This is a genomic window from Roseateles sp. (assembly GCF_049240545.1).
GTDB lineage: Bacteria > Pseudomonadota > Gammaproteobacteria > Burkholderiales > Burkholderiaceae_C > Paucibacter_A.
In genome coordinates, this window is sequence record NZ_JBMLSK010000017.1 from 1 (window position 1) to 100,439 (window position 100,439).

84 protein-coding genes and 2 pseudogenes are annotated in these 100,439 nt (G+C 63.0%); 39 read left to right on the forward strand and 47 right to left on the reverse strand.

Features of this window, described 5'->3' with window-relative positions:
* The 4 genes from ileS to ACOVRJ_RS01055 all read right to left on the reverse strand — a co-directional run.
* On the reverse strand, window positions 1-2,344 hold a 2,344-nt coding region (gene ileS, locus ACOVRJ_RS01040; RefSeq protein ID WP_422042054.1), incomplete at its 3' end, for an isoleucine--tRNA ligase.
* Window positions 2,345-2,500: 156 nt separating this feature from the next.
* A complete protein-coding gene (locus tag ACOVRJ_RS01045; protein WP_422042055.1) occupies window positions 2,501-3,523 on the reverse strand; it encodes a bifunctional riboflavin kinase/FAD synthetase in 1,023 nt (340 codons plus the stop codon).
* Window positions 3,524-3,573: 50 nt separating this feature from the next.
* Window positions 3,574-5,490, reverse strand: a complete 1,917-nt coding sequence (locus ACOVRJ_RS01050; protein ID WP_422042056.1) for a response regulator — start codon at window positions 5,488-5,490, stop codon at window positions 3,574-3,576.
* Between the two features lie 191 nt (window positions 5,491-5,681).
* The gene (locus ACOVRJ_RS01055) at window positions 5,682-6,482 is read right to left on the reverse strand and encodes a pseudouridine synthase (protein ID WP_422042131.1); all 801 of its coding nucleotides are present in this window, start codon (window positions 6,480-6,482) and stop codon (window positions 5,682-5,684) included.
* Between the two features lie 219 nt (window positions 6,483-6,701).
* On the opposite strand from ACOVRJ_RS01055, the gene ACOVRJ_RS01060 reads away from it, so the two are divergent.
* Complete coding sequence (locus tag ACOVRJ_RS01060) at window positions 6,702-7,709, forward strand: isoaspartyl peptidase/L-asparaginase family protein (RefSeq protein WP_422042057.1); 1,008 nt, start codon at window positions 6,702-6,704, stop codon at window positions 7,707-7,709.
* 112 nt (window positions 7,710-7,821) lie between these two features.
* Here the strand turns inward: ACOVRJ_RS01060 and ACOVRJ_RS01065 are convergent, their stop codons facing one another.
* The 4 genes from ACOVRJ_RS01065 to ACOVRJ_RS01080 form a co-directional block, all read right to left on the reverse strand.
* A complete protein-coding gene (locus tag ACOVRJ_RS01065; RefSeq protein ID WP_422042058.1) occupies window positions 7,822-8,778 on the reverse strand; it encodes a PEP-CTERM sorting domain-containing protein in 957 nt (318 codons plus the stop codon).
* A gap of 152 nt (window positions 8,779-8,930) precedes the next feature.
* Window positions 8,931-11,783, reverse strand: coding sequence for an XrtA/PEP-CTERM system TPR-repeat protein PrsT (prsT, locus tag ACOVRJ_RS01070; RefSeq protein WP_422042059.1), 2,853 nt, complete (start codon window positions 11,781-11,783; stop codon window positions 8,931-8,933).
* Window positions 11,784-11,892: 109 nt separating this feature from the next.
* Window positions 11,893-12,558 carry a retropepsin-like aspartic protease family protein gene (locus ACOVRJ_RS01075; protein WP_422042060.1) on the reverse strand — a complete coding sequence of 222 codons (666 nt, stop codon included), beginning with the start codon at window positions 12,556-12,558 and terminating at the stop codon, window positions 11,893-11,895.
* Between the two features lie 7 nt (window positions 12,559-12,565).
* Window positions 12,566-13,060 (reverse strand): YajQ family cyclic di-GMP-binding protein, encoded by a 495-nt coding sequence (locus ACOVRJ_RS01080; protein ID WP_422042061.1) that lies wholly within the window; start codon window positions 13,058-13,060, stop codon window positions 12,566-12,568.
* Window positions 13,061-13,181: 121 nt separating this feature from the next.
* On the opposite strand from ACOVRJ_RS01080, the gene murB reads away from it, so the two are divergent.
* Window positions 13,182-14,210 carry a UDP-N-acetylmuramate dehydrogenase gene (murB, locus tag ACOVRJ_RS01085; protein WP_422042132.1) on the forward strand — a complete coding sequence of 343 codons (1,029 nt, stop codon included), beginning with the start codon at window positions 13,182-13,184 and terminating at the stop codon, window positions 14,208-14,210.
* A 93-nt stretch (window positions 14,211-14,303) separates the two neighbouring features.
* On the opposite strand, the gene argG is transcribed toward murB, so the two are convergent.
* The 4 genes from argG to ACOVRJ_RS01105 all read right to left on the reverse strand — a co-directional run bounded on the left by argG (window position 14,304) and on the right by ACOVRJ_RS01105 (window position 19,296).
* On the reverse strand, window positions 14,304-15,656 hold the full coding sequence (argG, locus tag ACOVRJ_RS01090) for an argininosuccinate synthase (RefSeq protein WP_422042062.1): 1,353 nt from the start codon (window positions 15,654-15,656) through the stop codon (window positions 14,304-14,306).
* Between the two features lie 102 nt (window positions 15,657-15,758).
* The gene (locus ACOVRJ_RS01095; protein ID WP_422042063.1) at window positions 15,759-16,616 is read right to left on the reverse strand and encodes a DUF924 family protein; all 858 of its coding nucleotides are present in this window, start codon (window positions 16,614-16,616) and stop codon (window positions 15,759-15,761) included.
* Window positions 16,609-18,672 carry a prolyl oligopeptidase family serine peptidase gene (locus ACOVRJ_RS01100; RefSeq protein ID WP_422042064.1) on the reverse strand — a complete coding sequence of 688 codons (2,064 nt, stop codon included), beginning with the start codon at window positions 18,670-18,672 and terminating at the stop codon, window positions 16,609-16,611. Before ACOVRJ_RS01100 ends, ACOVRJ_RS01095 begins: the two co-directional genes overlap by 8 nt.
* A 63-nt stretch (window positions 18,673-18,735) precedes the next feature.
* Window positions 18,736-19,296, reverse strand: a complete 561-nt coding sequence (locus tag ACOVRJ_RS01105) for a YaeQ family protein (protein WP_422042065.1) — start codon at window positions 19,294-19,296, stop codon at window positions 18,736-18,738.
* A gap of 151 nt (window positions 19,297-19,447) precedes the next feature.
* Here ACOVRJ_RS01105 and ACOVRJ_RS01110 point away from each other — a divergent pair, with 151 nt between their 5' ends.
* The 3 genes from ACOVRJ_RS01110 to ACOVRJ_RS01120 all read left to right on the forward strand — a co-directional run bounded on the left by ACOVRJ_RS01110 (window position 19,448) and on the right by ACOVRJ_RS01120 (window position 22,807).
* On the forward strand, window positions 19,448-19,720 hold the full coding sequence (locus tag ACOVRJ_RS01110; RefSeq protein WP_422042066.1) for a hypothetical protein: 273 nt from the start codon (window positions 19,448-19,450) through the stop codon (window positions 19,718-19,720).
* A 169-nt stretch (window positions 19,721-19,889) separates the two neighbouring features.
* Entirely contained in the window at window positions 19,890-20,552 is a 663-nt protein-coding gene (locus ACOVRJ_RS01115) for a hypothetical protein (protein ID WP_422042067.1), read from the forward strand.
* Window positions 20,553-20,719: 167 nt separating this feature from the next.
* Entirely contained in the window at window positions 20,720-22,807 is a 2,088-nt protein-coding gene (locus tag ACOVRJ_RS01120; RefSeq protein WP_422042068.1) for a M3 family metallopeptidase, read from the forward strand.
* On the opposite strand, the gene ACOVRJ_RS01125 is transcribed toward ACOVRJ_RS01120, so the two are convergent.
* Window positions 22,808-23,275 (reverse strand): response regulator, encoded by a 468-nt coding sequence (locus ACOVRJ_RS01125; RefSeq protein ID WP_422042069.1) that lies wholly within the window; start codon window positions 23,273-23,275, stop codon window positions 22,808-22,810.
* A gap of 154 nt (window positions 23,276-23,429) precedes the next feature.
* Here ACOVRJ_RS01125 and ACOVRJ_RS01130 point away from each other — a divergent pair, with 154 nt between their 5' ends.
* A complete protein-coding gene (locus ACOVRJ_RS01130) occupies window positions 23,430-24,185 on the forward strand; it encodes an SDR family oxidoreductase (protein WP_422042070.1) in 756 nt (251 codons plus the stop codon).
* A gap of 42 nt (window positions 24,186-24,227) precedes the next feature.
* On the forward strand, window positions 24,228-24,506 hold the full coding sequence (locus tag ACOVRJ_RS01135; protein ID WP_422042071.1) for a hypothetical protein: 279 nt from the start codon (window positions 24,228-24,230) through the stop codon (window positions 24,504-24,506).
* An 11-nt stretch (window positions 24,507-24,517) separates the two neighbouring features.
* Here the strand turns inward: ACOVRJ_RS01135 and rsgA are convergent, their stop codons facing one another.
* The 3 genes from rsgA to ACOVRJ_RS01150 are packed head-to-tail and all read right to left on the reverse strand — an operon-like array spanning window position 24,518 to window position 27,020.
* On the reverse strand, window positions 24,518-25,426 hold the full coding sequence (gene rsgA / locus ACOVRJ_RS01140) for a ribosome small subunit-dependent GTPase A (RefSeq protein WP_422042072.1): 909 nt from the start codon (window positions 25,424-25,426) through the stop codon (window positions 24,518-24,520).
* Window positions 25,423-25,764: a 4a-hydroxytetrahydrobiopterin dehydratase gene (locus tag ACOVRJ_RS01145; RefSeq protein ID WP_422042073.1), complete on the reverse strand. Its 342-nt coding sequence runs from the start codon at window positions 25,762-25,764 to the stop codon at window positions 25,423-25,425. The genes rsgA and ACOVRJ_RS01145 overlap by 4 nt, the downstream gene beginning before the upstream one ends.
* Window positions 25,761-27,020 carry a M48 family metallopeptidase gene (locus ACOVRJ_RS01150; protein WP_422042133.1) on the reverse strand — a complete coding sequence of 420 codons (1,260 nt, stop codon included), beginning with the start codon at window positions 27,018-27,020 and terminating at the stop codon, window positions 25,761-25,763. Before ACOVRJ_RS01150 ends, ACOVRJ_RS01145 begins: the two co-directional genes overlap by 4 nt.
* A gap of 115 nt (window positions 27,021-27,135) precedes the next feature.
* Between ACOVRJ_RS01150 and orn the strand changes: the two genes are divergently transcribed.
* The 9 genes from orn (at window position 27,136) to ACOVRJ_RS01195 (ending at window position 42,541) form a co-directional block, all read left to right on the forward strand.
* Entirely contained in the window at window positions 27,136-27,711 is a 576-nt protein-coding gene (gene orn, locus ACOVRJ_RS01155) for an oligoribonuclease (RefSeq protein ID WP_422042074.1), read from the forward strand.
* A 34-nt stretch (window positions 27,712-27,745) separates the two neighbouring features.
* On the forward strand, window positions 27,746-29,644 hold the full coding sequence (locus ACOVRJ_RS01160; protein ID WP_422042075.1) for a chorismate-binding protein: 1,899 nt from the start codon (window positions 27,746-27,748) through the stop codon (window positions 29,642-29,644).
* Between the two features lie 15 nt (window positions 29,645-29,659).
* Window positions 29,660-32,428 (forward strand): SNF2-related protein, encoded by a 2,769-nt coding sequence (locus tag ACOVRJ_RS01165; protein ID WP_422042076.1) that lies wholly within the window; start codon window positions 29,660-29,662, stop codon window positions 32,426-32,428.
* Between the two features lie 510 nt (window positions 32,429-32,938).
* A complete protein-coding gene (locus ACOVRJ_RS01170; RefSeq protein ID WP_422042077.1) occupies window positions 32,939-34,693 on the forward strand; it encodes a DEAD/DEAH box helicase in 1,755 nt (584 codons plus the stop codon).
* Window positions 34,694-34,834: 141 nt separating this feature from the next.
* Window positions 34,835-35,431 carry a DUF1294 domain-containing protein gene (locus tag ACOVRJ_RS01175; RefSeq protein WP_422042078.1) on the forward strand — a complete coding sequence of 199 codons (597 nt, stop codon included), beginning with the start codon at window positions 34,835-34,837 and terminating at the stop codon, window positions 35,429-35,431.
* Between the two features lie 111 nt (window positions 35,432-35,542).
* Window positions 35,543-37,606: a putative bifunctional diguanylate cyclase/phosphodiesterase gene (locus ACOVRJ_RS01180; RefSeq protein WP_422042079.1), complete on the forward strand. Its 2,064-nt coding sequence runs from the start codon at window positions 35,543-35,545 to the stop codon at window positions 37,604-37,606.
* Between the two features lie 50 nt (window positions 37,607-37,656).
* Window positions 37,657-38,982, forward strand: a complete 1,326-nt coding sequence (locus ACOVRJ_RS01185) for a hypothetical protein (protein ID WP_422042080.1) — start codon at window positions 37,657-37,659, stop codon at window positions 38,980-38,982.
* The gene (locus ACOVRJ_RS01190) at window positions 38,979-39,722 is read left to right on the forward strand and encodes a hypothetical protein (RefSeq protein ID WP_263536816.1); all 744 of its coding nucleotides are present in this window, start codon (window positions 38,979-38,981) and stop codon (window positions 39,720-39,722) included. The genes ACOVRJ_RS01185 and ACOVRJ_RS01190 overlap by 4 nt, the downstream gene beginning before the upstream one ends.
* Window positions 39,722-42,541 carry an ATP-binding protein gene (locus ACOVRJ_RS01195; RefSeq protein WP_422042081.1) on the forward strand — a complete coding sequence of 940 codons (2,820 nt, stop codon included), beginning with the start codon at window positions 39,722-39,724 and terminating at the stop codon, window positions 42,539-42,541. The genes ACOVRJ_RS01190 and ACOVRJ_RS01195 overlap by 1 nt, the downstream gene beginning before the upstream one ends.
* Before the next feature lie 44 nt (window positions 42,542-42,585).
* Here the strand turns inward: ACOVRJ_RS01195 and ACOVRJ_RS01200 are convergent, their stop codons facing one another.
* The 4 genes and pseudogenes from ACOVRJ_RS01200 to ACOVRJ_RS01215 all read right to left on the reverse strand — a co-directional run bounded on the left by ACOVRJ_RS01200 (window position 42,586) and on the right by ACOVRJ_RS01215 (window position 45,299).
* Complete coding sequence (locus tag ACOVRJ_RS01200; protein ID WP_422042134.1) at window positions 42,586-42,933, reverse strand: FKBP-type peptidyl-prolyl cis-trans isomerase; 348 nt, start codon at window positions 42,931-42,933, stop codon at window positions 42,586-42,588.
* A 30-nt stretch (window positions 42,934-42,963) separates the two neighbouring features.
* Window positions 42,964-43,308 (reverse strand): annotated as a pseudogene (locus ACOVRJ_RS01205) (FKBP-type peptidyl-prolyl cis-trans isomerase); the annotation flags it as partial.
* Window positions 43,309-43,398: 90 nt separating this feature from the next.
* Window positions 43,399-44,310, reverse strand: a complete 912-nt coding sequence (gene gluQRS, locus ACOVRJ_RS01210; RefSeq protein ID WP_422042082.1) for a tRNA glutamyl-Q(34) synthetase GluQRS — start codon at window positions 44,308-44,310, stop codon at window positions 43,399-43,401.
* A 2-nt stretch (window positions 44,311-44,312) separates the two neighbouring features.
* Window positions 44,313-45,299 carry a LysR family transcriptional regulator gene (locus tag ACOVRJ_RS01215; protein ID WP_422042083.1) on the reverse strand — a complete coding sequence of 329 codons (987 nt, stop codon included), beginning with the start codon at window positions 45,297-45,299 and terminating at the stop codon, window positions 44,313-44,315.
* A gap of 127 nt (window positions 45,300-45,426) precedes the next feature.
* Between ACOVRJ_RS01215 and ACOVRJ_RS01220 the strand changes: the two genes are divergently transcribed.
* Both ACOVRJ_RS01220 and ACOVRJ_RS01225 read left to right on the forward strand, forming a co-directional pair.
* Window positions 45,427-46,155 carry a pirin family protein gene (locus ACOVRJ_RS01220; RefSeq protein ID WP_422042084.1) on the forward strand — a complete coding sequence of 243 codons (729 nt, stop codon included), beginning with the start codon at window positions 45,427-45,429 and terminating at the stop codon, window positions 46,153-46,155.
* Window positions 46,156-46,273: 118 nt separating this feature from the next.
* Window positions 46,274-46,990, forward strand: coding sequence for a DUF599 domain-containing protein (locus ACOVRJ_RS01225; protein WP_422042085.1), 717 nt, complete (start codon window positions 46,274-46,276; stop codon window positions 46,988-46,990).
* 43 nt (window positions 46,991-47,033) lie between these two features.
* Here ACOVRJ_RS01225 and ACOVRJ_RS01230 read toward each other — a convergent pair whose 3' ends face one another.
* From ACOVRJ_RS01230 to ACOVRJ_RS01270, 9 genes are all read right to left on the reverse strand, one after another.
* On the reverse strand, window positions 47,034-51,038 hold the full coding sequence (locus tag ACOVRJ_RS01230; protein WP_422042086.1) for a two-component regulator propeller domain-containing protein: 4,005 nt from the start codon (window positions 51,036-51,038) through the stop codon (window positions 47,034-47,036).
* Window positions 51,039-51,229: 191 nt separating this feature from the next.
* Window positions 51,230-53,524 (reverse strand): CHASE domain-containing protein, encoded by a 2,295-nt coding sequence (locus tag ACOVRJ_RS01235; protein WP_422042087.1) that lies wholly within the window; start codon window positions 53,522-53,524, stop codon window positions 51,230-51,232.
* 153 nt (window positions 53,525-53,677) lie between these two features.
* Complete coding sequence (locus tag ACOVRJ_RS01240) at window positions 53,678-54,448, reverse strand: ABC transporter ATP-binding protein (protein WP_263536806.1); 771 nt, start codon at window positions 54,446-54,448, stop codon at window positions 53,678-53,680.
* A 12-nt stretch (window positions 54,449-54,460) separates the two neighbouring features.
* The gene (locus ACOVRJ_RS01245; protein WP_422042088.1) at window positions 54,461-55,654 is read right to left on the reverse strand and encodes a succinylglutamate desuccinylase/aspartoacylase family protein; all 1,194 of its coding nucleotides are present in this window, start codon (window positions 55,652-55,654) and stop codon (window positions 54,461-54,463) included.
* The gene (locus tag ACOVRJ_RS01250) at window positions 55,627-56,322 is read right to left on the reverse strand and encodes an ABC transporter permease (RefSeq protein ID WP_422042089.1); all 696 of its coding nucleotides are present in this window, start codon (window positions 56,320-56,322) and stop codon (window positions 55,627-55,629) included. The genes ACOVRJ_RS01245 and ACOVRJ_RS01250 overlap by 28 nt, the downstream gene beginning before the upstream one ends.
* Window positions 56,319-57,023, reverse strand: a complete 705-nt coding sequence (locus ACOVRJ_RS01255; protein ID WP_422042090.1) for an ABC transporter permease — start codon at window positions 57,021-57,023, stop codon at window positions 56,319-56,321. Before ACOVRJ_RS01255 ends, ACOVRJ_RS01250 begins: the two co-directional genes overlap by 4 nt.
* Window positions 57,024-57,029: 6 nt before the next feature.
* On the reverse strand, window positions 57,030-57,815 hold the full coding sequence (locus ACOVRJ_RS01260) for a lysine/arginine/ornithine ABC transporter substrate-binding protein (RefSeq protein WP_422042091.1): 786 nt from the start codon (window positions 57,813-57,815) through the stop codon (window positions 57,030-57,032).
* A 71-nt stretch (window positions 57,816-57,886) separates the two neighbouring features.
* Window positions 57,887-58,855 (reverse strand): alpha/beta fold hydrolase, encoded by a 969-nt coding sequence (locus ACOVRJ_RS01265; protein WP_422042092.1) that lies wholly within the window; start codon window positions 58,853-58,855, stop codon window positions 57,887-57,889.
* Window positions 58,852-59,676, reverse strand: a complete 825-nt coding sequence (locus ACOVRJ_RS01270; protein ID WP_422042093.1) for a sulfurtransferase — start codon at window positions 59,674-59,676, stop codon at window positions 58,852-58,854. Before ACOVRJ_RS01270 ends, ACOVRJ_RS01265 begins: the two co-directional genes overlap by 4 nt.
* Before the next feature lie 85 nt (window positions 59,677-59,761).
* Between ACOVRJ_RS01270 and ACOVRJ_RS01275 the strand changes: the two genes are divergently transcribed.
* Window positions 59,762-59,980 (forward strand): SlyX family protein, encoded by a 219-nt coding sequence (locus ACOVRJ_RS01275; RefSeq protein WP_422042094.1) that lies wholly within the window; start codon window positions 59,762-59,764, stop codon window positions 59,978-59,980.
* A 12-nt stretch (window positions 59,981-59,992) separates the two neighbouring features.
* Here the strand turns inward: ACOVRJ_RS01275 and ACOVRJ_RS01280 are convergent, their stop codons facing one another.
* Genes ACOVRJ_RS01280 through ACOVRJ_RS01290 form a run of 3 tightly spaced genes read right to left on the reverse strand, consistent with a single transcriptional unit; the run spans window position 59,993 to window position 63,038 of the window.
* Entirely contained in the window at window positions 59,993-60,538 is a 546-nt protein-coding gene (locus ACOVRJ_RS01280; RefSeq protein ID WP_422042095.1) for a LuxR C-terminal-related transcriptional regulator, read from the reverse strand.
* 57 nt (window positions 60,539-60,595) lie between these two features.
* Window positions 60,596-61,783 carry a substrate-binding periplasmic protein gene (locus tag ACOVRJ_RS01285; RefSeq protein WP_422042096.1) on the reverse strand — a complete coding sequence of 396 codons (1,188 nt, stop codon included), beginning with the start codon at window positions 61,781-61,783 and terminating at the stop codon, window positions 60,596-60,598.
* Between the two features lie 16 nt (window positions 61,784-61,799).
* Window positions 61,800-63,038: a hypothetical protein gene (locus ACOVRJ_RS01290; RefSeq protein WP_422042097.1), complete on the reverse strand. Its 1,239-nt coding sequence runs from the start codon at window positions 63,036-63,038 to the stop codon at window positions 61,800-61,802.
* 147 nt (window positions 63,039-63,185) lie between these two features.
* On the opposite strand from ACOVRJ_RS01290, the gene ACOVRJ_RS01295 reads away from it, so the two are divergent.
* The gene (locus ACOVRJ_RS01295; protein WP_422042098.1) at window positions 63,186-63,881 is read left to right on the forward strand and encodes a CoA transferase subunit A; all 696 of its coding nucleotides are present in this window, start codon (window positions 63,186-63,188) and stop codon (window positions 63,879-63,881) included.
* 77 nt (window positions 63,882-63,958) lie between these two features.
* Complete coding sequence (locus tag ACOVRJ_RS01300; RefSeq protein WP_422042099.1) at window positions 63,959-64,597, forward strand: 3-oxoacid CoA-transferase subunit B; 639 nt, start codon at window positions 63,959-63,961, stop codon at window positions 64,595-64,597.
* A 50-nt stretch (window positions 64,598-64,647) separates the two neighbouring features.
* Here the strand turns inward: ACOVRJ_RS01300 and ACOVRJ_RS01305 are convergent, their stop codons facing one another.
* Window positions 64,648-65,025 (reverse strand): ankyrin repeat domain-containing protein, encoded by a 378-nt coding sequence (locus tag ACOVRJ_RS01305; protein WP_422042100.1) that lies wholly within the window; start codon window positions 65,023-65,025, stop codon window positions 64,648-64,650.
* Between the two features lie 158 nt (window positions 65,026-65,183).
* Between ACOVRJ_RS01305 and ACOVRJ_RS01310 the strand changes: the two genes are divergently transcribed.
* Window positions 65,184-65,660, forward strand: coding sequence for a YciI family protein (locus tag ACOVRJ_RS01310; RefSeq protein WP_422042101.1), 477 nt, complete (start codon window positions 65,184-65,186; stop codon window positions 65,658-65,660).
* 63 nt (window positions 65,661-65,723) lie between these two features.
* Here ACOVRJ_RS01310 and ACOVRJ_RS01315 read toward each other — a convergent pair whose 3' ends face one another.
* Window positions 65,724-66,113 carry a hypothetical protein gene (locus tag ACOVRJ_RS01315; RefSeq protein WP_422042102.1) on the reverse strand — a complete coding sequence of 130 codons (390 nt, stop codon included), beginning with the start codon at window positions 66,111-66,113 and terminating at the stop codon, window positions 65,724-65,726.
* Between the two features lie 409 nt (window positions 66,114-66,522).
* On the opposite strand from ACOVRJ_RS01315, the gene ACOVRJ_RS01320 reads away from it, so the two are divergent.
* A complete protein-coding gene (locus tag ACOVRJ_RS01320) occupies window positions 66,523-67,014 on the forward strand; it encodes a hypothetical protein (RefSeq protein WP_422042103.1) in 492 nt (163 codons plus the stop codon).
* Between the two features lie 486 nt (window positions 67,015-67,500).
* Here the strand turns inward: ACOVRJ_RS01320 and ACOVRJ_RS01325 are convergent, their stop codons facing one another.
* Entirely contained in the window at window positions 67,501-68,271 is a 771-nt protein-coding gene (locus ACOVRJ_RS01325) for a glutaminyl-peptide cyclotransferase (protein ID WP_422042104.1), read from the reverse strand.
* Window positions 68,272-68,679: 408 nt separating this feature from the next.
* On the opposite strand from ACOVRJ_RS01325, the gene ACOVRJ_RS01330 reads away from it, so the two are divergent.
* From ACOVRJ_RS01330 to ACOVRJ_RS01360, 7 genes are all read left to right on the forward strand, one after another.
* Window positions 68,680-71,067, forward strand: coding sequence for a catecholate siderophore receptor Fiu (locus ACOVRJ_RS01330; RefSeq protein ID WP_422042105.1), 2,388 nt, complete (start codon window positions 68,680-68,682; stop codon window positions 71,065-71,067).
* A 43-nt stretch (window positions 71,068-71,110) separates the two neighbouring features.
* Window positions 71,111-71,794, forward strand: a complete 684-nt coding sequence (locus ACOVRJ_RS01335; protein ID WP_422042106.1) for a Fe2+-dependent dioxygenase — start codon at window positions 71,111-71,113, stop codon at window positions 71,792-71,794.
* Complete coding sequence (locus ACOVRJ_RS01340) at window positions 71,791-72,495, forward strand: PepSY-associated TM helix domain-containing protein (RefSeq protein WP_422042107.1); 705 nt, start codon at window positions 71,791-71,793, stop codon at window positions 72,493-72,495. Before ACOVRJ_RS01335 ends, ACOVRJ_RS01340 begins: the two co-directional genes overlap by 4 nt.
* 9 nt (window positions 72,496-72,504) lie before the next feature.
* Window positions 72,505-73,035: a DUF2271 domain-containing protein gene (locus ACOVRJ_RS01345; protein ID WP_422042108.1), complete on the forward strand. Its 531-nt coding sequence runs from the start codon at window positions 72,505-72,507 to the stop codon at window positions 73,033-73,035.
* Between the two features lie 20 nt (window positions 73,036-73,055).
* Complete coding sequence (locus tag ACOVRJ_RS01350) at window positions 73,056-73,913, forward strand: DUF4198 domain-containing protein (RefSeq protein WP_422042109.1); 858 nt, start codon at window positions 73,056-73,058, stop codon at window positions 73,911-73,913.
* Window positions 73,914-73,922: 9 nt separating this feature from the next.
* The gene (locus ACOVRJ_RS01355) at window positions 73,923-75,026 is read left to right on the forward strand and encodes an FAD:protein FMN transferase (protein ID WP_422042110.1); all 1,104 of its coding nucleotides are present in this window, start codon (window positions 73,923-73,925) and stop codon (window positions 75,024-75,026) included.
* 84 nt (window positions 75,027-75,110) lie between these two features.
* Entirely contained in the window at window positions 75,111-76,982 is a 1,872-nt protein-coding gene (locus ACOVRJ_RS01360) for a gamma-glutamyltransferase family protein (RefSeq protein ID WP_422042111.1), read from the forward strand.
* Between the two features lie 18 nt (window positions 76,983-77,000).
* Here ACOVRJ_RS01360 and ubiM read toward each other — a convergent pair whose 3' ends face one another.
* The 3 genes from ubiM to ACOVRJ_RS01375 form a co-directional block, all read right to left on the reverse strand.
* A complete protein-coding gene (ubiM, locus tag ACOVRJ_RS01365; RefSeq protein WP_422042112.1) occupies window positions 77,001-78,248 on the reverse strand; it encodes a 5-demethoxyubiquinol-8 5-hydroxylase UbiM in 1,248 nt (415 codons plus the stop codon).
* 67 nt (window positions 78,249-78,315) lie between these two features.
* A complete protein-coding gene (locus tag ACOVRJ_RS01370; RefSeq protein ID WP_422042113.1) occupies window positions 78,316-78,810 on the reverse strand; it encodes a disulfide bond formation protein B in 495 nt (164 codons plus the stop codon).
* On the reverse strand, window positions 78,810-79,292 hold the full coding sequence (locus ACOVRJ_RS01375; RefSeq protein WP_422042114.1) for a RidA family protein: 483 nt from the start codon (window positions 79,290-79,292) through the stop codon (window positions 78,810-78,812). Before ACOVRJ_RS01375 ends, ACOVRJ_RS01370 begins: the two co-directional genes overlap by 1 nt.
* Window positions 79,293-79,472: 180 nt before the next feature.
* Between ACOVRJ_RS01375 and ACOVRJ_RS01380 the strand changes: the two genes are divergently transcribed.
* A complete protein-coding gene (locus tag ACOVRJ_RS01380) occupies window positions 79,473-82,043 on the forward strand; it encodes a DNA internalization-related competence protein ComEC/Rec2 (protein WP_422042115.1) in 2,571 nt (856 codons plus the stop codon).
* 9 nt (window positions 82,044-82,052) lie between these two features.
* Here the strand turns inward: ACOVRJ_RS01380 and mltB are convergent, their stop codons facing one another.
* From mltB to ACOVRJ_RS01400, 4 genes are read right to left on the reverse strand one after another with little or no spacing between them, the layout of a single operon-like run.
* Window positions 82,053-83,216, reverse strand: a complete 1,164-nt coding sequence (gene mltB, locus ACOVRJ_RS01385) for a lytic murein transglycosylase B (RefSeq protein ID WP_422042116.1) — start codon at window positions 83,214-83,216, stop codon at window positions 82,053-82,055.
* A 27-nt stretch (window positions 83,217-83,243) separates the two neighbouring features.
* Window positions 83,244-85,328, reverse strand: a complete 2,085-nt coding sequence (locus ACOVRJ_RS01390; RefSeq protein WP_422042117.1) for a transglutaminaseTgpA domain-containing protein — start codon at window positions 85,326-85,328, stop codon at window positions 83,244-83,246.
* A complete protein-coding gene (locus ACOVRJ_RS01395) occupies window positions 85,328-86,314 on the reverse strand; it encodes a DUF58 domain-containing protein (RefSeq protein ID WP_422042118.1) in 987 nt (328 codons plus the stop codon). The genes ACOVRJ_RS01390 and ACOVRJ_RS01395 overlap by 1 nt, the downstream gene beginning before the upstream one ends.
* A gap of 12 nt (window positions 86,315-86,326) precedes the next feature.
* Window positions 86,327-87,265, reverse strand: a complete 939-nt coding sequence (locus ACOVRJ_RS01400; RefSeq protein ID WP_422042119.1) for an AAA family ATPase — start codon at window positions 87,263-87,265, stop codon at window positions 86,327-86,329.
* A gap of 126 nt (window positions 87,266-87,391) precedes the next feature.
* Between ACOVRJ_RS01400 and ACOVRJ_RS01405 the strand changes: the two genes are divergently transcribed.
* Together ACOVRJ_RS01405 and ACOVRJ_RS01410 are read left to right on the forward strand one after the other, a co-directional pair.
* Window positions 87,392-88,327 (forward strand): histone deacetylase family protein, encoded by a 936-nt coding sequence (locus ACOVRJ_RS01405; protein WP_422042120.1) that lies wholly within the window; start codon window positions 87,392-87,394, stop codon window positions 88,325-88,327.
* A 69-nt stretch (window positions 88,328-88,396) separates the two neighbouring features.
* On the forward strand, window positions 88,397-89,725 hold the full coding sequence (locus tag ACOVRJ_RS01410; protein WP_422042121.1) for a mechanosensitive ion channel family protein: 1,329 nt from the start codon (window positions 88,397-88,399) through the stop codon (window positions 89,723-89,725).
* 4 nt (window positions 89,726-89,729) lie between these two features.
* On the opposite strand, the gene ACOVRJ_RS01415 is transcribed toward ACOVRJ_RS01410, so the two are convergent.
* From ACOVRJ_RS01415 to ACOVRJ_RS01425, 3 genes are all read right to left on the reverse strand, one after another.
* On the reverse strand, window positions 89,730-89,933 hold the full coding sequence (locus tag ACOVRJ_RS01415; protein WP_422042122.1) for a hypothetical protein: 204 nt from the start codon (window positions 89,931-89,933) through the stop codon (window positions 89,730-89,732).
* Window positions 89,934-90,126: 193 nt separating this feature from the next.
* Window positions 90,127-90,675, reverse strand: coding sequence for a cysteine hydrolase family protein (locus tag ACOVRJ_RS01420; RefSeq protein ID WP_422042123.1), 549 nt, complete (start codon window positions 90,673-90,675; stop codon window positions 90,127-90,129).
* Between the two features lies 1 nt (window position 90,676).
* On the reverse strand, window positions 90,677-92,218 hold the full coding sequence (locus ACOVRJ_RS01425; RefSeq protein WP_422042124.1) for a fumarate hydratase: 1,542 nt from the start codon (window positions 92,216-92,218) through the stop codon (window positions 90,677-90,679).
* 265 nt (window positions 92,219-92,483) lie between these two features.
* Between ACOVRJ_RS01425 and ACOVRJ_RS01430 the strand changes: the two genes are divergently transcribed.
* Genes ACOVRJ_RS01430 through ACOVRJ_RS01455 form a run of 6 tightly spaced genes read left to right on the forward strand, consistent with a single transcriptional unit; the run spans window position 92,484 to window position 98,472 of the window.
* Entirely contained in the window at window positions 92,484-95,318 is a 2,835-nt protein-coding gene (locus tag ACOVRJ_RS01430; protein WP_422042125.1) for a monovalent cation/H+ antiporter subunit A, read from the forward strand.
* An 8-nt stretch (window positions 95,319-95,326) separates the two neighbouring features.
* Window positions 95,327-95,683 carry a Na+/H+ antiporter subunit C gene (locus ACOVRJ_RS01435; protein WP_422042135.1) on the forward strand — a complete coding sequence of 119 codons (357 nt, stop codon included), beginning with the start codon at window positions 95,327-95,329 and terminating at the stop codon, window positions 95,681-95,683.
* Window positions 95,680-97,317 (forward strand): monovalent cation/H+ antiporter subunit D, encoded by a 1,638-nt coding sequence (locus ACOVRJ_RS01440; RefSeq protein ID WP_422042126.1) that lies wholly within the window; start codon window positions 95,680-95,682, stop codon window positions 97,315-97,317. The genes ACOVRJ_RS01435 and ACOVRJ_RS01440 overlap by 4 nt, the downstream gene beginning before the upstream one ends.
* Complete coding sequence (locus tag ACOVRJ_RS01445) at window positions 97,314-97,823, forward strand: Na+/H+ antiporter subunit E (protein WP_422042127.1); 510 nt, start codon at window positions 97,314-97,316, stop codon at window positions 97,821-97,823. The genes ACOVRJ_RS01440 and ACOVRJ_RS01445 overlap by 4 nt, the downstream gene beginning before the upstream one ends.
* Window positions 97,820-98,119, forward strand: coding sequence for a K+/H+ antiporter subunit F (locus ACOVRJ_RS01450; protein ID WP_422042128.1), 300 nt, complete (start codon window positions 97,820-97,822; stop codon window positions 98,117-98,119). The genes ACOVRJ_RS01445 and ACOVRJ_RS01450 overlap by 4 nt, the downstream gene beginning before the upstream one ends.
* Window positions 98,120-98,127: 8 nt before the next feature.
* A complete protein-coding gene (locus ACOVRJ_RS01455; protein WP_422042129.1) occupies window positions 98,128-98,472 on the forward strand; it encodes a Na+/H+ antiporter subunit G in 345 nt (114 codons plus the stop codon).
* Between the two features lie 778 nt (window positions 98,473-99,250).
* Here the strand turns inward: ACOVRJ_RS01455 and ACOVRJ_RS01460 are convergent.
* Together ACOVRJ_RS01460 and ACOVRJ_RS01465 are read right to left on the reverse strand one after the other, a co-directional pair.
* Window positions 99,251-100,195 (reverse strand): annotated as a pseudogene (locus tag ACOVRJ_RS01460) (sodium:calcium antiporter).
* A 27-nt stretch (window positions 100,196-100,222) separates the two neighbouring features.
* The coding region (locus ACOVRJ_RS01465) for a YqhA family protein (protein WP_422042130.1) at window positions 100,223-100,439 on the reverse strand (217 nt) is incomplete at its 5' end.

The following is a 100,439-nucleotide window of genomic DNA, read 5'->3' on the forward strand; positions in this document are numbered from 1 at the left end:
TGCCGTGGGTCAGGTGCCACAGCGCGGTCTGGGCCGAGCGGCGCGCCAGGCTCTTGGGCGCGGTGGTGTAGAGACGATCCTTCAGCACGTCCAGGTAGAAAGCGCCCAGGTCTTCCGAGCAATAAACCTGCAACTTGGCGACCACCGGGTGGAACTCATAGCGCTGGTAATGCGCCAGGATGTCGGCTTGCATCTGCGCCGCGCGAGCCAGGGCGAAGCGGTCCACTTCCAGCAGCTGATCCAGCGGCACGGCATCGGTGGCCGGGTCGAAGTCGCTCACATTGGCCAGAAGGAAGCGCAAGGTGTTGCGGATGCGGCGGTAGGCGTCCACCACGCGGGCCAGGATCTTGTCATCCAGACCCAAATCGCCCGAGTAGTCGGTCGAGGCGCACCACAGGCGGATGATCTCGGCACCCATTTTTTCGCTGACGGTTTGCGGCGCCACCACATTGCCCACCGACTTGCTCATCTTGCGGCCCGCACCGTCCACAACGAAGCCGTGCGTCAGCAAGCCCTTGTAGGGCGCGCGACCGTAGAGCGCGCAGCCGATCAGCAGCGAGCTGTGGAACCAGCCGCGGTGCTGGTCATGGCCTTCCAGATACAGATCAGCCTCGGGGCCTTGCGCATGTGCCGCGCCGGCGTGGCTGCCGTTCAACACATGTTGGAAGGTCGAACCGGAGTCAAACCAGACGTCCAGGATGTCGCTGCCCTTGCTGTACTCGGCTGCTTCGGCGCCCAGCCACTCGGCCGGATCCAGCTTGGCCCAGGCCTCGACACCGCCGGCCTCGACGATGACGGCGGCGCGCTCGATGAACTCCAGCGTCTTGGGGTGCGGCAGGCCCGAGTCCTTGTGCAGGAAGATCGGCAGCGGCACGCCCCAGCTGCGCTGGCGCGAGATGCACCAGTCAGGGCGGCCGGCGATCATGTCGCGCAGACGGGCGCGGCCGTTCTCGGGGTAGAAGCTGGTGGCGTCGATGGCTTCCAGAGCGGTCTGGCGCAGGGTTCTTTCGGCGCGGTCCACCGCGAACAGGCCTTCGCCCTCGTCCATGCGCACAAACCACTGGGCGGCGGCGCGGTAGATCACCGGCGTCTTGTGGCGCCAGCAATGCGGGTAGCTGTGGGTGATCTTCACATGCGAGAGCAGGCGGCCGGCGTTCTCCAGCGCCTCGGCGATTACCGGGTTGGCCTTCCAGATGTGCAGGCCGCCGAACAGCGGCAGCTCGGCCTCGTACTGGCCATTGCCCTGCACCGGGTTCAAGATGTCCTTGAAGGCCATGCCGTGGCTGATGCAGCTCTGGAAGTCGTCCAAGCCGTAGGCAGGCGCCGAGTGCACAACGCCGGTGCCGTCTTCGGCGGTGGCGTAGTCGGCCAGATAGACGGGGCTGGTCCGATCAAAGCCGGCGTCCACATGGGCCAGCGGATGCTTGAACTTCAGCATCGCCAGGTTCTTGCCGACGCTGGTGGCCAGCACCGAGCCTTCGAGCTTCCAGCGGGCCAGGCATTTCTCCACCAGCGCTTCGGCCACCATGAAGATGCCGCGCGGCGTGTCTACCAGGGCGTAGACCAGCTCCGGGTTCAGGTTCAGCGCCTGATTGGCCGGGATGGTCCAGGGCGTGGTGGTCCAGATGACAGTGAAGGCTTCTTTGTCCAGCTTGGGCAAGCCGAAGGCCGCAGCCAGCTTCTCGGGCTCGGCGCTCAAGAAGGCCACGTCCACCGCCGGGCTTTGCTTGTCTTGGTACTCGATCTCGAACTCGGCCAGCGAGGAGCCGCAGTCGAAGCACCAGTAGACGGGCTTCAGGCCGCGATACACAAAGCCGCGCTCGAACAAGCGCTTCAAGACGCGGATCTCACCGGCCTCGTTCTTGAAGTCCATGGTGCGGTAGGGGCGGTCCCATTCGCCCAGTACGCCCAGGCGCTTGAAGTCGGCGCGCTGTGCGTCGATCTGCTCGCCGGCATAGGCGCGGCTCTTGGCTTGCACCTCGTCGCGTGGCAGGCCGCGGCCGAAGGTTTTTTCGATCTGGTTTTCGATCGGCAGGCCGTGGCAGTCCCAGCCGGGGATGTAGGCCGCGTCAAAGCCTTCCAGCTGGCGCGCCTTGACGATCATGTCCTTGAGGATTTTGTTCGCAGCGTGGCCGATGTGGATCTGGCCGTTGGCATAGGGCGGGCCGTCATGCAGCACGAACTTGGGCGCGCCGCAGCGGGCGTCGCGCAGCTTCTTGTAAGTGCCTTGTTCTTCCCAGGCCTTCACCCAGCCCGGCTCGCGCTTGGGCAGATCGCCCCGCATGGGGAAGGGCGTGTCGGGCAGATTCAGGCTGGCGCGGTAGTCTTTTTTATCGGTGCTCATGAGGGGTCCAGAACTTGTGCATTCGAGGGCGCTGCGCGCATTTGCGGGGCGCCGTAGCGGGGTGGGGGAGCAGCTCAGGCTGCCGGTGCGGGCGACCTGTTTTGAGTTCGAGGTGAATCAAAACCAAGCCAAAGGGGCGGCAAGACCCCGCCAGCGTCAAATTCGATCGCGTGTGGTCTGGCGCCGCATGGCGGCATGGGTGGCCAAAAAGGCTCGCGCGTCCGTCACATCCTGCCGGATGGCGGCCGTCAAGGCGGGCAGCCCGTCGTAGCGGGCTTCGTCGCGAAGTTTATGAAGCAGTTCCACGCGCACGAGTTTACCGTAGGCCCCGTTGTTGCCGAGCTCGGCCGGCCAGTCCAGGCAATGAACTTCCAGCAGCACGCGGCCGGCGTCCTCCACCGTGGGCCGCACGCCGAGCGAGGCCACGCCGTCCAGCGGCTGCTCGCTCAAGCCATGGGTGCGCACCGCAAAAATGCCGTGGGCGGCCGGCTTGTCGTGAGCAAAGCGCAGATTCAGCGTGCGAAAGCCATCCAGCGCGCCGGGGCTGGATTCCCCCAGGCTGCGCCCCAGTTTTTGTCCATGCACCACATGGCCGGAGATTGCATAAGGGCGGCCCAGCAAGCGCGCGCTGGCGGCCATATCGCCGGCGGCCAGTGCCTCGCGCACGGCGGAGCTGCTGACACGCAGGCCGTGCACCTCGTAACTCATCATGCGCGCCACATCAAAGCCTTGCTGGCGCCCGGCCGCGTCCAAGGTGGCGTAGTCGCCCTGGCGTTTGGCGCCAAAGCGAAAATCGTCGCCGACCAAGATGTATTTAGCATTCAGCCCTTGGATCAAGACCTGATGGATGAAGTCTTGCGCGCTCAGCGAAGCCAGGGCCGCATCAAAACGTAGAACCACGGCCTGGTCGATGCCGCAGCGCTCCAGTTCGCTGAGCTTGTCGCGCAGCGTGGCGATGCGTGCCGGTGCCAGTTCGGGCTTGCCGAGCTTGGCGGCGAAGTAATCGCGTGGATGCGGCTCGAAGGTCATCACACAAGAGGGCAGCCCGCGGTGCGAGGCCTCAGATTTCAGTAGCGCCAACATGGCCTGATGGCCACGGTGAACGCCGTCGAAGTTGCCGATGGTCAGCGCGCAGGCGGGCGCAATGCCGGGGTGGTGGAAGCCGCGAAAAACATGCATGGCGGCGATTATCCTTCGGCCGCCAAAGCTTGAGCTTGGCGGAGTTGGGCTCAAACCAAGGCGTTGACCTGCAAATGACGGCGCACCACGGCCACCAGATCATCCATCTCGAAAGGCTTCACGAGATAGTCGTCCATGCCGCATTGGATGCAGCGCTCCCGGTCGCCGTTCACTGCACTGGCGGTCAGGGCCACGATGGGCACATGCCCCAAAAAGCGGTTGCGCTCCAGCGCGCGCCAGCGGCGGGTCGCTTCGAAGCCATCCATTTTCGGCATCTGGCAGTCCATCAGGACGAGGTCATAGGCCTGGGCTTCCAATCGTTCCAGCGCTTCCAGGCCATCCTCGGCCTGGTCGACCTGCAGGCCGCAGCTTTCCAGCATGGAGGAGGCGACCAAGACGTTGACCATGCTGTCATCCACCAGCAAGACCCGTCCGCTGAGGCTTGGGACGCTGGGAATGGCGCTGCTGCCGCGTTTGGCACCGAGGCTGTGCTTGGGCTCGAGTTCGAGGGCAAGGGTGGTCGCCGGACCGGGTTGCATCGCCGGGCGCTGGCGGCTTGAAGATGGCTCCGCACAAGGCTGCAAGGGCAGGGTGAACTCGAACAGCGAGCCTTGACCCAGCACCGAGCTGCAGCGCAAATCGCCGCCCATGGCCCGGGCCAGTTCGCGCGAAATGGTCAGGCCCAGGCCGGTGCCGTCTTGGCGGCGCGGCCGTTGTTGCTGGCCATGAGCCTCGGCTTGCTCGAAAGGGGCGAAGACGCGCTCCATTTGATCGGCAGCGATGCCCTCGCCGGTGTCGCGCACCGCAAAGCGCAGCAACGTGCCGGCACGCATGTCCAGGGTGGGGCTGACCTCAACCGTGACTTGGCCGCGTTCGGTGAACTTGATCGCGTTGCCGATCAGGTTGTGCAACACCTGCTTGATGCGCGAGGCGTCGCCCAGGGCGTAGGGCGGCAAGGCCGGGCTCAGGCTGAGCGTGAAGTCCAGGCCCTTGTCGCGGGCGGTCTCGCCGAGCAAGCGGCAGACGTCATCGACGGTCTCGCGCACATGCACCGGCCCGGCGTCTACGGCCAACTTGCCGGATTCGATGCGGGCCAGGTCGAGGATGTCATTGACCAAAGCCAGCAGGTGCTGGCCGGAGCGCCGCATGATGTCGACTTGTTCGCGCTGTTGGCCGTCCAGTTGGGTGCGTTCCAACAACTGAGTCATGCCCAAAATGCCATTGAGCGGCGTGCGGATTTCGTGGCTCATGACCGCCACAAAGCGACTCTTGCTGCTGCTGGAGTGCTCCGCGGATTGCAGGGCTTGCTGGCGCTGCTGGGCCAGCCAATCGGTCGCAAAACGCAGGCGCAGCAGTTCGGTCGCTCGGGCATCAATACCGCGGGACTCTTTCAGCGCAATGGCGACGAAGGCCAGCAGGCTCAAGCCGGTGAGGGCGCCTTGTGGGTCGCCCAAGCTGAAGTGATAGGCAGCCAATGGGCCGATGGCCAGGGCGCAGAACACCAAATTGGCGTGCATGCGGCCCCCGAGGGAAAACAGGCCGATGGCGCTCAGGCCCACCATGCAGGCCAGCAATAGGCCTTCCAGTTGCGGCGCGGCCGGTACATGGAAGAACCAGCCCATCGCGCCCCAGGTGAGGGAGTCGAGCGCCAGCAAGACCAGGAAGCGGGTGCGCCAGCGCGCGAACTCGGCATGTTTGGGTTCAGTCGCCTGAAATGCGCGAAAGCGCAGCAGATCCCAACAACGCGTGGCGCTCATCAGCGCGCGTGCGAGCAGCCAACCGAGCAGCAGGGCTTTGGGCAGGTGATCCCAGAGCAAAACGACCGGAAACAGGCTGAACACCAGGCCCATCAAGGTCGGCATCATGGTGCGCTCATAAAGCGCGGCCAATTGCTCCGACCGCACCTGCTCGGCGATATCGGGGCCCGTGTTTTCGCTCACCTGTGCTGAGCCAGGTTCTGCTGTCATAAGTGTGTATTCCCTCGGAAACCGGTCACCTCTCTGGGGGTGACTCGAAGGCGGTGAGTCTGATGCTCCCGCTCTCCAGCCGAGGTTCTACAGGCACTTTGTTACAGATTGATCGGGATCAACCCTGGACGTCGCGCTAACGCCGCAGTTTTGCGGGCAAACCCCGAGTTTGTTTGAGGGTCATCAAACTGTTACTTGGGTGTGATTCGGTTGGGGCTGTTGATCCAGCACCATTCGCCCGGCTTCAAATCGGTCGGCAAAGTCAGGGCGCCGAACTGCGGGCGATGCAGGCTCTCAACCCGATTTCCCACGGCAGCCACCATGCGCTTGACCTGGTGGTACTTGCCCTCGATCAGGGTCAGGCGCAGACCGTGGGTGCCAAAGCTCTCGGCGCCTTCGGCGCGCACGCTTTCCGGTAGGTAAGGCGTTGTGCGTTCGGGCTTGCCTGCCGGCTTGCCCGGGGATTTCACCGAGCTTCTGCCGGACGCGCCTGCCACCACGACCGGCTTGCTCGGCTCGGGCTCGCGCAGTTCCACGCCGGCCAGCAGTTGCGCCACCATCTCGGGTGTGACGGGATGCTTGCAGGTGGCCTCATAGACCTTGGGCACATGGTGCTTGGGGCTGGTCAGCTTGTGGATCAAGGCGCCGTCATCGGTCAGCAGCAGCAGGCCGGTGGTGTCTTCGTCCAAGCGGCCGATGGGCTGTACATCGCGCTCACGCAAAGGCGCGGGCAAGAGATTCATCACGCTGGGGTGGTGCTTGGGCTTGCGTGAGCATTCATAGCCGCTGGGCTTGTTAAGCAGGATCAAGGCCTTCTCGTGATAGGGCCAGGTCTTGCCACTGACCTCAAACTCCAGGCCCTCGGTTTCGAACTCTTCCCAGGGGTCGTTCAAGATCTCGCCCTTGATGCTGACCTCGCCGTTGAACAAGAGGCCGGAACACAGGCGACGGCTGCCGAAGCCTTGGGTAAACAGAATTTGGGCAATGTGCATCTTCATGCCGGTATTGTCCCTCAGCGGCTCTTGGCCTTGCTGGGCTGTTTGAGCCCTTGGATGGTTGGGGCGATCATTTTTGAATTGCAGGCCATCTTCGCTTGGCCATGGAGCAAGCACTCAAGCCCAGGCCAGCTAAGCTGTGAACCCCAGCGCTGGGGTGGCACGCACCTTCCAGCAGCAAGTGAACAGACTCGCAAATGGCCCAAGGAAGAACCTATGACGCAGACCTCAAACAAGCGACCCGTTCCCGTGCTTGCCATTCATGGTGGTGCTGGCACCTTGTTGCGCAGCCAGATGAGTGCGGGCAAGGAAGCTGAATACCTCGAGGCTCTGCGTTCGATTTTGGATGCAGGCCAGAACCAACTGGCGGCAGGTGTCAGCGCGCTCGATGTGGCGGTTGAAGCGGTGCGCCGGCTGGAGGAGTGCGAGCTCTTCAATGCCGGGCGTGGTGCGGTCTATACCGCCGCCGGTACGCACGAGTTAGACGCCAGCGTGATGGACGGCAGCACGGTGCAAGCCGGCGCGGTGGCTGGGGTGAGCCGGACCCGCAACCCGGTGCTGGCCGCGCGGGCGGTGATGCAGCACAGCGAGCATCTGATGTTCATGGGCTCGGCGGCCGATGCCTTTGCGGCGGCGCAAGGCTTGGAACAGGTCGAGCCCGAATGGTTTGGCACCACGGCCCGTCTGGAGCAACTGCGGCGCGCTCAACAAGCGCAGGGCGGCGCGCTGCTGGATCACGATGGCCAGCATCTGGCGGCAAGTGCAGCCGCCAGCGGGCCGATCGATGAGCGCAGCAAGACTGGCACGGTGGGCGCCGTTGCCCTGGATGCGAATGGGCATTTGGCCGCTGCCACGTCCACCGGCGGCATGACCAATAAGCAGGTCGGCCGGGTGGGCGACTCCCCCATCATCGGCGCCGGCTGCTATGCCAATGATGCGACGGTGGCGGTGTCTTGTACCGGCACCGGCGAGGCCTTTATGCGCAGCTGCGCGGCCTTTGATGTGTCGGCGCAGATGGCGTACCTGGGCCTGGACGTGGCGGCTGCCGCCGAGCGGGTGGTGTACGGCAGCTTGCCTCGCGTGGGCGGTAGCGGCGGCTTGATCGCCTTGTCCGCCAGCGGGGCGCTGAGCCTGTGCTTCAACTCCGAAGGCATGTACCGCGGCTATGCGCGGGTGGGTGAGGTCCCGGTGGTGGCCATTTACCGAGATGAACTGCCGGGATGAACTGCCGAGACGAGCCGGCGAGAGATGTGCTCAAACGTGGCCGCTGCGGCAAGCTGAAAAACAAAAAGCGGCCACAAGGGCCGCTTTCAAGCGCAGGAGCGCAGAGTCTTGATTAGCCGTGCTTGGCCTTGTTCTGGCGGCGGATATAGACCACGCCGAACAAAGCCAGACCCGCCAGGGCCAAGGAGCCTGGCTCCGGCACGCCGTTGCTCTGAGGCCTCACGCTGACCAGGGTTTGGGTCGCGGACGAGTTGTACACCGTGAAGGTGTAGTTGGTGGCCTTGCCGGCACCAATGCCTGTCCAGACATTGGTATTCAAGGCGGTCAGGTAGGTGTTGATTTGGGCTTGCAGTGCATTGCTGTAGCCATTTGAACCCTTGGATGCGAGATCAGTTGCCCCGCCCCAGGTCGTGCCTTCGCGCAGACCGCCAGTCGTCGCGTTGTAGTTAATCCAGCTGCCCGTAGTCCCCTTGGTGTCGCCCAAGACTTCCCACAGCGCGTACTGGAAAGCAGCGGATTTGATCGAATTGTTGCTCAGCGTCGCATCGGCGTAGGCGTAGCTGAACAAATCGGTGACCTTGCTCAAGACACGCGCATTGCCGGCACTTGAGGTTTGATCAAGGTATCCGCTGTTGGCGACGCCTGCTTTTCCTGTGGCCACATTGGTGTAAACGTTCTTGTCAAACTGCTCGTTGTAGGTGGTTACAGCGGAGGCTGCACCAGTGCCGCTGATGAATTGGTTCAGCGCGGAATTGCCCGAGCCGGTCAATTTGGTGTAATTCAGCGGGGAGGAAATCGAGGTCAATGGATCCAGGCAATAGACCCAAAACGAAGCACCGTTGCTGCTTTCCTTGTAGCTGCTCGCCCCCAAGGTGGCCGGGTTCTTGTCGACCTTTTCGCCGAAGGTCAGGTTTTCCGAACGGAACTGGGTGCCAAGGTTGCCCTCTTGGAGGGTCACGGCTTGTGATGTCACTTGGGCGTGGCTCAGGCCCGCGCTCAGGCTCAGCACTGCAACTGCGGCTGCATGGCAAAACAGAGCGGTCTTGGCGGCAGGGAAGGAGAGTTTCATGGTGTTTGAGCCTGTTGGTGCTTGCGCAGCGAGGTTTTGATTCTGTGCTGGATCGTAACGGCTTGTTTCATGGGAACAACCCCTCGAACGCGGGGTGCGCGGTGTGAATCCTCACGCCAAACGGGATTGGCGTGAAGGAGTTCTGGTTTTCCCTAGAGGCCCAACTCGAGTTTCAAGGCGCGCAGTTCCTTGGAGTCCTCCGGGCGGCTGGGGGAGTTCAGTGCCGTGGTGAGTTCATCTTTGGCTTCTGCCTTGCGGCCGGACTTGGATAAGGCGAAAGCCAGGTGGAAGCGAATGGTGCCGCTGTTGGGGTCTCTCAGCCGCGCTTCGCGCAGGTGGCGCAGCGCCGGCTCATGTTTGCCTTGCAGCGCCAACACCCAGCCCAAGGTGTCTAAGGCCTCGGCGCTGCCGGGCGCCAGTTGCAGCGCTTGCTCCGCCGTGCTGAGCGCTTTGGCGTCCCCCATGCGTTGCAGCAAGACGGCGTAGCGGCTCATCACCCCGGCATCCTTGGGTGTAATGGCCAGCAGTTGCACAAAGCTCTTGGCGGCGGCATCGTTTTTGCCCATCGCGGCTTGCAACTCGGCCGTCGCCCGCAGCAGGCCGGTTTCTTTGGGCATCTTCTTGGCTTGGGCTTCAATCAAGGCCAGGGCCTTGTCTTGCTCGCCGGCCGCGGTGAAGGCTTGGGCCAGGAGCATCACGTGATTGCTGCTCGGGGCTTTTTCCAGGACTTGGCGATAGGCGGCTTGCGCCGCTGGAAACTGCCGCCGCAACATGGCGATATTGCCATTGGTCAGCAAGGCGCCGACGCTGCCGGCATGCTTGGCGTTCATCGTTCTGAGTGCGGCGTCCAACTTGGCTTGATCACCCTTTTGCGCTTCGACCTCGACCTGGAAGATCAAGGCTTGCAGGTCATTGGGGTCGGCCTGCAGGGCTTTTTCCGCGCTGTAGGCCGCCCCTGGCAGGTTGTCGGCCAGGATTTGCAGTCGACCAATATGCACTTGTTGAGCGACTTCAATGTCGGCAAAGCGTCCTGCGTCTTGAAACAGGGTTCGCGCGCTGGTTTTGTCACCGGCGGCCAAGTAGGCGCGGCCCAGCGCGAGCAATATCGGCGGGCGATTGGGTAGCTTGGCGTTCAGGGTCTTGCCGATGGCAATCGCTTTGTCGGTTTGCTGCTGGCTCAGGAACAACTCGATCAGCGTCAAGCCGGCCCTGGGGTCGTTTCTTTGCAAGTCATTGGCGGCCTGAAGATGCTCCTGGGCTTCTGCCAAACGGCCGGCGCGAATCTCGAGAACGCCGAGTTGAAACAAGAGCTCGGTGTCCTTCTTGTCCCGATTCAGCCAGGACCTCAGGCGAGTTCGGGCCTCGTCGAAGCGCCGTTCTTCAATGTCCAACCAGCTCAGATTCACGGCGGCGGGCTTGAAATTGACGTCCTTGATCAGGATTTGCTGAAAAGTCTGCCGGGCGGCTTTTTTGTCACCCACGCGGCCCTGAATATTGCCGAGGAAGTTTCGTAGGGTCAGGTTGCCTGCATCCGCCTTGGCCATCGCGTTGGCGGTCTGAAGGGCTTGAGTCGGTTTGCCTTGATTGAGCAAGCTCATGGCCAGTTGAATCCCTGCCCGCAGGTCAGATGGGTTGCCTGCAAAGTAGGCCTCCAGATTGGACAGGCCTACTCGCTCTTGGCCCATGCCCAGCTGACTGAAGGCCAACTCGCGCCGCGCTTCAGGCGTTGCGTTGGTTTTGGCGGCCCTCTCAAAGTGCTCGCTGGCGCGCAGATACTGCTTGCGCGCCATCTGCAGGCTGCCGAGCAGCATCTGTACCTGCGGATCGTTCGGGGCCGCGCGTTGGGCACCTTCCAACAGGGTGGCGGCGCGTGAGTAGTCTTTGCTGTCGATGAGGATGCCGCCGAGCAGCAATTGAGCGCTGAAATGCCTGGGGTTCAGCGTCAGCAAGGTGTCCAGATAGCCTTTTGCTTTTTCGTTGTTGTCGAGGGCTTTGTGCGCCAAAGCCCCGGCCAACAAGACTGGGTCATTGCCCGCCAGGGACGAGGGCTTTTGGCCGTCCACCAGTTCGGCCGTTTTGGCGAATGCGGTGCGCGCCGTGTTGGTGTCGCCTCGGCTTGCCGCCAAAACAGCGCGGACATAGGAGGCGCGGGGGTCCATCACGCCCCAGCCATCCAAGAGGTCGATGTCTTTCTCGGCCTCTTTCTCGCGGCCCAGGATCATCAGCAAGGAGGCGCGGGCGACCCGAGAGTCGACCTGCTTTTCATTCAGCGCCAAGGCTTTTTCATGGGCGGCCAAGGCGCCTTTGTAGTCCTGGAGGTTGAGCAAGGTCATGCCCAGCGTGTACCAGCCGGAGGCATTCCTGGGTTCCAGTTCCACGGCTTTGGTGGCCGCGGCCTTGGCTTTTTCTGCTTCACCCTGACGCATCAGCAAGGGGGCTTCGGCGATCCAGGGAGCGGCCGCGCTCGGCTTCAGCGCGCGTGCTTCGGCGAACGATTTGCTCGCTTGCGCCACATTGCCAAGACCTGCAAAGGCAGAGCCGCGCAGGGTCAGAATGTCGGCTTGAACGGCAGAGGGCATGCCGGTGACTTGGATCTCATCCAACACGCGCTTGCGCTCGCCCGTGACCAGATAAAGCTGGCCCAGCGAGACCACCACCTCGCTGCGGCTAACGCCTTGCTTCAGCGCTTCGGCCAAGGCGGCTTCGGCGGCTCCGTACTCGCCCTTGGCCAGCAAGACCTTGCCCAACAAGAGGTGGGCGGCAAGCATCTTCTTGTCCTGCTGAAGGCTGTTCTTCAACTGGATGCTGGCGCTATCCAAATCTCCCGCTTCAAAGCGCTTCAAGGCATCTTCGTAAAAGGCGGCGGCCTTCTCGGGTGTGGCCCAAGCCGAATGGGACAGCATTGCCAGGGTGGCAAGGGCCGTGGCCAAAATGGCAGGACGCAGGCCTAGGCTGGAGGCGGCCGTGGGCTTGCTGGAAGGGGTGGGTGATTTTTGGAGGCGCATCTCGTCAGTATCGGGAGTTCAAGCGGGGTGGGTGAGTCTGCAAGTCGGTGCCCAGGTGAAATTATTCATGCTTGGCCGAATTGCAGTGGTGAACGCAAGGGTCGGGCGATCAATAGCGCAAGTCCAGCGTCAGTACGTCGTTGTCCCGTTTCATTTGGAAGCGAGTCAAAAAGCTATTGCCGAGCAAGACATGGCTCATCTGCCCAGGCACGACGATGGCCTCGACCTGGCGAATCTCCACATCTCCGACGCGCACCAGATCCAGCATGAGCAGATGCGCGGGTACGGTGCCGTTTGCCGTTTGGGTCATCACACGTCGACCACTCAAGAACTTGAGCTGCATGCGTTCAGCTTCCGTTTGGCTGATGGAAATCGCCGTGGCGCCGGTGTCCACCAGAAACTGGGTGCTTTGGCCATTGATGCTGCCGGCGGTGGTGAAGTGCCCGCCGGGGCCGGAGCTCAAGACGATCTTGCGCCGGGTGTTGCTGACCGCCGCGGCGTCGCCAATGCGTCCGGGTGAGGCGCCCATTTGCAGGGTGTAGCGGCGGCCACCCGCCTCGATCTGGGCTTGACCGTCGGCGAGCGAGAGCAGGCGCACACCGCGTACCGTTTCGCCGACCGGCACGGTGCGGGCTTCGCCATCAATCATCAACAGCGCCGCCTTGCTGCCCAGGCTGCCGTTGAAGGCGACGACGGGGCCTTGTGCCTGCGCGGCAACGCTGAAGAGCAGCAGCCCAGCCAAGCAGCCGGTAGGGGCGAGGCGCGCGCCGCTCATGACTCACTCAGTCGCGGAAGTTGCCGTAGTCCAGCGGCACGTCGGCAAACTCTTTCTTCAGCAAGGCGATGCCGACTTGCAGGTCGTCACGGTTCTTGCCGGTGACGCGCACCGTGTCACCCTGAATCGAGCCCTGCACCTTGAGCTTGGCGTTCTTGATGGCGGCCACGATCTTCTTGGCCAGATCGGACTCGATGCCGTTCTTGATCTTGTAGACCTGGCGCACTTTGTCGCCGCCGAGCTTCTCGATCTTTTCCTGCTTGTCCAGGAAGCTGATGACCACGCCTTGCTTGATCAGCTTGGAGTAGAGCACCGCCTCGATCTGCTCCAGCTGGAAATCGCTGTTGCCGACGGCGTGGATTTCTTTTTCTTTGTCTTTCAGTTGGACTTCGGCCGGCGTGCCTTTGAAGTCAAAGCGGGTCGAGATCTCTTTGGCGCTGGTTTCAACGCCATGTTTGATCTTGACCATATCGGGTTCGAGGGTGGTGTCAAAGCTGGGCATGTTTATTTATGAGTTGTGGGCGGGTCCGGCAAGGATAGCCCGGTTGATCTGGGAAAATTCTGCCATGCAGGAACAAGCTGTAAATCCCCCCACTGAACCGCTCAAGCCCGGGAGCCAAGAATTGCTGCTGGAGCATGCGGTCAATCTGAAGCCCTTCAACACATTTGGCTTGCCCGCCACCGCCCATTGCCTGGTGCGGATTCGCGAGGTGGCCGATGTGCGCCGCGTGGTTGATCATCCGAAGCTGGGCCGCGCGCCCAAGTTTGTCTTGGGGGGCGGCAGCAATATCGTTTTGACCAAAGACATCGAGGCCGTGGTGCTGAAGATGGAGATTCCTGGTTTGCGCCTGCTGGAAGAGCGTGAGGACGCCTGGATTATCGAGGCTGGCGCGGGCGTGCCCTGGCATGAGTTGGTGCGGTGGTCGGTGGACGCGGGTTATCCGGGCCTGGAGAACATGGCGCTGATCCCCGGCACCGTGGGCGCGTCGCCGGTGCAAAACATCGGGGCTTACGGCCTGGAATTGAAAGACCGGCTCGACAGCGTTGAAGTGGTGGACCTGACGACGGGCCGCACCGTGCTCTTGCCCGCCTCGGTCTGCCGCTTTGGCTATCGCGACAGCGTCTTCAAGCAAAGCGACTTCGGCGGCTTGGCTGGTAAATGCGTCATCACCCGGGTGCGTTTGGCCTTGCCCAAACCTTGGCGGCCGGCGCTGGGTTATTTGGAGTTGGAGCGCAAGATGGCCGAGACCGGCATCAGCGAGCCCAGCGCGCGGCAGATCTTTGATTGGGTCTGCCAGATTCGGCGCGCCAAGCTGCCGGACCCGGCCGTGATCGGAAATGCCGGCAGCTTCTTCAAAAACCCGGTTGTGACGCCGGAGCAATGCCGCGACATCATCGGCCGTGATCCCTGCATCGTGCACTACCCCATGCCGGATGGCGGCATCAAACTGGCGGCGGGCTGGATGATTGACGCCTGTGGCTGGAAGGGCAAGACCGTCGGTGGCGCCGGCGTTTATGAAAAGCAGGCCTTGGTGCTGGTCAACCGAGGCGAGGCGCGCGGTGCCGAGGTGGTGACGTTGGCGCGCGCCATTCAAGAAAGCGTGTACGGGCGCTTTGGCATTCGCCTTGAGTCTGAGCCGGTGATGTTGTGAACGCGGCTCTGAGTTTCTCGACTCAGCATGCGCCTCAGAAATAGAAAAGGGCTCAGCGACCGCTGAGCCCTTTCTTTAGGTCAAGGACAGAACTTACTTCTTGTCGGCCGCGGCAGCGCCGTCTTGCAACTGCGGCAGGCTGTTGGTAGTAGCCGGCGAGAGCAGACCCACCTTGGCGTAGTTCATCAGCTTGTCGCGGGTATCGACGATGTCCAGATTGCGCATGGTCAGCTGGCCGATGCGGTCTTGCGGCGAGAACGGCGCGTCCTCGACCTTTTCCATGCTCAAACGCTCGGGCTTGTAGGTCAGGTTGGGGCTCTTGGTGTCCAGCAGCGAGTAGTCATTGCCGCGCCGCAGCTCGATGGCCACTTCGCCGGTGATGGCGCGCGCCACCCAGCGCTGGGCGCTTTCGCGCAGCATGATGGCTTGCGGGTCAAACCAGCGGCCTTGGTAGAGCAAACGGCCGAGCTTCATACCGTTCATACGGTACTGCTCGATGGTGTCTTCGTTGTGGATGCCGGTCAGCAGGCGCTCGTAAGCGATGTGCAGCAGAGCCAGGCCGGGCGCTTCATAGATGCCGCGGCTCTTGGCTTCGATGATGCGGTTTTCGATCTGGTCGCTCATGCCCAGGCCGTGGCGGCCGCCGATGCGATTCGCTTCCAGCAGCAGCTCGACCGGGTCCTTGAATTCCACGCCGTTCAGCGCGACTGGCTGACCTTCTTCAAAGCGCACGGTGACGGTCTCGGCCTTCACCACCACATCGTCCTTCCAGAAGGCCACGCCCATGATGGGGTTGACGATCTTGATGCCGCTGTTCAGGTGCTCCAGATCCTTGGCCTCGTGGGTGGCGCCCAGCAGATTGGAATCGGTGGAGTAAGCCTTCTCGGCCGACATCTTGTAGCCAAAACCGGCCTTGCTCATGAAGGCCGACATCTCGGCGCGGCCGCCCAGCTCGTCGATGAATTGCTGATCCAGCCAGGGCTTGTAGATCTTCAGCGCAGGGTTGGTCAGCAAGCCATAGCGGTAGAAGCGCTCGATGTCATTGCCCTTGAAGGTCGAGCCATCGCCCCAGATGTTCACATCGTCGGCCTGCATGGCGGCCACCAACATGGTGCCGGTGACGGCGCGGCCGATGGGCGTGGTGTTGAAGTAGGTCACGCCAGCGGTGCTGATGTGGAAGGCGCCGCTTTGCAGCGCGGCAATGCCTTCGTGCACCAGCTGGGCGCGGCAGTCCACCAACACGGCCTTTTCGGCGCCGTACTGCATGGCTTTGCGTGGAATCTCGTCATAGTCCGGCTCATCCGGCTGGCCCAGATTGGCGGTGTAGGCGTAGGGAATGGCGCCCTTGTTGCGCATCCAGTGCAGGGCGGCGCTGGTGTCCAGGCCTCCGGAGAACGCGATACCGACCTTCTGGCCGACGGGGATTTGCTGAAGAATGGTTGACATGGGCTGCTTGTTGGATCGGACAGGACGCTCAAAACCCGGCGCTGAGCACCGAGGCTTGGGCGTATTTTCTGTCAGTTTTGAAATGCCTCGATCGGCCGGCGTCTAAAAGCCCGAACCCGGCTGCGCCAGATAGGCCAATTCTGCTTCGCTGGACGCACGCCCGAGGATGGCGTTGCGGTGGGGATAGCGGCCAAAGCGCTCGATCACCTCGCGGTGCTTGTGGGCGTAGTCCAGCGCACCGCTCAAGCGTGGGTCGAGAGCGGCCAACTTGGTGAACTCGCTGACCGAGCGGTCTTGCATGGCCATGTCCTCGGCGTGCTCCAACGGCATCAGCGCAAACCAGCGCTGCAGCGGTGTCAGGGTCAGGTCTTGCGCTTGCGCCAGCAAATGCAAGGTGTCTTGCAAGGCCCGCGCGTCCCCTGCAAAAGAGCGCGTTTGTCCGCGATAGATATTGCGGGTGAATTGGTCCAACAAAATGATGCGAGCCAGCCGGCCCAGGGCAGTCTCTGACCAGTCCTCCAGGCGACCGGCCAAGGCGTCTTCCACCAGAGGCTCAAAGCGCGCCTTGATGTCGGCGTCGGTGGCTTCGCTTTTCACAAACCAAAGCGAGCGGATCTGGCCTTGCTCGCTGCTACCCAAGGCGCCAAACCAGTAGTTCAGCACCGATTGAATCGCAGGTTTGAGGGTCAGGGCTTGCCATTGCGGATGGCGCTTCAAATAGCTGGCCACATAGCTGCAGGCCGGCACGACTTGCAGGCCTTGAGGTGCCGCCCAGGCCAGGGCATGGGCAACCAGTTGAGCCGCCAAGCCGCGACCTTGCAGGGCCGGCGCCACGCCGGTGTGGGTGATGACCAGGGTCTCGCCCTGTTGGCGATAGTCCAGTTCCACGCCATGCCCGTCGATGCTGGCGCTGAAGCGGCCAAGGTTCGCGTCGTGGTGGATGTTCAAGGCTTCATTCATTGTTTTGGGCTCCCAATTCCTGCCAGAGATAGCTGTATTCCAAGGCTTGCAGCGTGGCTCTTTGCTCATTGTCTGCAGCGCCGCCGTGGCCGCCTTCGATGTTCTCGAAGTAGAGCAAGTCATGCCCTTGATCCAACATCTTGGCCGCCATCTTGCGCGCATGGGCCGGGTGCACCCGGTCATCGCGTGTTGAGGTGGTGAACAAGACCTTGGGATAGTTCACCTGAGGATCGACGTTATGGTAGGGGCTGTACTGGGAGATGGTGGCCCAGTCGCTGGGCTGATCCGGGTCGCCATATTCGGCCATCCAGGAGGCGCCGGCCAAGAGCCGGTGGTAGCGGCGCATGTCCAGCAGCGGCACCTGGCAGACCACCGCCTGGAAGAGCTCGGGACGTTGCACAAAACAAGCGCCGACCAGGAGTCCGCCATTGCTGCCGCCCATGATGGCCAGTCGACGCGGGCTGCAGACCTTGCGGCTACTCAAGTCTTCGGCCACGGCGATGAAGTCGTCATAGCTGCGCTGCTTATTGCCCTTGACGGCGGCCTGGTGCCAGGCAGGCCCGAATTCGCCGCCGCCGCGGATATTGGCCAACACCAGCACTCCGCCACGCGCCAACCAAGCGCGCCCAAAAGCGGCCGAATACCAGGGCAGCAGCGAGGACTCGAAGCCGCCGTAGCCATACATCAGGGTCGGGTTCTCGCCATCGGCCTGGGCGCCTTGGGGCCAGACCACAAAGTAGGGCACGCGCGTGCCATCGGCGCTGCTCGCAAAGTGCTGCTCGGTGCGCATGCCGCTGCTGTCGAACTGGGCCTTGCGGGCCTTCAGCAACTGGCGCTCGTCGCTGCCTGCACGCGCCAAAAACAGCGTGTTCGGGGTCAAAAGATCCGCGTAATTGAGCAGGTAGTGATCGCCCAGTTCGTCATCCTGCAACTCATTGTCGTAAAGGCTGGACAGGCTGATCGCACCAGGGAAGGGCGCTTCAATGTGGCGGTGCTCAGGCTTCGCGGGGTCGACGAAGGACCATTCCTCCAAGCGGCTGGCGACGGTGTCACTGATGTTGAGGATCACATGGTCGCGGGTCAGCGTATAGCCGGCTAGGGCCCGTGTCGGCGTGGGCGCAAATAGCAGCTTCAAGTCGCGCTTGCCGGCCAGAAAGTCGGCCGCATCGCTGATCAGCAGCGAGCCGGCGGTAAAGCGCTGTTCGCCCACCGCCCAGTCGCTGCGCGGCTGAAGCAAGAGCCAGCGCCCCCAGAAGCACTCTTGCAGATCCGTGGGCAAGTCCAGCCGCAGCAGCGAGCCATTGGCCTGCAGCAGGGAGACTTCTTGCCGGTAGAAGTCGAGGACGCGCACCAAGCTGCAGCGCTGATGGCCGGGTGTGTGATCCACATGCACCCAGGCCATCACGTCCTGCGACTCGGCCTCGAACACGGTTTCGGCCCTGCTCAGCGGCGTGCCGCGCGTCCAGCGTTTGATCACGCGGGGGTAGCCCGAATCGGTCAGGCTGCCGGGGCCAAAGTCGGTGCCCACAAAAATGTGATCGGCATCGATCCAGGTGACCGTACTCTTGGCCTCGGGCAGCGCAAAGCCCTCGGGCAAGAATTGCAAAGTTTGCAAATCGAACTCACGCACCACGCAGGCATCGGCACCGCCGCGCGACAGCGAAATCAAGCAGCGCTGGTAGTCCGGCCCCAGGCTGCGGGCGCCGGCGAACACCCAGTTCTCGCCCTCGGCGGCGGCGAGGGCATCGAGGTCCAGCACCGTTTGCCATTGGGGGTCGACCTTGCGGTACTCCTCCAGCGTGCAACGGCGCCAGAGGCCACGCTTGTGCTGCTCGTCCTGCCAGAAGTTCATCAGCCAAGGCCCCAATCGCTCGATCGATGGGATGCGGTCTTTGGCGTTCAAAAGCTCGAGAAAGTCGGTCCGCAAAGCTGCGTAGTGAGGCCCGCTTTGCAGCGCCTTCAAGCTATGGGCATTGCGCGCTTTGACCCAGGCCATGGCTGGCTCGCTGTCGATGTCTTCGAGCCAGAGGTAGGGGTCTTCGGTGTCTGAAATCATGTCAAATCGGCAGGGGTGGGCAAGTCCAGCTTGTACACCGAGCCGCAGAGACCGGCGGGCGCTTCAGACTTGCGCGGTCTTGAGTGCGATGGGTGTGATTTCCAGCGAGTCGGCGCTGGTCGACACATAGATGCCGCCGTCTTGCACCGTGATCTGCATCTGCATGCTGCGCTCGGCAAACTTGGCCAGGGCTTGGGACTGCTCATGCGGAATCTGCCAAACCGCCAAGCGCGGCGCCCGCACCAACTTCGATTCGATGCCGGCCCACCAGATCGCGCTGCTGTAGCTGTAGGTGTAGACGCTGACCCGCTCGGCCCGGCCGTGGGCTTTGAGCAGGCGGCGGTCATCGGGTTGGCCCAAATCGATCCAGTGGACGATGTCGCCGGTCAGGTCGCGCTGCCAGATTTCGGGCTCTTCCACATCGGCCAAGCCCTTGCTCAGCTCCAGCTTCCCGCGTATTTCGTCGGCCGGCACATTCAAGGCAAAGGCCAAGATGCGAATCATCATGCGCTCGTCGGTCTCCGAGGGCTGGCGGGCGATGGTGAGGTTGTGCTCGCCATAGACATTGCGGTCCATATCGGCGATTTGCAGCTGGGCTTTGTGGATGGTGGCTTTGATGGCCATAGGGTCGGGGCTCGGGAGAACAAAAAAAGGGGCCGCAAGGGCCTTGGATCGCCGCATTATCGACCGGACGGTCTTTGCGTCCGGCCCAGCCGGTGGCTGGGGGACAATCGAGCGCTTCCACCTCACTCTCTCCTTGCAGGTCTCCAAAAACATGAGCATGAAAAAAACCGACCTCGACCGCCTTGCCGGCTTGAAGCTTGACAGCCAGAGGCGTGGCGCCGCGGTGCCTGGGCGTTTTGGCCAAGGTGCGGCGCAATTGCCGGACCGCAAGGAGCAGCGCCGCCTGGACAGCGCGGCCGGCCTGGTGCCCTTTGCCTGCAAGCTGCCGGCCGATGTGGCCAAGACCTTGCGTGAGCGCGCCGATGCGCATGCCGGCGGCATCAACGGCTTGATGGCCGAGTTGCTGCAAAAAGCCCTGGGCTAAGCGGCCGGGGATCGCCCTGATCCGCCGGCCCCTTGGCCGTGGCATGATTCGGGCGTGGCGCCGCATTCGGGCGCCTTTCAATTTTTTGCCGGGCCGATCAGCGGCTGCGGGTGTTGTCGGCGCCTTTGAGCAGGGCGCTATCTGCATGAAAGAAAGTAAGAGCTTTGCCATGAAACGAATCCTTGTCTCCTTGCTTGCTGCTGCGTTGATGCCGGCGTTTGCACAGTCCACCGTCAACCCGAACGCCAAGGTCGACCCGAAGAACAACAAGGTCAGCAATCCGGTGGTCGAGAAGCCCAAGCAAAAGCTGATGACTCGCGACGAACTGCGTGCCTGCATGAAGGCCAACGATGCCAACCGTGCCGAAGGCGAAGCCATCAAGACAGCGCAGGCCGCTCAGACCAAGGAGCGGGCAGATCTGTTGAAGGACAAGGACGATCTGAGCAAGAAGGGTGAGGCCCTGACCGTTCGCACCAATGAGTTGCTGGCCGAACGTGCCGCGTTGCTCAAACTCAATGAAGAGCTGAAGGTCAGCCTGCCCAAGGCCAAGAAGGAAGAGGCCGAAGCGCTGAAGAAGGACTACGACGCAAAGGCCGAAGCCCACAGCGCGCGTATCGACGCGCTGAACAAAGAGAAGCTGGACTACAAGGCACTCGCACCCGGTTTCGATTCGCGCGTTGAGGCCCACAATCAAGCCGCCAAGGCTTTGGAAGCCCGTGCCGAAGCCTATTTGGACAAGCTCGACGAGTGGAAGGCCGATTGCAGCAACAAGCCTTACGACGAGGCCGATGAAATTGCGATCAAGAAGGAAAAGGCGGCCGCCGCCAAGTAAAGCGCCATCGTGCGCATGATGAACGATGCTGCGCTTGCCCACCCTGGCTGAAGTGGGCCATGCCGTGGAACGCTTCATGCAATGACCTTAGAAGGCGCCATCCTCACCCGGAAGGCGCCTTTTTGCTTTTCAGGCCCAACCCGAAGGCCACTCAGGAGACGAATGAGATGAATGAGATGAACAAGTCCAGCCCTAGCGCTTCCGCCGAACTTTCCGGCAATCCGCTTTTGCAAGCCTGGACCGGCCCTTATGGCCTGCCGCCATTTGCACAAATCGAGGCCGCCCAGTTCCTCGATGCATTTCCGGTGGCCTTGGCCGAACACTTGGCCGAGTTGGACGCCATTGCGACTCAAAGTGCCGCCCCTGACTTTGCGAACACTTTGGCTGCTTTTGACCGCAGCGGGCGCCTGCTGACTCGCATCGAGACTGTTTTCTATTCGTTGTCTGCTTCGGCAACATCGCCCGAGCTGCAGGCCGCGCAGCGCGCCATGGCGGCTCCTTTGGCAGCGCACAACAACCGCATCTATATGCACCAAGCGCTTTTCAAGCGGGTAGATGCCCTTTATCAAGAACGTCAGGCCTTGGGATTGAGTGCCGAGCAATTGCGCTTGCTGGAGCGTGTGCACCTGGACTTCGTGCGCGCCGGCGCCAAGCTCGAGCCCGCTGCGCAAGCACGTTATGCCCAGGTGATGGAGCGTCTGGCCGAGCTCAATACTCAGTTCGCGCAGAATGTGCTGGGCGATGAAAGCAGCTACCGCCTGGTCTTGACCGATGAGTCGGCTCTGGCCGGTTTGCCTGACTTTGTGCGCGCCAGTGCCGCGCAGGCTGCGGCCGAACGGGGTCTGGCCGGGCAGCATGTGATCACGCTGTCGCGCTCCCACATCGTGCCTTTCCTGACCTTCAGCGAGCGCCGGGATTTGCGCGAGCAAGCTTGGCGTGCCTGGGTCAGTCGTGGCGAAGCGGCGGGCGAGACCGATAACCGCGCCATCGCTCAAGAGATTCTGACCCTGCGCAATGAGCAGGCACGTCTGCACGGGCACAGCTGCTTTGCCGACTACGCTTTGGCCGACACCATGGCCGGCACACGCGATGCCGTTTCGGGTCTGCTGTCCAAGGTCTGGGAGCCGGCACTGGCTGCCGCTGAGTTGGAGCGTCAGGCCTTGCAGGCCATGATGTTATCGATGGGCCATGAGTTCGCGCTCGAGGCATGGGATTGGCGCTTTTACGCCGAGAAGGTCCGCAAGGCCCGCTACGACTTGGAAGAAGCGGAGGTCAAGCCTTACTTCCAGTTGGACGCGATGGTGGCTGCAGCCTTTGACTGCGCCGGGCGCTTGTTTGGTTTGAGCTTCGAGTTCAAGCCCGAAGTTACGGCCTATCACCCCGATGTCAAGGTCTATGAGGTCAAGGACGCCGATGGCTCGCTGCGCGGCATCTTCATGCAGGACAACTTTGCGCGCAGCACCAAGCGCAGTGGCGCGTGGATGAACGCGCTGCGCTGGCAAGCCCGCAACGGCATGGACTGCCTGCCCATCATCCAGAACAACAACAACTTCGCCAAAGGAGCGCCGGGCCAGCCCACGCTGTTGAGCTTTGACGACGCCCGCACGCTGTTCCATGAGTTCGGCCATGGCTTGCATGGTCTTTTGTCTGACGTTGAATTTGAGCGGCTCTCGGGCACCCAAGTGCTGCGTGATTTCGTCGAACTGCCTTCGCAGATTTTTGAGCATTGGATGAGCGAGCCCGAGGTGCTGAAGAAGCATGCCCGCCACTACCAGACCGGCGCGGTGATTCCCGACGCTTTGCTGGCCAAGTTGAAGGCGGCCGAGTTGTTCAACCAGGGCTATGAAACGGTGCGCTACACCGCCAGTGCCTTGGTCGACTTGGCCGCACATTCGCTGACCGATGCTCAAGGCCCGGAGGTGGTGGACTTTGAAGCCAAGACCATGGCGGCCTACGGCCTGCCTGCGGCGATTGGCATGAACCATCGCCTGACGCACTTCCAGCATCTGTTCTCGGGCTCTAGCTATGCCTCGGGCTACTACGTTTATATGTGGGCCGAGGTCTTGGACTGCGACGGCTTTGATGCTTTCGTGGAAGCGGGCAGTGTCTTTGACCCACAAGTGGCGGCGCAGTTGCGGGAGTGCATTTTGTCGGCCGGCAACAGCCGTGAACCGGGGGCGGCGTTCCGCGCCTTCCGCGGCCGTGATGCGGTGGTGGAGCCGATGTTGAAGAGCCGCGGTTTGCTGCCGGCTTGATCAGCGATTTTCGAGCGCGTTTGCAGGGCTGGATGCGAAGAACGTGTCCAGCCCGGCCAGAACGGCCTTGAAGTCGATGGGCTTGGTCCAATAGGCCAAAAAGCCGGCACCCAAGGCAAGGCGCTTGTCTTCGCTCATGGCATTGGCCGACAAGGCGATGCAGGGAATATGGGCGGTTCGCGGGTCGGCGCGCAAACGGCGCAGCACCTCGTAGCCGTCGAAGTCGGGCAGGTGCATGTCCAGCAAGATCAAATCGGGCAGCAGGGCCTGCGCGGATTGCAGCCCCTGTGCGCCATCCACCGCACAGCTCAGTGCGATGCCCGGGCGGCTGGCCACCAACTCTTCCACCACCAAGGTGTTGACCGCGTTGTCTTCGATGTAGAGCAGTCGACCATGAGCCTGCGCGCAGGCGGCCTGGCTGCTGGTTGGCGGCGGCGAAGCGGAACCGAGAGAGAAGGGCACAGACATGCGGGCAGTCTAAGTGCTCGCGTGTGGGTTTCCCTGAGTGTGGAGTCGCATGGGCTTGGTTTTTGCTTCGGTGTTTGCCCTGCTTGACTTCTGACTTTTCGCCCTCAACTGCCTTGGTCTGATGCAAACCCAAGCGACACACCTTGCTCCTGCCATGAGACAGACTCGCAAATTCGCCCTGGTCACCGGAGCCGGTTCCGGCATTGGCCGCGCTGCCGCCTTGGCTCTGTTGCAGGCGGGCTATCGGGTGGCTTTGGTGGGGCGGCGCAGCCAAGCCCTGGAGGCCACGGCGAGTGCGGCGTCCGATCCCGGCCTTGCCTTGGTGCTGCCGGCCGATGTGACCCAGCCTGCGGAGGTGGCCGCCTTGTTTGAGCGTGTACGCCTCGAGTTCGGTCGGCTTGACTTGCTGTTCAATAACGCCGGCATGGGCGCACCTGCGCTGCCGATTGATGAACTCAGCTTTGATCAATGGCAGGCGGTGGTTGATGTCAATCTGACCGGCAGTTTTCTTTGCGCCCAGGCTGCTTTCAAGCTGATGAAAAGTCAGAGCCCGCGTGGCGGACGCATCATCAACAACGGCTCCATCTCTGCGCACGCGCCGCGGCCGAACTCGGCACCCTACACGGCGACCAAACACGCCATCACCGGTTTGACCAAGTCTTTGTCTCTGGACGGCCGAGCCTTCGATATTGCGTGCGGCCAACTGGACATCGGCAATGCCCTGACCGAGATGGCCATGCCCATGACCCGCGGCGTACCTCAGGCCCATGGTGAGATCGCCATAGAGGCGACAATGGACGTCGATCATGCGGCCAGCGCGGTGCTTTATATGGCGGGCCTGCCTCTGTCGGCCAATGTGCAATTCATGACCGTGATGGCAACCAACATGCCTTTTGTCGGCCGGGGTTGAGTTCGCGTTTTTTTGAATCTGCAAAGAAAGGATTTGCTTGTGTTGTCTGCTTTGCTGACTTTTATCGCACGCGTGGTGTTCGGCGTGGTGACGGTGGTGCTGGTGCTGGGCCTGTTGGCGGTGGCGGTGGTGACCATGATTGGTTTGCTGCTCTGGAGTCTGTTGCGTGGTCGCCGTCCGGTGTTCGATACCTCAGGCTTTGCGCGCGCGCGCAGCTTCCGGGCAGGCCGGGGCGTGCCGCGTGCGAAGGCGCAGCCCACTGGCGAGGTGATCGATGTGGAAGTGCGCGAGGTCAGCGGCGCGGCGATTCGCCGCGACTAAAACGCGCCGGCTTACCAGCGTTTGCTGTTCAACTCGGCCAGGATCTCGCCGTAGATGCGGTAGCGCCCGGCGCTGATCGCGCCCGATTCGACCGCAGCGCGCACGCCGCAGCCTGGTTCATGCTGATGGGTGCAGTTGTAAAAACGGCAATGGTCGGCATGGGCTCTCAGATCCGGCATCAACAGCGGCAGTTGCGCCGGCTCGATCTGTTTGACTCCGAATTCCTGAAAACCCGGTGAGTCGATCAAGGCGCTTTGGCGCTCGGCATCTACCCAGTACCACTGGGTGGTCGTGGTGGTGTGGCGGCCCGAGTTCAAGGCCACCGAGATGTCGCCCACCTGGGCCTTGGCATCCGGGATCAAGAGGTTGATCAGCGTGCTTTTGCCGGTGCCGCTGGGGCCTAAGACAAAGCTGCGCTTACCGCTGAGCCACGGCGTCAGCAAGGCGCGCGAGCCCTCGGCGTCAGCCTTCAAGGCCAACTCCATCATCGACAAGCCCATGGCGCGATAGGGTGCCAGCCGTTCACGGGCCAGCGCGGTGCCGGGCAGGTCGGTCTTGTTCAGGGCGATGGTGGTTTCGATGCCGGCGGATTCGGCCGCGATCAGGGCGCGACAGAGCTGGCTTTCGCTGAACACCGGCTCCACCGCCACCAAGATCAACAACTGATCCAGGTTGGCCGCGAAGCTTTTGGTTTTCCATTCGTCCTGACGGAACAGCAAATTGCGCCGCGGCTCGACCGCTTCGATCACGCCCTCATCGCTGCTGGCCGGCGCCCACCGCACTTGGTCGCCGACCACGCAGTCGCTCTTCTTGCCGCGTGGATGGCAGACCCGGCGTTTGCCTTCGCTGTCCTCAACGATGTAGTGGCGGCCGTGGCCCCGTACCACTAGGCCCAGGTCTAAGTCACCAAAGCGGCTCATGCCGGTCGTCCCTTGAGCTGGGGCAGTGCCGATACCTGCGCCGCACAGATGAAGTCATTCAGCGTCAAACCCGAGGCGGAGTGGGTGCTGAAGCTGATGCCGCAGTGACCGTAGCCGACCCGCATCTCCGGGTGATGGTCTTGTCGCTGCGCCAACTCTGCGACGGCGTTGACGAAGGCCATGGTTTGCGAAAAGTCGGCAAAGCGAGCTTCCAACTCGATCGACTTGGCGTCGCTGCTCAAGCGCCATTCCGGGAGCTGAGCCAGCCAGGCCGGCAGCGCTTGAGCGGCCACGGGTTCACGCAAGCCCGGCCTGCATTGTTGGGTCAGCAGGCTCATCGGGTGGCTTGGCTCAAGATAGCGCCCAGGCGCTCGCTGGCAGGGGGGTGCGAATAGTAGAAGCGAGCAAACACCGGGTCAGGTGTCAACGTACCGGCATTGTCTTCATGCAGTTTCAGCAGCGCCGAGGCCAGATCGCTACCGCGCGCATGGGTGCAAGCGTAGGCGTCGGCTTGGAACTCATCGCGGCGCGACATCAGGCTGCCCAGCGGCGTGAAGAAGAAACCGAACACCGGCACCACCAGCATGAAGAGCAAAAGGGCCAGGGCGTCATTGGGCGCAGCCATATTCGGGCGCACCGCAAATGCGAGGTAGAAGCCGGGTTGCGAGGACAACCAGCCCAGCAGCGCAAAGCCTGCCAGGCTGATGGCAAACATCGTGACCATGCGCTTGAGCACATGCTTGTGCTTGAAGTGGCCGAGTTCATGGGCCAGCACCGCCTCGACCTCCGGTCCGTTCAGACGTGCCAACAAGGTGTCAAAGAACACCACCCGTTTGGCTGGGCCGAAGCCGGTGAAATAGGCGTTGCCGTGGGCCGAACGACGGCTGCCGTCCATCACAAACAAGCCCTTGGCGGCAAAGCCGCAGCGCGCCATCAGCCCTTCGACTCGGTTTTTCAGGGCCTCATCGGGCAGCGGTTCAAATTTGTTGAAGAGCGGGGCGATGACGGTGGGGTAGAGCACCAGGATCAAGAGGTTGAAGCCCATCCAGGTGCCCCAGGCCCACAGCCACCAGAAGCGCCCGGCGGCGCCCATCAGCCACAGGATCAGCGCGGCGATGGGCAGGCCAATCACCAGACCGACCACCATGCCTTTCAAGGCGTCGTTCAGATAGAGCTTCCAGGTCAGGCGGTTGAAGCCGAAGCGCTGTTCGATGTTGAAGGTGTTGTACAGCTCCCAAGGCAGGTCCAACAGCGAGCCGATCAGCACAAAGGCGATCAAAAGGCTCAGCTGATAGGCCATGGGGCCAAAGCGCTGTGCGGTGGCCTCATAGATCCAAGCGTTCAGCAAGTCCAAGCCGCCCAACAGCGTCCAGCCCAGCAAGATCGCACTGCTGAAGGCCAGGTTCAACAGGCCGAAGCGACTGCGAACTACGGTGTAGTCGGCCGCTTTCTGATGCGCTTCGAGTGGCACGGTGGCTGCAAACGCGGCCGGTACCGCGCTGCGGTGCTGCATCACATGCCGGATTTGGCGGCTGCTGAGCCAAGTCTTGAGCATCAGACCGAGCAATAAGGCGGCGACGAAGGCCAGGCTCATGCCGCTCGGGTGAATGGCGGGCAGGGCCGGCAGGGAGGAAAAAAAGCTTGCGAACATGGCCGAAGTGTAGGGCTGCGACAATGTCGGCGATTCTTTTGGATAGAAAGCCCCGTGCATGAACACCGAGACCGCTGCCGCCCCTGTGCTGGCTCTCAATGAGCAAAACCTGATCTGGATCGATCTGGAGATGACCGGCCTGTACCCCGATATCGACCGCATCATCGAGATCGCGGTGGTGGTCACCGATGCACAGCTGAAGGTGCGGGTCGAAGGGCCGGTGTTCGCCATTCACCAAAGTGATGAAACGCTGGACAAGATGGATGCCTGGAACAAGGGCACCCATGGCAAGAGCGGCCTGATTGACCGGGTCAAGGCTTCCACCGTCAACGAGGACGAGGCGGTTGCCAAGACCATCGAGTTCCTGAAGCAGTATGTGCCCGCCGGCAAGTCGCCTATGTGCGGCAACAGCATTTGCCAAGACCGCCGCTTCCTGGCCAATTACATGCCCAAGCTGGAGGCGTTTTTCCACTATCGTAATTTGGATGTGTCGACGCTGAAAGAACTGGCCAAGCGCTGGAAGCCCGGCATCTTGGACGGCTTCAAGAAGGCTCAGGCCCACACCGCCTTGGCCGATATCACCGAGTCGATCGATGAATTGGCTTATTACCGCGAGCACTTCCTGAGTCTGTGATTCTTGTTCTTGGGCGCAGCACGCAGGCCTGCTGATGTCGAACTCTGATTCGAAGCCCCTCTTGTGGGCCGCGTTTGATTTCCCTCGCCACCCTCTGGCCCGTGACGATGGCGAACGGGTTCGCGGTGCTTTTTATCGCCCGCCGGCGCGCCGCTTGCGAGCCTACTCCGCGGCAGAGTTGGCCTCGGTCATCGACGCTGCACATCAGGCCAGCCGGGACGGCGCTTGGGTATTGGGTGGCTTGCGCTATGAAGCGGCGGCAGCGCTGGAGCCTGCGCTGCGAGGCTTGACGGCACATGCCGAGCAAGAGCCGCAGCTGGCCTTGGCTGAGTTCGCCGTTTATGAAGAGGCGCCCCAGCCTTGGCCTGTTGCTTGCGATGCGAAGCCGAGCCCCGCGACCTTGTCGGCAACGGAGCCGCTGTGTTCCCCTTGGCTTGATGCGCAATCGCCGAGCGATGAGGTCGAGCAGATCGAGCGTATCCGTGAATGGATTCGGGCGGGGGACTGCTACCAGGTCAACCTGACCACCCGGCTGAACTCGAACTTGGCGGCCGGACGCGATTTGGCAGATCTCTTTTTGGCGCTGCACCGTGCCCAGCCCGGGGGCTTTTCGCTGTTCTTGCGTGAAGCCGGCGTGGCCAGTGTGTCGCCGGAGCTTTTCTTCGACTGGCGGCCGGTGCCCGATGCGCAAACTTCTTGGTTGCTTGCAGCCCAGCCGATGAAGGGCACGATCCCGCGAGGCCGTGATGCCGCGGCCGATGAGGCGGCTCAAGCCTATCTGCGCACCAGCGTGAAGGAGCGGGCCGAGAACTTGATGATCGTCGACCTGCTGCGCAATGATCTGAGTCGTGTGGCGACGCTGGGTTCGGTGCGAGTCCCGCGCTTGTTTGAGCTCTTGGCTCTGCCCACGGTCTGGCAGATGACCTCGACAGTGACCGCGGTCAGCCGTGCTCGCTTGAAGTTGTCGGAAGTGATGCGCGCCTTGTTTCCCTGCGGTTCGGTGACCGGTGCGCCCAAGCTGCGTGCAATGCAGATCATTGAGTCGCTGGAGCCTGGGCCTCGCGGGTGGTATTGCGGAACCCTCGGCGTGATGCAGCCGGGCGGCGTCGTGACTTTCAATGTACCGATTCGTACGGTTGAGACGGCGGCAACGGGGACTGCGTCCCAGGTTGACGGCGCCTTGCGCGTCGGCGTCGGCAGTGCGATCACGCTGGACTCGGTGGCGGCGGCTGAGTTGGACGAATGGCGCGCCAAAACGCGTTTCTTGCTTCGTGCCCAGGCGCCGATTGCGGCGCTGGAAACCTTGCGTCTGGAGGACGGGGTGTTGCTGCGCTTGTCTGGCCATTTGGCGCGCCTGCAGCGCACCGCGCAGCACTTTGGTTTGGCTTTGAATCTGAAAGCGGTGCGAACCGCCTTGGCGGCGCTGAGTGAATCGCATCCGCAAGGCTGTTGGCGGGTGCGCCTCACCGTCTCGGCCAACGCTGACGTGCAAACAGCCATCATGGCCCTGCCACAAACGCCAGCTACAGTCGGCCTGGTGCTGGCTGAGTGCCCGATTGAAACGCGCGGTGCCGCTGCCGAATTCATCGTCCACAAAACTACGCGTCGTGAGGTCTATGAGGCCTTCGCTCGGAGCAAGCCTTCGCAGGCCTTTGATGTCTTGCTCTGGAATGAAGACGGTGAATTGACCGAATGCACGATAGGCAATATCGCCCTAGAGATAGACGGCCAGTGGCTAACGCCGCGGCTTGAGGCCGGGCTTTTGCCCGGCGTTTACCGAGAAGAATTGCTGCAGCTCGGGCGTTTGCGGGAGGCTCGCTTGATGCGAGCCGATCTGGCACGCGCCACCGGGCTTGCCTTGATCAACAGTCTGCGCGGCTGGTGTCCTGCCCGCTTGATGTCGGACTCCACAGCGCCCCCTGTCGCTGTCTAACCTGAACCCATTTCCATGGCTACGAGTCAAAAAAAGCCGCGCAAAAGCGCGCAAGCCCCATTCGCTGTTGCTGAGGCAGCTGCGGCCGCGCCTGAAGCTGCCGCGGTGAAGCCCGTCAAGGCGAGCCCAGCGAAGTCAGCTGAGGCAAAGCCGAGCAAAACGGTCAAGAAGAAGGCCACGCCTTCGGCTGAAGCCATCTCGCCTGCGGATCCTGCGGACAAGAAGGTCGCCGTGCAGACCAAGGGCAAAGCGACGGCGGCCGAGACGGCGCCTGTGAAGAAGGCGACCGCCAAAAAAGCGCCCGCGAAGAAAGCGACCACTAAGAAGGCGAGTGAGACCCAGGCAGCGGTATCGCTTGAGCAGCCGACTGAATCGGGCGCAGTCAGCAAGGCCGACGTCTTAGGGATCAAGAAGCCCTCCAGCGCGAGCAAGAAAACGCCGTCCAAGGTGGCCGAGACTCGTGCTGCTGTTCGCGATATCTTGAACGGGGTGCAGTCTGACGCCGAGCCGCAGCGCGGCCCCGAAGTCGCCGCAGCCGAGAAGACGCCGGCACCCAAGCGGGGCAAGGCTGCGGGGAAACCTGTGGCGACTGGCGTGGTGGCAGAGAGCCAGCCGGACGAGGCCCCAGCCGCGGTGGCGTCTGCACTCACCGGCTCTGCCAGCCGAAGCGCGTCCGCCAAGAAGCCCAAACGCGAAGAAGCATCCGCAGCGCGTCGTTCGTCCCCCTCGCCTCAGCGGGCTCAAGCGCCGGCAGTCAACGAAGCTCGGGTGACTGCCAAGCCCAAGCCCCCGGCTCGCTTCAGTGCCGAGGCATTGGGAGATGCCAACAGTTCGGTGTTCGGGGACTACCAAGTTCGAGCCTTGCAAGGCGAGGGGAGCTGGCGCGTCAACGTGCGCGGCAGCAATCCGGCCGAGTGCCGCTGCACCTGTGATGAGTTCCTGTTTGGAGCTTTGGGCCGCTGCGAGCATGTGGAGTTTGTGCTGGGCAGCCTGTTGGATGATGCCGAGCAACGCGGACGGTTGGAACAGGGCGATGCCACCGAGTACAGCGAAATCCGCTTGGGCCATGGGGCGCGGCGTTATCTGCGCTGGCGTCAAGGGCGTTCCTGCCCCGCTGCTCTGAGTGAAGCGGCACGGGGCATGCTGGACGACCGAGGCCGCCTGCGTGCCGATGCCGATGATGATGTGCAGACCTTGTTGGCCTTGGCGGCTGAGGCCGGCCACGAGTTGCGCGTGGAGCCCGGTGTTTGGGCCTTGCTGGCCTTGGGGCGAGACGCGCGTCGGCGCATCCAGGTTCTGGAGCAGGCCTGTCCGCAAGGCTTGGAAAGCGCTTCGCTGCGCAGCCTGCTGCGGATTCCATTGCCGCTCTATCAATTGGAAGCGGCCATTTTTGCGGCTTGCGCGGGGCGCAGCTTGCTTGCTTGTGATTTGGGCTTGGGCTTGTACGCGCCGGCTTATGCCGCTGCGGCCTTGTTGTCCAGCCACTTTGGCTTGGAACGGGTTTTGATTCTGTGTGCCGAGTCCGCCCAGTCTCGTTGGTTGACCGAAGCTCAAACCCTGAGCCCAGCGCCGGCGCAAATGATTTGGGGGGACGCCTCAGCCAGGCGGGCGCAATGTGTGCCCAATCCCGAGGGCGGTCCGGAGATTCGAATCGCCTCTTCGGCCTCACTGGGGCAAGACCTGGCCCTGTTGCAGACTTACGCGCCGGAGTTGATCATCGTGGACGAGGCGCAGCGTCTGGACGCTCAGGCCTTGAGCCACCTGCGGCAGTTGGATCAGGGTTTGATGCTGATGCTCAGCAGCCAGGTATTGGACGAGCAGCCGCAAACATTGATGCCGCTGGTTGACTTGCTGGATCGCCACCGCACGGGGCCTTGGGATCAGTTCTTGAGTCGCCATGTGCGGCGTGACGCCCAAGGAGGCGTGGCCGGCTTTGTGGCGCTCGAAGCGCTGGATCAGAGCTTGGAGCGCTTGATGTTCAGCCAAAGCCGAGCCGACTTGCAGTCGACGCTGCCAGCGGCCCTGGTGCAGTTGCGTGGTGTGCCCTTGACCGAATTGCAACAAGAACTGCAAGCGCCCTTGCTGGCGCAGTTGCGCCAGGCCGTGGCGCGTTGGCAGCGCAGTGCTTATGTGTCGGATGCCGAGCAGTTGAAGCTGCGGGAGCTGCTGCAGAGTCTGCGCCGCTTGGCAATCGCACCGCAGCTCTTGGGTGAGGCTGTTGCGGGGAGTGAAGCGACCGAGGCCCCCAAAGTGCTTGCTGCTGCGGCGGTCTGTCGGGAAATGCTGGGCGCTTCGGTGGATCATCTGGTGGTGTTTTGCCAGTGGGACGATGCGCTGCAGCTGTTGGCCGAACGACTGCGGTTGCAAGGGCTGCCGGTGCTGCATCTGCAGCCCGAGGGGCGTCTGGTGGACCAGCAGGCCAAGGTGAGCGACTGGCTTCAGAAACCTCAGCCCTCCGTGCTGTTGTGCAGTGATCTGGCGTCCTTGGGTTTGCGCCTGTCGGGAGAGCGGGTCGGTCTGATCAATTTGGAACTGCCCTGGTCCGAGGCCTTGTTGGAGCAAAGGCTGCAAAGCCTTATCGATGATCACAGCCGTGGATTGCCCTTGATCCAGATGCTGGCGCAAACCGGTTTGGAGTCTGCCTTGTTGCAAACCATGGACGCCCACACCGATGTGCCCGCAGCGGGGCTGGATGGCGGTTCTCGCATGCACTTGTTGCAAGGCGAGGACCTGCAGCGCTTTATGCAAGCGGTGAGCACGGTTGAGCAACTACTGCGGCCTTGAAACAGGGCGCAGGGCGAGGTTTTCAGGCGCGAGTTCTGACGATCGTGAGCTTGTGCACGTTTTTTGGCGCGATACAAAGCGCGATCTGAGGTTTTCATTCCGTAAAAACCCTAGTGTGCTATAGTCGCTGTCTTGCTTCAGCAGAAGTACTCTGTTGATTGAAGCTGAAGCATTTCGTACGTCTCCTCTGACCTCGTTCAGGCCGCTGCCCAAACTTTTGCGCGCAGCGACGCAGCCTCCACCTTCCGGTTGAGAGCGGCGCACCCCTTCCGGGTGAAGCGCTGAACATCCTTCGGGTTCGGTCGGCGGCGATGCCGTCGCTTTGACTGTTCCCCCGGCGCCGCACCTGGCACCGCTCGGCATGCTTTTGCCGCCCTCCAAGACCCGGTGCACGACGCGAGCTTTCTCCCAGCGACTTTATTGGCTTGACGCGCTTTCATTGCTGCGCTTCAAGCACGTGTGTTCGTCCCATTTTTTGCGGGGCGGGGCACGGCTTTGTTGAAAGAAGATATGAGTTTCGAAAATCTAGGCCTGAACGAATCCCTGTTGCGCGCTGTCAAGGACGCGGGTTACGAGAACGCCACCGAGGTGCAATCGCTGGCCATTCCTGCCGGCATCAAGGGCGTTGACCTGATGGTGTCTTCGCGCACCGGCAGCGGCAAGACCGCCGCTTTCATCCTGCCCGCATTGCAAAAGGTTCTGGAAGGCCGTGCCGCTGTGGCCGCCGCTGCTGCCGCAGCCGTTGCCGCCGGTGGCGAAGCCCCGCGCCGTGAAAAGGGCAAAGTGTTTGGCCCCCGCGTGTTGGTGCTGTGCCCGACCCGTGAATTGGCCATGCAAGTGGCCAAGGCCGCCCAGACCTACGGCCGCCATGTGCCTGGCCTGAAGCTGTCGACTGTTTTGGGCGGCATGCCTTACGCCTTGCAGCTCAAGCAATTGAGCGGCCCCTTGGACATCTTGATCGCTACGCCTGGCCGTTTGATGGACCACATCCAGTCCGGCCGCGCCGTGCTGGAAAACGTCGAGATGCTGGTGCTGGACGAAGCCGACCGCATGTTGGACATGGGCTTCATCGATGACATCAAGTTCATCGCCGATCGCATCCCCGCCACCCGTCAAACCGTGATGTTCAGCGCCACCTTCGCCGGCCATGTGGGTCGTCTGGCGCAAGAACTGCTGCGTGACCCGCAGCGAGTCGACGTGGCTTCACACACCGACACCCACGAGAACATCACCCAGCGTCTGCACTGGGCCGACAACAACAACCACAAGGACCAGTTGCTTGAGCATCTGCTGGCCGACAAGGATGTGGACCAAGCCCTGGTGTTCACCAGCACCCAGCGTGACGCTGACTGGCTGAGCGAGCGCCTGCAGGAGTTGGGCCACGCCGTGGCGCCGCTGCACGGCGGTATGCCGCAAGGTCGCCGCAACCGCGTGCTGATGGCCCTGCGCCGTCGTGAAGTGCGCGTGCTGGTGGCCACCGACGTTGCCGCCCGCGGCATCGACGTGCCCACCATCACCCACGTGATCAACTACGGTCTGCCGATGAAGGCCGAGGACTATGTGCACCGCATCGGCCGTACCGGCCGTGCTGGTCGCGAAGGCCTGGCGGTGACGCTGGCCACCCGTGACGATGTGTCCATGATCCGTCGCATCCAGCAGTTCACCACCCAGACCATTCCCTCGGCGCAGATCGAAGGCCTGGAGCCGAAGACGCAAGAACCGCGCATCTTCCCGCCACGGCCCGCTGGCGCCGGTGGCTTTGACGACCGTGGTGGTCGTCCGAGCTGGGGTGGCAAGCCTGGCTTCGGTGGCAAGAGCTTCGGTGGCGGCAAGCCTTTCAACCGCGATGGCGGCCGTCCTTTCCATCGCGATGGGGGTCAGCCTTTCAACCGTGATGGCGGCGCACCGTCCTTCAATCGTGACGCCGGTCGTTCGGGTGGCTTCGAGCCGCGCGGTGATTTCCGCCAAGATTCGCGCCCGCAGTTCGACCGTGGCAATGACCGTCCTCAGTTCGATCGCGGCAATGATCGCCCGCAGTTTGACCGTGGTGGCGACCGTAGCTTTGCACCGCGTGGGGGCGATCGTCCGGCCTTCGCGCCGCGCAATGACCGCCCGGCCTTCGGCGACAGCAAGCCTTCTTTCGGCGGCAAGCCCAGCTTTGGCGGCGATCGTCGCCCAGGCGGCAGCTTTGAATCGCGCGGCCCTGGCGGCCCTAAGCGCAACGGCCCGCCCTCGGGCACCCGTCGCAGTGGTTTCGGCCGTTGATGCGCTAGCACTTTGTGCCTTGATCGGCTGCAATCGTTCCAGAACGATTGTTAGCTCCCTCAAAAGCCCGCCTGACCGCGGGCTTTTTTCTTGCGACTCCTGCTTATGGCAGAGTGCGCGATCTTTTCCTCTTCCCGGACCATGCGACAAGAAGGACTTTTGAGCCAGTGGGACGACGCCAAAGGCTATGGCTTCATCACGCCGACCAACGGTGAGGCCAAGGTGTTCGTGCACATCAAGAGCTTCGAGTTGCGGGCTGAACGTCCGCGTCTGGGAGAGAAACTGAACTTTGAGCTTGGGTTTGATGGGCAAGGCAAGCGCCGCGCCCTACGAGTGCGCTGGGTCCAAAGATCGGTGTCGAGGACTCAGCCGAAGGCGGCGAATTCGTTTCGCAGCCTGGGCCTGGTGCCCGGTTTTGCTGGCCTTTTTTTGGCTTGTCATCTGATGTGGCCCATGCCGCCGGGCGTCTGGGGGGGCTATATGGCCATGAGTCTGGCCACCTTCATTGTTTATGCCGGCGATAAGCGGGCGGCTCGCTTGGGGCAATGGCGGGTGTCGGAGCGGACTTTGCACGGCTTGGCTTTGGCTGGTGGTTGGCCGGGAGCCTTGCTGGCGCAACACATCCTCCGGCACAAGTCCGGCAAGCCGGCATTCAGGCGAATGTTTTTTTTGACTGTCGGCTTGAATGTGCTGGGTTTTCTGGCCTTGTTCACGCCACTGTTCAAGTCTTGGCTCTGATGAAATGGGAGGCCGACGGTGGGGCAAATCTCTGCCCCATGGTCAGGCGCTCAAACAGATAATCCAAACATGGGCAGTTCCGCGATGCCAGCAAATGCGGCAGGAGTCGAGATGAGTGTGCTTTCTTCGAATCAAGCGGTGTTGGCCTTGGCCTCGCCGCTGGTTTGGATTGGGATGGTCAGCGTAGTGGCTGCACTCTTGCTGTGCTTGGGCGCCGAGTTGCAGACGCTGCGAGATCAAGGACGCAAGCAACAGATCCGCGGCAGTTGGTGGGCTTCGGCCGTGCTTTTGGGGGCGGGTTTGTGGTGGCCCTTGCAAGCTATGGCGGAGCCCGGACTTGCTGCGCAAGGCTGGGCCTTGGCGCTCCCCTTGTTGGGTTTGGGCCTGAGTTTGGCCACGGCCGAAATGGTGTTGGAGGCGATTCGCCCGCGCCGTGCGCGGCCGCTCGGTTCGCGACTCTTGATGTCTGGCGCGGCCATCGTGCTTTGCACCTTGCACGGCTTGCTGGTCAGTTGGGGCTCGGACTTGCCGTGGCTGCAGAAGTTGCAAGATTTTGTGGCCAGCGCCTTGCTGCAGACGGGATTGCTGGCTTTGTTGCTCTTGGTGCGGGGCAACTCCGTTTCTGCACGTGCCTTGCGAGGGGCTCTGGCCTGGGCTGCGGTCGGCCTGCCCTTGTTGGCCTTGTATGCGCTGAACCCTGCATTGCTGCCTGGCGGACAGCCGCTCTTGACCGTCAGTTTGGCCCTGCTCTTGGCCGCGGCTGTGGGGGCGAGCTTCTGGATGGGCTTGCTTCATCTGGGTGATGAAACGAGTTCGGCCGGACCGAACTTGGACCTGACAAGAGTGGATCCGCTGACGGGCTTGGCGACTCGGCTTGGTTTGGAAGAGGCGCTGAATCAGGCCGTGATTGCCTGCGACCGTGATGAGGCTTCTTTGGCCTTGTTGATGTTTGATCTTGACGGGTTTAACCCCGTCAACAGCAGCCTGGGACATGACAGCGGTGACGCCCTATTGCGCCAGGTGGCCGAGCGGCTGCGGGCCAGCTTGGGGGCGCAAGATGTGGTTGCTCGTATCGGCGGTGATGAGTTTGTCGTGCTGCTGCGGGAGTCTCCTAGCAAAGAGGGCTTGGCGGCTTTCGCCAAGCGTGTGCTGGAGGACTTGGCCCGACCTTATGTGCTGGATCAAAGAGAGCTGGCCCTTTCGGCCTCTGCGGGCATCGCGCGTTACCCCTTGGATGGGGGCAAAAGCCGCATGCTGGTTTGCGCTGATGCGGCCAAGAGTGCCGCCAAACGCCTCGGCGGCGCCTGCTACTGTTTCTTTGCGCCCGGCATGGATGGCGACACGCGTGAGCAACTGGACATCCTTCGCGATCTGCGTTTGGCGATCGAACGCAATGAATTGGAGTTGTTCTACCAACCGAAGATTGATGCTCGCAGCGGCCAGATCACTGCGGCCGAGGCCTTGTTGCGCTGGCATCATCCAAGCCGCGGCATGGTCTCACCGGCGGTCTTTATTCCGGTGGCCGAGCGCTTCGGCTATATGCGCGAGTTGGGCAACTGGGTGATTGATGACGCCTGCCGGCAAGCGCGGGTCTGGCGCGAAAGCGGCTTGCGGATGCGTGTGGCGATCAATCTGTCGGCGCATCAGATGCGTCAGACCGACATCATCGAGCGCATCGAGCGGGCGCTGGAGACCTACAGCGTTCACCCCTCCTTGTTGACCTGCGAGATCACCGAATCGGTGGTGATGGAGAACACCCAGGCGATTCAAGACACCTTCAAGCGCCTGGGCGACTTGGGCGTGCACCTGTCCATTGATGACTTCGGCACCGGCTACTCCTCGCTGAGCTATTTGCGCCAGTTGCCGGCCAAGGAGTTGAAGGTGGACCGCGCCTTTATCACCGACATCGTCACCAGCGTGGATGCGCGTGCGGTGGTCGATGCCGTGGTCAAGCTGGCCCATGCCTTGGGCCTGAGAGTGGTGGCCGAAGGCGTAGAAACGCAGGGCCAGCAGGCCATTCTGGCGGGCATGGGCTGCGACGAACTGCAGGGCTTCTTGTTTGCCCGACCGATGGCCGCGCAAGCGATTTTGCTGTGGGCCACCGAAGACAAGCAAAACACGCCCGCCTTCCGACCCTCCTTGTTTGGTGAAACCTCATATACCGAAAAGTTCTGATTGGCGAGCTTGGGCCCTGACTCGGTCTCTCCAGCGGGGATAATCGCCCCATGCGGGAGAACCCAAACCCAGCGAGCGAAGACGAAGCTCGCTTTGAAGATTATTTTCGCGATGCGGTGGCGCCCAGTGAGGCTCAACTGTTGTGGCAACTGGAACGCCAGGAGGGCTTGACCGCCGCCTTGCGCGCGCTCTTTCACGGCCCGGCCAGCTTGGTGAAGCTGCGCCTGTGGGTCTTCATGGAAGTGATGGCCATGCCGGCCTCGCGCATCAGCCGCGAGGCGCTGAATCAACATTTCCATCAGCTGCGCGATGAGCCGCTGGAGTTGGTGCTCAAGCGCCTGCGCGAGGCCGATCTGCTGGCCTGGGACGGCTCCAACCAACAGTACGGCGTGACGCCCTTGGCGCAGCAGTTGCTGGGGGTCTTGTCGCCCTTGGTGACCAGCAGCGCACAGGACGCCGATCTGACCTCGCTCTTGGCCAATGTGGCTGGCGCCCATCAGCTGGGCACACTGGACCCGGCTCAGCTGCAGCATTTGCAAGCGCAGCTCTCGCGTCTGTATGACGAGTTTGCGGACGCGATTGCCAGCGGCTCCGAGTTCCATCTGCGCCGCGCCCGTCAGCGTTTCGGCAAGGCGCTGAGCTTGGTGGAAAAGGCCAGTGAGGCCTTGTCGGCCATCATGGTGCAGGCGCAAGAGCAGGGCAATGCCAAGCTGGAGCGTCTGGCGCGCGAGCTGGGCCTGGCGCAGGCGCGGCTTTTGTCGATGGCCAGCCAGTTCAACCGGGCGCTGCAGCAGGCAGATCGGCAGCGCGTCACGCTAGGCTCCACCGGCATCACCACCACCGATGTGCGGCGCTGGCTGCAGAGTGTTCACTTCCTGGAAAACCTGGCTTTGGGCGCTTTGTCTCGGCCGGTGCATCCGGTGCTGGTGGCCCAGCATGAGTTGCTGGACACGGCAGAGGCCGAGTTTGAACGCGACCGCCCCAAGCCCAAAGAAACAGAAGCCTTGCCCAGCGCCCAGCCGGCGCCCGAGGGCGAGTTGGCGGTGATGAGTTTGCCGCCTGAGATGGGCGTGATGCAGGCTTTGCTGACGCGCTGGAGCGAGGCGGGCGAGATCGAGCAAGACCTGGCCCCCGCCGTGCTGGGTGGCAGTTATGCCCGAGCGTCTTACCGGGCGCAGCTGTTGCCGCTGCTGGGTGACAAAGAAGCCCAGCATTTGACCGGCGCCACCGGCGATATGGCGCGCCAGCCCTGGCGCGTGCACTGGACCGCCGAACAGGGTGAGGTGGACGACGAATACATCCGCTGGATGAGCCGCGGCGTGCTGCGGGTGGCCGGCGCGCAAGATCAAGACAAGAAAGATGAGACCCAAGCATGAGCGCTGCTCTTGATGATGCCGCCGCGTTGGCGGCGCAATTGCTGGCGCGCCGCTGGCTGCCGCGCAGCCACCCCTTGGTGCGCCGCGCGCTGATCGACAACGAAGTCTGGACCGCGCTGGGCCAGCGCCTGGCTGCCGTCGGCCTGCGGGTGATCGATAACCTCTACGCCGACCACATCAGCCTGGCCATGCTGCGCCCGGCCGAGGTGGCGGTGTTTGGCGAAACCGGCTTGGCCGCCAACAACAATCTGGACCTGCCGCGTGACGGCGTGGCCCTGCTGGTGGTGCTGTGGTCGCTGATCGTCTTGCCCAAGCGGCAGCGCCAGGTGGCGCGGGCCGATGCCAAGGAGTTGGGCCAAAACGAGATGTTTGCCACCGACAAGCCGCTGCCCACGGCCGCCAGCGTCAGCCCGACGCTGAGCTACCGCAGCCTCTTGGCCGACTTTGGCAACCAGCTCGGCAAGAAAATGCGCCTGGACAGCAATTTGAAGCTGCTGGAACGTAACGGCTTCATCACACGGCGTGGCGAAGACATTGCCGAAGGCCCCTTGCTGGACCTGCTGCTGGACTACGACACGCTGGCGCCGCGCATTCTGGACGGCGCTCTGGGCGATGTGATGGCCCGCACCACCGATCCGGCTGTGGCTGCCGCCATTGGGCTGGCGCGCCAGCCCGAGTTGATTCCCGAAGAGGCTGTCGAAGAAGACGCACAGCCGCTACAAGACCAAAGCGAGACCTGATGTTTCACCTGCAATCGCTTGAACTGCTGCACTGGGACTACTGCCAGCGCGTGACCATGCCGCTGGACGGCGCCATCATCACCATTGCCGGCCCGAATGGCTCGGGCAAGACCACGCTGCTCGACGCCATGCGCACGCTCTTGGGCCTGGAATGCTCGGGCGGCCGCACCTACAAGACCTATGCGCGCCACGCCAATGCCGAGAGCGCTTGGCTGCGTGCCTTGGTGGACAACCGCCCGCGTGGGCGCCAAAACAGCTCGCGGCCTTTTGCCAGCTCGCTGTTCTATTCCGACCAAGTCACCTTGGCCTGCCGCATTGAGCGCCATGGCGGCGACTGGCAGCGTCGCTACCTGATGGTGGAGGGCGTGCAGACCATCGAGCAGATGGCTGAGCTGGCCGAGAAGGAGTGGATGGGCATCGAGGCCTGGCGCCGTCGCTTGGAAGCGGCCGGCCTGACCCGCGCCATCGGCCGCGTGCTGGCGCTGGAACAGGGTCAGACCGACCGCCTCTGCGAGCTTTCGCCGAAGGAATTGCTGCGCCTGGTGTTCGAGGTGTTTGGCGACCAGGAGGTGCTGGACCGCTACGACCAGGCGCGCAGCCATCAGCAACATTTGCTGAAAGAAGTGGAGCAGGCAGCGCATGAGCTGTCGCACACCCAAGCGCAGCTCTCCGATCTGGCCAACCGCGTCACCAGCTATCAGCAGTACCAGCTGCGCTTGCGCGAGCGTGAGCGTTTGTCGACCGAGGTTCTCCCGGTCTTGCAGTGGAGCGAGTCGCGGGCGCGCACCGCGCAAGGCTTGCGTGAGTTGCACCGACAGCGCCTCTTCGCCGGTGCCGATGCGCGCAGCCATGCGGCCAAGCGCGCCGAGCTGTTGAAGTTGTTTGAAGCCTCGCAGCAAGCCAAGAATCGCCTCTTGGAGTTGGAACAAGAGCGCAAGAACAACCGTGCCGCCTTTGATGCGGCGCGCGAGGCCGAGCGGCCGATGGAACTCTTGGCCAAACGCGAAGAAGAGCTGCGCGGCCTGGCGGCGGTGGAAACCGATGCCCAAGAATTGGCCCAACGGGTCGAAGACCTGAGCGGCCGGCAGCACCAGTTGCGCGAGAGCTTTACCCGCAGCAACGACCAGCGCAACAAGGCGCAAGCTGCGATGGACGCCTTGGCCGGCCAACGCCTGCCGCCGCCACCGGTGGAGGTGACGCGCTTCCGCCGCGCACTCGATGAAGCCGGCATCGCCCACCATGTGCTGGCCGATTGCATCGACATTGCCGACGAAGCCTGGCGCGCCGCCGCCGAGGGCATGTTGCGTCCCTCGCGCTGGGTGGTGGTGCTGCAGCGCAGTGGCGATGAGGCCCATGCCTTTGCGCTGGCTTCACGCGAGCGCTATCGCCATTACGTGGTGGCCGATGCTGAGCATGCGCCGGCGGTCGTGCCGCCCGATTCCTTGCTGGCGGCTTTGAAGATCAATGCCAAACTGCCGGGCTGGCTCTTGCGTCAGCTGGGCGCCATCCGCCGCGTCAAAGACACCGAAGCCGGTGCACGCACCGGCGGCGAATGGATCACGCCCGATGCCTATTACCGCGACGGCCGTGGCGGCCGCAGCCTGTGGGTAGAGCCGCGCGACTTCCAGTTTGGCGTCTCGGCGCTGGATTCACGTCGCAAGGCGCTGGAGAACGAGCTGGCCCGCTATGACGCTGAGCTGACCCGTTTGGCCAAGGAGCAAGCCGAGGTCGAGCGCCAGTTCAAGGACGCACAGCGCGCCGCCCAAGGCCATAAAGCGGCCAAAGAACTGGGCGAGCGTGCCGATGAATTCGCCGCCGCGCGCGAGCGCCTGCCGGCGCTGCGCCAAGCCCGTACCGAGGCCTCGGCCCGAATGACCTCGCTGGAAGGCGAGCACGACCGGGCCTTGACGGCCCATACCCGCAGCGAGCGCGACTACGAAGCCGCGCAGCAAAGCCTGAAGGCCAGCGAAGACAATGTCGGCCGGGTGCAGCGCGAGCATGCGGCCAAGCTGGCCGATCTGCGTGCCCAGGCCAAGGCCTCGCGTGAAGCCAAAGCCCGCTTTCCTGCGGCCTGGGTGCAGCCGTCCACACTGCAAGCCTTGCGCGATGAGTTCGAGAACGCCAAGCAGGCCGAGATTGCCGGCCGCCATGTGCAAGCCGAACTCGAGAACGGCGTTTGGGAAACCGACCCGCAGGTGCAGGAGCGCCACCACCGCATGAATGCGTCGGTGTTGGAGCAAACCACGCAGTTGGAGGATCGCCGCGCCAGCAATGAGATGGCGCGCATCGCCGCCTTCAACGCGCGCGAACGCTATATCGACGTCTTGCGCGCCACCGTGCGGCGCTACAAGAAGAATGTGCAGGAACTGGGCGAGTTGGCCGGCGTGATGGCGCAGGCCGAGCTGCCGCACCTGGACAACGACGATATGGTGCTGGCCCAGGCCGGCCTGCACGTCAAGTTCAACTTCGACGGCAAGGGCGAGGTGGGCCTCAACGACGGCGAGGCTTCCGGTGGCCAGCAGGTGCTGAAGAGCCTGATCCTGCTGGTGGGCCTGATGAAGGACGACGATTCACCGGGCGGCTTTGTCTTTATTGACGAGCCTTTTGCTCATCTGGACGTGCGCAATATTCAGTTGGTCGGCCACTTCCTGCGCTCGACCCGCGCGCAGTACTTGCTGACCACGCCGATCACGCACAACGTCGAAGTCTTCGAGCCCAGCGAGATCACCCTGGTCACCAGCAAAAAGCCGCGCGGCGAGCGCTGGGCGCCGCCGATTGCGGTGCTGGCGCGGCGGCCTGAGAAGTCGATTTACGGATGAAAAAAGGCCCCTTCCGGGGCCTTTGAACTAGTGTCGCCTGGGAATCACACCGCCAGCAGTTCCACTTCAAACAACAGCGTTGCATTCGGCGGAATCACGCCGCCGGCGCCGCGAGCGCCGTAACCCATATCGGCAGGGATTACCAGCATGCGGGTGCCGCCGACCTTCATGCCTTGCACGCCTTCGTCCCAGCCGCGGATGACTTCACCGCCGCCCAGGGCAAAGCGGAACGGGTCGCCACGGTCCTTGCTGGAGTCGAACTTCTTGCCCTTGCTGCCTTTTTTGTAGAGCCAGCCGGTGTAGTGCACCGTGACGCGTTGACCGGCCTTGGCTTCGGCGCCTTCGCCGACCACGGTGTCCTCATACTGCAAGCCGCTGGGATTGCTCGTCAGGTTCAATTCGACCGGCGTGTCGCCACCGCTCAAGCCCAGCAGTTCCACTTCAAAAATCAGCGTGGCGTTGGGAGGAATCACGCCGCCGGCGCCGCGTGCGCCATAGCCCAGCTCGGCCGGGATGATCAGGGTACGGCTGCCACCGATCTTCATGCCTTGTACGCCTTCGTCCCAGCCGCGGATGACCATGCCGCCATCCAGTTCAAACTTGAAAGGCTGGCCGCGATCTTTGCTGGAGTCGAACTTGGCGCCTTTGACGCCGTCCTTGTAGAGCCAGCCGGTGTAGTGCACGCTGACGTCGTGGCCGGACTTGGCTTCGGCGCCGCTGCCCTCGACCGTGTCTTCAATCTGCAGGCCGCTTGAGGTGGTAATCATTGAGGGGTCCTTCTGTCTTCGGTGTTCGTTCAAATGCCGCTGCAGATTGTCGCAGCCGGCGTGCCCGGCATCATGCCAGCAAACGAATCTCTACTCAGGGCGCGCCCAAAGTTCCCGCCAAGCCTTGACGCCTTGATCCAATTGCTCGGCCACGCTTTGGCCGCTCAAGGACAGGCCCAGCACCGCGGCCGCCCGGCTTAGGGCTGCAACGGGATCGCGCAGGTCCAGTGCGGTCGCGCCGTTCTGTTTGGAGAGCTTTTGCCCATCGGCGCCCATTACCAGGGGCGTGTGGAGGTAGCGTGGCAGCGGCAGGCCGAGCAATTGCTGCAGGCGCATCTGGCGCGGGGTGTTGTCGGCGAGGTCTTCGCCGCGCACGATATCGCTGATGCCTTGCTCGGCATCGTCGATCACCACCGCCAGCTGATACGCCCACAGTCCATCTGCTCGTTTGAGGACGAAGTCACCCACCTCGGTGCTCAGGTTTTGCTGCTGAGCGCCCAGGCGCCGGTCCTGCCAGTGCAGGCTCAGCTCTTGGCGGCCTTCTGGGTCGGCGCTGCTGAGCAAGCGCCAGGCCCGCGCAGTTTGGCCTTTGAGCCCCGCTCGGCAGGTGCCGGGGTAGACCAGTTCGCCATGCCGTTCGCTGCCATGGCCGCTGGCGGCCAAGGACTGCGTGATTTGCTTGCGTGAACAGGCGCAGGCAAAGGCCCAGCCGGATGCACGCAGCCGCTCCAGGCCTGCGGCATAACGGGCTTCTCGATGGGATTGCCACACGGGGGGCTCATCAGGCAAAAGGCCGCAACGGCTCAGTTGCTCCAGGATCAGGCTATCGCTGCCGGCCGGGCAGCGCGGCCGGTCAAGGTCTTCGATGCGAACCAACCAACGACCCCCATGGGCGCGTGCATCCAACCAACTGGCCAGGGCCGCGACCAGGGATCCTGGGTGCAATGGCCCGGTCGGCGAGGGCGCAAAGCGCCCGATGTAGTTTGGGCGAGGCGCAGCCATGCTCAAAGAATCAATCCATCGTGCTGTTCCAGCAAGGCCATACGGGTGTTGGGGCTTTGCAATTGCTGCAGCCACCAAGTCAAGGCCAAGCCTGGCGGCTGAGCGCCGGTCGCGGCATTGTTGCGCCAGGCATAGTGGAGCGGGAAGCGACTGGGCGCTTGCTGGCGCCGCAGTTCCACCAAGCGGCCGGCTTCGATATGTCTGCGCACCATGGCGCGGGGCAGGCTGCCGCAACCAATGCCACGCAACAGCGCTTGCAGTTTGCTGGCCATGCTGGGCAAGGTCAGCACCTCCTGGCCCGGCATGACGCCTATCGTCATCGGCGCCAGGCTGCGGGCGGTGTCGGCCACGGTGATGATGCGATGTTCGGCGATCACCTGGGCTTGCAGCGGCTCGGTGTACTGCGCCAAGGGGTGGTGCGGCGCCACGCAAAAAACCATTTCCAACTCGCCCAGCGTTTCGCAATGCACCGCGCTCCCGGGCGGCTGGGCCGAGGTGCCGATGGCCAGGTCGGCCTGACCGGAGATCAGTGCCTCCCAGGTGCCGGAGAGCACCTCAACGCGCAGCTTCAGTCGTGTCGGCGGGGCTGCCGGCGCCTCCGCCGTGCCGGCCTTGATTTGATAAAACGCTTCCATCAGGTCGAACAGGGCGCGCCGGGCGATGGCGTCGTCGATCACCAGGGTCAGCTCGCTTTCCCATCCGGTAGCGATGCGGCGCACCCGGTTCGCCACCGCGTCGATCTCTTGCAACAAGCGCCGACCTTCGACCAGCAACTCTTGCCCGGCTGCGGTCAACTCCGCTTGGCGGGAGCGGCGGTCAAACAAGAGCACATCCAGGGCCTCTTCGAGCTGGCGCACGCTGTACGTTAGGGCCGAGGGCACCTTGCCCATTTCGCGCGCGGCTGCAGCGAAGCTGCCGGTGCGGGCAATGGTGTCCATCATGTTCAGCGCTTCGGGGGTCAGCGCGCGGTACTTGTCCGGCTTGTGCATCGGGTGTGGGATTCGGGCGGGGCTTCATCTTATTTGAATGCAGCCTTCAAGCCGCCGCGCCTGCCGTGGACCTGGCCTGCTCTACATTGAGTACATCACTCGCGACGAGTCAGACAGGAGTTCTCTCATGCTTGAATTGATCAAATCTTCGGAACGTGGCTATGCCGATCACGGCTGGCTGAAGTCTTTCCACAGCTTTTCTTTTGCCGACTACTACGACCCTAAGCGCATGGGCTTCGGCGCTCTGCGGGTCATCAACGAAGACCGAATCGCGCCGGATACCGGCTTTGGCACCCATGGCCATCGCGATATGGAAATCATCAGCTATCTGCTCGAGGGCGAGTTGGCCCATAAAGACAGCATGGGCAACGGCTTGGCCGGCGGCGCGCACAGCGGCGTGATCCGCCCTGGCGATGTGCAGGGCATGAGTGCCGGTTCAGGGGTGCGCCACAGCGAGTTCAATCATGCGCCAGGCAAGAGTACGCACTTTCTGCAGATTTGGATCCAGCCCGATGCGGACAAGCTGGGGCTGCCGCCGAGCTATCAGCAAGCCCACTTCACCGAAGCCGATAAGCGCGGCCGCCTGCGTTTGATTGCCTCGCCCGATGGGGCCGAGGGTTCGGTGCGCATGAATGCCGATGCTCGGCTGTACGCCAGCTTGCTGGACGGGGCTGAGCACTTGGAGTTCAGCGTCGCCGCAGGGCGCTTGGCCTATGTGCATTTGGTGCGCGGCCGCTTGCGGGTGAATGGTCAGGCCTTGGAGGCGGGTGACGCGATCCAGATGCGGCAGGACATCGCGTTGACCTTGGATCAAGCGCAAGACGCGGAAGTTCTGCTCTTCGACCTGCCCGCATGAGGCCTTGACGGCCTGGCCTGGACTCGGGCGGGCGAATCGCGAGCAGGCTCTCGGCTCGGGCGCTCAGATCATTGCATACTGCAGCGTGAAGCTGCATGCGGCTGCTGAAGCACTGACCATGAACAACCTACTCGACCTCTTGGAGTTTTTGCCCTGGCCCGATTGGCTGGGCTTGGCCTCATTTTTTGCCGCGTGGATTGGCTATGCCATGTTCGCAAAAAGGCATTCGCAAGCCGAGGGCTCCTTGCTCGCGGCCACCAATCGGGAGCGCTGGCGCTGGATGTATCAGGCCACTTTTCGTGAGGTGAGGGTGGTGGACGGCATGGTGGTTCAAAACCTGTCGACCAGTCCTTCGTTTTTCGCTTCCACCACCATCCTGATCATCGGTGGTCTTTTGGCCTTGCTGGGCGCGGGAGAGAAGGCCTCCGAGATGGTGCGCGAGCTGCCCTTCACGGCTCGAACGTCGGAACTGGTGTTCGAGTTCAAGCTGGGCTTGTTGACCGCGATATTCATTTACGCCTTTTTTCGCTTCACCTGGAGCATGCGGCAGTACACCTTTGGCGCTTTGCTGGTGGGGTCGGCGCCCGAGTACACGCAGTTCGAGCGGGGCGAGGCCTCACGCGAGCTTTTTGCAGACCGTGCCGGCCGCGTCATGGGCTTGGCCGCCGAGACCTTCAACGACGGCTTGCGGGCCTATTACCTGTCATTTGCGGCGGTGGCTTGGTTCTTCTCCCCATGGGCTTTGTTGGGGGGCACTGCAGGGGTCATCTACGTCCTGTACCAGCGCGAGTTCCATTCCGAGGTCTTGACCGTGCTGCGCGCGGACCCGCCCTGAGCAACGCAGCCCATCGCTGGTGGGGGCCGGCTGAAGCCAGGAGCTAAGTTGCCACAAAAGGGATGGTCAAGGTGAAGCAGGTGCCTGCACCCGGTTCGCTGCTCACGGCGATGCTGCCGCCCAGCATCCCGGTGACGATGTTGTAGCTGATGTGCAGGCCCAACCCGCTGCCGCCTTGACCGAGCTTGGTGGTGAAGAAGGGCTCGAAAACACGTCCCAGATGTTCCGCCTTGATGCCGCAGCCGTTGTCGCTGAATTCGATTCGAAGCAATGCGTCGTCCATTTTTTGGGCGCGCAGCGTCATCAGGCCCTGGCGCCGTCCCTCCAAGCCATGCACCAGAGCATTGATGATCAAATTGGAAAGGACCTGCCCCAAGGGGCCGGGATAACTGTCCATCTGCAGGCCTGCGCCGAGCACTAGCCTCAGTTCATGATCACCCTGACGCAAGCGGTTGCCCAAGGTCAGCGTGATCTCATCGCACAGGGTTCTCAAGTCGAAGCTGCGCCTTTGTTCCGAGGTCTGATCCACGGCCAATTGCTTGAAGCCGCTGATCAGGTGGGTGGCTTGTTGCAGACTGTTCACCAGCAAAAGTGCCGACTCGGCATTCGACTGACAAAACTGCTCCAACTCCTTGCGGCGCAGCGCGCCTTCTTCTGTGCGACGAAGAAACTCGCTGCTGACATCGCGCAAGGTGCTGGCCAGCAGCAAGCTATTGCCCAGTGGGGTGTTGAGCTCATGGGCGACGCCGGCCACCAAGGAGCCCAAAGCCGCGAGTTTCTCCTGCTCCACCAGTTTGGACTGGGTCAGTTGCAACTGCTTGTAGGCCTCGGCATTGTCGATGGCCACGGCCGCATAGGCCCCCAAGGTGCGCAAGATGTCCAACTCCGTCGGGCCGAAAGCCCCGGGCTTTTCGCTGAGCAGGCTGATGACGCCAATCACCTCGCCCTTCAGCAGCATGGGGATGTAGATGCCCGAGCGAGCCGCCTCGGGCTCTTGACCATCGAGCAATTGAACTCGTCCTGATCGGCCCGGGCTTGTGCTCAGTTCGCGGTTGTCATGACTGAAAGCCGCGATACAGAGTTCCCGTGCTTGCAGGGCGCAGCGCACCGCGGGCTGATGGGTGTCATCCAGGCTGCGGCAGTAGGGCTTGAAAGCCTGACCCCGCTGCATGACGAAGTCGAAGTTGAGCGTGCGTGCCCTTCGGTCCAGCAAACCGACACCAAACACCGAGGCATCCACCAGTTCCTGAACATGCTTGTACAGCGTTTGCTGGATCGCGGCCAGATCCAAGGAGGCGGTGATCTGGCGCCCGATTTCACTCAACAAGGCGATGTCTCTGCGCGCCTTCTCCGCAACCTCACGTTGCGCAAAGGCGATTCGTTTCTCATCGGCCAATTGATGGGTGCGGGACGCCACCTCCTGTTCCAGCAAGTGTTTGGCGCTTTGCAGGGCGGCCACCCGCAGCCGATAGGCGCCAGCCAAGGTCAGCCCGAGCAGGAGCAGCAAGCCCGTTCGCCACCACCAGGTGCGCCAAAACGGCGGCAGCACGTCAATGACGAGTATGTCTTGCGCCTCACTCCAAACGCCGTCTGAATTGGCCGCCTTGGCCCTCAGTCGGTAGCGACCGGGATCTAAATTGGTGTAGGTGGCCAGGCCCAAAGAGCCCTGGCCATAGATCCAGTCGCGATCAAAGCCTTCCAATTGCCAGGCATAACGATTGAGCTTGACGCGGTCAAAGTGCAGGGCTGCCAACTCGAAGCTGACCATGTTTTCGTTTGGACTTAATCGGATCGACTTGGTCAAGTGCAAAGGGCCGTTGATGCCCAGATCAGCCAGGCTTGCATGGCTGCCGCTTGGCTTGTTCTCTTTGCTGGAGGTGCTGGCTTCGGTCTGGGCCTCCTCCAGCAAAGAGCGATTGAGAATCAAGAGATCGCTCAGGATCACCTTGGGCGCCGCCGGGTTGTCCTTCAGTTTTTCCGGCCAAAAGCGCAAGAGCCCAGGGCCGCCGAAGTAAAGCGCCCCGTCCGGGCCGCGGTTGGCGGCGGCGAAATTGAAGCCGCGATCGAACTGACCGTGGCCGCCAAAAAAACGCGCCTGTCGCTCGGCCGGTCGAACCCGGGTCAAGCCGCGTTCGCTGGCCAACCAAAGCTCTCCATTCAAGGCATCCTGAATGGCCTCAAACCCGCCCACCGGCATGCCGGGGATGCCGCGCCAGGACTTCATGGACCAGGTCTTGACCTCGCCTCTCTCCTTGGGGCGGCGGTTGATCAACTCGTACAGACCTTGGTCGGTCGCCAGCCAGATGCGACCTTGGCTGTCTTGGCGCATGCCGTGAATGGCTGGGCTGGGCAGGTCTGCGTCTGCGCCTTCTACTGCGACGGGAGCGGAAAAGCTGTCCGTGGCCGCATCCCACCACTGCAAGCCTTCCTTGCTGCCAATCCACAGGCGGCCTTGCCGGTCCCACATCAAGCTGTCGATGATGGGATGAATCAATGCTCCCGGCTGCTTGGGCTGGGCCTGATAGCGATGAATATGGAGTTGAGCGTCGATTCGGTACAGCCCAGACGCACTGCTGGCCCAAATGCCCCCGGGCCGCTCTTGATCCGGCACGATGGCGCTGATGGAGGTTTGTGAATCGGAGAGCACGACCTTGGCTGGCTGTCCCGGCTGAGGCTTGTAAAGCACCAAGCCCCGATCACCGCCCACCCAGATTTGACCGTCCGGACCTGCCAGCAGGGCTTTGGCATGGCTGATGGGCATGTCTTTTGACGGGATTTGCTGCACCTTCCCACTGGGCAGATGCAGGCGGTTCAGCCCACCCCCATAACTGCCGATCCAGGCGTGCTCAGTGCCGTCCAGCAAGATCGCCATCACCACTGGAGAGGAGAGCGACTGCGGATCTCCCGGAATGCTCAGATAGCTGCTGAAGCCTTGCCGACGCAGATCGACCAGATCGATGCCGGATTCGGTGCTGCCCACCCACAGCACGCCGGATCGGTCCTGCATCAGCGAAGCCAAGGTTTGGCTCGACAAACTGGCCGCGACGCCCGGCAAATGCTCGAAGGTTTCCAAGCGCTCGGAGTCTTCTCGCCAGCGATGCAAGACGGCCAACTCGCCGATGCCGATCCACATCGCGCCGTCTTGGTCCAGCAGCAGGGCGTGCACCATCTGTCGCGGCAGATTCAACTGGCTGGCGAGCGGGTCGGGCTCGGCACGGCCATCCTTGACCCGCCAAGTTTGCAGGCCGGCGCCTAAGCCGACCCAAACTCGGCCCTGGGCGTCAAGGGCCAGGCGATTGACGAACCGTTCGCCACTGCGGAGTTGCATACCTCCGAGGCCATCGCCGGTCTTGAAACTCAAGCCTTGTGAGTAGGCCTTTGGCCCGGCTTTGATGTGCGAGATGTGGTCATTTCGCGCCACCCAAACGCCGCTGGCGCCGTCTGCGCACATCGCGGTGATGAAATAGGGATTGCTGCGCCCTTCGGCATTGCCGCTGTGTGGCCCCAGGGTGAACGATCCCTGCACCGGGTCATACAAATAAAGACCGCCCGAGAAGGCCACCCAAAGGCGACCCTCTGTCGCTGGCGCCAGCCCGACCACACGCCGGGCTCGGTGGGTCAGTTCGGTCGGGGCAGACAGGCGTTGGATGCGTTCGGTGCGCAAGTCCAGTCGGTCCAAGCCCCCGAAGCCGCCCATCCAAATGACCTGACGCAGCGGGTCCTCCAGCAAGGCCTGAATGACCGAGTGGCTGGGGGAATCGGGGGCTTGAGGCTTGTGCAAGAAAGTCTTGACGCGCCGGCCGTCATAACGCGCCAGGCCGTTGGTCGTGCCCAGCCAGATCATGCCTTGGCTGTCTTGCAGGCTGCTCAGGACATAAGGGCTGGGCAAGCCTTCTTCAATGCCCAGATGGGTGAAGCGCAAGCTGCTCAAGGCACTGGCCGTGCTGGCCGTGGGCCAGAGCAAGCTCAAAGACAAGAAGGCCCAAAGCGCCCAAGCAAGCAAGCGGCTAGGGGGGCGGCGCGCGGCAAGGCATGGCTTCGTCGGCATGGCGCTATCTGGCTCGCGCAGGCGGCTTCTTGGCGGACAGACTCTGGACCCAGTCATCAATCGCAGCCCTCTTGAAGCGAGCGATCCTTTTGATCGCTAGCAGCAGTATCGGTCAAGCCTGCTGCGTCCTGCACAGGGTAGCTCAGGAGAAAACGCCCTTTTTTCTGGGTCGGGCGTGGCCAAGACTGGGGCTATGGCTGGGGCTTGGGCAGTGGAGCCGACACCGGCAAGATGATGCTGACCAAGGTGCCCTGACCCGGTGCCGATTCCACCCGGAGGTGGCCGCCTAAGGTCTTGTTGACCAGGTTGTCGACGATGGACATGCCCAGCCCACTGCCGCCTTTTCCCATCTTGGTGCTGAAAAACGGGGTGAAGAGCTTGGCCTGGGTGGCCTCATCCATGCCGCGACCATTGTCTTGGCAATTGATCTGCACATGGGCATCGCCCGCCCAACTGGCGCTGATACGAAGCTCACCTCCTTGGGCAAGGCCGTCGAAGGCATGCAAATAGGCGTTGTTGATCAGATTGGTCAGCACCTGATCAAGCGGGCCGGGGTAGCTGTCAAGCGCCATGCCCTCGGGAATCTCCAGTCGGATCTGGTGGCCTTGGCGCCTCAGGCTTGGCGCCAAGGCATCGAGCAATTCTTCGACAACTTGGCGAAGGTCGAAGGTCCGGCGCTGTTCGCTGGCCTGGTCGGTCGCTACCTGCCTGAAACTCTTGATGAGTTCTGCTGCCCGTTCCAGATTGCGCACCGCCAACTCGCTGCCTTCAATCATCTGCACCAAAAACTGATTCAACTCGGAGCGCCGCAGGCCGCCAGCCTGCATCGACTGCTGGAATTCGCGAGCCAAGGCAGCCAGGGTGCTGGCGCTGATCAGGCTGTTGCTCATCGGTGTGCTGAGCTCATGGGAGACCCCCGCGGCCAGGGTGTTCAAGGTCGCCCGGGCTTCACTGCGGGTCAGTTCTTCGCGAGACAGACTCAGCTTGTGCATGGCCTCTTCCAACTCGGCACTGCGCTCCGCCACCCGTTGCTCCAGCGTGGCGTTGAGTTCAAGGATGCGCGCTTCGGCTTGCTTGCGGGCTTCGATTTCGAGCATTGTGCCGGCGATGATCAGGGCTCGGCCCTGTGTGTCTCTTTGCAAGACCTTGCCACGTACCGCCACCCATATCCAGCGGCCATCGGCGTGGTGGCGCCGATACTCGACCACAAAAGCAGGAAGCTCTGCGCGCAGATGCTTGAGCAGCGCCTCTTCAACCGGATTCAAATCGTCGGCGTGGCAGTCCTCGCGCCAGCGATAGCTGCGCTTGCCGTCATACAAAGCTCGATCCACCCCGGTAATTTCGGCCCAGTGCTCATTGACCCGAAACTCCTCGGTTTCAAAGTTGTACTCCCAACTGCCGGCACCGGTGCCGTCGATGATGTTTTGCAAGCGTTGGCGCTCATCCAGCAGTTGGTGGCGGGCATTCAGCACACGGCTCCGATCTTGCAAGGTGCGGTGAGCCGCCAGCATCAAGAGCAGGGTGCACAAGAGACCCGCGCCACCGACCCAGGTGGCCAGACTGGGCGGCTGAGCGGCGAAGAAGGTGGGGCGGGGGTGGAGCACCACGTGCCACTCCCGATGTGAAACCGACAGGCTGCGTACCCGGTCACTGGTATGAGTGTCGTGCACATCCTCCCCGACACGGGCCTGGAGATCACTGTTGGCGCCGATGCTGACATAGATGGGTTTGCTCAGCGACATGTCTTTGTCGAACACGAGCAGGTCAAGATGCGCCGCATTGGCGCGCTCCGCCGCTTGTTGCAAGATCGGTGGCAACTCGATCACGGCGGCCAAGAATCCCCTCAGCACCGGCGCAGGAGAATTCGGCGGGGCGACGGCATACACCGGAGCGGTGATGGCCAGACCAAAGGAGGTGGAGGAGGGGATATCGCCGCGCAGGACCCGGAAACTCTCTGAAGCGACCGGCTCGCCAAGGACGCCAGCCTGCCGTTTGGACGCCATGCGCACCGTGTCTGCGGCCAAATCAAAGCCCAGTGCTGCGCCTTGTTCGGGCCAGGCGAACAGAATGGGCAGGTACTGATCACGCGGCGGGGCAGCACGCCAGGTTCCCTCTGCTTCGTCGGGCTCGACCACGCGGTAGTCCTTCAGACCCTGTGCTCGGGCGTCGAGCTCGAACTGAACGCGTTCGCTGCCCTTGACCCAGGGCTGCCATTCCAGCACCCGGATGGCGGGAACCTTGCCCACCAGGCTTTGCGCATAACGGCTGAAATCGGCGCGTTGAAGCTGTGGCAGCTGTTCCAACATCAAGGCGCCGTTGCGCGTCGCCTCAGCAGCCCGGATCAGCTCAAGCTCGAGCGAGTTCAAAACGGTCTCGGTCGACGCGGCGAAGGCCTCATCCTGACGCCGCATCTCGGCATCTCGCAAGGCTTTGAAGGCGAAGGCGCTCAACACCAAGCCGACCAGGGCGACCGCACTCAGAATCATCCCATCAAGCAGGAGTGCACGGCGCCTGCCTTGCCTGTCACGGAGCTCGCGAGGCGAAGTGCTGTGATCCGTGTTCGGCTTGGAGCTTGAAGTCCTCACGGCCCTGCCTTATCTCGATGTGCTGCGGTTGATGGGGCCCAGCTGCCGACGGCCTTACTTCAATCCGCCGCTCAAAAACTGCTGCAGTCGCTGGCTTTGCGGCTTCAGCAGCACTTCACGCGGATTGCCTTCTTCTTCGACCCGACCTTGGTGCAGAAACAAGGTGTAGTTGGAGACCTCGCGGGCAAAGCCCATTTCGTGGGTGACGACAATCATGGTGCGGCCCTCGGCCGCCAGATCGCGCATCACCTTCAGCACTTCGCCGACCAACTCAGGGTCCAGCGCCGAGGTGGGTTCGTCAAACAGCATCACTTCGGGTTCCACCGCCAGGGCGCGCGCAATCGCCACCCGTTGCTGCTCGCCGCCGGAGAGTTGGGCCGGGTAGACGTCTTTTCGGTGGCTGACACCGACGCGGGCCAGCAAGGCCTCGGCCTTGGCGATGGCCTCGGCGCGAGGCACGCCCAGCACATGGATGGGTGCCTCGATGACGTTCTCAATCACCGTGCGATGGCCCCAGAGATTGAAGTTCTGGAACACCATGGCCAGGCGCGAGCGCCAGTGCTGCAACTGCTTGGCATCGGCGGACTTGAGGCTGCCGTCGCGGTCTCGCACCAGCTTGAGCTCTTCGCCGTTCAGCGATAAGCGGCCTTCATAGGGCTGCTCCAAGAGATTCAGGCAGCGCAAAAACGTGCTCTTGCCCGAGCCGCTGGAGCCGATCAGGGTGATCACATCGCCGGTCTTGGCCGACAGCGAGACGCCCTTGAGCACCTCGCGTTCACCGTAGCGCTTGTGCAGGTTTTCAACAATCAAACTGGCTTCAGACATGGCTCAATTCTCTCAGGCGCCCAGCAATTTGCCGGTGCGGGTGGCTTGCAGGCCGGCGACCTTGGCGATCTTCATGCCAGCGGTGGCGAAGCGAACGAAATCGCGCGCAAAGAACAGGCCGTCGACCGGGCTTTTCAGTTCAGTGACGCTGCCGCTGAAGGGGCAGATCACATGGGCCAGCACATCGCCGGCCGCCACGGTTTCGCCGGCTTGGCGCAAAAAGGTCAAGACGCCAGCGGTTTCGGCCTTGATAGGCATGCAGCCGGCCAGCGGGCGGGCATCGCCCACCGCGGCAGGCATGGCCGGGGCCGGGCCGCTGATCAGGCCACGGTAGTTCAGGAAGTCGATGATGTTCTGCGCGTCGGCCTCGGCCAGGCCATGTTCCACATCGGCGGCGCCGCGCAATTCCACGGTTACGGCCAGGCAGGCTTGCGGGATGGGGAAGCGGCCGGGGAAACGCTCCGAAAAGCGCTTGTCCCATTTCCACCAGACCTGCGAGCAGGCTTCGTCAAAGGGGTTGTCACCCGAGTCCTGCGCCAAGAGCGTGACGCGCGAGCCCAGATAGTTGGCCAGCGCCTCGCACTCCGGCCAGCAGGGCGTCTCGGTGTAGAGGTGCATGACGGCCTGGGCATCGCAATGCAGATCGAGCACGATGTCGGCGTCGCAAGACATCAGCATCAAAAGGCGGCGCAGCGACTTCAGCTCGGTGTCCACCGGTGCGGCCGTGATGGCCTTGACCAGTTCGCGCCGCAAGATTTTGACGTTAGCTTCAGCGTCTGGCCCCAGCTCGGCCTCAGCCGCCAAGGCGGCGGCTTCGATCTGGTCCGGGTAATGGCGGTTGAAATTCTCACCGCTGGTGGACTCAAATCGGCCCAGGTGCATGTGCAGCGCGTACTGCGACAAGCCAATCGGGTTGGCAACCGGCACCAGAATGATCTCTCCGGCTATCCGGCCAGCCTCCTCCAGCGCCTGCAGCCTTTGGCGCAGATGGTGGGCCACCAACATGCCGGGCAATTCATCGGCATGCAGCGAGGCCTGGATATAGGCCTTTTTGCCGCCAGGCTTGCCGTAGTGCAGCGAGATCAGTTCGCGCTGCGTGCCGGGGGCGGGGGAGATCAGGGGGTGGTGGTGAATGTGCATCGGCAAAGGAATCGGGTCGGGCGAGGCTGGACTCAGACTCAGCGCGGCATCAAGGGCTTGAGCCAACGCGCCTCGGCCTTGTGGAACAGGCCCACCAGGGTCAGCGTCATCAGGAAGTAAAAGACCGCCGCGGTGATGAAGGCCTCGAAGGGGATGTAATAGGTCGAGTTGACCTGGCGGGCCGCGCCGGTCAGATCCAGGATGGTGACGATGCTGGCCAGCGAGGTGCCGTGCAACATGAAGATGGCTTCATTGCTGTAAGCCGGCAGCGAGCGGCGCAGGGCCGAGGGCAAGATGATGCGGCGAAACATTACCCAGCGGCTCATGCCAATCGCCTTGGCGGCTTCGATCTCACCGGCCGGCAGGGCCTTGATGGCGCCGGCAATGATCTCGGTAGTGTAGGCGCAGGTGTTCAGCACAAAGCTCAGGCAGGCGCAGAACCAGGCCGAGCTCAAATAGGGCCAGAACGCGCTTTCGCGCACCGCTTCGAACTGGGCCAGGCCGTAATAAATCAGGAACAGCTGCACCAGCATCGGCGTGCCACGGAACACATAGGTGTAGACCCAGATGGCGCGCGAAACCCAGCGTCCCCAGCCGCTGCTGAGGCTGCGCAAAACGCCCAGCGGCACGGCAAACAACAGGCCCAGCACGAGCGAGATCACCAGCAACTGAAACGTCGCCAGCGCACCGTCTAGATAGAGCGGCAGGTTCTCAACAATGGCTTCGAAATTCATAAAGCACTCTTTCGCACGCCGGTCGAGAAGCGTTTCTCCAGCCAGTTGAAGAGGAACTCGCTGGCGGTGGTGAAGAGCAGATAAATCATGGCCACGGCCAGATAAAACACAAAGGGCTCGCGGGTGGAACCGGCCGCTTGTTGGCCGCGCGTCATCAGGTCAGACAGGCCAATCACCGACACAATGGCCGTGCTCTTGATCAGCACCAGCCAGTTGTTCGACAGGCCCGGCAAGGCGTGGCGAAACATCTGCGGCAGGGTGATGCGCCAGGCAATCTGCCAGGGCGTCAAGCCAAAAGCCAGGCCGGCCTCGCGCTGCCCCGGCGGCACGGCCAAGAAGGCACCGCGGAAGGCTTCGGTCAGATAGGCGCCGAAGATGAAGCCAATCGTCAGCACACCGGCGACGTAGGGGTTGATGTCGATGTACTCGTCGTGACCCAGGCTGGTCGCGAGGGTGTTCACCGCCACTTGACCGCCGTAGAAGATCAAGAGCATCAGCACCAGATCGGGCACCCCGCGGATCAGCGTGGTGTAGATATAGGCCAAGCCGCGGGCGAAACGCCACTTCGACAGCTTGGCCATCGCGCCCATCAGTCCCAGCGTCATCGCCATGGCCAAAGAGGCCAGGGCCACGCTCAGCGTGACCCCAGCGCCCTCCAGCAGGCTGGGCAGGAAGTCAATCAACGGTCCTTGCAAAGCCATCAGGTCTTATTTCTTCGGAGCGATGTCGTATGGGAAGTACTTGTCATTGAGCTTTTTGAAGGTGCCGTTGGCGGCAACCGCAGCAATTGCGTCATTGAACTTCTTGCCCAGGGTCTTTTCATCGGCCTTGCGCATGCCCACGCCGGAGCCGGTGCCGAAGTACTTCACGTCATCGTAGTTGGGGCCGATCATGGCGAAGCCCTTGCCTTCGGGCTTGCTCAGAAAACCTTGATCGATGGCCACCAGGTCGGCCAGCGTCAGCTCGATACGGCCGGACTTCAGGTCCAAAAAGGCCTGATCCTGGGTGGCGTAGCGAACGATCTCGCTTTGCTTGAACACGGCTGCGGCAAACTTTTCATGGATGGTGGCGCGCTGCACGCCAATCTTTTTGCCCTTCAGGCCGGCAGGCGAGAAGTCCAGCTTGGCGTCGGCCTTGCCGGCGAAGCGTGCCGCCGTGTTGTAGTAGGCATTGGAGAAGGCGATGGTCTTCTTGCGCTCTTCTGTGATCGACACCGAGGCGATGATGGCGTCCACCTTCTTGGCCTGCAGGGCCGGGATCAAACCGTCGAAGTCTTGTTGCACCAGGGTGCATTCGGCCTTCATCTCGGCGCAATAGGCCAGGGCCAGGTCGATTTCGAAGCCCTTGAGCTTGCCATCGGCGCCGACTTCAGAGAAGGGAGGGTAGGCGCCTTCAACACCAATGCGGATCTTTTTCCATTCGGGGGCCTGGGCTTGAGCGACGAGGGCGCTGCAGCCGAGGGCGATCAGGGCAATCAGTTGACGTTTTTGCATGGCATCTCCAGGGAAGTGATGAGGAATGAAACCGAAGCGAGCATCTTGCTATGGATGCGGTACCTCGGTACCTAGGGTTTGAGCGTAGTCAGAAACGCTTGCACGGGCACCAAGCTGGCCGCCGGGTCTTCTTCATGCGGCACATGGCCCAGGCCGGGCAGGGTGACCAACTGGCTGCCGGCAATATCGCGCGCAAAAGCCTCGCCGTTGACCGGCGGGATCAGGCGATCAAGTTCGCCCCACAGAATCAGCGTGGGCAGGCGCAATTGCTTGAGTCGATCAACCTGGTTGCCGAACTGCATCTGCACCAGGCGTTGGGTCAGGGCCGCACGGTTGCCGGCGCGCAAGGTCAACTCGAAGTAGCGGTCGATCAGCTCGGGGCTGGCGCGGGCCGGGTCGCCATACACGCTGCGCACGCTGCTCGCCACCAATTGGCGCGGCAAGAGGTATTGGCTCAGCCAACTGACACCCGGCAGACGGGCCAGATAAAAGCCCAGCGGCACGGCATCCGGCTTGAAGTTGTAGCCACTGGCATCGACCAGGATCAGGCCCGCGGCCAAATCGGGCCGGTCGGCCGCTACCGTCCACGCCACCTCGCCGCCGAGCGAGTTGCCAGCCAGCACCGCGCGCTGCACTTGCAAGTGCGCCAACAGCTGGCTGACAAAGGCGCTGTAGGCTTCGATGCTGTAGTCGCCGCTCATTGCCGGGCCGGTCAGGCCAAAGCCCGGCAGGTCGAAGCTGATGACGCGGCGTGTTTTGCTCAGTTCCGCCACCCAGCCTTCCCAGGTGTGCAGACTGGCCGAGGTGCCGTGAATCAAGACGATGGGCAGCGGGTCGCCGGCCGGGCCTTGGTCGCGCAAATGCAACAGCTGACCCTTCAGATCAATGAAATCGGATGGGGGCGGCGCCCACATGGGCAAGAGGCTTTCCAGCGTTCGGTCCTCCGCCTTGGTGGCGGCAAAGCCCAGGGCCGCGGCCAGGAGCAAGACGCCCAGCAGGCGCAGCAGCAAATCTGACCCGGTGAGACTTGTCTGGCTCATCCGATCTTGACCTGGCTTTCGGCCATGGACCCTGGCTTGGCCCGGTGGGCCTCGCTGGCGGGTCTATGAATTTCGGTGGCGGCATGCAGGCCGGCGTCCAGCGCTTCGCGCTCGTCAAAAACAAAGCAGCTGCCTTGGTAGTGCGGGCCGCCGGTTTCCTCAAAGTACTTGAGGATGCCACCTTCCAGTTGATAGACCGGGCCGTCCAGGCCTTGCTGTTGCAAGTAAATGGCGGCCTTTTCACAGCGGATGCCGCCGGTGCAAAAGCTCACTACCGTTTTGCCCATCAGCTCTTCGCGATGCGCTTGCACCGCCTCGGGGAACTCGCTGAACTTGGCAATGCGCCAGTCGATGGCACCCTCAAAAGTGCCGTAGTCCACCTCGAAGGCATTTCGGGTGTCCAGCGTCACCACCGGGCGGCCGTCGTCGTCATGGCCTTGTTCCAGCCAGCGGGCCAGCGTCACGGCGGGCAGGGCCGGCGCGCGCGGCTGCGCGTCGGGTCGGATCGCCGGGTGGTTCATGCGGATGATTTCGTTCTTGACCTTGACCAAGAGCTTGCGAAACGGTGTGCTCTCGCTCCAGCTCTCTTTGGGTGCCAGATCGGCAAAGCGCGGGTCTTGGCGCAGTGCGTCGACCCAGGCGTTCACCGCTTCGCCGCTGCCGGCCAAGAAGAGGTTGATGCCCTCTTCGGCCAGCAGCACCGTGCCCTTCAGCCCCAGATCCAGCGCGCGCTGGTAGAGCGTTTCGCGCAGCGCTGCGCAGTCGGGCAGGCTGACGAACTTGTAGGACGAGATGTTCAGGACGGGGAGGGGTGCGTTCATGTCTTTGGGCAGGGGTCAGGCTGAATTGTAGGCAAGAGCCCGCGCGCGCCCGGCGCGGCCCCCAAGATGAAGTCCAATACGGGGCATGAATTCCACCCATGACACCGAACAGCGCCTGATCGAGTTGGAGATCAAGGCCTCGTTCAGCGAAGACCTGCTTGACCAGTTGAACCAGATCATCACCCGCCAACAGGACCAGATCGATGCCTTGCGGCGAGACGTGGCCGCGCTACGGCAGCAGGAGCCAGAGGCTGGTGGCCCGGTGTTTCGCAGCTTGCGCGACGATCTGCCGCCGCATTACTGAAGCCATCAGGACTCAGGCGCTGAGCAGCTTGTGGATCAGCTCGGGCGTGGAGGCGGCGGCGTATTTCTTCATCAAGCGGCCGCGGTAGACGTCCACGGTGCGGGGGCTGATGTCGAGGCGGCGACCGATCAATTTGCTGGTCAGCCCCTCGATCAGCAGGGCAGCGATCTCGCGCTCGCGCGCGGTCAAGTCGGCGGTGAGCTGGCGGTGGGCCGACAAGTCTTCAAAACTCCAAATGCCTTCGGCATGCGGGTCGGCCGGGTTCAAAGCGCGCCCGGACACATGGCACCAAAACAGCTGCGCCGAGCCGAGCCGTTTCATCACCCGGTCATCGGCATAGAAACCATGGGCGCCGAGTCGGGCGGCGATGCGCTCGCCGGTGCGTTCAAACTCGGCCGTGCTGGGGTAGAGCACTTCAAAGCTCTGCCCGAGCAGTTGTTCGCGGCTGGCGCCAAACATGGCCAGCAGATGCTGGTTGCAATCGACGATCAAACGGCGCGCCGAGATCACCAGGCCGATGGGGGCCAGGTCGAAGGCGCTGCGGTAATCGAGGCTCATGAGGCGGGCGGCCGCAGTGGCTGGGACATGATGTTCAGGGGCGCTGAGTGAGCGCCCTCAGGGCAAGTAGATGATGCGCAAGGAGCTGTCCACCAGATTCAGTGGCATGAACCCCACCGCCTGGGCGTGATGTTGCAGGTGCTTCTTCAAAGCGTCGACCGAGCTGAATTCCTGCGGCGCTCGGCGCCGGCCACCGAACTGTTGGGCGGCCCAGGCGGAACGGTACTGGGCCGGATTGCGCAGCAGCACCGAGTCGAAAAACTGCTGTCGCTCCGGGCCGGTGCTGAGGACCGGCTCGTGGCTGCCTTGCTCACCGAGGGAGCTGCGTTGCCCCATGAACAGCTCGGTCAGTGCCGATCGGCTGACATGACGCAGGCCGCTTTGTACCGACACCACCACCGCTAGCGGCGCGGGAGCGCGCGCCTTGATGATCTTGTCGATCTGCCCGCTGCTCAGCAATTGCTCGAGCGCCGCGTTCAACTGGTGCGGATCAAAGCGGTTGTTCGGCGAATAGCTGCAGCGGTAGGGCCGGCTGCCCACCGGCAATCGCCAGGAGGCCACGGTGTCGGCCTCATCTTGCTCCCTGAACCACGCGTAGCTGTGGCGACTGCTGACGCCATACGGGTGGCGCTCCTTGGCCAGCTTGCGCAACAGCCGCTCATCGTCCAGCGCGTCGTCGCGCTTCAATCGCCCTTGCGAAAACAGTGCATCGATGAGCGGATAGGCCTGGCCTTGAAGGGTGCCGACCACCGTGCCTGGGGGAAGTTGCTCCAGGGTGTCAACGCCGGGCGACTTGCTGTGCCCGGCCAACATCTCTTGAATCTCAAATAGAACCGGGCTTTGTGCCTGTGGCTGTGGCTGTGACTCGATCTTCGACGCCAGCAAGGGACTCAGATTGCAGGCGATATCGCCTTCGCCATTTTTCAGCGCCACTTCCACTCGCAAGCGAGGCAGCGTCGTGAACTCGGCGCGTGTTTTGAGCAGCGCGGCCAGGGCTTGAGCGATCTCGACATCGATGCCGCCCACGGCTTGGTTGTCGCGCCAGACCACAAAGGGCGGCGTCAAGGAACTGGAGACCAGCACTTGCAGCGTGGGGCGCTCTTGTGCCTGGGTAGCGAGGCTGCCTGCGGCTGCCATCACAAGCAGTGCGCCGCGAACGTTTGTTCGCAAGAACGGGGTTCGCCGCGGCTTGATCAGCGCCCTCAGTTGCACGAGGCCGAGGCCGAGGGAGGGTTTTTGAGGCATGTCAGCTCCTCCGGTCTCAAAAAACAAAGTCCAGGCTGACACTCAACAGGCTGACGCGCCCATCCCAGGGCGGATGGCCTGGCTTCAGCTGAATCTCGCCATTGCGAGGCGTGCTCTTGTCGCCCGAGCCGGTCCAGCGTTCGTATTGCACTTTCAGTGCCGCCTGCTCATGCCAGTCCCAGCGCAGGCCGGCCAGCTCAATGCGTCGGCCCCAGGGGCGGTGCAGGCTGCGATCCAACTGGTCCAAACTCTGTTGGACGCCGGCCGGCAGGCCGAGCTTGGCTTGCAGGCCCAATGCCGCCTCCTTGTTGCGCGAGTTGCCCACCGAAACATAGGGCATGAGGGTGCCGAAGCGGTGCGACAGCAGCGCATACCAGCCATACAGCTCGGCGGCAAAGACCGAACTGCCGCCGCGTTTCATCGCCTCCGCACTGAGGGTCCAGTCGCCATGCTCCCAAATCAGGCCCAGATTGATCAGCTGCCCCTCCACACCTTGGGTGCGGGCCCGTTCTGGCAGGACTTGGGAACAGTTGCCGCAGAGGCTGCCGGCTTGGCTCAGCCCGTCAAGCTGGGTCTGCAAGGCCGGATCTTTCAATGAAAAACGATAGGCGGCCAGACCCAGTCGCAATGACAGACCTTCTTTCTGCCAACGCAAGGCGCTGGCCACGAAGGCCTGGGTATCGACCTGGCCGCGTGGCAGCGTGACCCGGTTCTGACCGGTGCCCAGGTCCAGGCTGAGGGTGCCGCCCCAGGCTTGATTGCTCAGGCTGGCGTTGATGCCGTCCACCGGTTCACTGCCACTGAAGCCGTACACCGCCGCCATCGGCCGTACCGGTGTCAGTGCATAGCCCACGCGCAGCGTCTCCGAGTGCAGAAACACCGGCAGCGGTTGGCGACCCAGGCGCACCGACCAGTGGGGCGAGGGGCGCCATCCGAGATAGGCCCATTCAGTAGACGGTCGGAAGCCGTTCACCAAATCGTCGCGCACCTGGACCTGGCCGACCAGTTCCAGCGACTGTTGGAACTGCCAGCGCAGCTGGGCTCCCAAGACGGTGTCTCCGTCCCAGCGCCCTTGCCCTTTTTGCGAGGCGTTCTTGACGCGCTCATGGGGTCGTACGGCGGCCTCTGCATCGTCGCCCCGGTAGCTTGAGATCGTGCCAAAACCACTCCATTGCAGGTCTTGGGCCTGGGCCGCGGTGCAGGCCGCCAGGCAGGCGCCAAGAAGCAGCGATCGATTCAGTCGGTCTCTTCCCATGTCGAATTCCAGGCGCGGCCGCCCGACCCTTTCAAACAGGTGTTCTGCTACGCCAGAGTTGGCGCGTTAGGCGATTCTACGTAAGCCCTACTTAATGCGATACGTAGTACGCTTCGCCGCTTGGATTGGTTTGACGGAGACTCACGCATGAACAAGGTATTCCCCAGCGCGGCCGAAGCGCTTCAGGGCATCGTCAAAGACGGGCAACTGCTGGCGGTGGGCGGTTTCGGCCTCTGCGGCATCCCCGAGGCTTTGATTGCCGCGCTGCGCGACAGCGCGGTCAAGGACCTGACGGTCATCTCCAACAACGCCGGCGTGGACGGCTTTGGCCTTGGCCAATTGCTGGAAACCCGCCAGATCAAGAAGATGATCTCCAGCTATGTGGGCGAGAACAAAGAGTTCGAGCGCCAATACCTGGCCGGCGAGTTGCAACTCGAATTCACCCCGCAAGGCACGCTGGCCGAGAAGCTGCGCGCCGGCGGCGCTGGCATCCCGGCCTTCTACACCCGCACTGGCGTGGGCACCATCGTGGCCGAGGGCAAGGAACTGCGCGAGTTCGATGGCCACACCTATGTGCTGGAGCATGCACTGTGCCCCGAGGTCGCCCTGGTCAAGGCTTGGAAGGCCGACAAGAGCGGCAATCTGGTCTTCCGCCGCACTGCTCGCAACTTCAACCCGGCCGCCGCCATGGCCGGCAAGATCACCGTGGTGGAAGTGGAGCATCTGGTCGAAGTGGGCGAGATCGACCCCGACGCCGTGCACCTGCCGGGCATTTATGTGCATCGCATCGTCGTCAATGCGAACCCTGAAAAGCGCATCGAGAAGCGCACCATTTCGCAGTAAGCCCCAATAATTTTGCGGGGCAGCGCCGCACCGCCTGAAGCGAGCGCCGCAGCCCTCAACGACCTGGAGAGAAGATCATGGCCTGGACACAAGACCAAATGGCGGCGCGTGCCGCTCAAGAGTTGGAAGACGGCTTTTATGTGAACCTGGGCATCGGCATCCCGACCCTGGTGGCGAACTTTGTGCCGGCGGACAAAGAAGTCTGGCTGCAAAGCGAAAACGGCATGCTGGGCATCGGCCCATTCCCGACCGAAGATCAGGTGGACGCCGACCTCATCAACGCCGGCAAGCAAACGGTGACTACGATTGCAGGCTCGTCGATTTTTGGCAGCCACGAGTCTTTCGCGATGATTCGCGGCGGCAAGATCAATCTGAGCATCTTGGGCGCCATGCAGGTCAGCGAGAAGGGCGATCTGGCCAACTGGATGATCCCTGGCAAGATGGTCAAGGGCATGGGCGGCGCCATGGACCTGGTGGCCGGCGTCAAACGCGTGATCGTGCTGATGGAGCATGTGGCGCGCAAGAAAGACGGCACCACCGATATGAAGATCTTGCCTGCTTGCACCTTGCCCCTGACCGGCGTGGGTGTGGTGAATCGCATCATCACCGACTTGGCCGTGATGGACGTGACGCCTGCTGGTCTCAAGCTGGTTGAGTTGGCCGAAGGCGTGACCCGCGAAGAAGTGCAGAGCAAGACCGGCGTGACGTTGATCTGAGTTTGATCTGAGCTCGATCTGATTTTTGACCGCCTCGGTCGGTGCTCGCCTCAAACGGACCGAGTGCCAGAAAAGATCCGCTGAACCCAAGGGCCTAGCTTCCACGCTGAGGCCCTTTTTTCTTGGGGCACATCTTGCGCCCCCATTTGCAGCAACCGCTCGGCCAGCAGCGTGAGCTTGGCTTGGCGTGCGGCCTGTAGCGGCGTGCATGCGTCGAACTCAGACGCTAGGCCTGGGTTGGCGCCGGCGTCGAGCAAGAACAAGGCAATTTCTTCTTGCCCCGCCAAAGCACTGGCCACCAAGGGCGTGGAAAGAAACTCGGGATGCGCGTAGTTGACATCCACGCCGCGCCCCACGTGGTAGCGGACCAATTCGAGATCGCCTTCGCAGGCCGCGTTGAACATCTCTTTCCAGTTGCCGCCGTCCATGTGTGCCACCTGCTTTGTCTGTCTGTGGGCGCAATGTAAGGGCATTCCATGCGGAGCAGGCTTAGGCCAATCCCGACATGGATCGGCGTTCTTGCGCTTGTGTTGGTCGCTTGGCTGGCAGGACTTCCCTTAGCATTGAGCAAACTTCTGGAGCCACCATGCAAAGACTGTCCTTGTTCAAAGCGCTGACCCTTTGCCTTGTGTCAGCTGTTGTGCCTGCCTTTGCGCAGCAAGCTTTGCCAGCCCAGCCGAGCTTTGATGCCGAGTTGGCTCAATCCGTCGGCGCAGACGATTACGGCATGCGCAAGTATGTGCTGGTGGTCTTGAAGACCGGGCCGAAGCCCATGGCCGCCGGGCCGGCGCGCGATGCGATGTTCAAGGGGCATTTTGCCAATATCAACCGCCTGGCAGCCGAGGGTAAGCTGGCGCTGGCCGGGCCCTTTGACGGCGTGGACGGTTGGCGTGGCCTCTTCATTCTGGCGGTGTCCGACATTGAAGAAGCCAAGCAACTGGCCGCTACCGACCCGGTGATCAGCAGCGGCGAGATGGTGGCCGAGTATCACAAGTACTACGGCTCGGCCGCGCTGATGCTGGTCAACCCGGCGCATGCCAAGGTGGCGAAAAAGAGCTTTTAAGTGCCGGCTTGGCTGTGTTGGCTTAAGAGGGCCGGTTGCTGACTCACGCGGCCTGGTGCTGTTTCATGGACGCATGCGGATCAAGCAAGGCCTGATCTCTGCCCGCAGTAAACCGCTTTTGACAGCGGTGTCGGCCATGGCGAAGGCGCGAATCTCATCCTTGCTGACGCCCGCGCTGGGAATCATCATGCCGGCCGGTGCATCGAACTGCGGCTCCCCCAGGGCCAGCGTCCCGGTTTGCAGCCATTGCCGGGAGTGCGCGATGGGCGTTGGCAAGCCTGGCTTTTCAAACAAGCGCTTGTCGGCTTGCCCACTCGGGCCTGGACGGTGGAACGCGAGATCGCGAAGGTCCCCCAACGCTCGTGCGCCTTGGTGCTTGTCCAACGCCAAGCGGGCCAGGCGCTGAGCACGCTCAGGATTGTCAATATCGATGTACTGCAGGGTGCATAACATCGAGAGCTCCCGAATTCGGGGCTCGGGCAAGCCCGGGGGGGGGCAGTAACGTGGTCAACAAGCGGCACAATCGCTCAGGCGTCGAAACTACGGCGCACAGATTCAATTCACCGATGAACCCAGCCACTCGCTTTCGCAAACCTTCAGTCGCCCGCCGGGGTGAGGGTGGCAGTGGATTTCGGGTTATTGGGCAGCCTCGTTAGACGTCACACTACAGACCATGCCAAGTCGATACACGCGTTTCGGCGAGTTCTTCATGCAAGGGCTCGCACAGACTCTCGCAGAGGGTACGGCCATAGACGTCCCGCACGTAGGGAGGTGTGTGGTTCGAAGCGTGCTTGAACCTCATATGCACCATTCAAACTGGAGCTTGCAAGTCAGCATCTCGTTCCCCAACTCCCATAGCGATATGACTATCGGCATGTACACGTTTGGGTCGTGCTTAATGGGTGACACGGAGAAGATTCAACTTCCTGAGCCGACGTATACGGACGAGCAAGACAAGATCTATCCGAACGAGCATCAAGAAGCCTGGTTCCGCCTGCTTGATAAGCTGGAGGCCGAATTGGAAGCCGCTGGCTACAGCATCGGGTCTTCAGATGACAGTGACTTCTATCTCATCACGGACTACATGCCATCAGACGGCATCTCTTGCTCGGTCCTCAAGCCAGAACTAGTCACGCAGGAGCTGATCGACAGGTGCCAACGCCTTACCAAGAATGAGGCATCTTGGAACATGTGGATTCGCCTCGGGTTTGACTTTGTCGACGATCGGCACAAAGGACATAGCGAAAACATACTTGTGCGTCCAGACCGAGTGGCCCATGACTACGACTCAGTTCGCCTTCAAAACGAGTTCAAGAATGAAATTCCTTTACTCGGGGTCGGCAGTGACGTCTAACCCGTCTACAAGGACTCCCACCATTTCCAGCTCCAATAGCAAAACCTGACCCTTCGGGGTCTTTTTCATTTCTAGACCTGTGTTCTGAACAGCGGCAACGCAACGAGGAACAGACTGAACATCTACAAACTGCTTTGCAGGCCGCGCCAAGCCAGTGGCTTGCCCCTTCGCCAGGCACAGGCCGCACGCAGCACTCCTTGTGTCCGTGCTCAGCCTGTGCTTTGTTGCTACGAACGTGTGTCTGCGATCTGAATTGGAATCAACGAGTACAAGCTTGCTGCGCCTCCTTGAGCGCGGGCAGCTTGCATTGAGGAGCCGGCGGCACATGCTCGGGACCAAAGCCGATCTCACGTGTCAGCACCGCCCACTGAATGCGGCGTTCTTGTTTGCCTGCGTCAATAGCTTTCCGGTGCCGACCGAGAACACAGCCTGCCCAGAAGCTTGGGGGCTTCCGTTCCCAAGGCCGATGGAGTGCAGCGGCATTCGCTATTGCGTCATCGGCCTCGGTACCAGCCGTATCTCAAACAGCTTGGGCCAGAGCTTGCCGGTTACAAACAGGCGTTTTTTGGCCGGGTCATAGGCGATGCCGTTGAGCACGTCTTCACCGCCACGGGCCGCGCCTGCGCGTTTGAGCAAGCCGCTGAGGTCGATCAGGCTTAGCACCTGGCCCGACACCGGGTCGATACGGGCGATCAGGTCGGTCTTCCAGATATTGGCGTAGATCTGGCCCTCCACCCATTCCAATTCATTGAGTTGCTCGACCGGTCGGCCCAGAGCGCGGACTTGCAGGCGCTTGATTTCCTTCATCGTGGCGGGCTCAAAGAAACGCAGCGTGGCCGTGCCGTCGCTCAGGATCAGATGCTGCCCATCATGGGTCAGGCCCCAGCCTTCGCCGCTGTAACTGAATTGGCGTTTGAGTTTGAGGGTCTTGAGGTCCCAGACAAAGCCGGTTTGCTGCTGCCAGGTCAGGCTGAACAGTTCGTCTTTCCACGCCGTCATGCCTTCGCCAAAGTACTGCTGCGGGATGTCGGCCTTTTGCAGCACTTTGCCACTCTCCAGTGCCACTTTGCGGACCGAGGAGCGACCGTGTAGCCCGGTGCTTTCATACAGCGCGCCGTCGCGGAACAGCAGGCCTTGGGTGAAGGCGTCCGGGTCATGTGGATAGCTGTTGACCACCACCGCGTCAAAGACCGGTAAGCGCACGCGTTGAGCTTGCGCGGGCGGCGCTTGCAGCAGCAGGGCTGCGATGAATGCCAAGCTGAGCCTCCAGGGCTGGGCGCTTAGATGGCGCAAGTGGCGCAATGGGCGCGCGGTGAAGCGGGGCAGGTTGATCAAAGCTCGCAATTGGGGCGTCCATTCAGGGGCTGCGGGCAGCCGGGCTTGTGCAAAACGATGGCGTAGCGGCGCGTATTTCACCATCACTGAAGCAGGGCGCAGTTCAGCCTCTGGCCAATTGAGGTTCGCGGGTCTTGGCTGATGAACGGGCAGTGATGCATAGCGGCTACAGATCGCCCAAATTTCTCGGCCCCGCTTAGATTTGTAAATGAGAACGGTTATTATTTAGCTCTTGTCGAGAGAGTCAACCCAGGTCGTCCCCAGGTAAGGCGCGCAAGGTGCCAGCGCTCGAAGCTTTTTCTATTCATCCGTTTGCCGGGATCCGACCTCATGTCCGCATTTATCAAGAGCCGCAAGCATGCGTCTCAATCTCTGTCTCCGTCTTTGTCTGGCGTTAGCGCCGCAGTGTCTGCCTTGGCGCTGAGCCTGCCAATGGCCGCCATGGCGCAGCAAGCCGCCGCAGCGAAGGCCGAGGAAACCTTGCCCATCGTGCGCGCCAAGGCCAAAGCCATCACCGAAAACGAATTCAAGGCTGAGGCCGCTTCTAGCGCCAAATTCGTCAAGCCGCTGCTGGAAACACCGCAGACCATCACCGTCATCAACAAGGAGTTGCTGCAGCAACAAGGCACCGCCTCCCTGAGCGAAGCGCTGCGCAACACCCCCGGCATCACCTTCACCCTGGGGGAGAACGGCAACACCAACACCGGCGACACCGTCTTCATGCGCGGCTTTGACGCCAGCGCCAATATCTTCGTGGACGGCGTGCGCGATCTCGGCGCTATCACCCGCGACACCTTCAATGTGGAGGCGGTGGAAGTGGTGAAGGGCCCAAGCGGCGCCGACAACGGCCGCGGTTCGCCCAATGGCTATATCAATATGGTCAGCAAGAAGGCGCAGCTGCGTGACTTTGCCGAAGGTTCGGCCCAAGTCTCCAGCGGCAGCCGCGTACGCCTGAGCGCCGATCTGAACAAAAAGCTGGACCTGGGTCTGCCCGGCGCCGCTTTCCGCCTGAATGCCTTCAGCGACCGTGGCAATGTGGTCGGCCGCGATGTGATCGAGCGCAACCGTTGGGGCGTGGCGCCCACTCTGACCCTGGGCCTGGGCACCGCGACCCGCGCCACGCTGAGCTATTTGCATGTGAGCCAAGACGCTACCCCCGATGGCGGCGTGCCTGGTGTGGGCCTGATGGGCTTCACCAGCGCGGAAGTCTTCCCGACGCTGGCGGGCGCCACGGCCAAACCGCCGGTGGGCGCAGTGATTGCCAAGGACCTCAAGCCTGTCTCGCGTAGCAACTTCTACGGCAGCAAGAGTGACTTTGACAACACCAAAGCCGATATGCTGACCGTGCAACTGGAGCACGACTTCGCCCCCGGCAGCACGCTGCGCAACACCACGCGTTTGGGCCGCACTCAGCAAGACCTGGCCCTCACCAACACCATCCTCAGCTCGGGCAATTGGGCCATCATTGGTGATGCCGCCAAACCCGAAACCTGGACGGTGGGTCGTGCCCGATTTGGTCGCGACCAGCGCAACCAGATCCTGGCCAACCAAACCAATCTGAGCACCGGCTTCACCGTGGCGGGAATCAAGAACAACATCAGCACCGGGATTGAGCTGACGCATGAGCAGCAAAACACCGCCGGGTTCACCTACACCAACACCGACGGCGACCGTGCCAATTTGTATGCGCCCAAGACCAGCGACAAGTTCGCCGTGCTGAGGCGTACCGGTGCCAGCACCGAAGGCAGCACCACCACGGCCGCCGCCTATGTGTTCGACACCCTGGACCTCACGTCCAGCCTGCAACTGAGCGCCGGCCTGCGTTTTGAGCGCTATCGCACCGAGTTCACCAGCATTGCGGCGCCCGCGACACCGGCGGTCGCTTCGACCACCTTTGCCAAGAGCGACAGCCTCAGCAGCGGCAAGCTGGGCCTGCTGTACAAGCCCAGCGAGAACGGCAGCGTCTATCTGTCTTACTCCACCTCGCAGAAGCCGCCGGGCAGCGATAACTTCACTCTCAGCAGTGCGGCGCCCAGTGGCGCGACCAATTCGGTCAGCATCAATGCGCCGAACCTGAAGCCGCAAGAAGCCAGCAATCTGGAGCTGGGCACCAAATGGGATCTGCTGGACAAGCAATTGCTGCTGACCGCCGCTGTGTTCCAGTCGGAGAACAAGAACGAGCTGGCGCGCGCCGCCAGTGCGACTGGTGAAGTGACCCAGTACGGCAAGAAGACCGTCAAGGGCTTGGAGCTGGGTGCGGCGGGCGCGGTGTCCAACAATCTGCAGCTGCAAGCCGGCCTGGTGTGGCTGGACAGCAAGGTGAACCAAGCGGCCGTGGTCGCTCCCGGTGCAACCGATGTGCAAACCGGCGCCGAGCTGGTCTACACGCCCAAGCTGAGCTTCACCTCCTGGGTCAACTACCGCTTGAGCGAAGGCGTCTTGCAAGGCTTGAGCCTGGGCGGCGGCGCACGCTACACCGCCAGCCAGACCACCCAGGTCAATAACGGCGCAGCCCCCGTGAGCGGCATCAACGGCATCCCCAGCTACTGGGTGTTTGACGCCATGGCCGCTTATGAGATCAACAAGCAGATCGGCCTGCAGTTCAACGTCGCCAATCTGGCCGACAAGTTCTACTTCGCCGCCGTCAACAGTGGTCGCAACCGCTTCACCGTCGGTGCGCCGCGCAGCTACAGCTTGTCGCTGAACGTCAAGTATTGATCCGTTCAGTCAGGCAATGAGCAAGTAAAGAGGCAGGGTCCAGATGTTGCTGCATATCGAGGGCGTTCTCAGCAAGGCCGAGGTGGGCGAGTTCCGCCAACGCCTCGCCGCTGAGGGCGAGTGGGTGGATGGCCGCGTGACCGTGGGCCAACAAGGCGCGCAGGTCAAGCGCAACCAGCAGCTGCGTCCGGGCTCTGCCCTGGCGCAGGAGTTGGGCCAGCGCATCCAGCAAAAGCTGGCCGCGCATCCGCAGTTCTTCTCGGCGGCGCTGCCGCTGCGCACCCTGTCGCCTTTGTTCAATCGCTATGCCGGCGGCGGCCATTACGGCCTGCATGTGGACGGGGCGGTGATGAACCAGCTGGGCAGCACGCAACTGCTGCGCAGCGATGTCTCCACCACCTTGTTCCTGTCGGAGCCCGACGAGTACCAGGGCGGTGAGCTGGAGGTCAAGGACACCTATGGCCTCCACGAGGTCAAGCTGCCAGCCGGTGACTTGGTGCTGTACCCGTCCACCAGCTTGCACCAGGTCTTGCCGGTCAGCGAGGGCGAGCGGGTGGCGGCCTTTTTCTGGACGCAGAGCATGATCCGCGACGACGCTCGCCGCGCCATGCTTTACGAGCTGGATCAGTCCATCCAAAGCCTGCGCGGCCGCTACGGCGAGATCGAGGAGGCCGTGGCCTTGAGTGGCCACTATCACAACCTTTTGCGTCAATGGGCGGAGCTATGAGCAGCGGACTGAGCACCCGGGTGGCGGACGTGGCGACGCCGAATCCGGCGCCGTCGGCACAAGATCTTCAACAGGCTGACAAAGCCAAGAAGAAGAGCCAGGCCGCTTATCTGAAGAGCTTGCATCTGTGGCACTGGGTCAGCTCGGCCATCAGCCTGGTGGCCTTGCTGATGTTCAGCGTGACCGGGGTGACGCTGAACAACGCGGGCTTGTTTGAGTCCAAGCCCAGCGTGCAAAGCGGCCAAGGTCAGCTGCCCGAGCCGCTGCTGCAAGAACTGCTGAAGCACAAGCCGGCAGAGCGCCGCGCCGAGCTGCCGCAGGCCAGCCGCCAGTGGTTGCGCGAGCAATGGGGCTTCAAGCTGGACGGTGTGGCGGCCGAATGGTCGACGGACGAGGTCTATCTGCCGATGCCGCGCGCCGGCGGCGACGCTTGGTTGCGAATCGCTTTGCCGGACGGTGCGGTCGAGTTTGAGCGCAGCGACCGAGGAGCGATTGCCTATCTGAACGACTTGCACAAGGGCCGCCACACCGGGCCGGTGTGGAGTTGGTTTATTGACCTGTTTGGCCTGGCCTGTCTGGTCTTTGCCATCACGGGTTTGTTGATTCTGAAGATGCATGCCGCCAAACGCCGCAGCGTTTGGCCACTGGTGGCGGCGGGTCTGGTCTTGCCGGCCCTGTTGCTGATGGTTTTTGTTCACTGAAGTGAAGCCATGAAAACACATACGAATTTTTCTCAAGGTCTGCTGCTTGGCGCAGCGGGCTTGGTTTTGCCGCTGAGCTCGGCTTGGGCGGCTGATTTGCAGCTGATCTTGGAGATCCCGCGCCTGAATGTGGCCGAGTACCACCGACCCTATGTGGCGGTCTGGCTCGAGAACTCAGAAAAAGCGGGCGAGGCGATTCCCTTGGCCGTCTTGTACGACCAGAAAAAAGCCAATAACGCCGGCATCAAGTGGCTGCCCGATTTGCGCCAGTGGTGGCGCAAGGGCGGGCGCGATCTGAGCATGCCCATGGACGGCGTCAGCGGCGCCACCCGCGCGGTGGGCGAGCACAAGCTCAATCTGAGCAAGCAGGTCGCCAAGTTGCCGGCCGGCAAGTACGAGGTGGTGGTGGAGGCCTCGCGCGAAGGCGGTGGCCGTGAGGTGCAGCGTATGGCCCTGCAGTGGCCGCCGAAGGCGCCAAACCAAGTGAGCGCTCAAGGCGAGCATGAGTTGGGCGCCTTGGCTCTGCAGTTCAAACCCTGAATTTCGACGGATAACATTCCATGAGCATGATGAAAAACAAGCTGAGCATGAGCGCCTGGGCCGTGGGTCTGGGCCTCGGCGTGGCAGCGCTGGCCCCGGCCCAAGCGCACCGTACTTGGCTGCTGCCGCAAACCGCGCATATCAGCTCCGCCGGCAACGCGGCCAGCCGCCCCGCCGTGGTGACGGTGGACGCGGTGGCCTCCGAGGAGTTGTTTGAGTTCGAGCATGCGCAGCAACTGGGCACGGTCTTGATCTTGGCGCCGGACGGCAAGGCCATCGCGCCCGAGGCCACCAACAGCGCCCGTCATCGCAATAGCATCGACATCAAGCTGGAGCAAAGCGGCAGCTACCGCATCAGCAATAGCGCCGAAGGCGCCTTTGCCAGCTACAAGCTGGGCGGCGAAACCAAGCGCTGGCGCGGTAAGCCGGCCGATATGGCCGCGCAAATCCCGGCCGAGGCCCAAGAGCTGCAAGTGACGCAGACTGTGATGCGCAGCGAGACCTTTGTCAGCAAAGAGCGCGCCACGCTGCCGCCTTTTGCCCGCCAAAGCCAAGGCCTGGAGTTGCAGGCCCTGAGCCCGGTGACCGATCTGAGCGACGGCGACAGCGTGCATCTGCGGGTACTGGCCGACGGCAAGCCGCTGGCCGGTGCTGATGTGACCGTGCTGCGCGGCGGCAGCCGCTACCGCTACAAGCTCGGCGAGATGAGCTTCAAGACCGATGCCAATGGCGAGCTGCGCATCACCTGGCCGGAGGCCGGCCGCTACTGGCTGGGCCTGGGCCATGAGTTGGCTGCCGTCAAGGCTGAGGGCGACAAGGCGGCGCAGCCGGCCAAGCGTTACCGCTACAGCGCCACTTTTGAGGCCTTGCCGAAGTAAGGCGTTCCCGTGCAGACTTTGAATTCCAAGGCGGCCCAAGCGGCTACGCAGGCCGCCTGCCCGCCGCGCTGCGTGCTGATGCCGCGCGACATCGACCCCGCCGGCCCCTTGTTGGGTGAAGAGCTTTACCAGCTGCAGGGCCGCAGCATGGGCACCAGCTGGTGCGTCAAGTTCTACGGCCCGCGCGGTTTGGGCACCCAAGCTGTGCAAGCCGGTTTGGAAGACGGCTTGGCCGAGGTGGTGGCGCGCATGAGCCCCTGGGAGACCGAGTCCGATCTGAATCGTTTTGCGCGCACGTCCTCGGGCGCCTGGCTGAATTTGTCGCAAAGCACCTGGGAGGTGCTGGGCCATGCGCTGCAAGTGGCGCGCGCCAGTGGCGGCGCTTTTGATCCGACGGCGGCGGCGCTGGTGCGCGCCTGGGGCTTCGGCGCCGGCAAGCGCCATGACGAGCCCGGTTTTGTGGAGCCTGAAGAGCCCGCCTGGGGCGAGCGTCTGGGTCAAGCTTTAAGCTGGCAAGACCTGACCCTGCGCGAGGCCAGCCGCGAGTTGTGGCAGCCGGGCGAGCTGGAGCTGGACTTCTGCGGCATCGCCAAGGGCTATGCGGTGGACCGCCTCTCGGCCTTTTTGCTGGCCTGCGGCCTACCGCATCACTTGGTCGAGGTGGGCGGGGAGTTGCGCGGCTGTGGCCGCAAGCTGGACGGCCAACCTTGGTGGGTTCAGCTGGAAAGCGTGCCGGACTCCTGGGGTCTGCCTGAGTCGGTGCTGGCCTTGCATGGTTTGTCGGTGGCCACCTCGGGGGACTATCGCCGCAGCTACGTCGATGTCCAGGGCCAGCGTCGCTCGCACACGCTGGACCCGCGCCGGCGCGCGCCGGTCGCCCATGGCTTGGCCAGCGTCAGCGTGGTGCACAGCAGCTGTTGCCTGGCCGACGCCTGGGCGACGGCCTTGCTGGTGCTGGGCCCGCAGGCCGGGCCGGCCCTGGCCACGCAACAGGGCCTGGCGGCCTTGTTTGTGATCCGCGAAGAAGGCCCCAGCTGGGAGCATCCGCATCACGGCGAGCCGCATTGGCGTGAGGTGCAAAGTCCGGCCTTGCGCGCCATGGTGTGCGATTGATGGGCTGACTACGTAGTCCAGCGGAGTGCCCCAGCCCGCGACTGGGTCTAGGATTCTCGAGCCTCCAACTTCTGGCGCCTCGACATGTCCATTTCTGCCGCACCTCCTCTCAAACCGCTGGGGCTGGCTTTGCTGACTCTGCTGCTGACCCTGCAACTGACGGCCTGCCAAACGCAGCCCAGCGCAACGGACAGCGCCGCAGCGACGCGAGCCGCCGCGATTCCGGTGCAGCCCGAGGGGCCGAGCGGCTGGCATCAAAAGCCCGGTTGGGCGGTGGAGCGCTTTGCCGTGGCCGCAGCTCACCCTTTGGCGGCCGAGGCCGGTTATGAAATCCTCAAGGCCGGCGGCAGCGCACTCGACGCCGCCATTGCCACCCAACTGGCGCTGACCCTGGTGGAGCCGCAGTCCAGCGGCATCGGCGGCGGCGCCTTTTTGATGCACTGGGACGGGCAGAAAGTGCAGGCCTTGGACGGCCGTGAGACGGCGCCTGCCGCTGCGGACGAAAAGCTCTTTTTGCTGCCCGACGGCAAGCCGATGAACTATCTGCAGTCGGTGGTCGGCGGCCGCTCGGTCGGCACGCCGGGCTTGTTGCCGATGTTGGAGCAGGCCCATCGCCAGCATGGCGTGCTGCCCTGGGCGCGGCTGTTTGAGCCCACCATCCGCCTGTGTGAACAAGGCTTTGAGTTGAGCCCTCGCATGCATGCCATGCTGAAGGGCGACTCCCATCTGGCCCGTGACCCCGTGGCCGGCAAGTACTTCTTTGGTGCCGATGGTCAGCCGCTGCCGATCGGCACCCGGCTGCGCAACCCGGCCTTGGCGCAGGTCTTGCGCCAGGTTGCCGCCGGCGGCGCCGAGGCCTTCATGCGTGGCCCGGTGGCGGCCGATATCGTGCGGCGGGTGCGCGGCCATGCCGGCAACCCCGGCCTTTTGAGCGAGGCCGATTTGGCCGCCTACCGCCCCAAGGCGCGCGAGGCGATGTGTACCGATTGGCGCGACACTTGGCGCATCTGCGGCTTTCCTCCACCTTCTAGCGGCCATCTGACCGTGATGCAGATTCTGGGCCTGCTGCCGCAGCAAGACCGAGCCCAATCGCTTGAAGCCGGCATTCCCAATACCGCCTGGCTGAATCGTTATGCCCAGGCCGCCAATCTGGCCTATGCCGATCGGGCGCAATACATTGCCGACCCAGACTTTGTGGCCGCACCGGCCGGGGACTGGCGCAGCCTGCTGGCGCCCGACTATCTGCGGGAGCGCGCCGGCCTGATCGGCGAGCGCAGCAGTGGCCCCGCCAAGGCGGGCCAACCCGGTCCGCTGCGCCTCAGCTATGCGCCGCAAGGCGCACAGCCGGAGTACGGCACCAGCCATCTGAGCGTGATCGATGCCCAAGGTCGCGCGGTGTCGCTGACGACCACCATCGAATCGGTGTTCGGCGCCCGCATCATGAGCGATGGCGGCACCGGCTTGGCCGGTGGCTTCATGCTGAACAACCAACTGACCGACTTCGCTTTGAACCCGCGCGACGCGGCGGGTCGGCCGGTGGCGAATCGCCTGGAGCCCGGCAAGCGGCCGCGCTCCAGCATGTCGCCGACCCTGGTGTTTGACCGGCGCGATGGCCGGCTCTTGATGACGCTGGGCGCGCCGGGCGGCTCGGCCATCATTCACTTTGTCGCCAAGAGTTTGATCGCCAGCCATGACTGGGGCATGGACTTGCAGCAAGCCTTTTCGCTGCCCAATTTCGGCGCTTTCAATGGCCCGACGCTGCTGGAGAAAGATCTGTTCCCAGCCAGCACCGCGGCCGGCCTGCGCGCTTTGGGCCACGAGGTGCTGGAGCGCGACCTGACCAGCGGTCTGCACGGCATTCAGCGCCGTGATTTGGGCGCGCCCGGTCAAAAGAAGAGTAGCGGCTGGTTGGGCGCGGCCGACCCGCGTCGCGAGGGTGTGGTCAAGGGCGAGTGACGCCCTGATTCTTGTGCTTCAGCGCTGCTGAACCAAGCTTTGAAGCTGGCGCAGCAAGGCGGGTTGGCGCCCGGTCAGTTGCGCGGTGATGGCGCTCTTGAGTGGCGGCAGGTGCTGCGCCATTTGCAGCACACCGCGGCGCAGCAGGCGGGCGGCCGGGCGGTCGTCGGTGAACAGCTGCACCACCGCATTGGTGCCTTGATAGATGGCCCAAGTCTTGCGCCGGTGTGCGCTGGCATAACGCTCCAGCAGCGCTGCGTCGCCGAGATCTTGGCCGGCTCGGTGGGCGCTGGCCAAGAGCTGAGTCAGGGTGTCCACACCGTAAAGCCCAAAGTTGTAGCCATGCGCCGTGACCGGATGCATGCCCACGGCAGCGTCGCCAATCAGGGCAAAGTGCGCGCTGGCGAAACGGTGGGCATAAGTGGCGACCAAGGGGTAGAGGTGGCGGCTGCTGGCCAAACTCAAGTCGCCCAGCCTGCCGCGCACCTCGGTGCGTACCCAGGCCATGAATTGCTCTTCGCCCCACTGCATCATGGCGCTGGCGCGATCGGCCGGCAGGGTCAGCACCAGGGAGCTGCAATCGCCGTTCAGTGGCAGCAGGGCCAGGGTGTGGCCGTAGTGAAAGCACTCCAGCGCAATGCCCTGATTGGGCTGGCTGTGGCGCAATCGGCAGACCAGCACGCTGCGGCCAAAGTCGCGCATTTGCGCGCCAATGCCTGCCTGGCGTCGGGTGGCGGAGAAGCGACTGTCGGCGGCAATCACCAGCGGCGCGCTCAGGCGCTCGCCATCGGCCAGGGTCAGATGCGCGGCGTCTGAGTTCAGCGTCAGCTGGCTGACGCGGGTGTCGGCGCGCAGGGTGATCCAGTCAGCGCGTTGGAGCGCGCCTTGGTAAGCCACCCGGCGCAGCCAGTGGTTGGCCACCAAGCTGCCGAGTTGCTCGCGGCCCGAGCCTTCGGCATCAAAGCCCAGATAGTCGCGGCCCTCGCCGTTGAAGACATGGGCACGCTTGAGCGGGGCGATTTCGCTGGGGGGCAGGTCTTGCCATTGGCCGAGCTTTTGCAAGACGGCCATGCCGGCGTGGGTCAGGGCGATCTCGCGGCCATCTTCTGCGGGCTCGGCCAAGGCGCTCAGCGCCGCGGCTTCCAGCACGCAGCTTTTGATGCCGGCATCGGCCAGCCCGCAAGCCATGCTCAGGCCGGCGGGGCCGGCACCGACGATCAGCACATCGGCGCGCTTTGGGGGATGCTCGGGGGAACAAGAGGTCATGCAAAGCACTCGTGAAGCTCAATCCCGCCAGCCTAGCGGGACTGAGGCTCCAGAGGCTTGATCTGAGTCAGCGACGCGTTCTTAAGGCCAAGAAGGCCAGCACCGCGATGGCCAGATAGAGCAGGCCGCTCCAGATCTCGTAGCCCAGACCCAAGAGTCGGTACTGGGCCGCGTCGGCGCAGGTGGCGGTGACCATGAAGACCGAGGGCCACAGCGTTTCCAGATCCAGGCCGCTGACGATGCGGTCGGCCAGGGTCAGGTCGCACGAGGCCAGCTTGTTGGCCACTTCATGCTGAAAGCCCGCCGCCGCCACACCCGCCACCGCCAAGGCCAGCACCAAGAGCAGGCCCAGGCTGCGCAGCAGGCGATTGCCGCGGACCAACCAGGCCAGGCCGGCCACGGCAGCGATCAGCAGGAACACGCCACGTTGCATGACGCACCAAGCGCAGGGACGAATGCCGAACTGATGCTGGGCGATCAGTGCCGCGCCCAAGGCGGCCAGGCTGCCCAGGCTGATCAAGGCCAGGGCTTGGCCCGGGAACTTCGAGGGCTTGAGGAACATCAGTCGGCCACCAGTTCCACGATCAGGTCGATTTCAACGCAAGCGCCCATCGGGATCTGTGCCACACCAAAAGCGCTGCGCGCATGGGCGCCGACCTCGGGGCCGAAGACCTCGGCGAACAACTCGGAAGCACCATTGGTGACCAAGTGCTGCTCGTTGAAGTCTGAGGTGCTGTTGACCAGGCTCATCAGCTTGACGATGCGCTTGATCTTGCCCAGATCGCCGGTGGCGGCGTGCAGGGTGCCCATCAGATCGATGGCGATGGCGCGTGCGGCGGCCTTGCCGGTGGCGGTGTCGGTATCACGGCCGAGTTGGCCCACCCAGACTTTGCCGTCCTTCTTGGCGAGGTGGCCGGAGATGAAGATCTGGTTGCCGCTGCGGACAAAAGGCACATAGGCGGCCACCGGCACGGCCAGCGGCGGCAGTTCAATGCCCAGGGACTGAAGCTTGGCGTAAACGGGGGAGGTGCTGGTGCTGCTCATGATGGACGACTTTCGCGTGAAGGCTGGCGGCCCACGAGTGGCCAGGCCTGTGTTGAATAGGGCTCGAATCGCAGCCATCGAATCGCTACGATCGGGTGGCGCGCATCCTACACCGGGCAAAGGACTGGGCCGCTGGGCAAGCGGGCTTTGGAGCGCGGCATTTGTGCAGGGAGCGCGGTCATGAGCAGCGGCAGGCTGGGCGCGGAGCAAGGCTTGGGGCATTGGGTCCTGCTGGCCTGTGCCTGGCTGCTGGGTCTTGGTCTGCTGCAGGGCTGCGAGCGCTTGCCCGATGCGAGCGAGTGGGTCGTATTGCTGCTGTTGTTGGCGATTTCCGTGGGCGTCTGGTGGGTGATGCGCCGACGCGGCAGTGGCTGGGGGCCTAGCCTTGCCTTGGGCCTGGTCCTGGCGCTGCTGGCTTTCGCGCAAGCGGCCTGGCGTGCCGAACTGCGCTTGAGCGAGCAGCTGCCGCCGGCATGGGAGGGGCGAGATCTGCGCGTGCGCGGCCTGGTGGCCTCCTTGCCCCAGCAGGTTCAGGGCATCACGGGCCTGCCCGGCTGGCGCTTTGAGTTTGAAGTGCAGGCGGTTCAGGAGGCCTCAGACACTGAAAGCTCGAAGGATCTACGAGCATTGCTACCCGGGCGTTTAGCCTTGTCTTGGTATGGTGAGCAGGCGACGCCGCCGCCCTTGCGGGCGGGCGAGCAGTGGCAGTTCACGGTTCGGCTCAAGCGACCGCATGGCTTGATGAATCCGCATGGCTTCGATGCCGAGTATTGGTTGTTTGAACAAGGACTGAGGGCCACCGGGGTGGTGCGCGACACCGCGTCGGCCCCGCCGCCTCGGCGCTTGACCGAAACGTCCGGCTGGGGCGTGGACTGGTGGCGCCAGCGTTTGCGCGAAGCCCTGCAGCGTCAGGTGGCCGATCCGTCCGTCGCCGGCGTTTTGGCCGCCCTCAGTCTCGGGGATCAGGCCGCGATTTCCAGCGGCGATTGGGCCTTGTTTCGCAATACCGGGGTCAGCCATTTGCTCAGTGTCAGTGGTCTGCATGTGACCATGTTCGCGTGGCTGACTCAGGCCCTGGTGGCGGCCTTGTGGCGGCGCAGTGCCTGGCTTTGCCTGCGCTGGCCCGCGCCACATGCGGCGCGTTGGGCCGGCGTGTCGGCCGCTCTGGCCTATGCCTTGTTTTCAGGCTGGGGTGTGCCAGCACAGCGCACGGTCTGGCTGCTGATCAGCCTGGCGCTGCTGCGCAGTCTGGGCGTGCGCTGGCCGTGGCCTTTGTGCTTGCTGGCTGCGGCGCTGGTGGTCACGGTGCTTGATCCCTGGGCCCTGGGTCAGGCGGGCTTTTGGCTGTCCTTTGCGGCGGTGGCTTTGTTGATGGCGACCGGGGAAGGTGAAGCACACAAGCCCTCGGCAACCGGGTGGAAAGCTCGCGTGGCACAGGGCTTGCACAGTCAATGGGTGGCCTCGATCGGGCTGGCGCCCCTGAGCTTGTTGTTCTTTCAGCAGATCTCCTTGGTGGGCTTGCTGGCCAATCTCTTTGCCATCCCACTGGTCAGCTTTGTGATCACCCCGCTGGCCCTGCTCGGCGCCGTGCTGCCGGGTCTTTGGTGGCTGGCGGAAGTGGCGGTGAATGGCTTGATGTTCAGCTTGCAATTGCTGGCGGCTTGGCCCGGGGCGGTCTGGTACGTCGCCGCCGCGCCTGTTTGGGCGCAGATCCTGGGCCTGGCGGGTGGCGGGCTGCTGGTCTTGCCGCTACCGCTGCGTTTGCGTTTGTGTGGGCTTGGCCTGTTGCTGCCGATGTTGTGGCCTGCACCGCAGCGCCCCTTGGCCGGCGAGTTTGAGGTCCTGGCGGCCGACATCGGCCAAGGCACGGCGGTCTTGCTGCGCACGGCCGAGCATCAACTGCTGTATGACACCGGTCCGGCCTATGGGCCTGGTTCCGATGCTGGCCAGCGCGTGCTCTTGCCGCTGATGCGCGCACTGGGCGTCAAGCATTTGGACAGCTTGGTACTCAGCCATCGCGACAGCGACCATGTGGGGGGCGCAAGCGCCGTGATGGCTGGCATGCCGGTGCGGCAGTTGCTCAGCTCTTTGGAGCCCGGGCACCGCTTGCTGCTTGAAAGCCCCGCGCCATCGCTGCGCTGCGAGCAAGGCCAGCGCTGGGTTTGGGACGGCGTGCACTTTGAAATCCTGCACCCGCCGGCGCAGTTCTACGAGCCAGCGGCGAGCCAAAAGAGCAATGCCATGTCCTGTGTGCTGCGCATCACTTCGGCCCAGGGGCGCAGTGTCTTATTGACGGGCGATCTGGAGGCGCCCCAGGAGCAGGCCCTGGTCTCGGCCCAAGCGGCAGGCTTGGTCGCGCTTCATAGCGATGTGCTGTTGGTGCCGCATCACGGCAGCAAAACCTCCTCCGGCACGGCCTTCTTGGCCGCGGTGGCGCCCCAACTTGCGCTGGTCCAGGCCGGTTACCGCAACCGTTTTGGCCATCCCGCGCCAAGCGTCTTGGCGCGCTACCAAGCGCAGGGGATTGAAGTGCGCCAGCAAGCAGCCTGCGGTGCCTGGACCTGGCAGAGTCGCCTGGGCACGGAGCGATGTCAGCGCGAACAGGGCCAGCGTTTTTGGCATCTGCGATCGGTGCACCCCAGCCCAGCGCCGCCCGGCATGACGGGGCCCTGGCCGGAGGGCTTGTCCGCTGCAGAGGAGGGGCCGCAGGAGGTTCCAATGGCGGAGGCCTTGCAGCTGGGGCCGCCTTAGTGGGTCGCCTTAATTGGGTGCCTGCATGCCCCGCATGGTCTTCAGGGTCCGCCCCAGGTCGATCACCGCCATGGCGTAGTAGCTGGACCAGTTGTAGCGCGTCAGCGCATAGAAATTCTCGGTGCCCAGCCAGTAGCTGGGTGCGGCGCTGCCGTTTTGCAGTTCCACCACCGCCATCGGGCCGACATGCTCTTGGGCGGCTTCCGAGGGTTGAGCGCCGGCCTCACGCAGTTGGGCCACGCTGAAAGTCGGCTTGATATCGGGCGCCAAGAGCAGCGCGCGCGCCGAGGTTTCCACCGGCAGGGCGACGCTGTAATGCGTGGGCATGCCGCGCTGCCAGCCGAAGGCGGCCAGGTAGTTGGCGACGCTGCCAATCGCGTCTTCGGCGTTTCGCATCAGGTCCACATGGCCGTCGCCATCAAAGTCGATGGCATAGCGGTTCCAGCTGCTGGGCATGAACTGCGGCCAGCCGATGGCGCCGGCGTAAGACCCTTTGACCGCCAGCGGATCCATGCCTTCACGGCGACAGAGCTTCAAGAACTCGACCAACTCGTTGCGAAAGAAGGCGCTGCGGTCGCTGCGACCGCTGGGGAAGTCAAAGGCCAGGGTGCTCAGGGCGTCCAAGACATGGAAGCCGCCGGTGATTTGGCCGTAGAAGGTTTCCACACCGATCAGGCCGGCGATCAGCTCGGCCGGCACACCATAGCGGTCCTCGGCGCGTGCCAGGGGCGCCGCATACTGCTCCCAAAAGGCCAAGCCGGCCTGCAGGCGGCGAGGCTCGATAAAGCGAGCTCGGTAGGCGGCCCAGTCTTTGGCGGTGCCTACCGCGGCGGGCATGATCAGGCGCTGCACCGCCGGGACGCTGCGCGCCTGAGCCAGCGTCGACTGCAACTCTTGCGTATCCCAGCCTTGTTCGGCCGCCAGCGCGGCGGCAAAGGCCATCAGGTCGGGGCGCTCGCCAAAAGGCTTGGCGGCCTTGTCGGCACTCGGCTTGGCCGTCTTTTTGGCGGGTGCCGGTTTCTTTGGGCTCTTGGCCTGCTTTTTTTGCGCTGTGCTTTTCGCTGCCCCGGGGCTGGGCTGGGCTGGGTTGGACTGAGCCAGCGCGGCGGGTGCGGCCAGCAGACTGACGCTCAAGAGGGCGGCTTGGAGGAGCGAGAAAGGGGTAGGTTTCATCAAAACGAGGACAGCGTCACTGGAAATCTAGGGCATCTTGCGCCGCAGCATACGTCCTGCGGCGCGGAACTCGCGCCACCAGCGTCTGCGGGCGGCGTAACTGAGGCCCTCACCGGCGTCAGGCGCGTAGCGGGCCTGTTCGAGTCTGAGCAGCAGCCGCGCAGCGGGTTCGGCGGCATTCCCGTGCGTTTGGCTTAGCAGGCGGGCCCACTGCGCCGGCCCTTGGTGAGGGGCGGCATCCGCGACGCCCAAGCGGTGCAGCTCGCTCAGGATGCGGCTGCGTTGGCGGCTCCAGGCATCGTGCGGCCTTTGCAGCCAAGCCGACCAAGCTGCGCCGAGCAGGGCGAGCAGGCCGATCAGCACCGCGCTGACCTTGCCCAAGAGCTGCCAGTCGGGCGATTCAAAACCCATGGTTTTGAGCAGATCAAACTGGCTCTGGCGCGAGTAATTCAAGACGCTTTGCTGCCAGCGGTTGTCCAGCGTTTCCCATGCGCGCCGCAGCGTGAGCAAGAGCGTCGGATTGATCTGACCCAGGGCGCCGGCAAAAGCACCGGGCGCGGGTCGCAAGGCCAGGCCTTGCAGAATGCGATCCGGCGCAATCGCGGCCGTGGGGTCGGCCCGCTGCCAGCCCAGATGCGGTGTCCAGTACTCGGCCCAAGCGTGGGCATTGCTGTTGCGCACGATCCAGAAATCGTCTTGCGGCTGCGGGTCCATGCCTTGGAAGCCGGTGACGATGCGTGCCGGCACCCCCATGGCTCGCATCACCACCACAAAGGCGGCCGAAAAATGCTCGCAAAAACCCAGCCGGCGGTCGAACCAGAACTCGTCGATCAGATGCAAGGTGTCTTCGCCATAACGGCCCGGCGCCAGGGTGTAGGTGAAGTCGGCGCTGGCGATGTGTTGCAGCACGGCCTGGGCCAGGGCGGGGGTGAGTTGGCTTTCATTCAACTGAGCGAATTGGGGCTGGCGGCGCAGATCCGCCGCCCAGGCCAAGGTGCGTGGGTTGTAGCCGGCGGGCAGGTCCAGGTAGTTCTGCAGCACCAGGGCGGCTTGGCCGGGCGCGGGGTTCGGGCCATGCCGGTAGCGGCTGTAGGCGCGCGCAGTCAGGCGCACCCGTTCGGTGATGGGACGTTCGGCGCTCCATTGGAGCTCGGCTGAGCGGCGTATCGTCAGCCCCTCCAGATCGCGCTCAGTGCCGGCCGGCTCGGGGCTCATCTCCAGCAGCGGGATCACGCTCAGGCGCAGCGGCTCCAGCGTCAACTCGTAGCTCAAGGCCTCACCCTCGGTCTGCAGCGGATCGGGCCGGCCCGGCCATTGCAGCGGGCTGGGCCGCCAGGTCTTGCCGTCAAACTGGGCCAACACCGGGCCGCGAAAATAGCGGGCCTGCGGCGCGGGCGGGGCACCTTGAAAGCGCAGACGCATGGCGATGCTGTCGTCATTGGCGATCTCGGACATGGCGCCAAAATCCAGCCGATTCGACAAGCCGGTGCGGCCTATCGAATCGGCGGGCACCCCCCAGAGCGGCCCGATGCGCGGGAAAAGCACGAACAGCAACACCATCACCGGCAGGCCATACAAGGTGGTGCGCGCCGCCTGTTTGGCGGCCAGGGCCAGACTGGGCTGGCCCACCGGCATCTGCGCCAATACCACCGCGCTCAGCAAGGCCCAGACGCTCAGCAGCGTCCAGAGTGCGGTGAACAGCGACTGTGAGTACAGAAAATTCGTCAGCACCAAGAAAAAGCCGAGAAAGAAGACCACGAAGGCGTCGCGGCGTGCGCGCAACTCCAGCGTCTTCAAAGCCATCAGCATCACCAAGAGAGTGATGCCCGCTTCCCGACCGATCAGGGTGCGGTGGGTGATCCAGGTCAAGCCGGCGCTGATCAAGAGCACGGCCACCAGCACCCAGCGCCCAGGCAGGGGCTCGGAGTGCCAGGCCAGCCAGCCGCGCCAGGCCAGCATCAGGGCGGTGATGGCGCTGGCCCACAGCGGCAGATGGCCGCCATGCGGCGCCACGATGGCGGCGATGGTGGCGAGCAGGAACAGCGTGTCGCGGCCTTCGCGACTGAGTTTGGAAAACAGGCCCGGCGCGGCCGCTGGTGGCGTCATCTTCATCAGGCCACCCGGCTCAGCTGTTCCAGGCACAGCTGGCGATGTGTGCTGCCCAGATCGGCTGGGAGTTCCTGACCGACGATGCGCAGGCCGTAAGGCACTTGCATCTGCTCGGCCGCCAGTACCCAGGCACACAGGCGTGACAACTGCGCCTCGTCCGTCAGACCTGTGCAGTCGCGTCGATCAAAACAGAGGGTGCGCGCCACCGGGGCTTGGGTCTCACGCACCCACAAATTGCCGCCTTGCTCCAGACTCAGCGCCGCTTTCTTCCACAGCACCTGGCGCATCGAGTCGCCGCGCCGGTAGGCGCGTACGCCTTCGAAGTCTTGGCCTTGTTGTGCGCTGCTGGCAATGGCCGGGTGGGTGTCAGCATCCTCGCCGGCTTCGGCCGACTGGGGCGGGAAGGGCGGTGTGGGCTGCTCCGGCTGCGGATAGACCCAGACCTGGCTGAGCGGCCGCCAGATGCTCCAGGCCCGGAACAGGCCCAGCGGGAAGCGGGTGACAATCTGCAAGCTCGGCAAGACATGGTGGCCGCGCTGGCCGGCGGGGTAGCGCACCTGCAAGAGCGCATGGCCCAGCGCCGGCACATCGGTCCAGGCGATTTCGGATTGCGGCTGACCGATCACATGCACGCCTATGCCAAAACGAGCGGAGCCGGTGTTGTGCAGGCGCAGCTCCAGTTGCACATCGTCGCCCGCGAAAACCGCGGCGGGCGACTTCAAATCGAGGCTGAGGCCGCGCAGATTGCCGTGCGTGCTGTGCATCGAGGCCAGGCCGGCGCCGGTCAGCAAAAAGGTCAACATAAAGCCCAGGCTGAGCTGATCGTTGATCGAGGCCAGCAAGAGCAAGAGCAGGGTGGCGCAAAAAGCCAGGCCGGGCCGGCTGGGCAGGATGTAGATATTGCGCTGACCCATCTGATGGGTGTCGCTGCGCGGGTGCCGGGCGGCCCACCAGGCTTGCCAGCGCGTCTGCAATGCCTTGATGGCCATGGCGTTTGAGTTTCAGGGCAGGGGAATCGCTTCGACCATGGCACGCACTTGCTCGCGCGGGCCGCGGCCGGCGCCGGCCTTGGGTCGCAGCCGGTGGGCGATGGTTTGCGGCAGGATGGCTTGGATGTCGTCCGGCGAGACAAAGTCGCGTCCTTCCAGCAGCGCGCGCGCCCGCGCTGCCCGCAGCACGCCCAGGCCGGCGCGCGGGCTCAGGCCTTCGGCAAACCATTGGCCGGAGCGGGTGGCGGCGATCAGGGCTTGCAGATAGTCCAGCAGCGCCGGCGAGGCATGGATGCCGCGCACCGCCTCTTGAGCCGCCAGCAAAGCGGAGGGATCCATCAGCGGCTTCAACTCACGCAGGGCGGCGCGGCTGTCTTGGCCGCTGAGCAACTCGCGCTCGGCCGCTTGGTCGGGGTAGCCCAGCGAGATGCACATCAAAAACCGGTCCAACTGCGACTCGGGCAGCGGATAAGTGCCGAGTTGTTCGCTGGGGTTTTGGGTGGCGATGACGAAAAAAGGCTGGGGCAGCGGGTGGCTGACCCCGTCCACACTGACCTGGTTTTCTTCCATGGCCTCCAGCAGCGCGCTTTGAGACTTCGGGCCAGCGCGGTTGATCTCATCGGCCAGCAAGACCTGGGCGAACACCGGGCCGGGGTGGAAGACAAAGTCGCCGCGTTCGCGCTCGTAAATGCTCACCCCGATCAGATCCGAGGGCATCAAATCGGAGGTGAACTGCAGGCGCGAGAACTTCAGGCCCATGGAGATGGACAGCGCATGGGCCAGCGTGGTTTTGCCCACGCCGGGCAGGTCTTCGATCAAGAGATGGCCGCCAGCGATCAGGCAGGCCACGCAGTCGGCGATCTGCGCACGTTTGCCCTTGATGATCGTGCTAACCTGCTGTTGCAGAGCCGTCAGTTGTGCCGAGATTTGCTGCGTGGAATGTGGCGTCATAGGTCCATCTTAGGGTGATGCGGGTCAGATCGATCGCTGAAACAAAGGCCGGTCTGATTGCATTTGATCAAGAACGAGAGACAGCGTGGGGGCTTTGCTGCATTGACCCTGCCGACCCTAAGAACTATGTCTACAGCCTACTTCAGCCACCCCGACTGCCACCGGCACGATATGGGCCCCGGCCACCCCGAATGTCCGCAGCGCTTGGACGCGATTGAGGACTGGTTGCTGGCCACCGGCATCGACCTGGCGCTGGACCGGCATGAGGCGCCGCGTGTCGAGATGGCGGCGGTTGAGCGCGCTCACACCCACGGTTATGTGGCCGAGATCAGCGAGTTGCTGAAGGGCTGTGCCGAGAGCGGCGAAAGCCGTGCAGTGGACCCCGACACCATGGCCAATCCCCACACCTGGGCCGCCGCTTTGCGGGCTGCGGGGGCGGCGGTATGCGCCACCGATCTGGTCTTGGACGGCGGTGCCGAGAATGCTTTTTGCGCGGTGCGCCCGCCCGGCCACCACGCCACGCGCGACCAGAGCATGGGTTTTTGTTTTTTCAACAATGTGGCGGTGGCCGCGCGCCATGCCCTGGATGACCGCGGCCTCAAACGCGTGGCCATCATCGACTTTGATGTCCACCACGGCAATGGCACCGAAGACATCATCGCCGGCGACGACCGGGTGCTGATGGTCAGCCTGTTCCAGCATCCGCTCTACCCGTATAACGGCGCGGTGCCCAAGGGCGAGAACATGGTCAATGTGCCTGTTCCGGCCTATACCAAGGGGCCGGAGATTCGCGAGATCATCGAGGCCATGTGGATGCCCGCGCTGGAGCGCTTCAAGCCCGAGATGATTTTCATCTCCGCCGGTTTTGATGCCCACCGTGATGACGATTTAGGCCAGTTGGGCTTGGTCGAGGCCGACTATGAGTGGATGACCCTGCGCATCAAGGATGTGGCTGCGCGCCATGCCAAGGGTCGTATCGTTTCCTGCCTGGAGGGCGGCTACCACCTGGATGCGCTGGCGCGCAGCGTGGGTGTGCATCTGCGGGTGCTGGCCGGTATCTGATGTTTTGGTCGGGGCGATGCCGCTGTGCGGCAGCGCGTGCCCGGCTTTGCTTTTGACTGTTGGGATTGAATGAACAAGCCTTTTGAATTTGTTGAGCTTCGCGCGCTGCTGGCCGCGCTGGTTTCGCCCGCTGCCTTGATGGGCTTGGCCGTCTTGGTGGCCTGTTTGGCGCTGTCTTGGTTGGTGGTGCGGGTGATTCATCGCCAGGTCCCCACCCAGGAGAAGTCGATTCTGTTCGGGCGTCGGGTGGTGGACGGGGTTTTGTTCCCGGTTGTGGCGGCCTTGCTGGCCTTGTTGGCACGCAAGCTCTTGCCCAGCTTCGGGGTGTCGCCGGCGGTGTTCAAGCTGGCGCTGCCGGTCTTGTTTTCTTTGGTGATGATTCGTTTGACGGTGCAGGTGCTGACGGTGGCCATGCCCAAGTCCGCCATGGTGCGTTTGATCGAACGCACCGTGTCGTGGCTGGCCTGGGGCGGTTCCATATTGTGGGTGACCGGCATCCTGCCTTGGTTGCTGGAAGAGATGGAGACCGTCACCTTCAAACTCGGTGCCAGCCGCGTCAGCCTGCGCAATATCCTGGAGGGCTCTTTCAGCGCCGTGATCGTGATGGTGCTGGTCTTGTGGCTGTCTTCGGTGGTGGAGTCGCGGCTGATGCGTGGCACGGTCATGGACCTGTCCTTGCGCAAGATTGCGGCCAATGCGGCGCGGGTGCTCTTGCTCTTCGTCGGTTTGCTGGTGGCCTTGTCGGCGGCCGGCATTGACCTGACGGCCTTGGGCGTGATGGGCGGCGCCGTTGGCGTGGGCATTGGCTTGGGCTTGCAAAAGCTGGCCGCCAACTATGTATCGGGCTTTGTGATCCTGGCCGAGCGTTCGCTGCGCATCGGGGACATGGTCAAGGTCGACAACTTCGAAGGGCGCATCAGCGACATCACCACCCGCTACACGGTGATCCGCGCGCTCAATGGCCGTGAATCCATCGTGCCGAATGAGTTGTTGATGACGCAGCGGGTCGAGAACTCCTCGCTGGCGGACCCGCAGGTCTTGATCAACACGGTGGTGCAGGTGGCCTACGGTACCGACTTGGATGTCTTGATCCCAGAACTGGTGAGTACCGTGCAGGCGGTGCCGCGCGTCTTGCAGGACCCCGCGCCTTCGGTGTTTTTGAACAACTTTGCCGCCGACGGCTTGGAGTTGTCGATCAACTTTTGGATCAACGACCCGCACAACGGCCAAGGCGGGGTGCGCTCCGAAGTGAATCTGGCGCTGTGGCGCTGCCTGAATCGCTTGGGCGTGGAGATTCCCTTCCCGCAGCGCGTTTTGCATCAGTCCGCGGCTCAAGGGCCTTTGCCGGCATTGCAGGGGGCGGGGCCGCAGGCCCAAGCCGGCGCAGCGCCAGCCTGAGCGCTTATCGGCGCGAGGACGAGGAGCGGCTGGTTTTGCCGCCCTGCTCGAAACGGTAGCTGTAGCGCCACCAGGAGGTCAGCGCCGCTGCGGCCATGAACAGCGTGGCGCTGAAGGCGCCCGGCCGGCCCAGCGACCACAGGCAGAGCAGCGCCGTGACTGCGTAAATCATCGGCAGCTTCTCGTACCAATACTTAGAAATCCACATTACCCGCTCCCTGGTCGGTCTTCATTGATTCGGGAAGGCGGGCTTCGTATCGAAGTCCTGTATTTGTCGCGCCCAACGGATCATTGCGCCTTCCAGGCGGCGATTGTGGGCGCCTCAGGCCAAGGGCGCTAGCCGCTCAAAACGGGGGGTGTCCTTGGTCATGCCGGGCAAACCCGGGCATGCCCTTCATCCGTCAAGCGAATGCGATGGCCTCGGCGCGCTCCGCGCGGATGCTGGGCCGGAAGCTGGTGATGCCGGGCAGGGTGGCGTTGTGATGCGTCCGGATCTGCGCGGCCGTGGCATGGGCCTTGTCATGGGTGGTGTGGGCATCAGCCGCGAGCGTGACCTCGAAACCCAGCGCAGCGGCGCGGCGTGTGGTGGTGTCCACGCAGAATTCACTGGCATAACCGCAAATCACCACATGCCGCACCTGCTGGCGCTCCAGCAGGTCCTGCAGGTCGGTGCGCAAAAAGGAGTCGGGCGTGGTTTTGCGCGACACGCTGTCTTGCGGCAGCACCTTCAAGCCGCGCTCCAGCTGCCAGCCCTCGCTGCCGTACTGCAAGGCGCTGGCTTCACGCTCGTGTTGGATGAAGATGACCGGCGCACCGACCGCCCGCGCCCGATCGGCCAGCGCATTGATGCGCTGAACCACGGCGTCAGCCTCAAAAGGGCGCGGCTCGGTGTCGAACAGACCGCGCTGCACATCAATGATCAGCAATGCGGTCTTGTTCGACTCGCTCATCTCAAACTGCCTTGACCGGGATCGATTTGCCAGCGCCGCTGGCGATGCGCTGTTGCCAGTCGGCCGGGCCGGTGATGTGGGCGCTGGTGCCGCCGGCGTCCACCGCCACGGTCACCGGCATGTCGACCACGTCGAACTCATAGATCGCTTCCATGCCCAGATCGGCAAAGCCAACCACGGGCGCGGCCTTGATCGCCTTGCTGACCAGATAGGCGGCGCCGCCCACGGCCATCAGGTAGGCGCTCTTGTTGTCCTTGATGGCTTCGATGGCGACCGGGCCGCGCTCGGCCTTGCCGACCATGGCGATCAGGCCGGTCTTCTCCAGCATCATGCGGGTGAAGCCGTCCATGCGGGTGGCGGTGGTGGGGCCGGCGGGGCCGACCACTTCATCGCGCACCGGATCCACCGGGCCGACGTAATAGATCACGCGGTTGGTGAAGTCCACCGGCAGCTTTTCGCCCTTGGCCAGCATGTCGGCGATGCGCTTGTGAGCGGCGTCGCGGCCGGTCAGCATCTTGCCGTTCAGCAAGAGGGTGTCGCCCGGCTTCCAACTGGCGACTTCTTCCTTGGTCAAGGCGTTCAGATCCACGCGCTTGCTCTTGTTGTAGTCGGGCGCCCACTTCACATCGGGCCAGAGGTCCAGGCTGGGCGGGGTCATGAAGGCAGGCCCCGAGCCGTCCAGCACAAAGTGGCCGTGGCGGGTGGCGGCGCAGTTCGGGATCATGGCCACCGGCTTGCTGGCGGCGTGGGTCGGGTAGGTCTTGATCTTGATGTCCAGCACCGTGGTCAAGCCGCCCAGGCCTTGGGCGCCAATGCCCAGGGCATTGACCTTTTCATACAGCTCGATACGCAGTTCTTCGAGCTTGTTTTGCGGGCCGCGGTCCAGCAGCTCGTACATATCGATGTCTTCCATCAGCGACTCTTTGGCCATCAGCATGGCCTTCTCGGCCGTGCCGCCGACGCCGATGCCCAACATGCCCGGCGGGCACCAGCCAGCGCCCATCAGCGGTACCGTCTTTAGCACCCAGTCAACCAGGTTGTCGCTCGGATTCATCATCACGAACTTACTCTTGTTCTCGGAGCCACCGCCCTTGGCGGCCACCATCACGTCGACGGTGTTGCCCGGCACGATGGACACGCTGATCACGGCCGGCGTGTTGTCCTTGGTGTTCTTGCGCTCAAAGATCGGATCGTTCAGCACCGAGGCGCGCAGCTTGTTGTCGGCGTTGTTGTAAGCGCGGCGCACGCCTTCGTTGACGGCGTCTTCCAGCGAGCCGGGGAAGTCCGCGAAGCGCACATTCATGCCGACCTTCAGGAAGACATTGACGATGCCGGTGTCTTGGCAGATCGGGCGGCGGCCTTCGGCGCACATCTTGGAGTTGGTGAGAATCTGCGCAATCGCGTCCTTGGCAGCGGCGCTTTGCTCGCGCTCATAGGCACGGGCCAAGTGGGCGATGTAGTCGGCCGGGTGGTAGTAGCTGATGTACTGCAGTGCGGCGGCGACACTGTCGACAAGGTCGGCGTATTTGATCAAGGTGGACATGGTGGCGGTTCCCGGGGGTTGGGGCTCAAAACGAAATCAAGTGTCGCCAGTTTACTGAAGCCGGCTTGCGGGAGGCTGTCTTGGGTCGAGGCGCTTGCTGAGTTTGCACTGGAGTAGCGGCTCTGGCGCCATGGCGGGCGTGTTCAGCTGACGCTCAAGTTCAGCGCCCTACAATCGGCCGCGCTTTGCGCTCAGGCCTCGGCTCCCTTGGCTCGGTGCCTGGCCTTGAGACCGTTTGCCGCCTTTCTTGATTTGAAGTGAACCGATGAACTTGCTTGCCACGGTTGTACTCCTGCCTCTCCTGTTCGGCACCCTCTTGTGCTTGTGGCTGGGCCGCATCAAGCCCTTGTCCCAGGCGCCCGCCTGGGTGGCCGGGGCGGTGGCGGCTGCTGCGCTGGGCTTGCTGGTGTCGATGGCCCCGGAGGTGCTGCAGGGTCAGGTCTTTCTCAGCCATACGGACTGGGTGCCTGCGATCGGCATGAATCTGGGCTTGCGCCTGGACGGCCTGTCGCTGTTGTTCGGTGGCTTGATCACGGGCATCGGCCTCTTGATCATTCTCTACGCGGCCTTTTACCTCGGCAAAGATGACCCCAAGGGCAAGTTCTACAGTCAGCTGATGCTGTTCATGGCGGCGATGCTGGGCATCGCCATGTCCGACAACTTGCTGCTGCTGGTGGTGTTCTGGGAATTGACCAGCATTTCTTCTTTCTTGCTGGTTGGCTACTGGGGCCACAAGGACGAAGCCCGGCAGGGCGCACGCATGGCTTTGGCGGTGACCGGCGGCGGCGGCCTGGTGTTGCTGGCCGGCGTGATCGTGCTGGGCCAAATCTGCGGTACGTATGAGTTGTCCGAAATACTGAGCAAGGGTGAATGGGTGCAGGCTGACAGCCGCTATCCGCTCGCACTGGGCTTGATTTTGGTCGGGGTCTTCAGCAAGAGCGCGCAGCTGCCCTTCCAATTTTGGCTGCCCGAGGCGATGGCGGCGCCCACCCCGGTATCGGCTTATTTGCATTCGGCCACCATGGTCAAGGCGGGCCTCTTCTTGCTCGCCCGGCTGTATCCGGTGCTGGGGGGCACGGCGCTGTTTGAGGTGAGCGTCGCCAGCGTGGGTTTGGCCACCATGGTGTTTGCGGCTTTTGTGGCGATCTTCAAGCATGACATGAAGGGGCTGCTGGCCTATTCGACCATCAGTCATTTGGGCTTCATCACCTTCATGATTGGGCTGGGGAGCCCGATGTCAGCGGTGGTGGCGGTCTTTCACATCCTCAATCACGCCTGCTTCAAGGCGGCCTTGTTCATGACGGCCGGTATCGTCGATCACGAAACCGGCACACGCGATATGCGTCGCCTCGGCGGCTTGATGAAGCTGATGCCTTGGGTGGGCAGCTTGGGCCTGTTGGCTGCCGCTGCCATGGCCGGTGTTGCGCCCCTGAATGGCTTTTTGTCCAAAGAGCTGATGCTGGACCAAGCCTTGCAGGCCGATTTCTGGGGCTCGCTCTCGTGGGCGATTCCGGTCCTGGCGACCCTGGGAGGGCTGTGTTCCGCGGCCTATTCGCTGCGCTTGGTGCACGATGTCTTTTTCAATGGCCCGGCGCGTGACCTGCCTCATGCACAGCCCCATGAACCGCCTTGGGGGATGAAGCTGCCGGTGCTCGTCTTGGTGGGTCTTTGTATCGCCCTGGGCTTGGCACCCATGTGGTTGGCCGCGCCGCTGGTTCAAGCGGCGGTCAGTGCCATGTTGGGCGAGCCGGCACCGGCCTTTGAGTTCGCTCTCTGGCATGGTCTGAATCTGCCGCTGCTGATGAGTGTGATTGCCTTGCTGGGCGGCGCGCTGCTGTACTTTGGCCTCACCAAGAAGGGCTGGCTGCATCGGTACTTGCCCGGACCTGTCAGTGGCCGGGCCATCTTTCACGCTGTCATCGAGGGCTTGTTCGCCTTGGCCGGGCGCTGCACGCGTGGGCTGGAGAACGGTTCGCTGCAACGGTATGCGGCCTGGATGGTGGCAACGGCCATTGCTTTGTCAGCCTGGCCCTTGCTGCGCAGCGAAGGGCTGAGTACCGGTTCGCGTGAGTTGCTAGCGGCGCCACCCTTGGCGATCGGTGTTTGGCTGCTGCTGATCGTGATGGGTCTGGCGCTGGTCTTGATGCACCGGCAGCGCTTTGTGGCGGTCATTCTGGCCGGTGGCATAGGGCTGGTGTGTTCGATGGCGTTTCTGGCCTTTTCGGCGCCCGACCTGGCGCTGACTCAGTTGTCGGTTGATGTGGTGTCCACCGCCTTGCTCTTGATGGGCCTGGCTTTGCTGCCGCAGCTCGGCAAGGCTGAATCCAAGCCCTTGCGGCGAGGCCGGGATGCCTTGCTGGCGCTGGCCGGCGGGGGCGGCATGGCGTGGCTGAGTTGGCTGATGCTGACCCGTGACCATGATTCGATCTCCTGGTATTTCCTGGAGAACGCGCTATCGGGTGGCGGGGGCAGCAATGCCGTCAATGTGATCTTGGTTGATTTCCGGGGGTATGACACCTTTGGCGAGATCACCGTGCTGGGTATTGCTGCGGTGGGCGTCTTGGCCTTGCTGGAAGGTTTCAGGGTCAAGCGTCCCGCGACGGATCTTGCAGGGCGGGCTTGGAGTTATGCCCGCGAGCCTTTGATGCTGCGTGTGGTGGCGCGGCTTGTTTTGCCGCTGGCTTTGCTGGCTTCGGCTTATATCTATTGGCGCGGCCACAACTTGCCGGGCGGCGGGTTCATTGCCGGTTTGGTGACCGGCGTGGCCTTGGTCTTGCAATACATGGCGAATGGCCAGCAGCGGGCCGAGGCCTTGATGCATGCCCAGGGTGGTCGTCTTTATGTGCGCTGGATTGGCATCGGGCTCTTGATCGCTTGTCTCACGGGCATGGGCGCCTTCTTGTTCGGCCGACCCTTCCTGACCAGCGCCTTTGGTCACCCTGTTCTGCCCTTGATCGGTGAGTTGCCCTTGGCCACGGCGGCACTGTTTGATTTGGGCGTTTACATCACGGTGGTGGGATCGACGATGTTGATGCTTTCGGTGCTGGGCTCGGCCAGCAAAGACACGCGCAAAACAGTGAAGCGGAGGGGCGGCAAGTGACGATTTCCATGGAGTTTTTGCTCGCCAGCGGCATTGGCTGGGTGACGGCTTGCGGCATCTATCTTTTGTTGCGCGGCCGCAGTTTCTCTGTGGTGCTGGGGCTGAGCGTGATCGGTTATGCGGTCAATGTTTTCATCTTCGCCATGGGGCGTTTGTGGGCCGGCGCGGCGCCGATTCTGGGGCAGGGCGCCGCCTTGGTGGCGGATCCCTTGCCGCAGGCCTTGGTGCTGACGGCCATCGTGATCGGCTTCGCGACCACGGGCTTTGTCATCGAGTTGGCGCTGCGCAGCCGTCATGAGAACGGCAGCGACCATGTGGATGCCCAAGAGCCCGTCGAGGCTGAAGCGGTGAGGGCCGGTCGATGACTTGGTTTGATGCTCATATGGCTGTTTTGCCGGTCTTGTTGCCGGCGCTCACGGCCATGATGCTCTTGCTGCTGGGTGACCATGGCGGCGACAGCCACGGCGGCCACGGGCATCACAAGCTCTTGTGGGCGCGCCGCCTGGGGCTGGCTTCGACGGCTTTGGGCCTGATCTTGGCCCTGGCCTTGCTGTTGCGTGCCGCCGAGGGTGAACTGATCACCTACCGCATGGGTGACTGGCCGGCGCCATTTGGCATTATTTTGCTGGTGGACCGACTGGGCGCCATGATGCTGGTTTTGAGTGCCTGTGTGGCCTTGCCGGTGCTTTGGTACGCCACCGGCGGTTGGGACGCCCATGGGCACTATTTCCATGCCCTGTTCCAGTTTCAGCTGATGGGATTGAACGGCGCATTTGTCACCGGCGACCTGTTCAATCTGTTCGTCTTTTTTGAGGTCTTGCTGATCGCCTCCTATGTGCTGATGGTGCATGGACAAGGGGCGCAGCGTTTTAGGGTGGGCCTGCATTACGTGGTCTTGAACCTGGTCGCATCGGCCCTTTTCTTGATCGGCTTGGCGCTGATCTATGCCAAGACCGGCACGCTCAATATGGCCGACTTGGGCCTGCGTGTGCCGGCCGTCAGCGCGCCCGATGCCGCCGTTTTGCAGGTGGCGGCGATGTTGCTGTTGGTGGTTTTTGGCTTCAAGGCGGCTTTGATGCCGCTGGCCCTGTGGCTGCCGGCCACCTATGCGGCGGCCAGTCCGCCGGTGGCAGCTTTGTTTGCCATCATGACCAAGGTCGGGGTCTATGCGATTTGGCGTGTGCATGGCGTGACCTTTGGTGACATCGGCGGTGCCAGTGCCTTTGCGGTTGCGCCGGTGCTGTTGCCGCTGGCTCTGGCGACCAGTGTGTTGGCGGTGCTGGGGGCCTTGGCGGCCCAGACTCTGGCGCGCTTGGTGGCCTGGCTGACCGTGGCCTCGGTCGGGACGGTCTTGGCCGGCCTGGGTTTGTACAGCAGCCCGGCTTGGGGGGCGGCGCTGTACTACATGCTCAACAGTACCTTGGTGATTGCGGCGCTGTTTTTGTTGGCCGAGTTGGTGGCGGCGCAGCGGGGCGATGCTGCTGGGCAACTGGTGCCCGCTGCACCGGTGGCTCAGCCGACGCTGCTGGGCTTGATGCTGCTGCTGGCGGCGGCGTCTGCGGCAGGCTTGCCTCCCTTGCCGGGCTTTATTGGCAAGTTGATGTTGCTGGAGGCCTCTAGCACCCATGTTTGGGCCCCTGTGGTCTGGACGGTGTTGCTGCTGGTGGGCTTCCTCACGCTACTGGGTCTGGCGCGGGCGGGCAGTATTTTGTTCTGGCATGTGCGACAGGATGTGCCGGCCAGTGTCAGCGCAGGCGGCAGCCCCAAGCTGGTGCTGGCGACCTGCATCTTGCTGGGTGCCAGTGTTGTGCTCAGCCTCGCCGCAGCGCCGATTCAGCGGTACACCCAGGCGGCGGCTGAGCAGCTGACCGATCGCTCGGCCTACGCTGCGGCGGCGTTGGGCGCTTATGGTGCGCAAGGCAGCCCGCCGACCACGCGACCTTACCGTGATTCGGCTCAGCCAAGCTCGCCCAGTCCGCTTCAGGAGGCGAAACCATGAAGAAAGCGTCATCCGCCGCAAGCAAGACTTGGTTCAGCCATCCGGCTTTGTCGGTCTTGTTGTTTCTGGTTTGGTTGCTGATGCAGCAAAGCCTGAGCGTGGCCCATTTGATGATGGCCGCCCTGCTGAGCGTGGCTTTGCCGCGCTTGCTGCAGGGGCTTTTGGGGCCGGCCATGCGACCCAAACGCTGGGCGCTCGTGCTGCGTTTCAGTGGCATTGTGTTGTGGGACATCGTGGTCTCCAACGTCACCGTGGCGCGGCTGGTGCTGGCGCCTGGCGCTAAGCCGCAGCCAGCTTGGGTGAGGGTGCCTTTGGCGCTGCGTCAGCCCGGCCCCATCATGCTCTTGGCCACCATCATCACCACCACGCCGGGCACCGTGTCTTGTGTGGTGGACGACGAGACGCATGAAATCTGGGTTCATGCGCTGGACTGCAGCAACACCGACGAAATGGTCGCGCAAATCAAGCAGCGCTACGAGCAGCCTTTGCTGGAGATTTTTGAATGACAACGAGCTTGTTCTTTGATTGGCCCTTGCTGGCCTGGGCCTTGAACTTCGCCACCGGTGCCGTGGGCTTGGCGCTGCTGCTGACCAGCTGGCGCTTGTTGAAAGGCCCTGAACCCACCGACCGGGTGTTGGCGCTCGACACCATGTATGTGAACGTGGTGGCCTTGGTGGTGCTGCAAGGGCTGCGCGAGGGCAGTGCCCTGTTGTTCGAAGCGGCGCTGATCATCGCCTTGTTGGGTTTCGCGTCGACGGTGGCCTTGGCACGCTACCTCAGCCGCGGCGACGTGCTGGAGTAAGCAAGCTCATGGCTCCTCTTGAAATCCATTGGTTGGCGCAAGTCGCGATCAGCCTGTTTCTGGTCATCGGCGGCTTGTTTGCCCTCATCGGTGCGATCGGCATGCTGCGATTCCCGGACTTCTTCATGCGCTTGCATGCCCCGACCAAGGCCACCACCTTGGGCGTGGGTGGGGTCTTGCTGGCGAGCTTGGGCTATCACTGGACCCAGCAGCAGTTCGGTTTGCAAGAACTGTTGATCACCTTGTTCTTGTTCATCACCGCGCCGGTGTCGGCCAATCTCTTGGCCAAAGCGGCGCTGCATTTGCGCGTGCCCTCCAAGGCCGGGCTGCCGCCGGGGCATCCGCGGCCTTGATTTCCCGGCTGTTTGCATTTTCAGTTTTTGAGCGAGGTGACTTGTGCGCCTTGAAACCGATCTGATTTGTGCAAGATCTGCTAGTCGGCCTCGTGAGTAAAACCAACGGTCCGACGTGTGCATGACAAGCTTGAGTTGGCAAGTTGACGGTGACTGCAACGTGCCCAAACCGGAAGTCTGATTGCTGCTCAGCTTCGCGCTTTGACTCGGCCCGCCGCCGTGCTCATGGTGCCCGGGTCGGCTCTGACGAGCCGACTCCCCTCGGTGCTCACTGCGCGGGTCAGCGGCGGCAAACTCGCTTCGCTCGAACAAGTGCCGCCAAGTCAGGTATTGAAGCGCTGCGCGCGCCTGACCCGCTCCGCTGCGCTCTCGGCCGGGCACAAATCGCCCGTCGGCGGGCCGAGTCAAATCGACGTGGGCTTTAGGCAAGGGTGTCGAGGCAGTGCGTTCTCGATACAAGCGCACGGCAGTCCGGGTCCTTGCAGGGCGATTTGTGAGGGGCTGAGCAGCGCAGCGAATTGGGGCGCGCGCGCAGCGCGCTTCAACATCTGACTTGGCGCCGCATGTCTGAACGAAACGAGCGCAGCGACTGGAGTGAGTTCGGCGCCGGCCCGGGCTGCTGTGCCTCACGCGTAAAGCCCAACAGTCCGTTCCGGGCACGAAGCAGATTTCCAAATCCAGCGGGTAATCAGGCCGACTGGGTCCCTTGATTTCCAATCCTAGTCAGACTCTGGGATTGCTTTCCGAGCGCGCTGCGAGCGGATTGGGCGATTCTCTTCTACGACTTGATCGCCCCGACCGGTTTGCGTAGCAAGCTGGCAATCAAGGTTACCGCGGTCAGCGGCAAGAAGAACATCAGCATCACGTTGCTGAACATGGGCAGCGCATCATGCTGCTGGCTCATCAGGATCAAGTAAGCGGTGTAGGCGACGCAATAGCCAATGAACACCAGGCCCTCCCAACGGGCAATCTCGCGCTCGCTGAGCATCACCGGCAGGCAGGCCAGTGGGACTGCCGGCACCACCCAGATCTCGAAGCTCAGCACCGAAGCCGCCATCGGGACGCCGGCCGGCGCAATCAGCGTGCTCAGTCCCAGACAACCCAGGATATTGAAGACATTGCTGCCCACCACTTAGCCAATGGCGTTGTCGCGCTGGCCTCGGATGGCCGCCATGATGGATGTGGCAAGCTCGGGCATTGAAGTGCCGGCGGCCACAATCGTCAAGCCAATCACCAAGTCGCTGACCCCCAGGCTCTTGGCCACGGTAATGGCGGCATCGACCAGCCAGTTGGAGCCCAACACCAGCAGGCCCAGACCGGCCGCGATCAACAGAATCTGCATTGCCCAATGCTTGTCCCACTGGGTTTCAGCAGGCAACTCGTCGCTGAACTCGTCCTGCGTTTCCTTCGACTCGCGACGCGACTGCCGCACCAGCATCAACTGTGCGTGAACGGTCAGGGGCACGATCAGCGCCGAGATGCCCAGAATGAACAGCACATTGAAGATATTGCTGCCGACGACATTGCCGACGGCAAGGTCAGGCAGTCCGTCCAGGGCGGCACCGATCGACACCGCCACTTCGGGCGCGCTGGCGCCCAAGGAGACCACGCTCAGTCCCACCATCAAGGGCGAGATGCCAGCCGATAAGGCCAGCTTGCTGGCACCGCGAACCAATAGCTCGGCGCCACAAACCAAGGCGGCAGACCAAGCAAAAAGAGTCAGAGTGTCAGCATCAGGAGTTCTGCTTCTTTAATGAGATTTGCTGTGCGCGGGGCCGCTCAGCAACCTATCGGTGTAGGCAATCGCCAAGGCCGAGAGCAAGAAGGTGAAGTGAATCATGGTTTGCCACATCAGCGTCTTCTCGGTGTAGTTCTCGGCGTTGATGAAGGTCTTGAGCAGGTGAATGGATGAGATGCCGATGATGGCGGTGGCCAGCTTGACCTTCAGCACCGAGGCGTTCACATGG

Coding starts and splice junctions, on each gene's coding strand:
- ACOVRJ_RS01045 (WP_422042055.1), bottom strand. CDS start 3,523: ATGCATGTTTTTCGCGGCTTCCACCACCCCGGCATTGCGCCCGCCTGC.
- ACOVRJ_RS01050 (WP_422042056.1), bottom strand. CDS start 5,490: ATGACAGCAGAACCTGGCTCAGCACAGGTGAGCGAAAACACGGGCCCC.
- ACOVRJ_RS01055 (WP_422042131.1), bottom strand. CDS start 6,482: ATGCACATTGCCCAAATTCTGTTTACCCAAGGCTTCGGCAGCCGTCGC.
- ACOVRJ_RS01060 (WP_422042057.1), top strand. CDS start 6,702: ATGACGCAGACCTCAAACAAGCGACCCGTTCCCGTGCTTGCCATTCAT.
- ACOVRJ_RS01065 (WP_422042058.1), bottom strand. CDS start 8,778: ATGAAACTCTCCTTCCCTGCCGCCAAGACCGCTCTGTTTTGCCATGCA.
- prsT (WP_422042059.1), bottom strand. CDS start 11,783: ATGCGCCTCCAAAAATCACCCACCCCTTCCAGCAAGCCCACGGCCGCC.
- ACOVRJ_RS01075 (WP_422042060.1), bottom strand. CDS start 12,558: ATGAGCGGCGCGCGCCTCGCCCCTACCGGCTGCTTGGCTGGGCTGCTG.
- ACOVRJ_RS01080 (WP_422042061.1), bottom strand. CDS start 13,060: ATGCCCAGCTTTGACACCACCCTCGAACCCGATATGGTCAAGATCAAA.
- argG (WP_422042062.1), bottom strand. CDS start 15,656: ATGTCAACCATTCTTCAGCAAATCCCCGTCGGCCAGAAGGTCGGTATC.
- ACOVRJ_RS01095 (WP_422042063.1), bottom strand. CDS start 16,616: ATGAATGAAGCCTTGAACATCCACCACGACGCGAACCTTGGCCGCTTC.
- ACOVRJ_RS01100 (WP_422042064.1), bottom strand. CDS start 18,672: ATGATTTCAGACACCGAAGACCCCTACCTCTGGCTCGAAGACATCGAC.
- ACOVRJ_RS01105 (WP_422042065.1), bottom strand. CDS start 19,296: ATGGCCATCAAAGCCACCATCCACAAAGCCCAGCTGCAAATCGCCGAT.
- ACOVRJ_RS01110 (WP_422042066.1), top strand. CDS start 19,448: ATGAGCATGAAAAAAACCGACCTCGACCGCCTTGCCGGCTTGAAGCTT.
- ACOVRJ_RS01115 (WP_422042067.1), top strand. CDS start 19,890: ATGAAACGAATCCTTGTCTCCTTGCTTGCTGCTGCGTTGATGCCGGCG.
- ACOVRJ_RS01120 (WP_422042068.1), top strand. CDS start 20,720: ATGAATGAGATGAACAAGTCCAGCCCTAGCGCTTCCGCCGAACTTTCC.
- ACOVRJ_RS01125 (WP_422042069.1), bottom strand. CDS start 23,275: ATGTCTGTGCCCTTCTCTCTCGGTTCCGCTTCGCCGCCGCCAACCAGC.
- ACOVRJ_RS01130 (WP_422042070.1), top strand. CDS start 23,430: ATGAGACAGACTCGCAAATTCGCCCTGGTCACCGGAGCCGGTTCCGGC.
- rsgA (WP_422042072.1), bottom strand. CDS start 25,426: ATGAGCCGCTTTGGTGACTTAGACCTGGGCCTAGTGGTACGGGGCCAC.
- ACOVRJ_RS01145 (WP_422042073.1), bottom strand. CDS start 25,764: ATGAGCCTGCTGACCCAACAATGCAGGCCGGGCTTGCGTGAACCCGTG.
- ACOVRJ_RS01150 (WP_422042133.1), bottom strand. CDS start 27,020: ATGAGCCTGGCCTTCGTCGCCGCCTTATTGCTCGGTCTGATGCTCAAG.
- orn (WP_422042074.1), top strand. CDS start 27,136: ATGAACACCGAGACCGCTGCCGCCCCTGTGCTGGCTCTCAATGAGCAA.
- ACOVRJ_RS01160 (WP_422042075.1), top strand. CDS start 27,746: ATGTCGAACTCTGATTCGAAGCCCCTCTTGTGGGCCGCGTTTGATTTC.
- ACOVRJ_RS01165 (WP_422042076.1), top strand. CDS start 29,660: ATGGCTACGAGTCAAAAAAAGCCGCGCAAAAGCGCGCAAGCCCCATTC.
- ACOVRJ_RS01170 (WP_422042077.1), top strand. CDS start 32,939: ATGAGTTTCGAAAATCTAGGCCTGAACGAATCCCTGTTGCGCGCTGTC.
- ACOVRJ_RS01175 (WP_422042078.1), top strand. CDS start 34,835: ATGCGACAAGAAGGACTTTTGAGCCAGTGGGACGACGCCAAAGGCTAT.
- ACOVRJ_RS01180 (WP_422042079.1), top strand. CDS start 35,543: ATGAGTGTGCTTTCTTCGAATCAAGCGGTGTTGGCCTTGGCCTCGCCG.
- ACOVRJ_RS01185 (WP_422042080.1), top strand. CDS start 37,657: ATGCGGGAGAACCCAAACCCAGCGAGCGAAGACGAAGCTCGCTTTGAA.
- ACOVRJ_RS01190 (WP_263536816.1), top strand. CDS start 38,979: ATGAGCGCTGCTCTTGATGATGCCGCCGCGTTGGCGGCGCAATTGCTG.
- ACOVRJ_RS01195 (WP_422042081.1), top strand. CDS start 39,722: ATGTTTCACCTGCAATCGCTTGAACTGCTGCACTGGGACTACTGCCAG.
- gluQRS (WP_422042082.1), bottom strand. CDS start 44,310: ATGGCTGCGCCTCGCCCAAACTACATCGGGCGCTTTGCGCCCTCGCCG.
- ACOVRJ_RS01215 (WP_422042083.1), bottom strand. CDS start 45,299: ATGCACAAGCCGGACAAGTACCGCGCGCTGACCCCCGAAGCGCTGAAC.
- ACOVRJ_RS01220 (WP_422042084.1), top strand. CDS start 45,427: ATGCTTGAATTGATCAAATCTTCGGAACGTGGCTATGCCGATCACGGC.
- ACOVRJ_RS01225 (WP_422042085.1), top strand. CDS start 46,274: ATGAACAACCTACTCGACCTCTTGGAGTTTTTGCCCTGGCCCGATTGG.
- ACOVRJ_RS01230 (WP_422042086.1), bottom strand. CDS start 51,038: ATGCCGACGAAGCCATGCCTTGCCGCGCGCCGCCCCCCTAGCCGCTTG.
- ACOVRJ_RS01235 (WP_422042087.1), bottom strand. CDS start 53,524: ATGATTCTGAGTGCGGTCGCCCTGGTCGGCTTGGTGTTGAGCGCCTTC.
- ACOVRJ_RS01240 (WP_263536806.1), bottom strand. CDS start 54,448: ATGTCTGAAGCCAGTTTGATTGTTGAAAACCTGCACAAGCGCTACGGT.
- ACOVRJ_RS01250 (WP_422042089.1), bottom strand. CDS start 56,322: ATGAATTTCGAAGCCATTGTTGAGAACCTGCCGCTCTATCTAGACGGT.
- ACOVRJ_RS01255 (WP_422042090.1), bottom strand. CDS start 57,023: ATGGCTTTGCAAGGACCGTTGATTGACTTCCTGCCCAGCCTGCTGGAG.
- ACOVRJ_RS01260 (WP_422042091.1), bottom strand. CDS start 57,815: ATGCAAAAACGTCAACTGATTGCCCTGATCGCCCTCGGCTGCAGCGCC.
- ACOVRJ_RS01265 (WP_422042092.1), bottom strand. CDS start 58,855: ATGAGCCAGACAAGTCTCACCGGGTCAGATTTGCTGCTGCGCCTGCTG.
- ACOVRJ_RS01270 (WP_422042093.1), bottom strand. CDS start 59,676: ATGAACGCACCCCTCCCCGTCCTGAACATCTCGTCCTACAAGTTCGTC.
- ACOVRJ_RS01275 (WP_422042094.1), top strand. CDS start 59,762: ATGAATTCCACCCATGACACCGAACAGCGCCTGATCGAGTTGGAGATC.
- ACOVRJ_RS01280 (WP_422042095.1), bottom strand. CDS start 60,538: ATGAGCCTCGATTACCGCAGCGCCTTCGACCTGGCCCCCATCGGCCTG.
- ACOVRJ_RS01285 (WP_422042096.1), bottom strand. CDS start 61,783: ATGCCTCAAAAACCCTCCCTCGGCCTCGGCCTCGTGCAACTGAGGGCG.
- ACOVRJ_RS01290 (WP_422042097.1), bottom strand. CDS start 63,038: ATGGGAAGAGACCGACTGAATCGATCGCTGCTTCTTGGCGCCTGCCTG.
- ACOVRJ_RS01295 (WP_422042098.1), top strand. CDS start 63,186: ATGAACAAGGTATTCCCCAGCGCGGCCGAAGCGCTTCAGGGCATCGTC.
- ACOVRJ_RS01300 (WP_422042099.1), top strand. CDS start 63,959: ATGGCCTGGACACAAGACCAAATGGCGGCGCGTGCCGCTCAAGAGTTG.
- ACOVRJ_RS01305 (WP_422042100.1), bottom strand. CDS start 65,025: ATGGACGGCGGCAACTGGAAAGAGATGTTCAACGCGGCCTGCGAAGGC.
- ACOVRJ_RS01310 (WP_422042101.1), top strand. CDS start 65,184: ATGCAAAGACTGTCCTTGTTCAAAGCGCTGACCCTTTGCCTTGTGTCA.
- ACOVRJ_RS01315 (WP_422042102.1), bottom strand. CDS start 66,113: ATGTTATGCACCCTGCAGTACATCGATATTGACAATCCTGAGCGTGCT.
- ACOVRJ_RS01320 (WP_422042103.1), top strand. CDS start 66,523: ATGACTATCGGCATGTACACGTTTGGGTCGTGCTTAATGGGTGACACG.
- ACOVRJ_RS01330 (WP_422042105.1), top strand. CDS start 68,680: ATGTCCGCATTTATCAAGAGCCGCAAGCATGCGTCTCAATCTCTGTCT.
- ACOVRJ_RS01335 (WP_422042106.1), top strand. CDS start 71,111: ATGTTGCTGCATATCGAGGGCGTTCTCAGCAAGGCCGAGGTGGGCGAG.
- ACOVRJ_RS01340 (WP_422042107.1), top strand. CDS start 71,791: ATGAGCAGCGGACTGAGCACCCGGGTGGCGGACGTGGCGACGCCGAAT.
- ACOVRJ_RS01345 (WP_422042108.1), top strand. CDS start 72,505: ATGAAAACACATACGAATTTTTCTCAAGGTCTGCTGCTTGGCGCAGCG.
- ACOVRJ_RS01350 (WP_422042109.1), top strand. CDS start 73,056: ATGAGCATGATGAAAAACAAGCTGAGCATGAGCGCCTGGGCCGTGGGT.
- ACOVRJ_RS01360 (WP_422042111.1), top strand. CDS start 75,111: ATGTCCATTTCTGCCGCACCTCCTCTCAAACCGCTGGGGCTGGCTTTG.
- ubiM (WP_422042112.1), bottom strand. CDS start 78,248: ATGACCTCTTGTTCCCCCGAGCATCCCCCAAAGCGCGCCGATGTGCTG.
- ACOVRJ_RS01370 (WP_422042113.1), bottom strand. CDS start 78,810: ATGTTCCTCAAGCCCTCGAAGTTCCCGGGCCAAGCCCTGGCCTTGATC.
- ACOVRJ_RS01375 (WP_422042114.1), bottom strand. CDS start 79,292: ATGAGCAGCACCAGCACCTCCCCCGTTTACGCCAAGCTTCAGTCCCTG.
- ACOVRJ_RS01380 (WP_422042115.1), top strand. CDS start 79,473: ATGAGCAGCGGCAGGCTGGGCGCGGAGCAAGGCTTGGGGCATTGGGTC.
- mltB (WP_422042116.1), bottom strand. CDS start 83,216: ATGAAACCTACCCCTTTCTCGCTCCTCCAAGCCGCCCTCTTGAGCGTC.
- ACOVRJ_RS01390 (WP_422042117.1), bottom strand. CDS start 85,328: ATGAAGATGACGCCACCAGCGGCCGCGCCGGGCCTGTTTTCCAAACTC.
- ACOVRJ_RS01395 (WP_422042118.1), bottom strand. CDS start 86,314: ATGGCCATCAAGGCATTGCAGACGCGCTGGCAAGCCTGGTGGGCCGCC.
- ACOVRJ_RS01400 (WP_422042119.1), bottom strand. CDS start 87,265: ATGACGCCACATTCCACGCAGCAAATCTCGGCACAACTGACGGCTCTG.
- ACOVRJ_RS01405 (WP_422042120.1), top strand. CDS start 87,392: ATGTCTACAGCCTACTTCAGCCACCCCGACTGCCACCGGCACGATATG.
- ACOVRJ_RS01410 (WP_422042121.1), top strand. CDS start 88,397: ATGAACAAGCCTTTTGAATTTGTTGAGCTTCGCGCGCTGCTGGCCGCG.
- ACOVRJ_RS01415 (WP_422042122.1), bottom strand. CDS start 89,933: ATGTGGATTTCTAAGTATTGGTACGAGAAGCTGCCGATGATTTACGCA.
- ACOVRJ_RS01420 (WP_422042123.1), bottom strand. CDS start 90,675: ATGAGCGAGTCGAACAAGACCGCATTGCTGATCATTGATGTGCAGCGC.
- ACOVRJ_RS01425 (WP_422042124.1), bottom strand. CDS start 92,218: ATGTCCACCTTGATCAAATACGCCGACCTTGTCGACAGTGTCGCCGCC.
- ACOVRJ_RS01430 (WP_422042125.1), top strand. CDS start 92,484: ATGAACTTGCTTGCCACGGTTGTACTCCTGCCTCTCCTGTTCGGCACC.
- ACOVRJ_RS01435 (WP_422042135.1), top strand. CDS start 95,327: ATGGAGTTTTTGCTCGCCAGCGGCATTGGCTGGGTGACGGCTTGCGGC.
- ACOVRJ_RS01440 (WP_422042126.1), top strand. CDS start 95,680: ATGACTTGGTTTGATGCTCATATGGCTGTTTTGCCGGTCTTGTTGCCG.
- ACOVRJ_RS01445 (WP_422042127.1), top strand. CDS start 97,314: ATGAAGAAAGCGTCATCCGCCGCAAGCAAGACTTGGTTCAGCCATCCG.
- ACOVRJ_RS01450 (WP_422042128.1), top strand. CDS start 97,820: ATGACAACGAGCTTGTTCTTTGATTGGCCCTTGCTGGCCTGGGCCTTG.
- ACOVRJ_RS01455 (WP_422042129.1), top strand. CDS start 98,128: ATGGCTCCTCTTGAAATCCATTGGTTGGCGCAAGTCGCGATCAGCCTG.